General features: G+C 72.4%; 87 protein-coding genes and 1 tRNA gene (1 of these 88 running past the window's edge). 44 read left to right on the top strand and 44 right to left on the bottom strand.

Translation table 11 applies throughout. From position 1 onward, the window contains the following. From AB0A65_RS11885 to AB0A65_RS11865, 5 genes are all read right to left on the bottom strand, one after another. Positions 1-1,868, bottom strand: partial view of a VCBS repeat-containing protein gene (locus AB0A65_RS11885; protein ID WP_359950333.1) — the 5' portion only. 1,669 nt of this gene lie to the left of the window's left edge; the window shows 1,868 of its 3,537 coding nt (coding positions 1-1,868); the start codon lies at positions 1,866-1,868; its stop codon lies beyond the left edge, outside the window. A 153-nt stretch (positions 1,869-2,021) separates the two neighbouring features. Next, on the bottom strand, positions 2,022-3,728 hold the full coding sequence (locus AB0A65_RS11880) for a VCBS repeat-containing protein (protein ID WP_359950330.1): 1,707 nt from the start codon (positions 3,726-3,728) through the stop codon (positions 2,022-2,024). A 173-nt stretch (positions 3,729-3,901) separates the two neighbouring features. Continuing rightward, entirely contained in the window at positions 3,902-7,489 is a 3,588-nt protein-coding gene (locus tag AB0A65_RS11875; protein WP_359950327.1) for a VCBS repeat-containing protein, read from the bottom strand. Positions 7,490-7,667: 178 nt separating this feature from the next. Further along, the gene (locus tag AB0A65_RS11870) at positions 7,668-11,207 is read right to left on the bottom strand and encodes a VCBS repeat-containing protein (protein ID WP_359950324.1); all 3,540 of its coding nucleotides are present in this window, start codon (positions 11,205-11,207) and stop codon (positions 7,668-7,670) included. Positions 11,208-11,341: 134 nt separating this feature from the next. Beyond that, entirely contained in the window at positions 11,342-13,027 is a 1,686-nt protein-coding gene (locus AB0A65_RS11865; protein ID WP_359950321.1) for a VCBS repeat-containing protein, read from the bottom strand. A gap of 225 nt (positions 13,028-13,252) precedes the next feature. Between AB0A65_RS11865 and AB0A65_RS11860 the strand changes: the two genes are divergently transcribed. Then, positions 13,253-15,406 carry a (Fe-S)-binding protein gene (locus tag AB0A65_RS11860; protein ID WP_359950318.1) on the top strand — a complete coding sequence of 718 codons (2,154 nt, stop codon included), beginning with the start codon at positions 13,253-13,255 and terminating at the stop codon, positions 15,404-15,406. 60 nt (positions 15,407-15,466) lie between these two features. On the opposite strand, the gene AB0A65_RS11855 is transcribed toward AB0A65_RS11860, so the two are convergent. The 6 genes from AB0A65_RS11855 to AB0A65_RS11830 all read right to left on the bottom strand — a co-directional run bounded on the left by AB0A65_RS11855 (position 15,467) and on the right by AB0A65_RS11830 (position 23,927). Next, a complete protein-coding gene (locus tag AB0A65_RS11855) occupies positions 15,467-16,027 on the bottom strand; it encodes a nucleoside deaminase (RefSeq protein ID WP_359950315.1) in 561 nt (186 codons plus the stop codon). Between the two features lie 5 nt (positions 16,028-16,032). Continuing rightward, positions 16,033-16,539: a tRNA adenosine deaminase-associated protein gene (locus AB0A65_RS11850; protein WP_359950312.1), complete on the bottom strand. Its 507-nt coding sequence runs from the start codon at positions 16,537-16,539 to the stop codon at positions 16,033-16,035. Positions 16,540-17,008: 469 nt separating this feature from the next. Then, complete coding sequence (locus AB0A65_RS11845) at positions 17,009-18,394, bottom strand: PrsW family intramembrane metalloprotease (protein WP_359950309.1); 1,386 nt, start codon at positions 18,392-18,394, stop codon at positions 17,009-17,011. Further along, complete coding sequence (locus AB0A65_RS11840; RefSeq protein ID WP_359950306.1) at positions 18,391-18,759, bottom strand: STAS domain-containing protein; 369 nt, start codon at positions 18,757-18,759, stop codon at positions 18,391-18,393. Before AB0A65_RS11840 ends, AB0A65_RS11845 begins: the two co-directional genes overlap by 4 nt. 183 nt (positions 18,760-18,942) lie before the next feature. Next, complete coding sequence (locus AB0A65_RS11835) at positions 18,943-19,497, bottom strand: response regulator (RefSeq protein WP_359950303.1); 555 nt, start codon at positions 19,495-19,497, stop codon at positions 18,943-18,945. Then, on the bottom strand, positions 19,494-23,927 hold the full coding sequence (locus AB0A65_RS11830) for a HAMP domain-containing protein (protein WP_359950300.1): 4,434 nt from the start codon (positions 23,925-23,927) through the stop codon (positions 19,494-19,496). Before AB0A65_RS11830 ends, AB0A65_RS11835 begins: the two co-directional genes overlap by 4 nt. 330 nt (positions 23,928-24,257) lie before the next feature. Between AB0A65_RS11830 and AB0A65_RS11825 the strand changes: the two genes are divergently transcribed. Further along, positions 24,258-26,282 carry a SpoIIE family protein phosphatase gene (locus AB0A65_RS11825; protein ID WP_359950297.1) on the top strand — a complete coding sequence of 675 codons (2,025 nt, stop codon included), beginning with the start codon at positions 24,258-24,260 and terminating at the stop codon, positions 26,280-26,282. An 85-nt stretch (positions 26,283-26,367) separates the two neighbouring features. Here the strand turns inward: AB0A65_RS11825 and AB0A65_RS11820 are convergent, their stop codons facing one another. Then, a complete protein-coding gene (locus AB0A65_RS11820; RefSeq protein WP_359950294.1) occupies positions 26,368-27,336 on the bottom strand; it encodes an NlpC/P60 family protein in 969 nt (322 codons plus the stop codon). A 332-nt stretch (positions 27,337-27,668) separates the two neighbouring features. On the opposite strand from AB0A65_RS11820, the gene AB0A65_RS11815 reads away from it, so the two are divergent. After that, positions 27,669-28,166 carry a cysteine dioxygenase family protein gene (locus tag AB0A65_RS11815; protein ID WP_359950291.1) on the top strand — a complete coding sequence of 166 codons (498 nt, stop codon included), beginning with the start codon at positions 27,669-27,671 and terminating at the stop codon, positions 28,164-28,166. A gap of 104 nt (positions 28,167-28,270) precedes the next feature. Here the strand turns inward: AB0A65_RS11815 and AB0A65_RS11810 are convergent, their stop codons facing one another. The 8 genes from AB0A65_RS11810 to sepH all read right to left on the bottom strand — a co-directional run bounded on the left by AB0A65_RS11810 (position 28,271) and on the right by sepH (position 39,814). Further along, positions 28,271-29,731 carry an NAD(P)H-hydrate dehydratase gene (locus tag AB0A65_RS11810; protein WP_359950288.1) on the bottom strand — a complete coding sequence of 487 codons (1,461 nt, stop codon included), beginning with the start codon at positions 29,729-29,731 and terminating at the stop codon, positions 28,271-28,273. 30 nt (positions 29,732-29,761) lie between these two features. Beyond that, on the bottom strand, positions 29,762-30,133 hold the full coding sequence (locus AB0A65_RS11805; RefSeq protein WP_106364325.1) for a holo-ACP synthase: 372 nt from the start codon (positions 30,131-30,133) through the stop codon (positions 29,762-29,764). Between the two features lie 204 nt (positions 30,134-30,337). Further along, positions 30,338-31,942 carry a D-alanyl-D-alanine carboxypeptidase/D-alanyl-D-alanine-endopeptidase gene (dacB, locus tag AB0A65_RS11800; protein WP_359950284.1) on the bottom strand — a complete coding sequence of 535 codons (1,605 nt, stop codon included), beginning with the start codon at positions 31,940-31,942 and terminating at the stop codon, positions 30,338-30,340. A gap of 151 nt (positions 31,943-32,093) precedes the next feature. Beyond that, positions 32,094-33,947 carry a glutamine--fructose-6-phosphate transaminase (isomerizing) gene (gene glmS, locus AB0A65_RS11795; RefSeq protein WP_359950281.1) on the bottom strand — a complete coding sequence of 618 codons (1,854 nt, stop codon included), beginning with the start codon at positions 33,945-33,947 and terminating at the stop codon, positions 32,094-32,096. A gap of 195 nt (positions 33,948-34,142) precedes the next feature. Beyond that, positions 34,143-36,053 carry a PQQ-binding-like beta-propeller repeat protein gene (locus AB0A65_RS11790; RefSeq protein WP_359950278.1) on the bottom strand — a complete coding sequence of 637 codons (1,911 nt, stop codon included), beginning with the start codon at positions 36,051-36,053 and terminating at the stop codon, positions 34,143-34,145. Between the two features lie 241 nt (positions 36,054-36,294). Then, on the bottom strand, positions 36,295-36,960 hold the full coding sequence (thpR, locus tag AB0A65_RS11785) for an RNA 2',3'-cyclic phosphodiesterase (RefSeq protein WP_359950275.1): 666 nt from the start codon (positions 36,958-36,960) through the stop codon (positions 36,295-36,297). 323 nt (positions 36,961-37,283) lie between these two features. After that, entirely contained in the window at positions 37,284-38,546 is a 1,263-nt protein-coding gene (locus AB0A65_RS11780; protein ID WP_359950272.1) for an MFS transporter, read from the bottom strand. Positions 38,547-38,794: 248 nt separating this feature from the next. Next, positions 38,795-39,814, bottom strand: a complete 1,020-nt coding sequence (gene sepH / locus AB0A65_RS11775) for a septation protein SepH (protein WP_359950269.1) — start codon at positions 39,812-39,814, stop codon at positions 38,795-38,797. Positions 39,815-40,022: 208 nt separating this feature from the next. Between sepH and AB0A65_RS11770 the strand changes: the two genes are divergently transcribed. After that, positions 40,023-40,346 carry a DUF2530 domain-containing protein gene (locus tag AB0A65_RS11770; RefSeq protein ID WP_359950267.1) on the top strand — a complete coding sequence of 108 codons (324 nt, stop codon included), beginning with the start codon at positions 40,023-40,025 and terminating at the stop codon, positions 40,344-40,346. Between the two features lie 14 nt (positions 40,347-40,360). Here AB0A65_RS11770 and AB0A65_RS11765 read toward each other — a convergent pair whose 3' ends face one another. Further along, entirely contained in the window at positions 40,361-41,149 is a 789-nt protein-coding gene (locus AB0A65_RS11765) for a DUF3027 domain-containing protein (RefSeq protein WP_359950264.1), read from the bottom strand. A gap of 348 nt (positions 41,150-41,497) precedes the next feature. Between AB0A65_RS11765 and mqnB the strand changes: the two genes are divergently transcribed. The 8 genes from mqnB (at position 41,498) to AB0A65_RS11725 (ending at position 52,595) form a co-directional block, all read left to right on the top strand. Beyond that, positions 41,498-42,112, top strand: coding sequence for a futalosine hydrolase (gene mqnB, locus AB0A65_RS11760; RefSeq protein ID WP_359950261.1), 615 nt, complete (start codon positions 41,498-41,500; stop codon positions 42,110-42,112). A gap of 53 nt (positions 42,113-42,165) precedes the next feature. Next, positions 42,166-42,981 (top strand): 1,4-dihydroxy-6-naphthoate synthase, encoded by an 816-nt coding sequence (locus AB0A65_RS11755; protein WP_359950822.1) that lies wholly within the window; start codon positions 42,166-42,168, stop codon positions 42,979-42,981. 168 nt (positions 42,982-43,149) lie between these two features. Beyond that, positions 43,150-43,551 (top strand): cold shock domain-containing protein, encoded by a 402-nt coding sequence (locus AB0A65_RS11750; RefSeq protein WP_359950258.1) that lies wholly within the window; start codon positions 43,150-43,152, stop codon positions 43,549-43,551. A gap of 199 nt (positions 43,552-43,750) precedes the next feature. Further along, on the top strand, positions 43,751-44,614 hold the full coding sequence (gene larE / locus AB0A65_RS11745; protein WP_359950255.1) for an ATP-dependent sacrificial sulfur transferase LarE: 864 nt from the start codon (positions 43,751-43,753) through the stop codon (positions 44,612-44,614). Positions 44,615-45,021: 407 nt separating this feature from the next. Beyond that, on the top strand, positions 45,022-45,318 hold the full coding sequence (gene yidD / locus AB0A65_RS11740; protein WP_359950252.1) for a membrane protein insertion efficiency factor YidD: 297 nt from the start codon (positions 45,022-45,024) through the stop codon (positions 45,316-45,318). 22 nt (positions 45,319-45,340) lie between these two features. Next, entirely contained in the window at positions 45,341-45,577 is a 237-nt protein-coding gene (locus tag AB0A65_RS11735) for a hypothetical protein (RefSeq protein WP_359950249.1), read from the top strand. 182 nt (positions 45,578-45,759) lie between these two features. Continuing rightward, complete coding sequence (gene pulA / locus AB0A65_RS11730) at positions 45,760-51,390, top strand: pullulanase-type alpha-1,6-glucosidase (protein ID WP_359950246.1); 5,631 nt, start codon at positions 45,760-45,762, stop codon at positions 51,388-51,390. Between the two features lie 143 nt (positions 51,391-51,533). Further along, positions 51,534-52,595, top strand: a complete 1,062-nt coding sequence (locus tag AB0A65_RS11725) for a hypothetical protein (protein ID WP_359950243.1) — start codon at positions 51,534-51,536, stop codon at positions 52,593-52,595. Positions 52,596-52,641: 46 nt separating this feature from the next. Here AB0A65_RS11725 and AB0A65_RS11720 read toward each other — a convergent pair whose 3' ends face one another. The 3 genes from AB0A65_RS11720 to AB0A65_RS11710 all read right to left on the bottom strand — a co-directional run bounded on the left by AB0A65_RS11720 (position 52,642) and on the right by AB0A65_RS11710 (position 58,372). Then, positions 52,642-55,431 carry a BTAD domain-containing putative transcriptional regulator gene (locus tag AB0A65_RS11720; protein WP_359950240.1) on the bottom strand — a complete coding sequence of 930 codons (2,790 nt, stop codon included), beginning with the start codon at positions 55,429-55,431 and terminating at the stop codon, positions 52,642-52,644. Positions 55,432-55,680: 249 nt separating this feature from the next. After that, positions 55,681-55,974, bottom strand: a complete 294-nt coding sequence (locus AB0A65_RS11715; protein WP_359950237.1) for a hypothetical protein — start codon at positions 55,972-55,974, stop codon at positions 55,681-55,683. A 49-nt stretch (positions 55,975-56,023) separates the two neighbouring features. Continuing rightward, positions 56,024-58,372: a BTAD domain-containing putative transcriptional regulator gene (locus tag AB0A65_RS11710; RefSeq protein WP_359950234.1), complete on the bottom strand. Its 2,349-nt coding sequence runs from the start codon at positions 58,370-58,372 to the stop codon at positions 56,024-56,026. Positions 58,373-58,513: 141 nt separating this feature from the next. On the opposite strand from AB0A65_RS11710, the gene AB0A65_RS11705 reads away from it, so the two are divergent. Continuing rightward, on the top strand, positions 58,514-59,188 hold the full coding sequence (locus tag AB0A65_RS11705) for a hypothetical protein (RefSeq protein ID WP_359950231.1): 675 nt from the start codon (positions 58,514-58,516) through the stop codon (positions 59,186-59,188). A gap of 133 nt (positions 59,189-59,321) precedes the next feature. Here the strand turns inward: AB0A65_RS11705 and AB0A65_RS11700 are convergent, their stop codons facing one another. Both AB0A65_RS11700 and AB0A65_RS11695 read right to left on the bottom strand, forming a co-directional pair. Then, positions 59,322-60,716 (bottom strand): hypothetical protein, encoded by a 1,395-nt coding sequence (locus AB0A65_RS11700; protein WP_359950228.1) that lies wholly within the window; start codon positions 60,714-60,716, stop codon positions 59,322-59,324. Between the two features lie 12 nt (positions 60,717-60,728). Then, on the bottom strand, positions 60,729-61,052 hold the full coding sequence (locus tag AB0A65_RS11695) for a hypothetical protein (protein ID WP_359950225.1): 324 nt from the start codon (positions 61,050-61,052) through the stop codon (positions 60,729-60,731). A gap of 165 nt (positions 61,053-61,217) precedes the next feature. Here AB0A65_RS11695 and AB0A65_RS11690 point away from each other — a divergent pair, with 165 nt between their 5' ends. From AB0A65_RS11690 to AB0A65_RS11675, 4 genes are all read left to right on the top strand, one after another. Further along, the gene (locus AB0A65_RS11690; RefSeq protein WP_359950222.1) at positions 61,218-62,879 is read left to right on the top strand and encodes a hypothetical protein; all 1,662 of its coding nucleotides are present in this window, start codon (positions 61,218-61,220) and stop codon (positions 62,877-62,879) included. Positions 62,880-62,887: 8 nt separating this feature from the next. Further along, positions 62,888-63,346, top strand: a complete 459-nt coding sequence (locus tag AB0A65_RS11685) for a hypothetical protein (RefSeq protein ID WP_359950220.1) — start codon at positions 62,888-62,890, stop codon at positions 63,344-63,346. Positions 63,347-63,739: 393 nt separating this feature from the next. After that, positions 63,740-64,405, top strand: a complete 666-nt coding sequence (locus tag AB0A65_RS11680) for a hypothetical protein (RefSeq protein ID WP_359950217.1) — start codon at positions 63,740-63,742, stop codon at positions 64,403-64,405. Continuing rightward, the gene (locus AB0A65_RS11675) at positions 64,402-64,788 is read left to right on the top strand and encodes a hypothetical protein (protein WP_359950214.1); all 387 of its coding nucleotides are present in this window, start codon (positions 64,402-64,404) and stop codon (positions 64,786-64,788) included. The genes AB0A65_RS11680 and AB0A65_RS11675 overlap by 4 nt, the downstream gene beginning before the upstream one ends. 117 nt (positions 64,789-64,905) lie before the next feature. Here the strand turns inward: AB0A65_RS11675 and AB0A65_RS11670 are convergent, their stop codons facing one another. Together AB0A65_RS11670 and AB0A65_RS11665 are read right to left on the bottom strand one after the other, a co-directional pair. Beyond that, positions 64,906-66,045: a hypothetical protein gene (locus AB0A65_RS11670; RefSeq protein ID WP_359950211.1), complete on the bottom strand. Its 1,140-nt coding sequence runs from the start codon at positions 66,043-66,045 to the stop codon at positions 64,906-64,908. A gap of 9 nt (positions 66,046-66,054) precedes the next feature. Then, positions 66,055-66,378: a hypothetical protein gene (locus tag AB0A65_RS11665; protein ID WP_359950208.1), complete on the bottom strand. Its 324-nt coding sequence runs from the start codon at positions 66,376-66,378 to the stop codon at positions 66,055-66,057. A gap of 185 nt (positions 66,379-66,563) precedes the next feature. On the opposite strand from AB0A65_RS11665, the gene AB0A65_RS11660 reads away from it, so the two are divergent. Then, positions 66,564-68,087 carry a hypothetical protein gene (locus AB0A65_RS11660; RefSeq protein ID WP_359950205.1) on the top strand — a complete coding sequence of 508 codons (1,524 nt, stop codon included), beginning with the start codon at positions 66,564-66,566 and terminating at the stop codon, positions 68,085-68,087. Between the two features lie 27 nt (positions 68,088-68,114). Further along, the gene (locus AB0A65_RS11655) at positions 68,115-68,411 is read left to right on the top strand and encodes a hypothetical protein (protein WP_359950203.1); all 297 of its coding nucleotides are present in this window, start codon (positions 68,115-68,117) and stop codon (positions 68,409-68,411) included. A gap of 80 nt (positions 68,412-68,491) precedes the next feature. Here the strand turns inward: AB0A65_RS11655 and AB0A65_RS11650 are convergent, their stop codons facing one another. Then, positions 68,492-70,330: an acyl-CoA dehydrogenase gene (locus AB0A65_RS11650; RefSeq protein WP_359950200.1), complete on the bottom strand. Its 1,839-nt coding sequence runs from the start codon at positions 70,328-70,330 to the stop codon at positions 68,492-68,494. 219 nt (positions 70,331-70,549) lie between these two features. On the opposite strand from AB0A65_RS11650, the gene AB0A65_RS11645 reads away from it, so the two are divergent. Beyond that, positions 70,550-70,780, top strand: a complete 231-nt coding sequence (locus AB0A65_RS11645) for a hypothetical protein (protein ID WP_359950197.1) — start codon at positions 70,550-70,552, stop codon at positions 70,778-70,780. Between the two features lie 241 nt (positions 70,781-71,021). Here AB0A65_RS11645 and AB0A65_RS11640 read toward each other — a convergent pair whose 3' ends face one another. Further along, positions 71,022-72,125 (bottom strand): PP2C family protein-serine/threonine phosphatase, encoded by a 1,104-nt coding sequence (locus AB0A65_RS11640; RefSeq protein WP_359950194.1) that lies wholly within the window; start codon positions 72,123-72,125, stop codon positions 71,022-71,024. 488 nt (positions 72,126-72,613) lie between these two features. Between AB0A65_RS11640 and AB0A65_RS11635 the strand changes: the two genes are divergently transcribed. The 8 genes from AB0A65_RS11635 to AB0A65_RS11600 all read left to right on the top strand — a co-directional run bounded on the left by AB0A65_RS11635 (position 72,614) and on the right by AB0A65_RS11600 (position 80,737). Then, entirely contained in the window at positions 72,614-73,087 is a 474-nt protein-coding gene (locus AB0A65_RS11635; protein WP_359950191.1) for a GNAT family N-acetyltransferase, read from the top strand. Positions 73,088-73,204: 117 nt separating this feature from the next. Next, positions 73,205-74,044: a serine protease gene (locus AB0A65_RS11630; RefSeq protein ID WP_359950188.1), complete on the top strand. Its 840-nt coding sequence runs from the start codon at positions 73,205-73,207 to the stop codon at positions 74,042-74,044. A gap of 236 nt (positions 74,045-74,280) precedes the next feature. Continuing rightward, positions 74,281-75,093, top strand: a complete 813-nt coding sequence (locus tag AB0A65_RS11625) for a serine protease (RefSeq protein ID WP_359950185.1) — start codon at positions 74,281-74,283, stop codon at positions 75,091-75,093. A gap of 79 nt (positions 75,094-75,172) precedes the next feature. Continuing rightward, positions 75,173-75,243 (top strand) — tRNA-Gly (locus AB0A65_RS11620). Between the two features lie 319 nt (positions 75,244-75,562). After that, the gene (locus tag AB0A65_RS11615; RefSeq protein ID WP_359950182.1) at positions 75,563-76,843 is read left to right on the top strand and encodes an extracellular solute-binding protein; all 1,281 of its coding nucleotides are present in this window, start codon (positions 75,563-75,565) and stop codon (positions 76,841-76,843) included. Positions 76,844-76,950: 107 nt separating this feature from the next. Then, entirely contained in the window at positions 76,951-77,820 is an 870-nt protein-coding gene (locus AB0A65_RS11610; protein ID WP_359950820.1) for a sugar ABC transporter permease, read from the top strand. After that, a complete protein-coding gene (locus AB0A65_RS11605; protein WP_359950179.1) occupies positions 77,817-78,659 on the top strand; it encodes a carbohydrate ABC transporter permease in 843 nt (280 codons plus the stop codon). The genes AB0A65_RS11610 and AB0A65_RS11605 overlap by 4 nt, the downstream gene beginning before the upstream one ends. Before the next feature lie 134 nt (positions 78,660-78,793). After that, complete coding sequence (locus AB0A65_RS11600; protein WP_359950176.1) at positions 78,794-80,737, top strand: beta-propeller domain-containing protein; 1,944 nt, start codon at positions 78,794-78,796, stop codon at positions 80,735-80,737. 61 nt (positions 80,738-80,798) lie between these two features. On the opposite strand, the gene AB0A65_RS11595 is transcribed toward AB0A65_RS11600, so the two are convergent. From AB0A65_RS11595 to AB0A65_RS11585, 3 genes are all read right to left on the bottom strand, one after another. Further along, entirely contained in the window at positions 80,799-82,517 is a 1,719-nt protein-coding gene (locus AB0A65_RS11595) for an ABC transporter substrate-binding protein (RefSeq protein WP_359950173.1), read from the bottom strand. Positions 82,518-82,820: 303 nt separating this feature from the next. After that, positions 82,821-83,657, bottom strand: a complete 837-nt coding sequence (locus AB0A65_RS11590; RefSeq protein ID WP_359950170.1) for an ABC transporter permease — start codon at positions 83,655-83,657, stop codon at positions 82,821-82,823. Then, positions 83,654-84,598, bottom strand: coding sequence for an ATP-binding cassette domain-containing protein (locus AB0A65_RS11585; protein WP_359950167.1), 945 nt, complete (start codon positions 84,596-84,598; stop codon positions 83,654-83,656). Before AB0A65_RS11585 ends, AB0A65_RS11590 begins: the two co-directional genes overlap by 4 nt. A gap of 86 nt (positions 84,599-84,684) precedes the next feature. On the opposite strand from AB0A65_RS11585, the gene AB0A65_RS11580 reads away from it, so the two are divergent. Further along, positions 84,685-85,449: a TetR/AcrR family transcriptional regulator C-terminal domain-containing protein gene (locus AB0A65_RS11580; protein WP_359950164.1), complete on the top strand. Its 765-nt coding sequence runs from the start codon at positions 84,685-84,687 to the stop codon at positions 85,447-85,449. A 9-nt stretch (positions 85,450-85,458) separates the two neighbouring features. Here the strand turns inward: AB0A65_RS11580 and AB0A65_RS11575 are convergent, their stop codons facing one another. The 3 genes from AB0A65_RS11575 to AB0A65_RS11565 form a co-directional block, all read right to left on the bottom strand. After that, positions 85,459-86,559, bottom strand: a complete 1,101-nt coding sequence (locus tag AB0A65_RS11575) for a DUF4253 domain-containing protein (protein WP_359950162.1) — start codon at positions 86,557-86,559, stop codon at positions 85,459-85,461. Positions 86,560-86,793: 234 nt separating this feature from the next. Further along, positions 86,794-87,531 (bottom strand): SGNH/GDSL hydrolase family protein, encoded by a 738-nt coding sequence (locus AB0A65_RS11570; RefSeq protein ID WP_359950159.1) that lies wholly within the window; start codon positions 87,529-87,531, stop codon positions 86,794-86,796. Between the two features lie 228 nt (positions 87,532-87,759). Next, on the bottom strand, positions 87,760-88,593 hold the full coding sequence (locus AB0A65_RS11565) for a diacylglycerol kinase family protein (RefSeq protein ID WP_359950155.1): 834 nt from the start codon (positions 88,591-88,593) through the stop codon (positions 87,760-87,762). Positions 88,594-88,719: 126 nt separating this feature from the next. Between AB0A65_RS11565 and AB0A65_RS11560 the strand changes: the two genes are divergently transcribed. Both AB0A65_RS11560 and AB0A65_RS11555 read left to right on the top strand, forming a co-directional pair. After that, entirely contained in the window at positions 88,720-90,006 is a 1,287-nt protein-coding gene (locus AB0A65_RS11560; RefSeq protein ID WP_359950152.1) for an adenylosuccinate synthase, read from the top strand. Positions 90,007-90,105: 99 nt separating this feature from the next. Next, entirely contained in the window at positions 90,106-92,142 is a 2,037-nt protein-coding gene (locus AB0A65_RS11555; RefSeq protein ID WP_359950149.1) for a tetratricopeptide repeat protein, read from the top strand. A 6-nt stretch (positions 92,143-92,148) separates the two neighbouring features. Here the strand turns inward: AB0A65_RS11555 and AB0A65_RS11550 are convergent, their stop codons facing one another. Beyond that, positions 92,149-92,667: a MarR family transcriptional regulator gene (locus AB0A65_RS11550; RefSeq protein WP_359950146.1), complete on the bottom strand. Its 519-nt coding sequence runs from the start codon at positions 92,665-92,667 to the stop codon at positions 92,149-92,151. 138 nt (positions 92,668-92,805) lie between these two features. Here AB0A65_RS11550 and AB0A65_RS11545 point away from each other — a divergent pair, with 138 nt between their 5' ends. Together AB0A65_RS11545 and sigJ are read left to right on the top strand one after the other, a co-directional pair. After that, positions 92,806-93,732 (top strand): NADP-dependent oxidoreductase, encoded by a 927-nt coding sequence (locus tag AB0A65_RS11545; RefSeq protein WP_359950143.1) that lies wholly within the window; start codon positions 92,806-92,808, stop codon positions 93,730-93,732. Between the two features lie 35 nt (positions 93,733-93,767). Continuing rightward, positions 93,768-94,655, top strand: a complete 888-nt coding sequence (gene sigJ / locus AB0A65_RS11540) for an RNA polymerase sigma factor SigJ (RefSeq protein WP_359950140.1) — start codon at positions 93,768-93,770, stop codon at positions 94,653-94,655. 138 nt (positions 94,656-94,793) lie between these two features. On the opposite strand, the gene AB0A65_RS11535 is transcribed toward sigJ, so the two are convergent. Next, on the bottom strand, positions 94,794-95,297 hold the full coding sequence (locus tag AB0A65_RS11535; protein WP_359950137.1) for a GNAT family N-acetyltransferase: 504 nt from the start codon (positions 95,295-95,297) through the stop codon (positions 94,794-94,796). A 144-nt stretch (positions 95,298-95,441) separates the two neighbouring features. Beyond that, positions 95,442-96,176 carry an SDR family oxidoreductase gene (locus AB0A65_RS11530; RefSeq protein WP_359950134.1) on the bottom strand — a complete coding sequence of 245 codons (735 nt, stop codon included), beginning with the start codon at positions 96,174-96,176 and terminating at the stop codon, positions 95,442-95,444. A 182-nt stretch (positions 96,177-96,358) separates the two neighbouring features. On the opposite strand from AB0A65_RS11530, the gene AB0A65_RS11525 reads away from it, so the two are divergent. The 8 genes from AB0A65_RS11525 (at position 96,359) to disA (ending at position 108,093) form a co-directional block, all read left to right on the top strand. Continuing rightward, positions 96,359-100,138, top strand: a complete 3,780-nt coding sequence (locus AB0A65_RS11525; RefSeq protein ID WP_359950131.1) for a tetratricopeptide repeat protein — start codon at positions 96,359-96,361, stop codon at positions 100,136-100,138. 13 nt (positions 100,139-100,151) lie between these two features. Next, the gene (locus AB0A65_RS11520; RefSeq protein ID WP_359950128.1) at positions 100,152-101,168 is read left to right on the top strand and encodes a glycoside hydrolase family 43 protein; all 1,017 of its coding nucleotides are present in this window, start codon (positions 100,152-100,154) and stop codon (positions 101,166-101,168) included. 110 nt (positions 101,169-101,278) lie between these two features. After that, positions 101,279-102,652, top strand: a complete 1,374-nt coding sequence (locus AB0A65_RS11515) for an extracellular solute-binding protein (protein ID WP_359950125.1) — start codon at positions 101,279-101,281, stop codon at positions 102,650-102,652. A gap of 146 nt (positions 102,653-102,798) precedes the next feature. Then, positions 102,799-103,707: a sugar ABC transporter permease gene (locus AB0A65_RS11510; protein ID WP_359950122.1), complete on the top strand. Its 909-nt coding sequence runs from the start codon at positions 102,799-102,801 to the stop codon at positions 103,705-103,707. Between the two features lie 8 nt (positions 103,708-103,715). Continuing rightward, complete coding sequence (locus tag AB0A65_RS11505) at positions 103,716-104,549, top strand: carbohydrate ABC transporter permease (RefSeq protein ID WP_359950119.1); 834 nt, start codon at positions 103,716-103,718, stop codon at positions 104,547-104,549. Between the two features lie 5 nt (positions 104,550-104,554). Beyond that, entirely contained in the window at positions 104,555-105,889 is a 1,335-nt protein-coding gene (locus AB0A65_RS11500; protein ID WP_359950116.1) for a Gfo/Idh/MocA family oxidoreductase, read from the top strand. Between the two features lie 281 nt (positions 105,890-106,170). Further along, positions 106,171-106,764 carry a hypothetical protein gene (locus tag AB0A65_RS11495; protein WP_359950113.1) on the top strand — a complete coding sequence of 198 codons (594 nt, stop codon included), beginning with the start codon at positions 106,171-106,173 and terminating at the stop codon, positions 106,762-106,764. Between the two features lie 261 nt (positions 106,765-107,025). Continuing rightward, a complete protein-coding gene (gene disA, locus AB0A65_RS11490; protein WP_359950110.1) occupies positions 107,026-108,093 on the top strand; it encodes a DNA integrity scanning diadenylate cyclase DisA in 1,068 nt (355 codons plus the stop codon). Here disA and AB0A65_RS11485 read toward each other — a convergent pair whose 3' ends face one another. Beyond that, positions 108,094-108,762, bottom strand: coding sequence for a hypothetical protein (locus AB0A65_RS11485; RefSeq protein ID WP_359950107.1), 669 nt, complete (start codon positions 108,760-108,762; stop codon positions 108,094-108,096). A 189-nt stretch (positions 108,763-108,951) separates the two neighbouring features. On the opposite strand from AB0A65_RS11485, the gene AB0A65_RS11480 reads away from it, so the two are divergent. After that, positions 108,952-109,857: an A/G-specific adenine glycosylase gene (locus tag AB0A65_RS11480; RefSeq protein ID WP_359950104.1), complete on the top strand. Its 906-nt coding sequence runs from the start codon at positions 108,952-108,954 to the stop codon at positions 109,855-109,857. A gap of 357 nt (positions 109,858-110,214) precedes the next feature. On the opposite strand, the gene AB0A65_RS11475 is transcribed toward AB0A65_RS11480, so the two are convergent. From AB0A65_RS11475 to AB0A65_RS11460, 4 genes are all read right to left on the bottom strand, one after another. Beyond that, complete coding sequence (locus tag AB0A65_RS11475) at positions 110,215-111,090, bottom strand: PrsW family glutamic-type intramembrane protease (protein ID WP_359950101.1); 876 nt, start codon at positions 111,088-111,090, stop codon at positions 110,215-110,217. Next, positions 111,090-111,617: a hypothetical protein gene (locus AB0A65_RS11470; RefSeq protein ID WP_359950098.1), complete on the bottom strand. Its 528-nt coding sequence runs from the start codon at positions 111,615-111,617 to the stop codon at positions 111,090-111,092. Before AB0A65_RS11470 ends, AB0A65_RS11475 begins: the two co-directional genes overlap by 1 nt. Positions 111,618-111,987: 370 nt before the next feature. Then, entirely contained in the window at positions 111,988-112,209 is a 222-nt protein-coding gene (locus AB0A65_RS11465; RefSeq protein ID WP_106362672.1) for a BldC family transcriptional regulator, read from the bottom strand. Positions 112,210-112,416: 207 nt separating this feature from the next. Continuing rightward, the gene (locus AB0A65_RS11460) at positions 112,417-113,250 is read right to left on the bottom strand and encodes a hypothetical protein (protein ID WP_359950095.1); all 834 of its coding nucleotides are present in this window, start codon (positions 113,248-113,250) and stop codon (positions 112,417-112,419) included. A gap of 154 nt (positions 113,251-113,404) precedes the next feature. On the opposite strand from AB0A65_RS11460, the gene AB0A65_RS11455 reads away from it, so the two are divergent. Together AB0A65_RS11455 and AB0A65_RS11450 are read left to right on the top strand one after the other, a co-directional pair. Further along, the gene (locus tag AB0A65_RS11455) at positions 113,405-114,475 is read left to right on the top strand and encodes a Glu/Leu/Phe/Val dehydrogenase dimerization domain-containing protein (RefSeq protein ID WP_359950092.1); all 1,071 of its coding nucleotides are present in this window, start codon (positions 113,405-113,407) and stop codon (positions 114,473-114,475) included. Between the two features lie 298 nt (positions 114,476-114,773). Then, on the top strand, positions 114,774-115,073 hold the full coding sequence (locus AB0A65_RS11450; protein ID WP_359950089.1) for a DUF3073 domain-containing protein: 300 nt from the start codon (positions 114,774-114,776) through the stop codon (positions 115,071-115,073). The last annotated feature ends 270 nt before the right edge of the window (positions 115,074-115,343 follow it).

The following is a 115,343-nucleotide window of genomic DNA, read 5'->3' as shown; positions in this document are numbered from 1 at the left end:
TGGACCCTGATCTCGACCGGTTCGCCGCTGGTCACGTCCTGGCCGCCCCAGCAGTTGAGCCAGGCCGAGCACCACAGGCGCACCGAGCCGTACGCGTACGACTCGTCCTCGATCGTCACTGCGATGGGGACGGTCTCGCCGACGTAGTACGGGCCCTCGGGGACGTCGATCTCGATGATGTCGGGCGCGTCGGTGTCGATGCGGAGCGCGCAGCTCCAAGTCTTGGACTGCCCTGCGGGACCGGTGATCTCGTGTTCGAGCGTGAAGACGCCGTCCTGGATCTCGACGGTCGCGGTCGGGTTCACGCCCTCGGCCACCGGAGCGGGCCCGGTCGTGAAGACGGTCTCGCCCGTGGCGTCGTCGGTGATCGTCGCGGTCCAGGTGAGGCTGGGGTCGATGAGGTCGGGGCGCCAGAAGTCGGTGGTGAACTTCCCGTAGGCCACAGTGGAGTCGGCGCGGTCGGCGGCCGGGCAGGAGTTCGCGGAGACGGTGTAGGTGTCGCCGACGGTGTAGTAGACGTCGAGGCGGGCCGAGCCGCCGTCGAAGCGGGCGGTCTCGGCGGCCTCGGTCATCGCGAACGTCGCGGCGACGGGGCTCGGGTGGCCGTAGACGGAGTCGAGGCCGTAGACGGCGGTCCCGTCCAGGCATTCGCCCGCGACCGCCGGCCGCGGGTTGAGTCCGGGGGCGTTGGCCCACGTGGTCGACGCCCGGTAGACCTCCGAGTACTGGAGGGGCGGCGCCGTGCACTCGGATCCGGCGGCCGCGTCGACGCTGAACGTCGCGGAGGACTGCCGGTAGGTCAGGCCCGGGGCTCCCTGCGGCGTGATGCCGGTGAGGTACCGGTACCAGAAGTTCCAGTAGACGGCCGCAGTCGAGTCCGCGGTGCACCCGGGGTCGGCGAGCGCGTCGCAGTAGCCGCCGACGACGGCGCTCGCGTCCTGGCCCGCGGCCTCGAAGTAGGGCTGGTCGAGACCCGCGTCGCCGCGGAAGACCGAGAGGTCGGGGGCGGCCGAGGTGGTCGCGCCCCATTCGTTCACGCCGTAGAGGTGGTAGGCCCATTCGGCGGTGACGGTGAGCGGGTAGGCCGCGCCGTCGACGACAGCCTGGTCCAGGCCGAGGGTGAGGGCGGCCCCGACACCGCCGGTGAGCGCCACGGTGTGGGCGGCGCCTTCGGCGTCCCGGACCGTGAACGGCGTGGACTCCTCCCAGGTGGCCGGGACGCCGGTCTCGCGCTCGTGCGCTTCGAACAGGCCGTTGTCGTAGACCCTCGCGGTCGTGGTCAGCCCCGTGGACAGCGCCGACCAGGCGTCGGGCCCGTCGACCGTGAACCGGAGGGCCGCGGCGGCGATGCGGGCCTCGATGTCGAGGTCCAGGCCGTCGGCCAGACCGCTGTAGTGGACCGTCGCGCCGTCGACCTCGGGCTCCGGCTGGTCGCCGATCCAGTCGAGCCCACCCGCCCGCGTCGCCATCAGCGCCGCGTCGACCGCGGTGCCGCTGAACGAGAACGCGGCCGGGGAGTTGGCCTGGACCAGGGTGCCGTCGGCTTCCACGAGGGTCGCGTCGGCCGGGCCGTCGAGGTTCGGCTGCACGGGTTCGACGGTCTGGACCACGTGGAGCCTGCCGTCGGGGGTGACGAAGGTGGAGTCGTAGGCGCTCGAACGCCAGTCCAGGCGGACCTCGACGTCGCAGGCCACGGCGATCTCAAGGGCCGCTTCGAACCCCGCGGCCCTCGGGTCGGCGCCGAGCGCGGCGCAGTCGGTCTCAGTGGTCTGGGCGGCGGCCGCGGCGGGGACCGCGAGGAGGGCCGCCACGACGGCGGCGGCGGTGAGGGCCGCGGTGCGGTGCGGCCTTCTATGGGGTGTGTGCATGCGGGTGTCCTGGGGTTTCGGGGGGTGCGGCGCGGGTGGCGCCGTCTGCAACACGCGCACTGCGATCGGCCGGTTGCAGACGGCTCCATGGTAGACGAACCGTGACCCGGCCGCTGTCCTCGCGGACGGCGGCCGGGCCGGTCGGGAGGCGGGTCAGACGATGGTGCTGAGCGTGTTCCAGCCGGTGCCGATGCGCACCGAGGACAGGAAGTTGCCGTTCGCGTCGCCGCGGTACAGGAACAGGTTGCCGTCGGAGGCGCGGCGGGCGACGATGTCGTTGCGCCCGTCGCCGTTGAAGTCGCCCACAGCGGCGATGGCGTTCATGCCGGACCAGCCGCAGCCGATCTTGACGGCCTGGCCGACGCCGCCGCCGGTGTTGCCGCGGTACAGGTACAGGCACTCGTCGCCCTTGTTGATCGCGACGATGTCGGGCTGGCCGTCCCCGGTGAGGTCACCGGCGAGGGTGATCTCGCGCAGGATGTCCCAGCCGACGCCGAACTGGAGCGCCGTCCGGAACGTGCCGTCGCCGCGGCCCGTGTACACGAACATCGAGTGGGTCTCGGTGCTGCGGGCGACGATGTCGGTCCAGCCGTCGCCGTTCACGTCGTGCCCGGAGACGATGGCGTCGAAGGAGTTCCAGCCGGTGCCGATCTTCACCGGCCCCTCCAGGCCGCCGTCCACGCCGGTGCCGCGGAAGAACCACAGCACGCCGTCGGCGCTGCGGGCGAGCACGTCCTGGTGGCCGTCCTCGTCGATGTCGCCCGCCGTCTCGACGAGCGTCAGGCCCGCCCAGCCGGTGCCGACCTGCACGGACCGGCCGAAGCCGCCCGCACCGTCACCCGGGTAGTAGAACAGCGCGCCGTCGGAGGACCGGACCGCGTACACGTCGGTGCGGCCGTCGGCCCCGAAGTCGTACTCGCCGTTGCTAGGCACGGACGGGAGGCGCTCGTCGCTCCACCCGGTGCCGAGGCTCTCGGCGTCCACGACCGGCGTCGGGTCGTCGGTGAGGGTGCTCAGCGACAGCTCCCCGGAGCGCCCGTCGACCGCGAGCACGTCGGGGAGGCCGTCCCCGTTGTAGTCGCCGCCTCCGGACACGTCGGAGGCGTGGCCGCCGGAGCGCGTCACCAGGTCGCCGTCGATCGCGATCTCCGCGCCGAAACCGGAGGTGCAGTCGCCGAGGAGCACGGTGTACTCGCCGGTGGCCCGGTCGCGGCCCAGGATGTCGTCGCAGCCGTTCGCGTCGACGTCGCCGAGGACGGTGAGCACGTCCCGCTCCTGCCAGGCCGACCCGACCGAGGACCGGGCCCCGAAGGTGCCGTTCCCGAGGCCGGGGTAGAAGAACAGCTCGCCGTCGGACTCGCGCACGGCGAGGAGGTCGGCGGTCCCGTCGCCGTCGAAGTCCCCTCCGGCGGCGAACATCCCGATGGAGTCCCACCCGTACCCGACGAACACGCGCTGGCCGAAGCCGCCCGCGCCGTTGCCGGGGTAGGTGAAGAGGGTGCCGGTCGCGTTCTCGCGGGCGACCAGGTCGGGGAGGCCGTCGCCGGTGAGGTCCCCGGCCGCGGCCATGTCGTACCCGCCCCAGCCGGTGCCGATGGAGGTGCCCGGGTCGAAGGTGCCGTCGCCGTTGCCGGCGTGGAGGATCAGCCGCCCGTTGCGGCGCAGGGTGAGGAGGTCGTCGACGCCGTCGCCGGTGTAGTCCCGGCTCGCGTCCGCGGAGGCGGGCTCGACGGCGTCGGCAGTGGGGTCGGTGACTTGCGCGGAGGCGACACCGGGCGCGGCGATGACCGCCGCACCCGCGGCGACGACCGCGGATCGAAGGAGGTGGAGGCGGCGCCTCCGGGAGGAGAGTCGTTGCATCGCAATGCATCCTGTCAGGTCAAGGGATCCTGGTCGGGCCGCTTTCGGCGACCCTGTAGATAGGACGCTCACGCAGAGCGATCTGACGCACCCGTTTCCGTAAAAGGGGCCGAACGGATGAAGAAGGCCCGGTCACCCCCTATGGGACGACCGGGCCTCAAATGAACCAGCGGTTAAGCGATGACGGACATCCGGTTCCACCCGGTCCCGATGGCGACGGCGGACGTGAACCCGCCGGCGCCGTTCCCCTTGTACAGGAACAGCTTCCCGTCCGATTTGCGCCGCGCCACGAGGTCGGCGTGCCCGTCTCCGTCGAAGTCCCCGACACTCGCCAGCGCGTCCAGCCCGGCCCACCCGCAGCCGACCTTCACGCCGCTCTGCAGCGTCCCGGTCCCGGTGCTGTCGTACCGGTACAGGCAGTTGTCGGAGGTGCGGACGGCGAGCAGGTCGGCGTGCCCGTCATGGTCGAGGTCCCCGACCGCGGTGATCCGGTCCAGCGCGTTCCATCCGGACCCGATCTTCACGCGCGACCCGACCGTGCCGTCCCCGTTGCCCTTGTACAGCCACAGGTACCCGGTGGCACTCTCGCGGGCGAGGACGTCGATCCGCCCGTCCCCGTTGAAGTCGTGCCCGGAGACGATGGCGCTCATGGCGTTCCAGCCGGTGCCGATCTTGACGAGCGCCTCCTCCTCGAACTGGCCCTGTCCGAAGCCGGGGACGAGGTACAGCGCCCCGTTCGAGGTCTTCCGGGCGAGGAGGTCCGGGTTGCCGTCGCCGTTGAGGTCTCCGGCGGTCTCGACCAGGTTGTAGCCCTCGAAGTGGGGGTCGGTCCAGGTCTGGCCGGTGAAGCCGCCGGTCCCGTTGCCCAGGAAGGTGGTCGAGGTCCCGCGGGAGTCGACCGCGACGATGTCGGAGCGGTTGTCCTCGTCGTAGTCGTAGGTCCGGTCGGCGACGGTCGCGGGGAGGCGGTACGCGTACCAGCCTGAGCCGACGACCTGCTCGGCGACCGTTGCGATGGAGTTCTCGTCCCAGGAGCGGAGGACCATCTGCCCCGTGGCGTCGTTGACCGCGAGGAGGTCGGCGTAGCCGTCCTGATTGTAGTCGCCGCCGCCCAGCACCTGGTCGTACGACTCCGGGCCGTGGTAGTCCTCGCCCAGGAAGTAGGGGAGGTACTGCTTCCCGTTGAAGCCGCCGTTGCCGTCGTTCATGTACACGTAGTAGTGGGAGTCCTGTTCGGACCTGGTCAGCAGGTCCGTGTACCCGTTGCCGTCGAGGTCGCCGTAGGTGCTGAGCATGTCCATGGCGCCCCAGCCGGTGCCGACCGCGGTCGCGGCGCCGAAGGTGCCGTCCCCGCGGCCGGGGTATCGGTAGAGCTTCCCGTCGGACTCGCGGACGGCGAGGAGGTCGAGCTTCCCGTCGTTGTCGTAGTCACCGGCGGAAGTGAAGACGCTGATGCGGTTCCAGCCGGTCCCGACCGCGATCGGGTCGCGCAGTGTGCCGTTCCCCGCGCCCGGGTAGGTGCGGAGCGTCCCGGTGCGGGTGTCGCGGGCGAGCAGGTCGGGGACCTGGTCGCCGGTGAGGTCCCCGGCCATGACGATGTCGCTGCCGCCCCAGCCGGTTCCGGCCGCGACGCCGCTCTTGAACGTCCCGTCGCCGTTGCCGGCGAAGAACACCAGCTTGCCGTCGGACTCTCGGACGGTGAACAGGTCCTGCGCGCCGTCGCCGTTGAAGTCGAAGCGGGAGTAGGAGGCCCGGATGTACATGTCCACGGTGTCCGCGGTGTTCCCCGCCTTGTCGCGGAGGCTGATGCGCAGCCAGTTGGAGGTCCGGTTCATCGGCAGCTCGAAGGTCGCGGTCGTGCCGTCGCTGAGCACCTCGGAGCGGGAGTCGCAGCTCTCGTAGCCCTGGCAGAAGACCGTCAGGTCGTTGTCGCCGTCGGGGAAGCCCGCGTCCGCGACGTCGACCTCCACGGTCATCGTGTCGCCGACCCGGGACTTCCCGCCGTCCACGTCGACGTCGAGGATCTCCGGGGCGGACCGGTCGACGACCATGTGGCAGGTCGCGGACCGGTACTCGAAGTCGGCCTCGGAGGCGGTGAACTCGTAGACGACCTCGTACCGGCCGTCGTCGAGCTCGATGGCGCCGAAGGGGTTGATGCCGAACGCGAGCGGCTCCGGCTCGGTCGTGACGACCGCACCGGTATCGGCATTGCGGATGTCGGCGGTCCAGGTGACGCCGAGGTCCTTGACCGGGGAGCCCCAGGTGTCGGCGTAGAACCCGGCGAACTCGGCCGGGTCGTTGCGCTGGAAGCGCGGGGCGGCTTCCGTGCCGCAGGTGCGGGGGCTGAAGTAGCGGAATCCGACGGCGTCGAACGTGACGTCGAGGCGGGCGGAGCCTCCGTCGAAGCGGGCGGTCTCGGCGCTGTCGGTCATGCCGAAGGTGACGGCGGCGGCGTCGAGCGGGTCCGCCCAGACGCCGGCGATGGTGTCGGTGACGTCGTACACCGCGGTCCCGTCCTCACAGGTGCCGGAGGTGTCGGCGCCGATGGCGGCGGGGCGCGTGTCCCACGTCGTGTCGGGGACGTACGCCGAGGCGGGCTCCAGGTCCGGCGCGGTGCAGTCGGCGCCGTCCGCGGCGTCGACCCGGAAGGTCGCGCTCTCGACGGGGAAGTCGGTGTCGAAGGCGTCGGCGGGGAGCTCGTCCAGGAAGGGCCACTGGAAATTCCAGTAGGCGGCCGCCGTCGCCGGGGCGGCGCAGTCGGCGGCGGCGAGCGCGTCGCAATAGGGGCCGACGACCGCGTCGGCGGATTCCCCGGCGGCCTCGAAGTACGGTTCGCCGAGGCCCGCGTTGCCGCGGAAGAGCGGGAGGCCGGGCGCGGCGGAGGTGACCGATCCCCACTCGTTCACCCTGAAGTCGCTCTCGGCCCACTGGGTCGAGAGGGTCAGCGGGAACGCGGCGGTCTCGACGGCGCCGTCCGGGAGGGCCAGAGTGACCGACCGGTCGGTCCCGAGCGCGACGTCGGCGGCGGCCGTCTCGCCGTCGCTGCCGCGCACGGTGAACAGGCTGGACTGCGCGGACCGGTAGTACGGGGCGAGCGGGTTGTCGATCCGCAGGACGCCATCGGAGGCGCTGGCCCGGTCGCCGGTGTAGGGGTCCATGCCCTCGCCGATCGAGAGCCCGGAGGCGAGCTCGTTCCAGGCGGCGGCGTCGGCGATGGTGAAGACGAACTCGACCGAGGAGGCGTCCATGTCCGCGGCGAGGTCCAGGCCGGGCGCGAGCTCCTCGTAGACGGCGGTGGAGCCGCTGTACTCGGGCGTGGGCACCGCACCGTCCCAGTCGAGCTCGGTGGACCCCGTGAGCAGCAGGAACCCGACTCCATCCGTAAAGGGAAGGCGCATGCCCCGGCCGCCGTTGGCGGCCGTGAGCGAGTCGCCGGTCGGCACCAGGGTCGTATCGGTGTACCCCCGGTCCTCCTGCTCCTGCACCGCGTCGACGGTCGCGGTCAGGTGGAGCCGGCCTTCCGGAGTGACCGACACCGTGGAGTGCGGGTCAGCGCGGTTGTCCACGCGCACTTCGACGCCGCAGGCGGCGGCGAGTTCGAGTGCGGTCTCGGCGCTCTCCGCCATTGGATTGTCGCCGAGGGCGGCGCAGTCGTCCTGCGCGGTCGCGGTGCCGGGGGCGGCGAGCATCGCCGCGCCGATCGCGGTCGCCGCGACCGCGGCGATCCGCCTCGGGCGGCGGTTACGGGGGGCTTCGTTCATTCAGATGTCCTGTGGGTCCGGCGAGGGGTTCTCGGTTGTGGGTGCCGCTGTGCGGCGAGGTGTACACGCCCGCACGTCACCGGTGGTTGCATCCGTTCACTTGCGATCGGCGCGGCCACAGTGGCCCGGAAACGCGCAGGGCCCGCCCGCGGTGCGGACGGGCCCTGCGGCAGTGCGGTCAGACGATGATGTCCATGGCGTTCCAGCCGGTCCCGACCGTGGCCGCGGACGGGAAGTCACCGGTGCCGTCGCCCTTGTAGAGGAACAGGGCGCCGTCGGACTTGCGGCGGGCGACGAAGTCGGCGTGGCCGTCGCCGCTGAAGTCGCCGACCGCGGCGAGGGCGTCGAGCCCGCTCCAGCCGCAGCCGACCTTGACGGCCGCCTTCAGGGTCCCGTCGCCGTTGCCGCCGTACCGGTACAGGCAGTTGTCGGAGGTACGGATCGCGAGGAGGTCGGCGTGGCCGTCGTGGTCGAGGTCGCCGACCGCGGTCAGTTCCCGCATCGAGTTCCAGCCCGATCCGGCCTTGACGCGCGCCCCGCCGGTGCCGTCGCCCCCGCCCGGGTACAGCCACAGATACCCCGTCGAGGCCTCGCGCGCCAGGATGTCGACGTCGCCGTCCCCGTCGAAGTCGTGCCCGGAGACGATGGCGCTCATCTTGTTCCATCCGGTGCCGACGAGCAGCTCCGTCCCGTAGGGGTGGACGTTCCCGTTGACGCCGGGGACGAAGTACAGCCGCCCGGTGGCGGCCTCGCGTACGAGCAGGTCGGAGCTGCCGTCGGCGTCGAAGTCCCCGGCGGTCTCGATGAGGTTCAGGTCGCCGTCCTGGGACCACAGGGCGCGGCCGGTGAAGCCGCCTTCCCCGTCGCCCTCGTACAGGTAGCGGGTGCCGGTGGACGCGGCCCGCGCGAAGAGGTCGGGGGTCCCGTCGTAGTTGTGGTCGTATGCGGTCGTGATCGAGGCCGACGGCAGCCGGAGGGCGTTCCAGCCGGTCCCGACGACCTGGAACTCGTCGAGGGCGCGGATCTGGTAGTCGAAGGTGCGGAGCGTCAGCTCGCCGGTCCGGGAGTCCGTGGCGAGGACGTCGACGTACCCGTCGCCGTTGTAGTCGCCGCCGCCCGCGATCTGGTCGTACAGGGCCGCCGGGTCCGGGGAGTACATGCCCGGGAGGAGGCTGCGGTACCTGGTGAACGCGCCGTTGCCGTCGCCGGTGTAGAGGAGGTAGCCGCCGTTGTGGAGCTCACGAGCGAGGAGGTCGTCGGCGCCGTCCTTGTTCTGGTCGCCGATGGAGATCAGCGACTCGGCGACGTCCCAGCCGGTGCCGGAGGCGACGCGGGCGCCGAAGGTCCCGTCGCCGTTCCCAGGGTAGCGGTAGAGGGTGCCGTCGGACCGGTCCACGGCGAGCAGGTCGATGGTGCCGTCGGTGTCGAAGTCCCCTGCGGAAGTGAAGGTGCCCATGGCGTTCCAGCCGCTGCCGACGCGGACCGGAGCGGCGGTGAAGCCGCCGCGGCCGGTCCCCGCGTAGGTGTACATGACGCCGGTGGCGCGGTCGAGGGCGAGGAGGTCCGCGTTGCCGTCGGAGGTGAGGTCGCCGGCCATGGCGAGATCCATGCCGCCCCATCCGGTCGCGATCGGGACGCCTGGCGCGAAGGTGCCGTCGCCGCGGCCCGAGTAGAGCATCAGCGCCCCGTCTGCGGAGCGGACCGCGATGAGGTCCTGGTTGCGGTCGCCGTCGTAGTCGAAGCGGTTGCGGGTCGCGGGGATGTCGATCTGCTGCCGGGTGACGCGCCCCGCGGGGTCCTCCGCCTCGATGTCCACCGAGTTGTCGGTCATGTTCAGCCGGATGCCGAACACGGCGTCCCGCTCCTCGAAGAGGGCGGCGCCGCCGGGATCGCATCCGGGGTAGTTGCGGCAGGTGAGGTACATGTCGCTCCAGCTGCCGTCGTCGACGTGGACGGCGAGCTCGATCTCGTCGCCGACGTAATTGGGGCCGTCCGGCGCCGTGATCTCGATCGACGGCGCGGCGGTGTCGACGAGGGTGCTGCACTGGATCACCTTGACGGTGGTCCCGTCGGATGCGGAGATCCGCAGGTCCTCGATGTAGTAGCCGTCGGGGACGTCCTCGACGACGGCTCCGGCGCCGCCGCCGTCGGTGACGGGGGCCGATTCGGTCCGGGCGATGACCGTGTCGTTCGCGACGTTGTAGACCTTGGTGGTCCAGGTGAGCCCGGGGTCAATGAGGTCGGGGCGCCAGAAGTCCGCGGCGAAGACCCCGTACCGCACTTCGGGGGTCTCGACGGGTTCGGCATAGGAGGCGGGGCAGGCCGAGGCGACCGTGTAGGTGCGGACCTGGAAGTAGGCGTCGAGGCGGGCGGTGCCGCCGTCGAAGCGGGCGGTCGTGTCGCCGCCGGGCATGGACAGCGGGACGTTCGACTTCCAGGAGTCCTTCAGCGCGGACGTGAGGTCGTACACGGCCGTGCCGTCATCGCATGCGCCGGTGGCGGCGCGCGCGCCGGCGAGGTTCACCGGGTGGTTCCAGTCGGTGCTGGGCAGCAGTCCGGACGTTCCGTAGAGGACGTCGGGCGCGACGCAGGTCGTTCCGGCCGCGGCGCCGACCTGGAAGACCGCGGATTCGAGCGGGAATGTCAGCCAGGGCGCCTCGTCCGGCCTGAGACCGGCGGGTCCCGGGTTCCAGAACAGCCAGTAGGACGTCGACTGTGACGGCGTCAGGCATTCGGGGTCGAGGAGCCGGTCGCAGTAGGCGCCGGACAGCGCGTCGCCCGTTTCGCCCGCGGCTTCGAAGTACGGCAGGTCGAGGCCGCCGTCGCCGCGGACCACCGAGAGGTCGGGTGAGGCCGAGGTGATGGACTGCCAGGTCGCGACCTCGGTGCCCAGGTAGGACCAGGCGGTGGTCAGGGTCAGCGGGTACACCGCCGCCTCTGCGGCCTCGGTCGGCAGTTCCATGGTGAGCGCGCCGCCGGTGATCGTTAGGGCGGGGAGGACGACGGATCCCGCGGCGTCGCGGACGGTGAACGACTCGGAGTACTCGGCGGTGCCGGTGCCCGCGCTGGTGTAGAGCATGCTGCGGTTCTTCCGCACGGCCGGATCGGCCTGGAACACGAGTCCGGTCGCGAGGGCGTTCCAGGCGTCGGGGTCGGCGACGGTGAAGGTCAGGTCGGTGGCGGCGATACCGGAGCCGACGGTCAGGTCGAGTCCGGCGGCGAGGTCGTCGTAGACGGCGGTGGTGCCGTCGTACGAGGGCACGGGCTTCTCCCCGGTCCAGTCGATCGCGGTGCCGTTCGTCTGGATGAGCGGGGCGCCGGTGTCGGTGTGGCTCAAGGTGATGGGCCAAGGGGTGTTGGCCTGGGCGAGGGTCCCGGCGTCCTCGGTGAGCGTCGGGTCCGCGAGGCCGCGGTCTTCGTACTGCTGGGCCGGGGCGGTGGTGCCGGTGTAGTGGAGTCGGCCGTCGGGGGTGGCTGCCGTCGTGGCGTAGGGGCCGCTGCGGCCCTCGATGCGGACTTCGACGCCGCAGGCGGCGGCGAGGTCGAGCGCGGATTCCAGACCGGCGGCCATGGGGTGGTCGCCGAGACTGCCGCAATCGGCTTCGCCGGTCTGCGCGGCAGCGGACGCGGGGACCGCGAGGAGGGCCGCGGCGACCGCGGCCGCGGCGAAGGACGCGGCGCTCAGGGCGCGGCGCGGTCGCCGGTTGGGTTTGTTCATTCAGATGTCCTGGGGTTCAGAGGGGTTCGGGATCGGGAACGGACCGTACCGCTGCGAACACGCATGCAGCCGGGGCCCGGTTGCGTTCATCGGCCGGACGGAGGTGCGATCTGGTCGCGGTCCTTGCGGTGCGGTCAGGCGATGTACTCCATCGCGTTCCAGCCGGTGCCGATCTGGGTGCGGGCGCCGAGACTTCCGGTGCCGGTGCCCGCGTAGAGGAACAGCGCACCGTCGGAGGCTCGGCGGGCGACGAGGTCGGCGCGGCCGTCGCCGTTGAAGTCGCCGACGGCGGTGGCCGAGTTGTACCCGCCCCAGCCGCATCCGACCTTGACACCGCTGTTGAAGGACCCGTTCCCCTTGCCCGCGTAGAAGTACATGCAGTTGTCGGACTTCCGGATAGCGAGCAGGTCGGCGCGGCCGTCGTGGTCGAGGTCGCCCGCGGCGGTCACTTCGCGCATGGAGTTCCAGCCGGTGCCGATCTTCACTCGGGAGCCCAATCGACTGTCGGCCGCGCCAGGGTACAGCCACAACACGCCGCTGTAGTCGGTGGCGAGGACGTCGTCCCGACCGTCGGCGTTGTAGTCGTGTCCGGCCACGACGACGGCCATCGAGCCCCAGTCGCTGTTGCCGAAGAAGAGGCTGGTGCCTTCGATGCCGGTTCCATCACCCCGATAGACGAAGAGGGCACTGTTGGTGTCGCCGATGAGGATGTCGGCGAATCCATCGTGGTCCAGATCCCCGCCCGTAGTGAAGTCCCTGATGAGATCACCCTCCATGGCCACGCCCTGGGAGATGCGGCCGCCGACTGCGCCTGCTCCAGTGCCCGGGTATATGTACATGGTGTCGCCGTCTTGGGCAACGAGGTCACTTCGGCCGTCACTGTTGTAGTCGTAAGTACGGTTTGGAGAGGCGGTGGGGAGCCGGTAGGCGCCCCAGCCGAGGCCCGAGCCCGCGAACTCGCCGACCTTCCCTGCAGAGGTGAGTGCAAAGTGCACCAGCACCCCGGAGTCGAGGTCGAGTCCGACGAGGTCCTCATCGCCGCCGCCGGTGACCTCGGTGAACACATTTGCGGGGTTGCCCGGGTTGAGGCTCGCCGTGAGCGAGACGCGGGTGCCGAAGGAGCCGCCGGCCTTCCCGGGGTACAGGTAGTGGACGCCGGTGCGGGAGTCATGGGCGTAGAGGTCGTCGTAGCCGTCGCCGTTGTAGTCGCCGACCGTCGACAGCGTGTCCATGACGTTCCAGCCGGTGCCGACCTGGACGCGGGAGCCGAATCCACCCGCGCCGTTGCCGGGGTAGAAGTACAGCTTGCCGTCGGATTTGCGGACGGCGAGGAGGTCGAAGTCGCCGTCCTCGTCGAAGTCGCCCGCAGAGGTGATGGCGCCCATGCCGTTCCAACCGGTACCCGCGCTCACCGGGGCGGCGAAACCGTCGCCGTCACCAGGATAGAGGGAGAGGGCGCCGGTCCGGGTGTCGCGGGCGAGGAGGTCGGGGATGCCGTCGCCGGTGAGGTCCCCGGCCATGACGACGTCGCGCCCGCCCCAGCCGGTACTGAGCACGGTCGGGCCCGTGTACCGGCCGGTGCCGTCGCCGGAGTGGAGCAGGAGCGCGCCGTCGGAGCGGCGGACGGTGACGAGGTCGTGCAGGCCGTCCTGGTCGTAGTCGAATCGGAGGCCGTTCCCGTCGAGCGCGGACTGGCCGTGCCCGGGCACGGCCGGTTCGGCGGCGATCGCAGCACCGGGGGCGGCGAGGAGGACCGCGGCCAGGGCGGCCGCGGTGGCCGCCACGGCGGGCAGGCGGCGCCTGCTGAGAGGTTCGTTCATTCAGATGTCCTGTGGGGTATGCGGGGTCGTGGGCCGGTGATTCGGCCTCGGATACACGCGGATGCCGGGGAAGCGGTTGCACCGGGACCGGGCCCGGGAGGTGCGGGGTGGTTCGACAGGATGGCTACTGGTCAGTAACATGTAGGGTGATCGGCAGCACCGGGCTGTTGTTTGAAGGCACAGTCGTGTGACAGCACGTGTGAACACAAGCGTCGAGAGGTCGCCATGGGAGTCGTCCAAATCGTCACGGCCGTGATCGCGTTCGCGTACACCGCGCTCGCCATCTGGCTGTTCGTCCGCGCCGGGCTGGGGATGCTCGCGCTCGTCAGGCTCGGGGCGCCGGACCTGACGCGGAAGGGCGACCGCGGGACGCGGGTGAAGACGATGCTGCGGGAGACCCTGGGGCACACCAGGATGCTCCAGTGGAGCGGCGTCGGGCTGGCGCACTGGGCCGTGTTCTTCGGGTTCTTCCTGCTGTTCCCGGCCCTCGTGCAGTCGTACTTCGAGGTCCTCGACCCGCACTGGGCCCTGCCGGTCATCGGGCACTGGAGCCTGTGGCTGCTCGGCTCGGAGCTCCTGACGGTGCTCACCGGCGTCGCGATCCTCGCGCTCTTCCTCGTCCGGATCTTCCGGCTGCCCCGCTTCCGCAAGGTGCCGCCGGAGGGCACCGCCTCGGACGCGGGCCAGCGGCGCTCCTCGTCGCGGTTCGAGGGCTCCCGGCAGTGGATGGCCTTCTACATCGAGGCCACGATCTTCACGATCGTCCTGTCGCACATGACGATCCGCACGATCAAGGTCGCCCTCGGGGACGTCGAGCACGAGTGGACCTCCCCGGTCTCCTCGCTCGTCGCGGGCGTGTGGAACGGCGCCTCCGATGACGCGCTGCTGACCACGATCACCCTGGTCGCGCTGCTCGACATCCTCGTGTCGTGGACGTTCTTCCTGATGCTGGCGCTGCACCCGTCGATGGGCATCGGCTGGCACCGGGTCACCGCGTTCTTCAACATCTACTTCAAGCGCAACGCTGGCGGCGCGGTCTCGCTGGGCGCGGCCAAGCCGATGCTCGTCAAGGGCGAGCCCGCGGACTTCGAGCAGGCCGACCCGGAGACGGACCCGTTCGGCGTCAACGTCATCACCGACTTCTCGTGGAAGGGCCTCCTGGACTTCTCCACGTGCACCGAGTGCGGCCGCTGCCAGTCCCAGTGCCCCGCATGGAACACGGGGAAGCCGCTGTCGCCGAAGAAGCTCATCACCGACCTGCGCGACCACCTGTACGAGCAGGCGCCGTACCTGAAGGCCGCGGCCATCGCGAAGGAGCGCGGCGCCGACACCGTCGAGATCGAGCCGATCTCGATCATCGGGACGGTCATCGACCCGGACGTGCTGTGGTCGTGCACGACCTGCGGCGCGTGCGTCGAGCAGTGCCCGGTCGACATCGAGCACGTCGACCACATCCTGGACCTGCGCCGCAACATGGTCATGATGGAGTCGGACTTCCCGGCCGAGGCCCAGACGATGCTCCGCAACCTGGAGAACAAGGGCAACCCGTGGGGCGAGAACCCCGCGCAGCGCCTCAAGTGGGCCGAGGGCCTGGACTTCGAGGTGCCGATCGCGGAGGCGGGCGGCGACTTCGAGTACCTGTACTGGGTCGGGTGCGCGGGGGCGTACGACCCCAAGGCGCAGAAGACGTCCCGGGCCGTGGCGACGCTACTGCACGACGCGGGCGTGAAGTTCGCGGTCCTCGGCGAGGCCGAGACGTGCACGGGCGACTCGGCGCGGCGCATCGGACACGAGTTCATGTTCCAGATGCTCGCCGAGCAGAACGTGGAGACGCTCAACGAGGTCGGCGCGGTGAAGATCGTCGCGACCTGCCCGCACTGCCTGAACACCATCGGCAACGAGTACGAGGACCTCGGCGGGAACTACGAGGTCGTGCACCACACCGAGCTCCTCGGGGACCTCGTGCAGGCCGGGAAGATCACGCCGGTCGAGGAGCACGAGGGGAAGCTCACCTACCACGACCCGTGCTACCTGGGCCGCCACAACCGGATCTTCACGCCGCCGCGCGAGCTGCTCGGGACGTTCTCGGAGGTCACGGAGATGCCGCGCAACAGCGAGAAGTCGTTCTGCTGCGGCGCGGGCGGCGCCCGCATGTGGCTGGAGGAGCCGATCGGCAAGCGCGTCAACCGCGAGCGGGCCGACGAGGCCGTCGCCACGGGCGCGAACACGGTCGCCGTGGGCTGCCCGTTCTGCTCCACGATGCTCCGCGACGGCGTCGCCGACGCCGGCCGCGAGGACGTCGAGGTCATCGACATCGCCCAGCTCCTCGCCCGGAGCCGCGAAGTGAAGGCGGAGAAGGCGGCCTCGGCCAGCGAGTGACCTTGCGCGGGAGGGCGGTACGAGTTCGTACCGCCCTTTCGCCTACCGTCCGCTGTACCGCTAGTTCGGACTCCGTCCGAAGTGCTCCCGCAGGAGCGCCGCGGACTCGGCTTCGAGGATGCCGGCGTAGACGTCGGGGTTGTGGTTGAGGCGGGGGTCGCGGACGACGTCCCAGAGGGAGCCGACCGCGCCGGTCTTGGGTTCCCAAGCGCCGAAGACGATTTCACCCACCCGGGCGAGCACGGCGGCGCCCGCGCACATCGTGCACGGCTCCAGAGTGACCACGAGGGTGCAGCCTTCGAGCCGCCAGCCGTCGCCGTGGACGGCGGCGGCCGCGCGGAGCGCGAGGACCTCCGCGTGGGCGGTGGGGTCGCCGAGGGCTTCGCGGGCGTTCGCGGCGACGGCGAGCTCGCGCCCGTCCGGGCCGACGACGACCGCGCCGACCGGAAGATCGGGTCGCGGAGCGGCGAGGTCGGACCGCGGTGCGGGGGTGGTTTCGGCCTGGCGTGCCGGGCTGCCTGGCCGTGGGTGCGCCTCCGGGCCCGCCGGGAGGCCGGTGCCGCGCGCCGCGTCGAGGGCGCGCCGCATCCAGTGCTCGTGGACCTCGCGGCGGGACTGCATGGGGGCTACGCGCCGGTGGCGTCTTCCAGGGCCTCGGTGAACCCGATGGACTTGGCGACCTCGGAGACCACGTCGGAGGGCATCATGCCCTCCTTGGCGCACAGGGCGAGCAGGGTCGAGCCGGGGACGCCCAGGTCGCCCATGAGGTCCGCCTCGCCGACGGGCTCGGCGTCGAGCTCGGTCGGGCGGGCCGCGATGGACTCCTCGTCCTCGGAGTCGATCTCTTCGGCGTCCTCGGGTTCGAGGTCGCCCAGGAGGGCCTCGCCCAGGCGCGACTGCGACGCGTACTCGGCGTCGGACCCGAAGGTGCGCAGGTCGTCGCCCTTGTCGAGGCGCATCACCGTCAGGTACTCGTCGTCGGCGTCGACGAAGAGCAGCGTGAGGTCGGCGTCAGGGAATGCCTCACGCATGGCCTCGGCCGCGTCCTCGACGTCGGCAACAGCGTCCAGGTCGACCTCTGCGGCCTCCCATTCACCGCCCTCGCGGCCTACGGCCACAGCGAAATACGACACGATCCGTCCCCGTCTTCTCACTCAATGGAACCAGTCGCGCGTGGCGACTGCTCAAAACGACCTACTGAAGGATGTGGCGGCGGCCCGCGGTCGATGTAACCACAGGATCCAGTCGCCGGTCAGCAAAAGATACAGCTCGCATGAGAGCCCTGCGACCCCAGCGGCAGTCCCTGCGACGGCGGCTACGCCGACCGCAGCTCCGCGGTCACCGTAGCGCGCCAGCGCGGCTGCGGCGACAGCCCCGATCGTACTCGCGGCCAAAGTCACCCAGGCGAAGCCCGCCCCTGTCAGGCCGGTCTCCGACCCCTTGGCGTAGGCCAGGAGCCACAGGAGCACCCACAGGCCGCACAGGGCCGCGCCCGCGGCCACGGGGCCGACGCGGACGGGGTGGGGCTCCCTCCAGGAGGGGCGTCCGGTGTACGCGGGGGGCGCGGCGGGGCCGGTCCAGGAGGTGGGCCCGATGGGTCCCTCATGCATGGGTGACAGGGTATGCGACGAGGTAGGCGGGCGGTGGCGGCGGCGGGGCCAGCGGGAGGGGCATGACCGGCTGCGCGGGCGGGTCGACGGGGCGCATGACGCCGTCGGGGAAGGCGACGTGGTAGCGGCGGCCGTCCCAGAGCGCGGGCGGGGTGCGGGGGTCGCGTCCGGCGTAGGCGGTGCGGGCGGTGTGCATGCGGTGCACGCCTTCGTGGACGGTGGCCTCGTTCCAGGGGGCGCCGATGCTCGCGAGGTCGTACTGCTCGGCGACGTCGGAGGCGGCCCGCTGGAAGTCCTTCATGGCGTCCTCGCCGGGCTTCCCGGCCCAGCGGCGGGCCCAGGCGCGGGCGGCGGTGCGGCGGGAGAAGCTGGCGAGGGACGCGAGTTCGGGGGGCGAGAGCTGCGCGGCGTTGACCAGGGGGAGGAGGCTGGTCTGGGTGCGGCGGGCGTCGGCGGCGCGGAGCCAGAGGGCGGCGCCGACCATGGTGAAGAAGAGGGGCGCGAGGAACGCGGGGTAGAGGGCGAACCAGAGCGCGGGCATGTCGAGGGCGACGCCGAGGACGGAGGAGCCGTTCCAGAGGGCGTGGAGTGCCATGCCGCACAGGAGCATCCCGATGATCCAGGCGGTCTGCCTGCCTTTTCGGCCGGGGAGGCGGGCGGCGCGGCCGAGGCCGATCGCGGAGAGGCCGGTCATGAGGGGGTGGGCGAACATGGTGGCGAGGCCGCGGACGGCGACGAGGATGGTGACCTGGGCGATGCCGGCGGCGTCGCCGAGGGACGCGCCGTAGACGTAGGCGCCGGAGGCGTAGAGGACGTTCTCGGAGACGGCGAAGCCGGCGCCGGCGAGTCCGCAGTAGACGATGGCGTCAAGGGTGCCGGTGAGGTGGCGGCGGGCGGTCCAGTAGACGAGGAGGGGACCGAGGAGTTTGGCGATCTCCTCGATGACGGGGGCGGAGACGACGGCGGCGAGGTTCTGGTCGAGGCCGGCGCGGTGGAGGAGGTAGGCGGCGCCGGTGTTGACGCCGAGGGCGATGGCGGTGGCGACGCAGGCGCCCCAGCCGAAGCAGAACGCGAGGACGAGCCAGGGGCGGCGGCGGTAGCGGCCGAGCCAGAGGAACGTGCCGACGAGGATCGGGGCGGGCAGGAGCGCGGCGACGAGGCCGACGGCGGCGGCGCGCGCCCCGGCGCCGTCGACGATGGCCCAGCCGAGGACGGTGAGGCCGCCCGCGAAGAGCAGGGCGACGCCGGTGACGGTGCGGCCGCGGGCGTTCCGGGCGGTGCCCCACCAGGCGAGGGCCGCGCCGGTGATGGCGAGGCCGACGGCGACGCCGAGGACCGTGATGAGGGTGAGGAGTTCGTCGGAGAGGGCGAGGTTCACGGGGCGGTCCCCCGGTCGGCGTCCGCGCCCTCGGGGCCGTCGCCGTCTTCGCGGATGACGAAGTGGTCGCCGATGCCGGAGACGGCGAGGAGCCGTTTGAGGAAGTCGCCGAGGTTCGCGAGGACGAGGACGGCGCGCGCCCGGGCGGCGGCCCTGGCGAGGATCACGAGGGTGCCGAGTCCCCGCGAGTCGCAGAACGTCACGCCGCGCATGTCGAGGACGACGCGCACGGGGTCGTCCGCGAGCGCGGCGTCGACGGCGCCGGTGAGACGGGGGGCGGTGTGCAGGTCGATTTCTCCGCTCAGCGCCACGATCGTCTCGTTCGACTCGCGGTATACCGAGATGTCGAGCTTCTGGTGCACCACGGCACAACCCTAGCCGGTTTTCCGCCGGGACAGGAGGCCCGAGGACATCACGAACGCGAATCGTTGTCGCGGTTGCGGTCCGGGCACGGCCGGTCACGGATTGTCGTACCCCCGAGGGAGGCTTGAATATCGGGGGAGCTCGCGCCCCCCACCAAGGGGGGTGCCCTCGAACGGCCCGGGCGGTCAGGCGGCTCCGGGTTCGAGGAGGTCGAGGATGCGTTCGATCTCGGGGTCGGTGGCGCGGCCCTCCTGCCAGGCGGCGAGGGCGTCGCGGGCGAGGTCGAGGCGGTGGGTGAGGTGGCCCTCGCGTTCGCGGAGGTCCTTGGTGCGCTCGGAGGTCTGGCGGAGGGCCTGGCCCTGGGCCCACAGGTCGATGAAGACCTTGACCTTGGTGCGGAGCATCCACGGGTCGAACGGCTTGGTGATGTAGTCCACGGCGCCGACGGAGTAGCCGCGCATCGCCAGGTGCGCGTCGCGGTCGGCGGCGGTGAGGAAGATGATCGGGGTGTGGCGGGTCTTCTCGCGCTGCTTGATGTGGCGGGCCGTCTCGAAGCCGTCCATGCCGGGCATCTGCGCGTCGAGGAGGATCGCCGCGTAGTCCTCCGAGAGCAGCCGCTTGAGCGCCTCCTCCCCGGAGGTGACCGCGATCGTGTTCACGGGCAGCCCTTGGAGGATCGCCTCAAGGGCGAGGAGGTTCTCGGACCGGTCGTCAACGAGCAGGACGCGGGCGGTGCTCATGCGGTGCCTCCAGAGGTCGGTTCGCCATTGTCGCGCCCGGCGGCGCGGCGGCGGGCCGCGGGTGCCGCGCCGTGTGCGCCGCCCCGCCCCGGGCCGTCGGCGCCGATCCAGTGGGACATGGTGTCCAGCAGCAGGTCGAGGTCGACGGGCTTGGTGAGGTACGCGCTCGCGCCGGCCTCCACTGACTGCTCGCGCTGCTCGGCGAGCGCCTGCGCGGTGAGGAACACGATCGGCAGGTCCGCGAACTGCGGCATGCGGCGGATGACGCGCGTGGTCTCGTTGCCGTCCATGCCGGGCATCATCGAGTCCATCAGGACGATGTCGATGCCCGGGTGCTGCTGGAGGGCGTCGATGCCGTCGGCGCCGTTCTCGGCGTAGTGGACGTCGATGCCGTGCAGCTCCAGGGCCGCGGTCAGCGCGAACACGTTCCGGATGTCGTCGTCGACGATGAGGACCGTGGTCCCCTCCAGGTGCTGCGCCGCGGCGGAGGAGGACGGCGTCTCGGGGGCGCCGGTGAGGATGCCGGGCTCCACGACGGGCACGGGGAGCTCGGCGGGGACGAGCGGCAGTTCGCCGTCGGCGTCGATCTCCACGGGCACCACGAACGTGAACTTCGACCCGGCGTCGCCGGTGTGCTCGATGAACACGTCGCCGCCGAGGGCGTTGGACAGGGACTTGGAGATCGACAGGCCCAGGCCGGTGCCGCCGAAGTTGCGGCGGGTGGTGCCGTCGGCCTGCTGGAACGGCTCGAAGATGATCGACTTCTTGGCCTCGGCGACGCCGATGCCGGTGTCGATGACGCTCAGCGCGATCCGCTCGGCGGCGGTGTTCAGGTGCGGGGCGTCGAAGCGGAGGTCCGCGGGGATGCGCCGCACGGCGAGCGTCACGGAGCCGACGCGGGTGAACTTGACCGCGTTCGACAGGAGGTTGCGCAGGACCTGCTGGAACTTCTGCCCGTCGGTCTGCATGAGCTGCGGCACGCCGGTGCCGACGTCCACGTTGAACTCCAGGCCCTTGTCCTCGGCCTGGGGCCGGAACGCGGCCTCGATGTCGCCGAGGACCTCCGCGAGGTCCACGGGGTGGACGGACACGACCATGCGCCCGGCCTCGATCTTCGACAGGTCGAGGATGTCGTCGATGAGGGTGAGCAGGTCGGTGCCCGCGTTGTAGATGGTCCGCGCGAACTCGACCTGCCGCTCCGAGAGGTTCCCGTCGGTGTTCTCCGACAGGAGCCGCGCGAGCAGCAGCAGCGAGTTCAGCGGCGTGCGCAGCTCGTGCGAGACGTTCGCGAGGAACTCCGACTTGTACTTGGACGCCTGGGCGAGCTGGTCGGCCTTCTCCTCGATGTCCTTGCGGGCGGTCTCGACCTCCTCGTTCTTCAGCTCGATGGCCTTGTTCTGCGCGGAGAGCAGCTGCGCCTTCTCCTCCAGTTCGACGTTGGTCTCCTGGAGCCGGTTGGACTGGGCGCGCAGCTCCTGCGCCATCCGCTGGGACTCGCGCAGGAGGACCTCGGTGCGGGCGTTGCCCTCGATGGTGGCGAGGGTGACGCCGACGTTCGGGGCGAGCGCGTCGAGGAACCGCTTGTGGAGCCCGGAGTACGTGTTGAACGAGGCGAACTCGATGACGCCCCTCACCTTGTCGCCGAACTGGACCGGCAGGATGATGAGGTCGGTCGGGGTGGCCTGCCCGAGCCCGGAGGAGATCTCCAGGTAGCCCTCGGGGATGTCGTGCAGGTGGATGGTCCGCTTGGAGGCGGCGGCCTGCCCGACCATGCCCTCGTTGTCCTCGATGAGCTTCTTCTCGCCGGGGTTGGGGTGCCCGTACACGGCGTTGAGGCGGTACGTGACGTGCCCGGCGACGTCCTCGTGGCGGACGTAGAACGTGGACGTCTGCGCGTCGATGAGCGGCGTGACCTCGTCGAGGACCATCCGGGTGACCTCTTCGACGCCCCTGCGGCCCTGGAGGAGCGAGGAGATCCGCGCGAGGTTCGAGTTGAGCCAGTCCGCGTCGGTGTTCTGGCGGGTCTTGTCGCGCAGCGCGGTGATCATCTGGTTGATCGACTCGGTGAGGTCGGCGATCTCGCCGGCGGCCTCGAAGTCCACGGACTGGGTGAGGTCGCCGCGGGCCACGGCGTGGGCGACGTTCGCGATGGCGCGCAGCTGGAGCGTCAGGGTCGCGGCGAGCGAGTTCACGTTGCGGGTCAGCGCGAGCCAGGTCCCGGAGACCCCGGCGACCTCGGCCTGCCCGCCGAGGTTCCCCTCGACGCCGACCTCGCGGGCCACGCGGGTGACCTCCGTGGCGAAGCTGGACAGCTGGTCGACCATGGTGTTGACGGTGGTCTTGAGTTCGAGGATCTCGCCTTGGGCGTCGACGGTGATCTTCTGGTTGAGGTCGCCCTTGGCGACGGCGGTGGTGACCTTCGCGATGTCGCGGACCTGGCTGGTCAGGTTCGACGCCATCGAGTTGACGTTGTCGGTGAGGTCCTTCCACGTGCCTGAGACGCTCGGCACGTTCGCCTGCCCGCCGAGCTGCCCCTCCGTGCCCACCTCGCGGGCCACACGCGTCACCTCGTCGGCGAAGGACGACAGCCGGTCGACCATGGCGTTCATCGTGGACTTCAGTTCGAGCATCTCGCCCTGGGCGTCCACGGTGATCTGCCGGTTCAGGTCCCCGGCGGCGACCGCCGAGGCGACGGAGGAGATGTTCCGCACCTGGCTGGTCAGGTTGGAGGCCATGGAGTTCACGTTGTCGGTGAGGGCCTCCCAGATGCCGGACACGCCCTGGACGTTCGCCTGGCCGCCGAGCTTCCCGTCCGTGCCCACCTCGCGGGCCACGCGCGTGACCTCGTCGGCGAACTGGGAGAGCTGCGCGACCATCGAGTTGAGCGTGGACTTCAGTTCGAGCATCTCGCCCTGCGCGTCCACGGTGATCTGCCGGTTCAGGTCGCCCATGGCGACCGCGGAGGCCACGGAGGAGATGTTCCGCACCTGCGCCGTCAGGTTCGCGGCCATGAGGTTGACGTTCTCGGTGAGGTCCTTCCAGGTGCCGGACACGCCCGGCACGTCGGCCTGCCCGCCCAGGCGGCCCTGCGAGCCCACTTCCCTCGCCACGCGCGTCACCTCGTCGGCGAAGCGGGAGAGCTGGTCGACCATCGTGTTGACGGTGCTCTTGACCTCGGCGACCTCGCCCTGCGCGTCGACGGTGATCTTCTGCCCGAGGTCGCCCTTGGCGACCGCGGTGGTGACCTTCGCGATGTTGCGGACCTGCTCGGTGAGGTTCGCGGCGAGCTGGTTCACGTTCTGCGTCAGGTCGCGCCACGTCCCCGAGACGCCGAACACCTGCGCCTGCCCGCCCAGACGGCCCTCCGTGCCGACCTCGCGGGCGACACGCGTGACCTCGTCGGCGAAGTTCGACAGCTGGTCGACCATGGTGTTGACGGTGGTCTTGAGTTCGAGGATCTCGCCCTGCGCGGGCACGGCGATCTTCTGGTTCAGGTCGCCGCGCGCGACCGCGCCGGTGACCTTCGCGATGTCGCGGACCTGGTCGGTGAGGCTGGACGCCATGTCGTTCACCGACTCGGTGAGGTCCTTCCAGGTGCCGGACACGCCCGGCACGTCCGCCTGGCCGCCCAGGCGCCCCTCCGTGCCGACCTCGCGGGCGACGCGGGTGACCTCGCCCGCGAACACCTGGAGGGTCTCGGTGAGGGAGTTGATGGTGTCGGCGAGCTCGGCGACCTCGCCGGACGCCTTCACGGTGATCTTCTGGTTCAGGTCGCCCGAGGCGATGGCCTGCGTCACCGTCGAGATGGACCGGACCTGCTCGGTGAGGTTCGACGCCATGGTGTTCACCGCGTCGGTCAGCGACCGCCAGGTGCCGGAGACGCCCTGGACGTCGGCCTGCCCGCCGAGCGCGCCCTCGGTGCCCACCTCGCGCGCCACACGGGTCACCTCGCCCGCGAAGGACCGCAGCAGCCCGACCATGCGGTTGACGGTCTCGCCGAGGCGCCGGAACTCGCCGCGCAGCTGCGTGCCGTCGATCTCCAGGGCCGCCTCCTGCGACAGGTCGCCCGCGGCGACCGCCTCCAGGACCCGCCCCAGTTCCGTGGTGGGCCGCACCAGGTCCTCGACCAGGCGGTTCACGCTCGCGGCGCCCTCGGACCAGCCGCCGTCGAGGTGCTCGATGACGAGCCGGTGGTTCCACGACCCCTCCTGGCCCACCGCGCGGGCGATGAGCGCGAGGTCGCGGGTCTGCCGGTCGGCCTGCTCGACCACGGCGTTGAACCGGTCGACGACCTCCCCGGCCAGGCCCTCCCCGCGTGGCAGCCGCACCGAGAAGTCGCCCCGCTCGACGGCGCCCAGCGCATCGGCAAGGCTCCTGAGCAGGTCGGACTCATCGGTCGGGTTCGCTGTACGGGAAACGGTGTCCGTCATGGCGTGGTTCCTCAGCTGCGGTGACAGGCGGCCCTTCCAGGTTGTCACACCGAGGGGGCAAACGTGAAGGCAGGTTACTCAGGGGGAGGTATCCGGTCACGACACGTCACGGGAAGGGGACGGAGCGGGAGCCGCGCCGGCGCCACCGGGTTCCCCCGTCCCGACCAGCCCAAACCGTGCCCGTCTCCTCAAGCGGCGCAAGGCGGCCGGACCGGGACGCACCCGGCGCGGGCCGCGCCGCCCCCGCGGGACCGTTCACACGTCGAGCGGCAGGTAGACCGCCCCGAACGGGTGCAGCGGGCCCGGGCGGCGCGGGCATAGACTGGCCCGGTGACGTACCCCGAGAGGGCCGCCCGTCGGCTGCGGCTGCCGGCCGACGACCGCTCCCCCGCCGCAGCCCGCGCTGCCGTCCGCGCGGTCCTCGCCGAGGCCGGGCTCACCGAGCTGCTCGACGAGACCCTGCTGCTCACGACCGAGCTGGCGACGAACGGCGTCGTGCACGCCGGCACCGACATCAACCTGACGGTCGCCGCCGACTCGATCGGCGTGCGCGTCACCGTCACCGACTACCGCTCCGGCGGCATCGACCCGCTCGACACGTCGATGCCCGAGGTCACCGCCGAGGGCGGGCGCGGCCTGCTCCTGGTCGACCGGTTCGCGTCCTCGTGGGGGACCACCCACGACCAGACCGGCAAGTCCATCTGGTTCCGCATCGACCGCGACCCAGACGCGCCCCCCGCGCCGCGCCCGGTCCCCGACGACGGCGGCGAGCCCGAGCCCGACCTGGGGCAGCTCGCCGCGCTCCTCACCGTCGCCCCCGCCCTCCAGTCCCGGCTCCCCGTCGACCAGATCGTCACCGAGCTGCTCGCCCGCTGCCACGACGCCACCGGCGCCGACGGCGGCGCCATCGAGTACGACGCCGGGGACGGCATCGGCACGCAGGTCATCGCCAGGTTCGGGGAGTTCGAGTCGGCCGCGGTCACCGCCGCGCTGCCGCTCACCGCGCCCGCGAACGGCCGCCTCCTCCTCGCCGGGGACCCGAAGCCGTCGTGGCGGCCCCTCGCCGACCTCGTCGCCGAGCGCGTCGCCCTCGCCGTGCAGATCGACCGGATGCGCACCGACGAGCAGCGCCGCTCCGGCTGGCTCACGTACCTCGCCGAAGCCGGGGAGCTCCTCGCGCACTCCCTCGAAGAGCACCTCACGGTCGCGCTCATCCCGCAGCTCGTCGTCCCCCAACTCGGCCGCTGGGCCGCCGTCAGCCTCACCGGCGACGGCCCCGGCCTGCGCCTCGCCGCCCTCACCCACGTCGAGGAGGGCGAACTGGAGCACCTGCGCACGCGCCTCGACGCCGCGGCCGAGCCGCTCGGCGCCGCGCTCACCTCCGACGGGTGGACCGGCATGGAGCTGCCCGTCCCCCGCGGCCTCGACGGCATCGCCGTGCCCCTGTCGGCGCGCGGCGCGACCATCGGCGTCCTCACCGTCGGCCGCCACGCCGACCGGCACCACTCCTCCGAGGAGCGCGCCGTCATCGCCGACCTCGCGAAGCGCTCCGCGCTCGCCCTCGACAACGCCCGCATCCACGCCGAGCGCCAGGCCGTCGCCCACGAGCTCCAGGCCGCGCTCATGCCCGGGTCGCTCCCGGACGTCGCCGGGGTGTCCTTCGCCGCCGAGTACCTGCCCGCGACCGCCCGGCGCCTGCCCGGGTCCGGCCCCGGGCCCGTCGTCGGCACCGAGGTCGGCGGCGACTTCTACGACGCGACCGAGCTGCCCGACCACCGGCTGTGGGTCGCGATCGGCGACGTGTGCGGCAAGGGCGCCCAGGCCGCGGCCGTCACCGGCGTCGTCCGGGACGTGCTGCGGGTCATGGCCCGCGACGGCCGGCCGCTCCCGCGCGCCCTCGAACTGCTCAACGCGACCCTCCTGGAGCAGCCCGGCGACCTCCGCTACGCGACCATCGCGTCCGCGCTCCTCGACCGCGGCACCGCCGGGTCGGTCACCGCGACGCTGTGCCTGTCCGGGCACGAGCGGCCGCTGCTGCTGCGCGCGTCCGGCGGCCTCGAATGGGTCGGCCGCGAGGGCACGGCCGTGGGCCTGTTCCCCGACGTGAAGGTGAACCCCGAGGAGGTCCGCCTCGACACCGGGGACGCCCTCGTGTTCTTCACCGACGGCGTCACCGAGCGCCGCGACGGCGCCGCCATGTTCGGCCACGAGCGCATCGAGCGCGCCGTCCGCGGGGCGGCGGGCAAGAGCGCCCGCCAGATCGCCACGGCACTCCTGGAGGCCGTCGAGGCGTTCTCCCCCGAGTCCCCCCGCGACGACATCGCGATCCTCGTCGTCCGCTGCGACCCCGAGTAGCGGCCGCGCCAAGACTTCTCACCGGCCCCCGGACACGGGAAAGGCCCCGCGGCCGGGGCCGCGGGGCCTGAAGACTGTCGGACCCCTAGTGCAGGATCGTCGTGGCGCCGTAGTACGAGTTCCCGTGGTGGAGCGGGACCACCTTGACCACCGTGGTCGAGTTCGGCGCGTGCACGATGTACCCGTTGCCGATGTACATGCCCACGTGCGCGAGGTTGTTGTAGAACACCAGATCGCCCGGCCTGAGCTCGTCCTCGGAGATGTTCGCGGTCTGCCCGTACTGCGCGGCGGCGTTGTGCGGCAGGTTGATCCCCAGCTCCGCGTACGCGCCCATGATCAGGCCCGAGCAGTCCCACGAGTTCGGCCCGGCCGAGCCCCACACGTACGGGTCGCCGAGCTGGTTCAGCGCGAACTTCACGACCGTGTACTCGTCGTCGGTCATCGCCGGGAGGTCGTACTCGCTGAAGCTCGGCACCTCCTCGCCCGCGACGGTCATCCACTCCTCGTTGAGGTCGTCGATCCGCGAGGTCAGCTCGTCGGTCTTCGCCTCCAGCGCCGCTTGGTCGGTCTCCAGGTCCGCCTGGAGCTCCAGCAGCAGCTCGTTCTGGGTGTTGTACTCCTCCGAGGCGGCGCGCAGCTCGTCCATCAGCTCGAAGTTGTACAGGTTCGCCGAGTTCAGGCGGTCCATGCGCTCCACGAACGCGTCCGGGGAGCCCGAGTCCAGCAGCATCGCCGCGTCCCCGATCCCCTGGTCCACATAGGCCGACTGGATGTACGCCGACAGCTGGTCGCGCAGGGCGTTCAGGTTCTCCTCGGCGTCCGCCAGGTAGACCTGCGTCTCCTCGATGAGGTGCTGGTTGTCGTCGATGTCCTCGGCGAGCTGGTTGTACTCGTCGACGACCGCGGCGAGGTCGTCGTTGGTCTGCTCGACCTCGTCGCTGATGTCACCGGTGTCGCGCTGCGCCCAGGCGGGCGCGGAGGCCGCGGTGGAGACCAGGAGACCGCCGATGACGGCGGCGGATGTCCACTTGCGGCGGACGGACGACTGCTTCACGAGGAGGGTGCTCCTTCGGGATTCGGGAGGTCGGGATGGACCGGGGCTACCGAGGGCGGGGCCGGGCGCTACGACGGCGCGGCGAGGCCAGACATGAGCCTAGCGCGGCCGTTTCGGCTCCGGTAGACCCCGGTCGTGACAAATTCGCAGCGTAGCGACCCTCCCACCGGAGGTGTGTCGCTCCTGTGAGTTGCCTGGGAATTGCTACGATGGGCCCATGGCCTTCATGTCGTGCCCCTGTCGCCGCTGTCACCAGCGCTGACCCGCCTCGTGCGGCTCGGCGCGCCCAGACACCGACAACCGTTCCGACGCACCGAAGGTCCATCAGACACATGCGCACGCCCGCCATGATCTCCGCCGCACCCGCCGTCCTCGACACCGAGCGTCTCGAAGCGCTCGCCGGGTTCTACGCCGCGAACCTCACCCTCAGCCCCCGCTTCACCAAGGCCAGCCGCTGGGCCCGCCGCGTCCTCGCCGGACCCGACCACGAGGCGTGGCTCCTCGCCTGGCTCCCCGGCCAGGGCACCGACCTCCACGACCACGGCGGCGTCGCCCGCCCCGCCGCCGCAGCGGTCGCCGTCGTCTCCGGGAACCTCACCGAGTTCACCGTCAAACCCGGCGACTTCCCCGGCCTCCACCGCCAATCGCTCACCGCGGGCGACGTCACCGCCGTCGACGACCGCACCGTCCACGCCATGCGCAACGACTCCGCGGCCCCCGCCGTCAGCCTCCACGTCTACTCGCCCGGCCTCCAGGCCATGCGCACCTACCTCCTCGACGAGACCGGCCTCGCCCCCTCCCGCATCAAGCGGGCAGGCGAAGACTGGTAACCGCGGGCACCCCAGCTGGCGGGGGGCGCGAGCTCCCCCGATACTCAAGCCTCCCTCTCGGGTACGACAACCCCCGCAGGCGCTTACGTCCCGCCGGGACCGGCTTACGCCCGCGCCGCCGTCAGGACTTCGCCCACCGCACCCGGCAGGGCCCGGGCCACGTCCGTGGCCGTCACCGTCCGGTGCCCGGCCGCCGCAACGCCACCCGCCCGGCCGTGGAGGAACGCCGCCGCCACCGCCGCCCGCACCCCGTCCATCCCTGACGCCAGAAGCGACGCCATGAACCCCGCGAGCACGTCCCCCGACCCCGCGGTCGCCAACTGCGGCCGCCCCGTCGGGTTCGCCCACACCGCGCCGTCGCTCGACGCCACCACCGTGTGATGGCCCTTCAGCAGCACCGTGCAGTTCAACCGCTTCGCCAAAGCCGCCGCGGCCGCGCCCCGGTCCTCGCTCGGCGGCGACCCGTACAGCCGCTCGTACTCCCGGTCGTGCGGCGTCAGCACCACCGGCGCCTCCCGCCGCGACAGCACCGACGGGTACTCCCCGATCAGCGTCAGCGCATCCGCGTCGAGCACCACCGGAGCGGGCGACACCAGCACCGACCGCAGCTCCCCGAGCGCCGCCTCGTCCGTCCCGAACCCGGGCCCGGCCAGCCACGCCTGCACCCGCCCGGCCTCCTTCACCGTCGGCGTGCACACCACCTCGGGATGGCTGCGCCGCACCGACTCCGACGCCCCGCCCGCGTACCTGACGTACCCCGCCGGGCCCGCGAGCGCGCCCGCGGTCGCCAGGACCGCCGCGCCCGGGTACCGGTCCGAGCCGGCCGCGACGCCCACCACGCCCCGCGTGTACTTGTCGTCGTCGGGCCCCGGCCGGTGCCACCACTCGGCGATGTCCGGCTCCCCGGCGACCCGCACGGCCGGGTTCGGGTCCAGGTGCGGGCCCAGCCCGATGTCGATGAGGACGAGGCGCCCGGTGAGCAGCGCGGCCCGCCCGAGCACGTGGCAGGGCTTGCGGGAGCCGAACGCCACGGTGGTGTCGGCGGTGACGGCGCTGGCGGGGACGGCGCCGGTGTCCACGTCCACGCCGGACGGGACGTCCACGGCGACAACGGTTCCGGCGTCGAGGCGGGCGAGCTGGTCGATGGCGCGGCCGGGGAGGCCGGGGCGTCCGCCGATGCCGAGGACGCCGTCGAGGAGGAGGTCGCAGCGGCGGGGCGGCTCGGCGACGAGGCGCCCGCCCGCGCGGGTGAGCGCGGCGGCGGCGACGGGGTGGACGCGGCCGCCCATGACGGGGACGGCGAAGACGCGGGCGCCGCGGCGGGCGAGGCGGGCGGCGGCGAAGAGCGCGTCGCCGCCGTTGTCGCCGGGCCCGGCGAGGACGGTGACGGTGGCGCCGTAGACGCCCGCGCGCTCAGTGCGCGTCGCGCGCTGTTCCTTGAGGATGGCGGCGCATTCGGCGGCGAGTCCGGCCGCGGCGCGCTGCATGAGGGTCCCCGGCGGGAGTGTCGCCATCAGCTGGGCTTCCGCGCGGCGGACCGCCGCTGCCGTCCATGCACCGTCCATGGCTGTTCCTCTCCGGAACGTCGTTGGCCGTCAGGCCGTCTCGGCGATCACCACCGCTGTCGCTATACCGCCATCATGCGACAGCGAGACGTGCCAGCGCGAGACGCCACGCTGGGCGGCGACGGCGGCCACCGATCCGGTGATGGTGAGGGAGGGCCGGCCGTCGGGCTCGGAGAGCACTTGGCAGTCGGCCCAGCGCATCCCGCCGGGGGCGCCGAGGGCTTTGGCCACGGCCTCCTTGGCGGCGAAGCGTGCGGCGAGGGACTCGGTGCGGCGTCGGCGCCCGTCGGGGGCGCTGCGCTCGGCCTCGGTGAAGAGCTTGTCGGCGACGTGGGGGGTCCGTTCGAGTACGCGCTCGAACCGGTCCACGGCCACGACGTCTATGCCCACGGCGACGATCACCCGTCAAGAGTGCCACGGGATCGGGCGTCCCGCCCCTGTTCGGGCGGGTTCATCCGCGAGCGTGGTGGTCTGACCGGCCGTCAGGTCAACGCCGGTTGTGGACGGTGCGGGACCGTCTGGGGCCGTTCGGTGTCGGGTGTCAGTGGGCGGGGACGGGGAAGGGCCCGGTCGCGGGTGCGGCCGGGCCCTTGTGTCGCAAGGGTTCTAGCAGGTGCTGGGCTCGTACCAGGAGCATTCGAGGCTCGCGGGCATCTCGCCCTCGGCGGGGAGTTCTTCGGCTTCGGCTTCGAGCTCCGCGAGGTCGGGGGTGTCGATCTCGGAGGAGAGCGTGCCGATCTCGGCCTCGGTGGTGTCGGCGGAGTGGGCGGCGACGGCGGCGGCGATCTTGTCCTCGATGTCCTTGACGGTGGAGTAGAGGAAGTCGTTGAGGACGATGCTGAAGACGAGTTCGCGGCCGTCGGCGTCGGTGGCGTACCCGGAGAGGGCGGAGACGCTGGTCATGGACCCGGTTTTGGCGCGGACGTTGTCGGCGGCGGGGGTGGAGCACATGCGGCTGGCGAGGGTGCCGTCCTCGCAGGCGATGGGGAGGGCGCCGTACCAGGTGTCGAACCAGGGGGCGTCTTTGGCGCCGACGAGGAGGTCGGCGATGGTCCCGGCGGTGAGCATGTTGTGGCGGGAGATCCCGGAGCCGTCGGCGATGCGGATGGGGCCGTTGTTCACGCCGTACCCGTCGAGGGCGGCGTAGACGGCGGCCTTGCCGGACGCGAAGGTGCCCTGGCCGGAGGCCTCGTAGCCGAGGGTCTTGAAGAGCGCTTCGGCCATGGAGGCGTTGGAGGGCTTGAGGATGTCGACGACGAGGTCGGAGAGGGGCGCGGAGGCGTGGGTGGCGAGGACTTCGCCCGCGGCCTGCGGGGTGGCCTCGCCGAAGCGCAGGTCGCCCTTGAGGTCGATGCCCGCTTCGGCGAGGGAGTCGGCGAAGACGTCGGCGACGAGCTGCGTCGGTTCGATGACGGCGCGGGTGGCGTAGGTGCCGCTGCCGCCGGCGGCGACGGTGCCGGAGATGCGCACGGTGTTGTCGTGCGGGTCGCGGTTGACGTTCACGCTGGTGGAGGTGCCGGTGGTCGCCGTGGAGACGATGTCGAGGTAGTCGGTCTCGGGCACGGTGGTGATGACGGCGGGGTCGCCCGCTGCCGCACCGGGTTTGATGAAGATGCGCACGGACCCGGCCTGGTAGTCGTCGCCGGAGGCGATGTTCAGGGCGGTGACCTCGGCGGCGTAGGTGAACTGGAGGTCGGACCAGCCCCATTCGGCGCCGGAGCGGACGGAGTCGAAGGCGGTGTCGTCGGCGACGAGGTCGCCGTCGATCGCGGTCACTCCGGCGGCGGCGAGGTCGGCGGCGAGCTGGTCGTAGTCGGCTTCGAGGGCGGTGGGGTCGCCGGTGCCGCGCAGGTAGAGGTCGCCGGAGACGACGCCGTCGACGGGCCGGTCGCCGATGACGTCGGTGGCGTAGGTGTAGTCGCCGCCGAGGGACTCCAGGGCGGCGGCGGTGGTGAACAGCTTGTCGTTGGAGCCGGGGATGGCGCGCTTGTTCGGGTTGCGCTCGTAGAGGACTTCGCCGGTGCCGGCGTCGGCGACGACGACGCCCGCCTGGGAGTCGGTGAGCCTGGCGTCGGCGAGGATCGCGTCGAGCGCGGCCCCGAGGGCCTCGTCTCCGGTCTCCTGGGCCTGTGCGACGACGGTGCCCGCGAGGGTGATGGCGCCCGCGGCGGTGATCGCCACGGCGCCTGAGATGAGGGTGCGTTTTTTCACCCCGCGAGCATAAACGCCGCGCACGCCTTGCGGGGGTTCGCACGCAAGTGTCCAATCTCGCCGCGGCACCGGGCAACCGGAACGGCGGCGGGGGCGCGGCCCCGCCGCCGTCGACGGATCGTGTTGCGGCGCTGCGAAAGCGCCCCGCGTCTTACTCCACGGTGACGGACTTGGCGAGGTTCCGCGGCTGGTCGATGTCGCGGCCGAGGGCCGTGGCGAGCTCGGCGGCGAACTCCTGGAGCGGGACGGCGGTCAAGAGGGGCGCCAGGAGCGTCGGGGACGCGGGCGTCTCGATGACGTGGTCGGCGTGGACGGCGGTGATCTTGTCGCCCTCCTCGCACACCGCGATGACCTTGGCGCCGCGGGCCTTCACCTCCTGGATGTTGGAGATGATCTTGTCGTGCAGGAGGGACCGGCCGCGCGGGCTGGGGACGATCGCGATCACGGGCGTCCCGGTCTCGATGAGCGAGATCGGGCCGTGCTTGAGCTCGCCCGCGGCGAAGCCCTCGGCGTGCAGGTACGCGAGCTCCTTGAGCTTGAGCGCGCCTTCGAGGGCGACGGGGTAGCCGACGTGGCGGCCGATGAACAGCACGCGGTCGCCGTTGGCGGCGCATTCGCGGGCCATCTCGCGGACCGGGTCGAGGTTCTCGATGACCTTGGCGATCTTGCCGGGGGCGGCCACGAGCTCTTCGAGGATCGCGGAGACCTCGTCGGCGTACTTGATGCCGCGGACCTGCGCGAGGTGCAGGCCGACGAGGTAGCACGCGGCGAGCTGCGTCAGGAACGCCTTCGTGGACGCGACGGCGACCTCGATCCCGGCGCGCGTGTACAGGACGGCGTCGGACTCGCGGGGGATCGTGGACCCGACGGTGTTGGAGATGGAGAGGACGCGGGCCTTCTGGTCCTTCGCGTGCCGCACGGCCATGAGCGTGTCCATGGTCTCGCCGGACTGGGAGATGGCGACGACGAGCGTGGACCGGTCGAGGACGGGGTCGCGGTAGCGGAACTCGGAGGCGAGCTCGACCTCGCAGGGGATGCGCGTCCAGTGCTCGATGGCGTACTTGGTGACGAGCCCGGCGTGGTAGGAGGTGCCGCACGCGACGATGAAGACCTTGTCGATGTCGCGGAAGTCCTGGTCGGACATGCGGACCTCGTCGAGGACGATCTGCCCGGACTCGTCGATGCGCCCGCGGAGGGTGTCGGCGACGGCCTGCGGCTGCTCGTGGATCTCCTTGGCCATGAACGTGTCGTAGCCGCCCTTCTCGGCGGCGGCGATGTCCCAGTCGACGCTGAACGGCTTGCCCTCGGAGGGCTCGCCGTCGAAGCCGGAGACGGCGACGCCGTCCCGGTTGATCGTGACGATCTGGTCCTGGCCCAGCTCGATCGCGTCGGTCGTGTAGGCGATGAACGCGGCGACGTCGGAGGCGAGGAAGTACTCGTCCTCGCCGAGGCCGACCACGAGCGGGGAGTTGCGGCGGGCGCCCACGACGGTGTCGGGGTCGTCGGCGGCGACCGCGAGGAGCGTGAACGCGCCTTCGAGGCGGCGGCAGACGCGGGCCATGGCGGCGGTGAGGTCGCCGTCGGCGGCGTACTCGGCGCCGAGGAGGTGGGCCGCGACCTCGGTGTCGGTGTCGGAGAGGAACTCGACGCCGTCGGTTTCGAGCTCGGCGCGCAGCTGCCCGAAGTTCTCGATGATGCCGTTGTGGATCAGGGCGATCCGGCCGTCGTGCGAGCGGTGCGGGTGGGCGTTGCGGTCGGAGGGCACGCCGTGCGTGGCCCAGCGGGTGTGGCCGATGCCGCACGTGGAGTCGGGGAGCGGGTGGTCGGCGAGGGCCGCTTCGAGGTTCGCGAGCTTCCCGGCGCGCTTGTCGACCTCGACGCGGCCGTCGGCCGACACGAGCGCGACGCCCGCGGAGTCGTAGCCGCGGTATTCGAGACGGCGCAGGCCGTCCAGCACGACGTCGACGGCGCTGCGGCGGCCGACGTATCCAACGATTCCACACATGCGAGAAACACTACCGCAGTTTCGCGCATCACTCGTGCGCGGTTCCTCGGTAATCGATCACACAGTTTGATCATTGTCGGCGTTCGCGCCGCGGCCCCGATCCGGTCGCGCGGCGTTCACCGCCCGGTCACGCAGCGTTCCGCGCGGGAAGCGCAAGCGGTGGTTACGGGGCCGGTGCGTTCAGTGCGGGCGCGTTCAGGAGACGACGGCGATGCCGCGGGTCCCGTCCTCGTCCACGTAGCTGATGGCGGCGCCGGTGGCGACGGCGCTGATCTGCGCGTCGTGGCACCAGTTCGCGGGCACCGCGGTCCCCTCGGTCCCGGCCGCGGGCAGCGCGACCTCGGCGACGTCGCCCCCGGCGACCTCGTACAGGTGGCAGTCGGGCCGGTTCGGGTCGAGCGACTGGTCGGCGGCGAGCACTGCCCGGTTGTCGGGCAGGACGGTGCCCCAGCCGCGCGCGACCTCCGGGTCGAGCGGCGTGTACCCCAGGCGCACGGCCTTCTTGTAGAGGCGCTCGCCGGTGTCGGCGTCGTAGGACATGACGCCCAGCCAGGAGCCCTCGCGGTCCTTCGCGGTGTAGCACTCGATGATCTGCACGGTGCGCCGCTCGGCCTTGGGGACGTCGGCGCGGGCCCCTCCCCCGGCGGCCACGCCCTCGCCGAGCGCGGCGGTCGGCTGCGACAGGTGCAGGGTCCCGCCGCAGGCCGAGGAGTTCGTGGACCCGAAGGACTGGTCCCGCATGTGCCAGCGCTCGGCGCCGTCCTCCAGGCCGTAGGCGATGAGCTTGTGCTCGAAGCGGCGCGCGGAGAACGGGCCGTCGGTGACGCGGTGCTCGATGCGGCTGTCGATGAGGACGGTGTCGCCGGAGACGAGGAACGAGTCGGGGACGACCTCGGCGGTCTTGTCGACCTCCTGCTCCCAGGCGGTGGCGCCGTCGTCGAGGTCGAACGCGAGGACGTAGTCGCGGGCGACGGGCCGGTCGGGCGCGGGCACGCACTTGGCGAGGAGGGCGACGCGGCCGGCGGCGACCTGGGCGGCGTTCCCCTCGCAGCCGGGCGGCATCTCGGCGTCCCACAGGAGGTTCCCGCCGAAGTCGTAGACGTGGAAGAGGGCGCTGCCGTCCTCGGCGAACAGGAGCCGGTCGTCGGCGAGGGCCAGGAGCGTCCCGGGGGAGCCGTCGAACCCGGCGGTGGCGACCTCCTCGCCGTCGCGGGCGCGCAGGACCCGGACCTGGAAGTCGCCGCGGTCGTCGGCGCGGGGGCCGGTGAGCGCGACGAGGTCCTGCGGGTGGGAGAGCACGGGCGGCTGGGAGGCGAGCCAGTTCCAGCGGCGGTGGTACCAGACGGCGGCGCCGGTGGCGGGGTCGAGCATGGTGACGGCCTGCGGGGTCGGGTCGGCGGGGTGGTCGGTGCGCAGGAGCCCGTAGGGGGTGTCGGTGAAGCGCTCGACGCCGGAGAGCGCGGCGAGCCCGTCGAGTCCGGCCTCGTTGACGGCGGTGTCGCCGGTGCGCACGTCCTGGTTGGCGAGCTCGGCCCACCGCTGCATGGCGGGGGCGAGGGCGGCGGCGAGGAGGAGGACCACGGCGACGGCGAACACGCCGACCTTGCGGCGCATGGACTTCGGGGGGCGGGCGCGCCCGCCCGCGTAGCCTTCGACGACGAACTCGGAGAGCGCGAGGAGCCCGCCGCCGACGACGCCGAACCCGTACGCGAGGGCGGCGACCCCGGCGCGGTGGGTGATGAACTGGCCGGGCCCGGCCTCGGGCATGGAGGAGTAGACGGCCCACCCGGCGGCCGCGGCGAACACGGCGGTGGCGAGCGCGGCGATGATGATGCGCAGTCCGGTGTGGGCGGCGGCGGTGGCGATGACGGCGGCGGCGATGAGCACGGAGCCGACGGTCCCGATGATCATGTACACGCCGGAGGACCCGGTGCTGGTCGCGCCGGTCCCGAACGACGCCCAGACGAGGAGCACGGCCCAGCACGCGAGTGCGGTGATCCCGGCGGCGCGGAGGAAGACGCGCGCGAGCGGGCGCCCGTTCTTGGGCGCGCGCGGCGGCGCCGCGTCGGTGCTGGAGCGGCCGGCGCCGGAAGCGTTGTGGGACATGCCCTCTTTCTACCGGTCACCGGCCCCCCGATCCGGGCTTTCGCACAGATCGCGAGCGGGTTTCTCCCTTGAGGGCACCCCGAATGGCGATCGGCCCGACGGGCCCCCGATCAAAACCCTGACACAGGGGTCCGACCGTTCCGGCGGCGTCCTGAAATGCGCGCAGCCTTCATGGCTCGGAGTGCGCTGGGCCCCCGGTCAAAACCCTGACACGGGGGTCCGACACTTCCCGTAAGGGCGGTCAGCCGCCGAGAGGGGCGGCCGCCATCGGGGTGTAGTGGGGCTGGGTCCCGGCGGGGGCCTTGCCGAAGTCGGAGCGGTAGAGGACGAGCTCGCCCGCGGTCCAGCTCGGGCCGTAGTACCGGCGGAGCGTGAGCAGGTCCTGCGCGGCCTGCTGGTTGGTGACGCGGTCGCCGGGGCGGGCGAGGGTCACGTGCGGCCGGTACTGCTTCTGGTCGACCGGGAGGTCCGCGGCGGTGAGCCCGGCGCGGATGCGGTGGACCAGGTCGACGAGGGCGGCGACGTCGCCGTCCAGTCCGGCGTAGACCACCGAGTAGCGGCCGCGCCCGAAGCGCCCGCCGCCGGAGACGCACAGCCGCATCGGTGCGGACTCGCGCGCCGCGGCGGCGACGGCCTCGGCGGCCTCGGCGCAGCGGGTGGCGGGGACGTCGCCGAGGAAGGCGAGCGTGAGGTGCCAGTTCTCGGAGCGGACCAGGCGGCCGCCGGTGGCGGGCCTGCGGCCCGCGGCGCCGGGGCGGCTGGGGGCGCCGCGCCGTGCGATGTTGAGGTCGGAGACGACTTCGGCCAGATCGGCGACGGCGTTGTCGGGAAGCGGGAGCGCAGCGAAGAGGCGCTCGGTCCGCACCTGGGGTGCGGCCTGTACGGCCGCGGTGGCGGAGGCACTCACTGGATTCCCTCCAGGGGCTCTACTCGGGATCGGTGACCCGCGCCTGCGTCGAGCGGTGTGTCGGCGCGACGTGGTCGAGGGCTGTCACGATGTGCCTATCCTCGCAGCAACCGCCGACGTTCATTCAGTGAAATCCCACTGGACGGGACAGTAATTTCGCGGAAGTAACGTTCGAGTTGACTCCTGAGGTGCTAGAGCCGCAGGAGGTTCGGGGCGATTGCGGCGAAGTCGGGCACCTCGCGAGATCACTCGCTTCACTCTGGTTCACCTGCTGGGATTCACCGATATGAACCGTCACGCCCTTTGTGGAGCCCCGTGGGGGCTTACGGCATGGCCTTCCCGGCGAGCGCGCCCGCGCGGCGGCGCAGCTGCGACCGCTTGGCGAGGGCCACGACCGCGGGGGTGACGATCGCGATGAGGCCGCCGAGCCACAGGCCCGCGCGGGCGCCGTACTCCTCCATGAACCAGCCGACGATCGGCGCGAACACGGCGGTGGATCCGAGGAACACGAGCATGTACAGGCTCAGGACGCGGCCGCGGTAGTCGGGGCGCACGCCCATCTGGACGCGCTGGTTCGCGGCCTGCGCGTAGAAGACCATCGCGAACCCGGTGGGCGCGAGGAGCGCCATGGCCGTCCACAGCGAGGGCGAGAAGCCGACGGCGAACGTGCCGACGCCCAGCAGCGCCGAGGACAGGAGCATCGTGTTCAGGGTGGGGCGCCCGGAGCGGCGCCCGGAGGCGAGGGACCCGGCGAGCGCGCCGACCGCGAGCGCGGTCAGGAGCAGGCCGTAGGAGTCGGCGCCGGTCTTGAACTCGGTGCGCGCCAGCATCGACAGGGTCAGCGCGAAGTTGAACGTGAAGCCCGAGACCAGGAGCGAGACGACGAGGACGGCGATGATGTCGGGCCGGGCGCCGGCGTAGCGCAGGGCCTCGCGGATGCCGCCGGAGTCGGCGCGGCGGTGCACGGGGTTGGAGAGGCTGCGGCGCAGCAGGACCATGCAGGCGACGGCCGGGCCGAGGGCGAGCACGGCGCAGCTGACGATCACCGTCCCGGTGGAGGTGACGGCGATGAGGACGCCCGCGAGGGCGGGCCCGGCGATGCGGCTGGTGTTGAAGATGGCGCTGCCGAGGCCGACGGCGTTGGGGAGCGCTTCGAGTTCGACGATCTCGGAGTAGAACGCCTGGCGGGCGGGACCCTCGACGACGGCGACGGACCCGAAGGCGAACATGCCGACGTACACCATCCACAGTTCGATGTGGCCGGTGAAGACGACGGCGCCGAGGACGGCGATGACCGCGGAGGAGCACAGGGAGCACAGGAGGAGGACGCGGCGCTTGTCGAAGCTGTCGGCGATCTTCCCGCCGTGGAGGCCGAAGAGGAGGTAGGGGCCGAACTGGAGCGCGAGGGTCCATCCGAGGGCGGTCCCGGAGTTCCCGGAGAGTTCGAGCACGAGCCAGGAGACGGCGGTCGTCTGGAGCCAGAATGCGAGGGTGCCGACGAGCTGCCCGGCGGCGTACACCCGGAAGGCGGGGTAGGCGAGGGCTCTGAACGTGTGGCGCAGCTGGCCGAGGAGGACCGGAGACATCGCATTCAATGATATTTACTTACCGGTCGGCAAGCCAGTAAGTGAGACCGACTTCTCTCACCCGTCCCGCATCCGCCCCCGCCCCCTCCCGAATCCTGGGACGACCTGGGGAGACCACGGAATGTCACACCCCCGTGCCAGGGTTTTGACCGGGGGCCCAACGCACTCCGGGCCATGAAGGCTGCGCGGAAAACGGCGGGGCGGGCCCGAAGGCCCGCCCCGCCGCTGAAGCGATGTGTACCGCTCGGCTAGTCCTTGCCGGCGGTCCCGAAGAGCACGTCGTCCCAGCCGGGCAGCTGGTTGCGCGGCTTCGACCCGGCCGCGGCGAGCGGCAGGGCGTTCAGGTCGTCGTCGGCGACGGTGCGCTTGTTCGGGCGCAGCACCGCGAGCGAGGGGACCTCGGGGGTCTCCCGCTGCTCGGGCGCGGTCGTCCCGGGCAGGCCCAGCTGCGAAGTGCGCTTGCCGCGCCCGCCGACGTCGTCGAGCGGGCGCTCCAGGACCTCCCGGAGGCGGTCGCGGCGCAGCGGGTCGGGCCGGGAGTCGTCGTCGAGCTCGCGCAGGCCGTGCATCGGGTCGCGCGAGGGCCGCACCGGGTCGCCCGGGCGCACGCCCAGGTCGCTCGGGACGTCCTTGGGCGCGGCGACCTGCACCGGCAGCGGCGTCGAGAGGAACTGCGCCATCTCGTCGTCGGGCGTGACGGTCTGGCGGGCCCGGTCGAGCTTCCAGCGGGCGCGCGCGGTGGTCTTCCCGGAGGACCAGGACGCCTGGACGAGCCAGGAGCCGTCCTCGGTGCGCCACGCGTCCCACGAGACGGCCTCGGGGTCCACGCCGTGCGTGCCGAGCTTCACGTCCACGACGTTCGACATGCGCTCGCCGCGCTCGGAGGTCGCCAGCCGCGAGCGGCGGGCGGCCTGGGCGAGCATGGCGCGCTCCTGGAGGACCGGCCCGGCGTAGCGCAGGACCCGGTCGACGGCGACCTGCGCGGACGCGGCGATGTCCTCGGCGGACTCGCCGGCGCGGATGCGGGTCTGGATGTCGCGGGGCGAGAGGTTGACGGCGGCCGGGCGCTGCGGGACGGGGCGGCTCGCGGCGGCCGGTTTGGACGGCGGGGCGTCCATTTTGGCCCGGAGGGCGCTGCCGCCCTCGGGGACGTCGACCACGGCGGCGACCCGCTCGTCGAGCGGGAGGGCCAGCAGGCGGCCGAGTTCGTCGGCGAGCACGAGCGCATGACCGTCCTCAGAGAGGGCTACGAACCGTACCGGCCTCATGCCTTCCACCCCTCGTGTCTTCGTCAGCGCCGCATTGCCAGCTCATCCGAGCGTACGCCCAACCCTACCGGCGGACCACAACCGGCGGGGTGCCTATACGCGATCGCGGCGGCGCGACCCCCGGCGGTGTCCGTCCCCGGCAACGCGATCCCGACTCGCGTCGGCGTGACCGATTGTCGCGGGGACTGTCGCAGCGTACATTGGCAGCGTGTCCACCGACGGAAGTTCCCAGCCCCCGGCCGCGTCCGGCTCGTCGGCGAACCCCCGCGCCGCCTACCACCGCGTGAAGAAGACGCCCGAGCTCCCCGCCGCCGACGCGGTGCGGCTGCGCATGACGCCGATCGCCGTCACCGGGACTCTACTGTGGGCGGTCGCACTGGTGCTGACCCAGCTGTTCCGCGAGCCGCTCGCGGACTCGGGCCGCGAATGGTGGGGCGCGTGCGCGCTCACCGGCGTGATCGTGGGCCTCCTCGGCACGGCCGCGATGGTCGTCGCCGACAGGCGTCACTTCGGCCGGGACCGGCAGGGCTGACCCCGACCGGGCCCCTAGAGGATCTCGGAGCCCTCGTCGTCGTAGACGATCTCGGACTTCTCCACGCCCTGCGGCGTGGTGTCCACGAACTCGCTGATCTGGGAGTGCGCGCCGCAGCCGTGGTCGGCGGAGACGACGCGGGCGTCCTCGGAGGAGTAGAGGTTCGCGCAGGCGCCGAACGCGAGGCGCATCGACCCGGCGAGCGGCATGAAGAACCCGCACGTGCCGCAGCGGGCGGGCGCGGGCGCGGCCTCGGCGATCGGGGCGGTGGGGCCGCGGTCGCCGTCGTACCAGCGCTGCGCGGTCTCGGAGCGGCCCTCGCGGTTCATGACGCGCTCGCGGCCGAGGCCCAGCTCGTAGGCGATGTCCTCGACGGCGTCGTCGTCGGAGAGCTGGTAGGCGGGCATGAGGCGGTCGTCGTCGTCCTCGGTGGGGAGGACTTCGCCGGTGCCGACCTCGCCGCCTTCGAGGCGGTCGGCCCACGGGACCCACGCGGGGGCGCGGAGCGCGTCGGGGCCGGGCAGGAGCGCGGTCTCGGAGACGGTGGCGGCGCGGGCGCGGGGGGCGCGGGTGAGCACGACGGCCCAGCGCCAGCCGCGGTAGCCGGGGAGGGTGCACTCGAAGTAGTGGGTGACGACCCGCTCCGACTCGGCCTCGACGCTCAGGTGCTCCCCGATCCCGTCGCCGGCGTCCTCGGCGGACTCGCGCGCGAGGTCGACGGCGTCGGCGAGGGCCTTGTCCAGGCGGGGCTTGCGGGCGCGGGCGGTCTTTGCGGCGGCGGAAGTGGTGGAGCTGTCAGGCACGCTTTCAAGCATAGGTCAGCTCGCGCCCGCACCCGGCGGACGGTGCGCCCGGCGGGGAGCGGAATGCGCCACACCTCCCTTGACGGCGGCCGGAAATGTCGCACCCCGGAGGGACGCTGGAAACCGGGGGCCCTTACCCAGAGGTCAACCTCGGGCTGCCCGCCGGACCCGGGGACGGTCGCGCTGCGCGGGAGCGGCCGATGCCGCGGCGTGTCGAGCGCTGCCGGGCCGGGCGTCCGGCGCCCCGGTGGCGCGCACCACGGCCGATCGGGTCCGCGGGCCCGCTGCGGCGGGCGCCACGGTCCGTGCGGCGGCCGGAGCGGCCGCCGGGCCGGTACCGTTTCAGGCATGCGAATACTCGTCGTGTGCGCGGTCGCCGAGGAGGCCCAGGCCGTCGAGGCCGGGCGCTCGCTCCGCCACGAGCTGGACATCCTCGTCTGCGGGGTCGGCCCTGCCGCGGCCGCCGCCTCCACCGCGCGGACCATCGCCGAGAACAGCCACATGGGCCGCGCGTACGACGTCGTCGTCAACGCGGGCATCTGCGGGGCGTTCCAGGGCCGCGCCCGGATCGGCGACGTGCTCATCGCCACCGACTCCGTCCACGCCGAGCTCGGCGTGAACCTCCCGTGGCGGTTCCAGCCGATCGACGAGATCGGCTTCGGCACCAACCGGATCGGCTGCAACACGGTCCTCACCGTCGCCGTCGAGGGCGTGCGCGGCGAGATCCTCACCCTCGCGTCGATCACCGGCTCCGACGGGCAGGCCGCGAACCTCGCCCACCGCTACCCCGACGCGGTCGGGGAGGCCATGGAGGGCTTCGGCGTCGCCACGGCCGCCCAGCACGCGGGCCTGCCGTTCGCGGAGATCCGCACCGTCTCCAACTTCGTCGGCGACCGCGACGTCGAGCAGTGGGACTGGGGCTCGGCCCTGAAGTCCCTCACCGGCGCGGTCAGGGAGCTGTAGCCATGGCCGCACTCGGCGTCCCCTTCGACACGTACCCGCAGGACGGCCCCGCGCTGCACCTGGCGCACTCGCCGTGCCCGAACGACACGTTCATCTACCACGCGTGGACCTCCGGCCTCATCGACGGCGCCCCCGCCACCCGCCTCACGTTCGCCGACATCGACGTCACCAACAGCGCGTGCGCGCGGGGCGAGTTCGACGTCGCGAAGGTCTCGTACGCGGCCCTGCCGCACCTCGGCCCCGAGTGGACGCTGCTGCCCGCGGGCGGCGCGCTCGGGCGCGGGTGCGGGCCGCTGGTCCTCACCGGCCCCGCCGGGCTCGCAGGCTTGGAGGGGAAGCGCGTCGCCGTGCCCTCGGACCGCTCGACCGCGTTCCTCCTGTTCAACCTGTGGCTGCGCGACCTCGGCTCACCGGACGTGGCCGTCGAGGTCGTCCCGTTCGACCAGATCATGCCCGCCGTCCGCGACGGCCGCTTCGACGCCGGGCTCGTCATCCACGAGGCCCGGTTCACGTACGGCGAGTACGCCCTCGCGTCGATGGTCGACCTCGGCGAGTGGTGGGAGGGCGCGACCGGCTGCCCGATCCCGCTCGGCGCGATCGTCGCGAAGTCCCGTCTCGACACGGAGGCGGTCACCGACGCGATCCGCGCGTCCCTCGACTACGCGTGGGCGAACCCGGAGGCGAGCCGCGCGTACGTCGCCGAGCACGCCCAGGAGATGTCCGACGAGGTGTGCGCCAAGCACATCGAGCTGTACGTCAACGAGTTCTCCCGCGACCTCGGCGAGGAGGGGCGCTCGGCGGTCGAGCGGCTCCTCGGCGGCGCCGCGGAGCTCGGGCTGGTGCCGAAGCTCGGCATCGCCGTCCCCTGACGGGCGCGCCGACCGGCGCTTCCGTGCGCGATCCCCAAGGGCCCGGGCGGGTATCGCGGTGCGTGGCGGCGCCCTCACCCGGGCGTTCCGGACCGTCCGGTCCACGCCACGCTAGGCTTGACGGACTCATCAGTAGCCGGCAGGCGGAGAGAAGTTCGAGGTTCAGCGGTGCCCAGTGGTCGAGTGAAATGGTTCGACGCCGAGAAGGGATTCGGATTCGTCTCCCGCGACGACGGCGGCAAGGACGTCTTCGTGCACCGCGACGCGCTCCCCGAAGGCGTGGAGGAGCTCGCCAAGGGGACCAAGGTCGAGTACAGCATCATCGACACGCGCCGCGGCGTCCAGGCGATGGGCCTCCACGTGCTCGCCGCCCCGGCGAGCGTCGGCGCGACCGCGGTCCCCGAGACGCCCAAGCGCTCCCCCGAGGAGCTCAACAGCCTCCTCCAGGACCTCATCGGCGTCCTCGAACAGCAGGTCATGCCCCCGCTCTCCCGCGGCAGGCGCCCCGACCGCAAGACCGGCGCCAAGATCGCCGAACTCCTCCGCGCCGTCGCCACCGACCTCGAATAGCCGCACGGGAACCCGCGCCCGACCCACTGCTGCGGCCGCGGCGCGCTCCGCCGGTCCTCCCGGTTCCGAGGAGCGCTCGCGAACCCCGACTTGTCGGACCTCTCGGGCAGGGTTGTTGAACCGGGGGCCCATCGGTATGGACATATCCGTTATGTCCATGGAAAACGGTGCAGCCGTGAGGCGGGCTAGTCTCTGAGGGGTGACCTCCGATCCCCAAGCGGCCCTTCCCGCACCCGGACAGGGCGTGGACGCGCTGCTCGAACGGCTCGCCTCGCTGCCCTCGCTCATGGTGGCGTTCTCCGGCGGCGCCGACTCGGCGTTCCTGCTCGCCGCCGCCGTGCGGGCGCTCGGCCCGGAGCGGGTCGAGGCCGCGACGGCCGTGTCGCCGTCGCTGCCGACGGCCGAGCTCGACCGGGCGCGGGTGTTCGCCGAGGGGCTCGGGGTCGTCCACCACGCGCCGGCCACCGACGAGCTCTCACGGGAGGGCTACCGCGCCAACGAGGGCGACCGGTGCTTCTTCTGCAAGACCGAGCTGATGAGCGTCGTCGCACCGCTCGCCGCGGCGCGCGGCGTCGCCGCCGTCGCGACCGGCACGAACGCCGACGACCTCGCCGCCGGGTTCCGGCCGGGCATCCGCGCCGCGGCCGGGGCCGGGGCGATCACGCCGCTGGCCGACGCCGGGCTCACGAAGGCCGCGATCCGCGCCGCGTCGCAGGCATGGGGATTGTCCACTTGGGACAAGCCGGCGGCGGCGTGCCTGGCGAGCCGGATCGCGTACGGGGTCGAGGTCACCGCCGACGGGCTGCGGCGGGTCGCCGAGGCCGAGGAGGCGCTGCGCGACGCGTTCGGAGAGGCCGCGATCCCGGTGCGGAACCTGCGGGTGCGCGACATGGGCGGCGGGACCGCGCGCGTGGAGATCGACGCCGAGCTGGTGGCGGCGGTCGCCGAGCGGCCGACGCTGCTGGAGGCGGTGACCGGGTTCGCGGAGGTGCGGCTCGACGCGCAGGGGTTCCGGTCGGGCGCGATGAACGAGCTGCTGCCGGACCCGGAGCGGTACCGCTGAGACGGGTGCGAGTACCCGGTGGGGCCGGCGGCGATCGTCAGTGGAGGATGAGTCCGATGGCCCCACCGGGTCCATAACCCCTCGGGAACCCCTCATTCCCCGAGGGCTTCACCGTGATCCCCGAGACTGAACCGGGCCTGTGCCGAACCTGGCAATTCCCTGATACAGGGGTATTCGTGCTACAACGGGCAGTGGTTCCTTTTCGGACATGCACGTACGCGCGGAGGCCCGCGGCGGGCGGCGTGTAGAACTGTCGGGTGGAGATCTCCGGGTGCGTCGGCGTGTACCAGCCGGGCTGTTCGACCGGCTGCGGGGCGCCGCTCGGGGCCGCGTGCGATCCGGGCGGGCCGTGCAACGCGTGCGCGGGGCCGTGCGGGGGCGCGACCGATCCGGGGCCGTTCCATTCGATGGCACTGGGGGCCTTGGGGTTCGGGCGGTTGACGCCGGAGCGGCTGGCGCGTGCGGAGGCGACCCGCCGGGAGGGGCCGCGGCGGTTCGGGCTGCGGGCGATCGCGTGCTACCGCCGCTACCTGTCGCCGCGCGTGCAGGTGCAGTGCCGGTTCGTGCCGAGCTGCTCGGGCTACGGGTACCGGGCCGTGTCCAGGTACGGCCTGTGGACGGGCGGGAGGCTCGCCGCCGCCCGTGTCCTGCGGTGCCGGCCGGGCGTGACCCGAGGCACCCGTGATCCGGTTCCCGGCCGCTGAGGCGCCCGTTAAGATCCAGGTCATGAGTGACTCGAACCTGGTGGGCCGCGAGGCCGACAACGCGCCCGCAACGAAGGCCGCCAAGACCCGCTCCCGCGAGGTCAAGCCCGGGCACCTGGAGGTCGGCGAGTTCACCTCCGGCGTCATCGGCGCGGCCTCGCCGTTCGGCACCTCCGCCTTCCCCGTGCCGGTCAAGTCCGTGTACTACGAGCACTCCGCCCCGGTGCCGACCCGGCACCTGGAGGACGAGCGCCACTAGCCGCTCCCCGATCCGCTGCAGCCCTCCGCATCCGCGGGGGGCTGCGCTGCGTTCCCGGGAACGGTGGCGCAATGGACTATCAGAATCTTGTAAGGAAATTGCAGAGGTGGTATGTTCTTGCGCACACGGGGTGCGCCACCCGTCACCAGGCGCCCCCGCTCGACCCCGGAGGATGAAGCGCAATGCCGCGTACCGCCCGAACCGCGGCGGGAGTGCTGGGCGCCGCCCTGGTACTCACCGCCTGCACCAGCCCCGGCGACCCGCCCGACGACGGCTCGTGGACCGACGAGCCCACCGACTCCCAACTGGCCGCGCTCGCCCAGGCACCCGCCGAGGACGCCGAGCAGTTCTACTTCGTCATGACCGACCGCTTCGCCGACGGCGACCCGTCCAACAACACCGGCGGCATCGAAGGCGGCGCGGCCGAGAACGGCTACGACCCCACGCAGCGCATGTTCTACCAGGGCGGCGACCTCGCCGGGGTCGAGCAGCGGCTCGACTACATCGAGGGCCTCGGCACCACCGCGATCTGGCTGACCCCCGTCGTCGTCAACCAGCCAGTGCAGGTCTCCGAGACCTGGACCGGCGCGGGCTACCACGGCTACTGGGGCACCGACTTCACCGCCGTCGACCCGCACCTGGGCGACGACGCCGAACTCCAGAGCCTCATCGGCGCCGCCCACGACCGGGGCATCGAGATCTACCTGGACGTGGTCGTCAACCACACCGCCGACGTGATCGAGTACGCCGAGGACGGCGACGGGTACGTCTCCAAGGAGGACTCCCCTTACACGGATGCGGAAGGGCGGCCCTTCGACGACGCGAACTACGCAGCATCCGATGAGTTCCCGGCGGTCACCGCTGAGGGATCGCCTTACACGCCTGAGCTTGAGCCGGGCGAGGAGGACCTCAAGTCCCCCGACTGGCTGAACGATCCCGCGAACTACCACAACCGGGGGAACTCGACCTACACCGGCGAGTCCTCCACGTACGGCGACTTCTCCGGGCTCGACGACCTGTGGACCGAGCGGCCCGAGGTCGTGGACGGGTGGATCGACGTCTACGCCGACTGGATCGCCGACTCCGGCGTCGACGGGTTCCGCCTCGACACCGCCAAGCACGTGAACCTGGAGTTCTGGCCCCAGTTCATGGCCGGCGTCCGCGACGCCGCCGAGGCCGAGGGCATCGACTTCTTCGCGTTCGGCGAGGTCTACTCAGGCGACCCGGCCTACACGAGCACCTACGTGCGCCAAGGCGACCTGGACGCCGTCCTCGACTTCGGGTTCCACGGCGCCGCAACAGGGTTCGCGACCGGCGCCTCCGGGGCCGAGGGCCTCGCGACCGTGTACGAGTCGGACGCGCTGTTCACCGCCGAAGGCACCGACGCCCTGTCGACGCCCACGTTCGTCTCGAACCACGACATCGGCCGCGTCGGGCGCACCATCGTGGAGACCACCGACGAGGCCACCTGGACGCAGCGGGCGATCCTCGCCCAGCAGCTCATGTTCCTCACCCGCGGCCAGCCCGTCGTCTACTACGGCGACGAGCAGGGCTTCACCGGCTCCGGCGGGGACGACTACTCCCGCCAGACCATGTTCGCGTCCCAAGTGGACGAGTACCTGGACGACGAGCTGATCGGCACCGACAGCACCCACGCCGACGACAACTTCGACACCGGCCACCCGGTCTACCGGGCCATCGCCGAACTCGGGCAGCTCCGCAAGGACCACCCGGCGCTCGCGAACGGCACCCAGGTGACGCGCTCCTCCGAAGGCGGGGTGTTCTCCTTCTCGCGCATCGGCGACGACGGCGTGGAATACCTTGTGGCCGTGTCGAACTCGACCGAGCCGCAGACCGTCGAAGTCGAGACCTACTCCGACACCTTCTCGGACGTCTACGGGGATGGGTCCATCGAGGCCGCCGACGGCGCCGCCACGGTCACGGTCCCGGCCCTGTCGGCCGTCGTGTTCCGCGCGGACGACCCGGTCGACACCGGGGACTCGCCGACCGTGTCGCTCACCGTGGCAGCGGAGTCGGCGACCACCGCGTACGTCGAGGCCGACGTCACCGGGGACCCGCTCGCGCGGGTCGCGTTCGCCGCGTCCGTCGACGGCGGCGAGTGGACCTACGTCGGCACCTCCCCCGGACCCGACCACCGCGTCGCCTACGACCTGCAAGGGCTGCAAGGGGACCAGAGCGTCGAGTTCAAGGCCGTGGCCGTCGACCGGACCGGCCGCAGCGCCTCCGCGAAGGCGATCACCGCGGTGGCGACACCCGACCAGGCCGGCGGTTCACTGACCTGGGCGAACGTCCACTACAACGGCGACCCCGAGCAGTGGGGCCTGTACGTGTGGGGCGACGTCGCCGAGGAGTCGAGCACCGTGTGGCCCGAAGCGAACCCGTTCTCCGGCAGCGACTCCTACGGGTCCTTCGCGCCGATCAAGCTGGCCGAGGACGCGAACGAGGTCGGGTTCCTCGTCATCGACGAGGACGGGAACAAGGACTACCCGGGCGACCGGGCGTTCGACCCGGGCGAGCACCCCGAGATCTGGCTCGACGCCGGAACCGGAGACATCGCGTACTCGCTGGCCGAGGCCAACGGGTACGTCACCGTCCACGCCCCCGACGACGGCACCGACTGGGGCCTGCACCTGTGGGGCGACGCCCTCGCCGACGGCGTCGAGACCGCCTGGGACGCACCGCGGCAGCCCGACGGGACCGACGAGTGGGGCCGCTACTGGCAGGTGCCCGTGGACGACTTCGACGCGCAGATGGGCCTCATCGTCCACTCAGGCGACACGAAACTCTACGGCTCCGACGTGCTGCTCACCCCCGCGCAGCTCGGCGAGACCTGGGTGACGCCCACGGGCGCGCACGACACGCAGGCCGCCGCCGACGGCAAGGCCGTCGTCCACTACCAGCGCCCCGACGGCGACTACGACGGCTGGACCCTCCACACCTGGGAGGGCGCCGCCGACCCCACCGACTGGAACGCCGGGCTCCAACCCGCCCGGACCGACTCCTTCGGCGCCGTCTACGAAGTGGACCTCGCCGACGACGCCGAGGCGCTCTCGTACATCCTCCACAACGGCGACGAGAAGGACCTCCCCACCGACCAGCGGCTCGTGTTCGCCGAGTACGGGCAGGAAGTCTGGATCACCGCCGCCACCGAGGGCTACGTGCGCCCCGCCGGGGCCTCCACCGGCCGCGGCCAGGACCTCGACCTGACGAAAGAGCAGGCGGTCTGGCTCGACGCCGACACCATCGCGCTGAACACCGAGTCGACCGACGGGAAGGTCTTCGAGCTGCTCGCCAGCGCCGACGGCTCGATCGCGGTCGAGGACGGCGCCCTCACCGGCGAGTTCGACGCGATCTCCTTGACGCCCAAGGGCGGTCTCACCGAGGCGCAGCGCCAGGCGTGGCCCGCGTACTGGGGTTACAGGGCGTTCGACGTCGATGCGGACGGGGACGCGATCCGGGAGGCGCTGCGCGGGCAGCTCGTCGCGGTCGAACGCGACCACACGGGCATGGCCTGGTACGCAACGGGTGTGCAGACCGCTGGCGTTGTCGACGACGTCTACGACGCGGCCCTGGACGCCGACCTGGGCGTGACGTGGAAGGGGAAGAAGCCGCAGCTGGCGCTGTGGGCGCCGACGGCGGGTTCGGTGTCGCTGGAGTTGTACGACTCGCCCGATGACACCTCGCCCGAGCTGCACGAGATGTCGTTCTCGGAGCGGACCGGGGTGTGGACCGTCAAGGGCGCCAAGGGCTGGGACCGGAAGTACTACCGGTTCGCGGTCGAGGTGTGGCATCCGGCGTCGCAGCGGGTGGAGTCGTACTCGGTGACGGACCCGTACTCGGTGTCCCTGGCCGCGGACTCGACGCACAGCCAGATCGTGAACCTGGACGACGCGGACCTGAAGCCGCGCGGGTGGGACCGCGAGGACCCGCCCGCGGAGGTCGATCCCGCTGCGGCGCAGGTGTGGGAGGTGCACGTGCGGGACTTCTCGGTCGCCGACGAGTCGGTGGACGAGGAGCTGCGCGGGACGTATGCCGCGTTCACGCAGGAGGACTCGGTCTCGGTGCGGCACCTTGCGGAGCTGGCCGACGCGGGGTTGAACTACGTGCACCTGCTGCCGACGTTCGACATCGCGTCGATCCCGGAGACGGGCCAGGCCGCTGTGGACTGCGACCTGGACCTGATGGCCGGGAACTCGACGGAGCAGCAGGCGTGCGTCGGGGCGGTCCGCGCCGACGACGCGTACAACTGGGGCTACGACCCGCTGCACTTCAACGTCCCGGAGGGCTCCTACGCCACCGACGCCGAAGGGGTGCAGCGCATCCTGGAGTACCGGCGGATGGTGGCGGCGCTGCACGACCTGGGGCTGCGGGTGGTGAACGACGTGGTCTACAACCACACGGCGGCGTCCGGGACGGACGGGAAGTCGGTGCTGGACCGGATCGTGCCGGGCTACTACCAGCGGCTCGACGCGGACGGCGAGGTGTACACGTCGACGTGCTGCGCGAACACCGCGCCGGAGCGGCCGATGTTCGGGAAGTTCGTGGTGGAGTCGACGGTGCTGTGGCAGGACGCGTACCACGTGGACGGGTTCCGGTTCGACCTGATGGGCCACCACCCGAAGGCGAACATGCTCGCGGTGCAGGCGGCCCTCGATGATGACGTGCTGCTGTACGGGGAGGGCTGGGACTTCGGCGAGGTCGCCGGGGACGCCCTGTTCGAGCAGGCGACGCAGTCGAACATGGCGGGCACGGGGATCGGGACGTTCAACGACCGGATGCGCGACGCCGTGCGCGGCGGCGGCCCGTTCGATGAGGACCCGACCGTGCAGGGCTTCGGTTCGGGCCTGTGGACGGCGGACAACGACGGCGAGGCCACGGACGGGGAGCTGGCGGCGCTGCTGCACGCGCAGGACCTGGTGAAGGTGGGCCTGGTCGGGAACCTCGCGGACTACTCGTTCACGGCTTCGGACGGGTCGGCGACGACCGGTGCGGGCGTGGACTACAACGGGGCCGCGGCGGGGTACGCCGCCGACCCGGCGGAGTCGGTGAGCTATGTGGACGCTCATGACAACGAGATCCTGTTCGACGCGCTGGCGTACAAGCTGGGTCCGGACACCGGCGGGACGGACCGGGCGCGGATGCAGGTGCTGTCGCTGGCGGCGGCGGTGCTGAGCCAGGGGACCGGGTTCACGACGGCCGGTTCGGAGCTGCTCCGGTCGAAGTCCCTGGACCGGGACTCGTACGACTCGGGGGACTGGTTCAACGCGATCCGCTGGGACTGCACCGGGGCCGAGGGGTTCGGGTCGTCGTCGAACGGGTTCGGGTCGGGTCTGCCCCCGGCGTGGACGTCGGAGGCGAAGTGGCCGTATGCGGAGGACGCCCTGGCCTCGGTGGACGCGCCTTCGTGCGAGGACATCGCGCTCGCGGACGACCGGTTCGTGGAGCTGCTGCGGATCTCGTCCTCGACGGGGGCGTTCAGTCTCGGGACGGGCGAGGAGGTCGCGGAGCGGGTGTCGTTCCCGCTGTCGGGGACGGCGTCGGAGGTGCCGGGCGTGATCACGATGCGGATCGGCATGGGCGGTCTGGACGACGCGTTCGACGAGGTCACCGTGGTGTTCAACGCGTCGCCGGACGCGGTCGGCCAGACCGTGGCGGACGCGGCGGGTTCGGGGGCGGGGCTGCACCCGGTCCTGGAGGACTCGGCGGACCCGGTGTTCGCGGAGGCGGCGTTCGACGACGCGACGGGCACGTTCACGGTGCCGGGGCGGACGGTGGCCGTGTTCGTGAGCTAACGAATCCGATCTTGACAGGTCGGTGATACTGGGGTGAGTTTCGGATCCCTGAAGCCGGGGCGGGTGTCCACCCGTCCCGGTTTAGCGTTTTCTCAGGAGAACGGACGAGGACAGCGGCGGCGGGGTCCGGATACGATCGGTCCATGACGTACCCCCCGCAGGACCCCGGCGCGGTGCCCCCTGGTGCCCCGGACCCGTACGCCCAGGACGCCCAGGCCCCGGACCCTTACGCTCAGAACCCGTACGGCCAGTCGCAGCAGCCCGCGTCGCAGCCGCCCGCGGGGGGCTACGCGCCCGGGCAGGCCGGGCCGTCGTACGCGCCCCAGGTGCCGTCGCAGCAGACGACGCAGCTGCCGGGCGGGTACGACCCGAACGCGCAGTACTACCCGCAGCAGGGCTACGACCCGAACCAGCCGTACCACCCGTACCAGGGGTACGGGCCGCCGCCGGTGCAGGCGACGACGAAGGGCGGGGGCGGGACGGCCCTGCTGGTCATCGGGGTGGTGCTGCTGATGGCGCTGGGCGCGGTCGGCGGGTACTTCTGGCTCGGCGGCGGGGACGAGGACGAGGGCGACCTCGCGGGCGGGCAGGACCCGACGACGTCGCAGGAGAGCGCGCCGGACGACGGCGGGGAGTCGGGCGACGAGGAGGGCACGGACGAGGAGGCCCCCGGGCCGTCGGGGACGGGCCTGACGGTGGCGTCGATCGGGGCGGTCACGCCGCTCCCGGCGAGCGGCGACTGGGCGCCGTACTACGGGCCGGGCGTGGCGTACGAGCCGATGACCGACTCGGAGGCGTACGTCATCCAGCACACGGACGTGTGGATCTCGTTCCTCGGGACGGGCCTGTTCTCGGGGGCGGTCGCGCAGTACGACCCGGCGGACCTGGAGGCGTCGGCGGCGAACGCCGCGGAGGTGTGGCTGGACGGGGCGTTCTCGACGGTCGTCGGGTACGAGATGAGCGAGATCGTGTACCAGGACGTGGAGGTCGACGGGAAGGCCGGCGTGCTGGCGACGTGGAAGAACTCGTGGACGTCGACGGACGCGAGCACCGACACGTTCGAGGACACGGCGATCCTGGTGGTGGACGTGGACGGCGTGAACGGGTTCCTGGGGATCGCGTCGATCGCCCAGTCGGGCACCGATTCCTACCAGGCGTCGGTGGACGCGCTGCTCGCCACGGACTTCGACGCCGAGACCGCTTAAGCGGCAAGAACTCTCAGTGAGGGGCTCCGCCTTCGGGCGGGGCCCTTCACGCGTCCGGGCGGGCCCCGTTCCCGGCGAGGCGGGCGCGGACGCGGGCGAGTTCGAGGACGGTCCCGAATTCGAGGTAGACCGCTTCGGCGGCCCGCCAGTCGGCGCGGGCGGCGGCGGCCGCGCCCGCGGCCATGCGGGCGACGCCCGCGAGCTCCTGCGCGTACGCGGCGGCGGGGAGGTTCCCGCCCTCGGTGAGGGCCCGGCCCGCGGCGTCGTACTCGGCGAGGGCCTCGTCGTGGCGGCCCTGGAGGTGGTCGAGGTACCCGAAGCCGAGGTGGGCGTTGCCGACGCCGATGGGCGACCCGGCCTCCGCGGCGACGGCCATGAGCTCCTCGAAGCGGCGACGGGCCTCGTCGTGGCGGCCGAGCGCGGCCGCGTGCCAGCCGGTCCCGGCGTGCGCCCGGTACGCCCAGAACCGGTCCCCCGCGGCGGTGAACGCGTCGGCGGCGGCCTGGCAGCCCGCGAGCGCGGCGGCGTCGTCGCCGGTCCGCGCGGCGAGGACGGCCCGGCCGTACGCGGTGAACCCGGCGGCCCACGGGTCGTCGGCGGCGAGGGCCTCGGCGCGGCCGATGCTGCGGGCGGCGGCGGGCGCGTCGCCCGCGAGGGCCGCGGCGGCCCCGAGGTAGCCGTGGGCGACGACCTGGCCGAGGACGTCGCCGCGGCGTTCGGCGGCGGCGAGCGCGGCGGTCTGGGCGGCGTGGAGGTCGGCGCCGAGCGCGCGCATGATCATGTACTCGGCGAGGCACCGGGCCAGGCCCTGCACGTCCGCATCGGTTGCGGCGGAGGGGCGCAGGGCCAGGTCGAGGAGGACGGGGTACTCGGTCTCGAACCAGGCGAGGGCCCTGCGGGGCCCGGGGACGGGCTCGGGCAGGACGCCCTCGGGGGCCGGGTCGAGCGGGACGCGGTCGCCGGAGAGGAGCAGGAGCCGGTCGGCGGCGCGCGCTGAGTGCAGGTAGTAGGCGACGAGGCGGCGTTCGGCGGCGGTGCGCCGCTCGGGCGCGACCTCCTCTGCCAGGCGCTCTTTCGCGTAGGCGCGCAGCAGGTCGTGCATGGCGTACCGGTCCTCGCTGGGCTGCTCGACGAGGTGGACGTCGGCGAGTTCTTCAAGGGCCGCTTCGGCTTCGGCCGCTGGGGTGCCCATGAGGCTGGCCATGGCGGCGGGGGTGGCCTCGGCGCCGGGGTGGAGGCCGAAGAGGCGGAACGCCTGGGCGGCACGGGAGCCGAGCTCCTGGTAGGAGCAGGCGAACACCGAGCGCGGGTCGGAGGCCGGGTCGGTGTCGGTGAGGATCTTGAACACGTTCGTGGTCTGGTCGAGCCGGTCGGCGAGGGACGCGATGGAGAACCGGGGGTGGCGGGCGGCCCACGCGCCGATGAGCGTGAGCGCCAGCGGGAGGCGCCCGCACGCGGTGACGATGCGCCGCACCGGGGCCTCTTCGGCCATGGCGCGGGTGAGGCCGATGCGCCGCACCAGCAGCGCCCACGCGTCCGATTCGGACATGAGGTTGAGGCCCACGGTGTCGGCGCCGTCGGCGGCGTCGAGCCCGGAGAGCCGGTCGCGGGAGGTCACGAGCGTGAAGCTGCCCGGGGCGGAGGGGAGGAGGGGCCGGACCTGGGCGGCGTCGCGGGCGTTGTCGAGGACGACGAGGACGCGGCGGCGCGCGAGCACGGTCCGGTACAGGCCCTCCCGCTCCGAGAGCCCGGCCGGGACCTGCTGGGCCGGGACTCCGAGGGCCGCAAGGGCTTCGGCGAGGACCGCGGCGGGGTCGGCGCCGTCGCTGAGGGGGTCGAACCCGCGGAGGTTGAAGTACAGCTGCCCGTCGGGGAACCGGTGGGCGACGCGGTGGGCCCAGCGGATCGCGAGCGCGGTCTTGCCGACGCCGCCCATCCCGGCGACGACCGCGAGGCCCGCCTCCCCGTCGGCCGCTTCGAGGGCGTCGTCCAGGGCGCGGATCTCGTCGTCGCGGCCGGTGAACCGGGTGATCGCGCGCGGGAGGGTCGCGGGGACGAGGCGGGGCGCCTCGACGCGCACGTGCCTGCCGGCGGGCTCGTCGCGCAGGATCGCCGCGTTCAGGTCGACCAGTTCCCGGTCGGGGTCGGCGCCGAGCCTGTCGAGCAGGCGGTCCTTCAGGGCCGCGAACGCTTCGAGCGCTTCGGCGGTGCGGCCGGACTCGTGGAGGGCGCGCATGAGGAGCGCGGTGAACCGCTGGCGGGTGTCGTGGGCGGCGACGATCTGCCGCAGCTCGTCCACGACGTCGGCGGCGCGGCCCAGCTCCAGGTCGAGTTCGAGGCGCCGCTCCAGGAGGTTCGGGCGGTGCTCGTCGTAGCGGCGGCGGATCGCCTCCACGGCGGTCCCGGAGAGGTCGGCGAGCGCGGGCCCGCGCCACTCGGCGAGGGCCTCGCGGAGCGCGGCGGCGGCCTCGGCGGGGCGGCCCTCGGCGCGGAGGTTCCGGGCCAGGTTCTCGTTCGCCTTGCAGCGCAGCAGGTCGAGTTCCTCGGGCGCGATGCGGAACCGGTAGGCGCGGCGGCCGACGGTCTCGATGCGGTCGCGGGCGGCCCCGAGTTCGCGGCGCAGCACGCCGACGGCGTTCTGGATCTGCGTCTCGGGGTCCTTGGGGAGGTCCGGGCCGTAGACGGCGCGGATCAGGTGCTCCAGGGGGACGACGGCGTTCGCGTCGTCGAGGAGGATCGCGAGGATCGTCGCGGTCTTCCCGCGGGGGACGGCGGTCTCGCCGCCGTCGACGCGGACCTCCAGGGGCCCGAGCAGGCGCACGTCGAGGGTGGGCATGTCTCCGCTTCCGCTGGGCGCCGGGGGGATGTCCAGTGTCCCACAGCGGGCCGGTGCCGTCGGGTCTGCTGCCGGAGGGCGACGTCGACGCTCCCGGTCGCGAAGGCCCCGTCGGTGCCGGTCGCGGCGGCGGTGACCGTGGCCGGCGTGTCCTCGCCGGTGGAGACGCGAACCGCAGCAACCGGTCCGGGCCTGTCGGGTATCCGACAGCCGGTCGGACCGGTCGGGCGGTGCTGTCAGGGGGTGCTGTCAGGCGAGGCGGACGGGGAACAGCGCGGTGGACTCGACGACGCGGTCGCGTTCGGCGGTGAGGGCGGTCCGGCGGGGGTCGGCCATGTACGCGTCGAGGTTGTCCTGCAACGGGAACCGGTAGGTGTGGACCTCGTGGGGCTGCCCGTCGGCGCCGTCGCCGACCGCGCGGGAGACGAGCTGACCGCCGTGCTCGGGGACGAGCGCGAGGACCTGGTCCTCGTAGGCGTGGAGGTCGGCTTCGAGGCCGGGGCGGGCGCGCAGGAGGCAGCACAGCTCGATGGGTTCGCTCATGCGGCCCATCATGGCACCGGCCGGGCCGGGCGGCGCCCGAGTTTCCCGCTCAGCGGTCGGCGAGGTCGGCGGCCCGCCGCTCCCAGGCGCGGTCGCCCGCCTCCCGGAACCCGGTCTTGGCGCGGCGGGCCGCTGCCGGGTCGTCCCGGAGGAGGGCGTCCAGGTACGCGGTGAACGCGCCCGGCCAGGCCCCGCCTGCTCGTGCGGCGAGGTCCGCGGCGCGGTCGGCGCACGCCCTGGCGGCGTCCCGGTGGCCGTGCCGGTGGTGGCCGATCGCCATGTAGCCCAGGCAGGTGAGGCGTTCGAGGGCGTCGCCGCGGCGCTCTGCGGCGGTGAGCGCGAGCGACTGGGCCTCCAGCAGGTCCCCCTCGGCGGCGTCGACGGCGCGTTCGGCGAGGACGCGGCCGAGCTGCCACACCCGCAGGTCCGCCTGGAACCCGGCGCGGGTGCGCAGGAGCCCGTGGAGGACCCGGTGCTCGGCCTCGAACCAGCCCGGCCCGGGGTCCTCGGCGTGGACGCCGGGCGCGGGGCGGCCGGGGTCGAAGACTCGTCGCCCCGCAAGGAGGGCTGCGTGCAGGTAGTGCTCCAGCATCCGCAGTGCGGCGGCGCGGCGGGCGGTGTCGGGGACCTCGTCCTCGAAGCACTCGGCGGCGTAGGCGCGCAGCAGGTCGTGGATGGAGTAGCGGCCGCCGGGAAGGGGCTCGACCAGGTTGATCTCGGCGAGCGCTTCGAGGGCGGCGAGGGCGTCGGCGAGGGGCGCGCCCATGAGGCTCGCCATGGCCGCGGGCGTCAGGTCCGGGCCGGGGTGGAGTCCGAAGAGCCGGAACGCGAACGCGTCCCGCTCATCGAGCAGCTGGTAGGAGCAGTCGAAGACGGTGCGCGGATCGGAGGCGAAGTCGGTGGAGACGAGCACGTTGAGGACGTTCGCGGCGCCCGCGAGCCGGTCGGCGAGCTCGCCGAGCGCCAGGTGCGGGTCGGCGGCCGCCCACGAGCCGACGAGGGTGAGCGCCAGCGGGAGCCGTCCGCACGCGGCCGCGATGCGCGCCACCGCGTCCCGGTGGGCGGCGGCCCGCTCGGGGCCGATGCGCCGGGCGAGCAGCGCCTCCGACTCGGCCTCCGGCATCGGTCCCAAGTGGACGACCTCGGCGCCCTCGCTCATGTCGAGGCCCACGAGCCGGTCGCGGCTCGTCACGATCGTGAAGCTCCCCGGGGCCGTGAGGAGCAGCGGGCGCACGTGGGCGGCGTCGCGGGCGTTGTCGAGGAGCACGAGGACGCGCCGCTGCGCGAGGATCGTCCGGTACAGGCCCGCCCGTTCGTCCAGCCCGGCCGGGACGGGGCCCGCGCCGAGGGCCGCGAGCGCCTCCCCGAGGACGTCCTCCGGGGTCGCGCCGGGCGCCGCGGGGTCGAAGCCGCGCAGGTTGAAGTACAGCTGCCCGTCGGGGAACCGGTGGGCGACGCGGTGCGCCCACCGGACGGCCAGCGCGGTCTTCCCGATGCCGCCCATGCCCGTGACGGCGGCGAGCCCGGCTTCGGCGCCCGCGTCCATGAGGAACCGGTCCAGGGCCCGGATCTCGGTCTCGCGGCCCGTGAACCGCGGGGTCGCGCGCGGGAGCATCGCGGGGACCGCGGACGCGGCGGGCGGCGGGGGCTCCGGTTCGGCGGGCCGGTCGCGGAGGATCGCCGTGTGGAGGGCGACGAGCTCCCGGTCGGGGTCGGCGCCGAGCGCGTCGGCGAGCCGCTCCTTCAGGGCCGCATACGCTTCGAGCGCCTCGGCGGTGCGGCCGGAGGCGTGGAGGGCGCGCATGAGGAGCGCGACGAGGCGCTGGCGCGTGTCGTGGGCGGCGATGATCTGCCGCAGCTCCTCGACCGCGCCCGCGGCCCGCCCGGTGTCGATGTCGGCGTCGATGCGCTGTTCGAGGAGGGTGAGCCGGTACTCGTCCAGGCGGCGGCCGATCGCCCCCGCGGCCCGGCCGGGGAGGTCTGCGAGCGCGGGCCCGCGCCACTCGTCCAGGGCCTCGCGCAGGACCGCGGCGGCCTTCTCGGCCTGCCCCTCGCGGCGCAGCCCCCGGGCCTCGCTCTCCTTCGCCTTGCACCGCAGCGTGTCCAGTTCCGCCTCGGTGATGCGGAACCGGTAGGCGCGGCCGACGGTCTCGATGCGGCCGCGGGCGGCGCCGAGCTGGCGGCGCAGCACCCCGACGGTGTTCTGCACCTGCGTCTCGGGGTCCAGCGGCAGGTCGTCGCCGTAGACGGCGGCCACGAGGCCGCTGATGGGGACGGCCCGGCCCGCCTCGTCGAGGAGAAGCGCGAGGATCGTCGTGGCGTTGCCCCGCGGGACCGCGACCTGCCCGCCGTCCACGCGGACCTCCAGGGGTCCGAGCAGGCGCACGTCGAGGGCCATACCGTCGCTTTCCTCACCGCGGGTTGGGACCTCAGTGTCCCACAGGCGTGCGCGGGGCGCGTGGGATGACGAAGCGAGGACCGATCCGTGAGGCGCGGGTGGAGGCTTCCGTTGAGCCCGACGAGCCGAGGAGGGGCCGCCATGGAGCGCATCGCCGTACCCGACGACTACGAGGACCGCCTCACCGCGGCCCGGGCCGCGCTGGCGCGGCTTCCCGAAGGGCCGCTTCGGGACACCGCGGCGCGGGTCCTGGACGGCGCCCCGCCGCGCGACACGGTCGGCGCGGCCTCGGACGCGGCCGACCGGGCCGCGGCCCTCGCGGCGCAGCTGATGAGCTCCGGTTTCGACGGGACGGACGCGGGCCGGGTGGTGTGGCTGCGCCTGGACTACACGGGGCGGCTCGGGTCGCTCGCGTTGAGCCCCACCGTGGACCGCATGAGCAACCGGGCGGTGGCGAAGGCCGTCGAGGCGGCCTGGGACGCGGCGGAGGCGGCCCGCGCCGAGCACGTGATGCGGGCCGAGCGAGTCGGCGCGGACCTGCTCGCGCGGTGCGCGCCGGACCCGCGCTCGGCGGAGCTGCGGGAGTGGATCGCGCGCTCCCCGGAGCGGTTCTCCGGCAGTGTCTCGGAGGACGACGTGTGCGACGCGGAGGTGAGCCTGGGCGGGCGCCTGACGGCGTTCCGGTTCCTGGTCCCCAACGCCACCATCGACATCGAGTACGAGCAGCTCGGCGCGGAGGTGTCGGGCGCGATCGGCCTGGCGCAGCGCCGGGCCGCGGACCGCCTCGCGGCGGTGGTCGCCTCGGGCGGCCGGTGAGACGCCCCCGGGCATGTAGTGGGTACGGCCCGGGGTGCCGGACGGCCCGCCGCCGACAGGGAGGATCTCCTGTGGACGGCGGGCCGTACGTCTTTGCGGGTGTTCAGCCTTGCGGGTGCGGCCTTGCGGGTGTTCAGTTTCGGCCCGGGCCGAGCTCCGGCGGCGGGAACCCGGGCAGGAGGATCGGGGGCGGGTCCTGGAGGAGCGAGGGGAACGCGTCGTCCTCGGCGACCGCGGCCTGCTCCTCCTGGTAGTCGACGTACGGGTTGTCCTCGGCGGTGCCGATCCCCCACACGTCCTCGTCGGGGTCCTCGGTCAGGAACGACTCCCGCTCGAACTCGTCGTCGGGGTTCGCGGTGCCGCGCGCGCCCGGGGCGCCGACCATGCCGCCGAGGCCGCGGCTCCCCGCGCCGGTCCCGGGTCCGCCCGCGGCGTTCGCGGGCGCGCCGACGATGCCCCCGACCGGGCTCGCGGACCCGCCGGTCGGCACGGTCCCGGCGTCGGGCGAGCCGATCCCGCCGACACCGCCACCGCCGAGTCCCCCGCCGCTCCCCGCGAGGCCGCCCGAGGGCGGCTCGGAGCCGTCGAGTTCGGCAGGGTCCCAGTCGCTGTCGAGGCCGGGGACGTCGGGGGCCTCGTAGTCGACGGGGTCGGGCGAGGTGTAGTCGGGGACCTCGGGCTCGTTCGGCTCGACGGTCCCCGGCTGGTCCGGGTCGGCCGGGTCGGTCCGGTCCTGCTCCTTCGGCTCCTCCTCCTGCTTGTCCTCTTCGGACTTCTCGTCCTCGCCATCCTCGTCGTCCGGGTCGTCCTGCTTCTTGTCGCCGTCCTTCTTCTGGTCCTCGTCGGCGTCGGGATCGTCGTCGGTGGTCTTCTGCTTCGGGTCCTGGTCGATCCGGCCGGTGGTGTCCTGGTCGTCCTCGCCGTCGCGGCCGGTCCGGTCGTCCTCGGCGACGACGGGCGGGCAGATCGTCGGATCGGTCGGGCCTCCCTTGTCCTCCAGGGGCTCGAACCGGTCGGCGGCGGCCGTCAGGCCCGCGCCCGTGGCGGCGTCGGCGGCGGTGAGCAGCGACAGGCCCAGCTGCAACTGCACGGTCCCCTCGTCGGCGCGGGCCTGGAACAGCGCCTGGAGCATCGGCCCGAACGGCCCGGCGGCGGCGATGGCCGCCCAGTGGACGGCTCCAAGCTCCACCCGCGGCTCGGTCTGCACGTTGAAGCCCGCGCCGCGGTACGACCCGTCGAGCCTCCGCAGCCGCTCCACCATGGACTCCATTGCGGCGCCGCCGGAGTCGAGCATCTCCGCGGCCTCGCCGACCTGCGAGACCACCTGCTCGACGTGGTCGTCCACGACCACCGCGTCGTCGTTGAACGCCGTGTTCGCCTTGTCCTGCCACCCGGCGTTGATCTCCACCACCGTCGAGTCGTACTCGGCCCGGTGCTCGGTCAGATCCGTTCCAGCCGAAGCCATCTGGGACGCGTAGGCGACGAACGCGGCCGGGTTCGCGGCCAGCGCCTCCTCGTACGTGGGCATCGCGGTCCCCTCCTAGTCCCGCTTCGCGCGGGGCACGGACCGCCCGATGGAGCGGAACCTCCCGCCGGCCTCGCCGTCGGCGCCGTCCATGTCGTCGGCGCTGCCGGTGACCTGCTCGCCCTGCCAGGCGACGCGCCGCTCCACGCCCTCGGTGACCTCGCCGAGCGCGGCCCGCCAGCGCACGCCCGCGTCCCCGGTGAGGAACCCGGCGTTCCCGGTCGCGGCGGCCTCGGCGGGCGCCTCCACCCGGTCGGACGCCTTGCGCGCCCCGGGGGCGACGGCCCGCAGGTCCGCGCCGCCGCCGCGCACCCGATCGACTTCCATGTACACGTCCATGCCGGTCCTCCTCGCACTGGCGGCGCCGGGTCCGGCGCCCTCCCCTGCAATGTGCCCGCCGCCGTCACGGACCGGTCCCGAGGCGGCCGGTCCGAAGTCGTGACGTTTCCATGACGCGCGGGTCTTCCATTGGGGCACCACCAGGAGCGACCAGGGAGGTGCGGCATGACGGACGGCGGACTCATCGAGGGCTCGGCGCCCGCGGGCGACTCGGGCGCCGAGTACACGACCGTGCTCGACGCCGGCACCGCGGACACCGGCGGGACGGCGCTCGTCTACGGCGCGGAAGCCGATGCGGCCGTGGCGTACGCGGACGACACCGCGGAGTACGACGCGTACTCCGAGGACTTCGGGTACGACGACACCGCGTTCTACACCGAGCCGACCGCGAGCTCCGAGATCGCGTTCGGCGACACCGGGACCGGGGGCCGGACCGGCTGCACGGCGGGCGCCTGCCCGCACCCGATGGAGCACCCCGCCGAGGCGGACTGGGAGCGGCTCGTGTCCGCGGTCCCCGTCGAGGGGCAGCTCGGGCGGTTCAAGCCGCGCTGCGAAGGCATGTCCTACCCGACGGAGGACGACTTCCGGTCCGCGGTCGCCGCCGTGCGGCCCCTCGAACCCGACTCGTTCTCGTTGCAGCGGTTGCGGACCGGCTGGAACGAGGAGGTCGCCGCGGTCCTCGCCGACTGGCCGGGCCTGATGCGCTCGCACCTCGCCGCGCTCGCGGCGGGCTGGGCGGGGGCCGACTTCGACGCGTTCAACGAGCAGGCCGACCAGGCGAAGGCGCTTGTGCAGGGCGTGCTCGACGACATCGAGGACACCGCGGCGGAAATGAAGAACCGCGAGGAGGCCCTGTACGTGCTCCAGGGCGGCGACTCCGGCGAGATCCCTTACCCCGCACCGCTGGTGGGTGCGGACGGCGAGTGGACGAGCCTGGTCGCGATCCATGTGCGGCCCGCGTGGTGGCACGGGGACTGCATTCAGATGGGCTGCGAGGAGGCCGAGGACGCGCTGCGGCTGGGCGGCGCGGACCCGGCGCTGGCGGCGGAGGTGCGGGCGTTCGTCGAGGAGCGCGCTGGGGCCGTCGTTGACGGTGCGGTGCTCTCGGACGCGCGGTTGCAGGCGGGCGAGGAGGCGCGGACGGCGTTCGGGGCGCGGATCGACGCGGAGGCCGCCGGGTACGCGGAGCGGCATGCGGCGATCGACGGCGCGATCGGCGAGAAGCTGGGCGGGCAGAGCGAGCAGCTCGCGGCGATGCGCGCGACGGGCGCGGACCGGCCGTACCCGGACAGCGCCGATGCCTCCTATATGGATCTTTCCTCGCCGGTGATGGAGCAGCCTGCGGCGCCGGTGGCGCCGCAGGCGACCCAGGACCCGAGCCCGGTGCCGCCGAGCGGCGACGGGACGGTGCGGGCCGATGACGAGACCGCTACGGCGCCTTCGGAGTCGGTCGCCAACGGCGCGGTCACCGGCGGTCTGGCGAGCGGTGGCAGCGGCGGGTTTGGGGGTTTCGGCGGTGCTCCGGGCGGCGGTGGCGTCGTCCCGGGCGGCGCTGCGACTGTCACGGGCGGCGCGGGTTTCACGGGGACGGCGCCGGGCGTGTTCGGGCCGGGTGCGACGACGGGGCCTGCGGCTGCGGGCTCGGGTTCCGGGCCGGGCGTGAGCGCGGCGCGGACCTCGGTGGCGGGCGGGCAGGCGACGGCCGACGCGCGCAAGAAGGGCGAGAAGTCCGAGGAGGACGAGGAGCCGGAGGACGACGACCTCCTGTTCCGCGAGACCGGCAACGTCTGGGGCTATGTGCGGCCCGGCGACGACCCGTACAGCTAGGAGGCGAGATGGCGCAGGAGCGCGTGTTCGACGCGGAGGCGGTCGAGGAGTACCGGCGGTTCCTGCTCGGGCTGCTGGATCAGCTTGAGGGGCAGGTGGTCCCGGTGCTGGCGACGGGGACGCTGAGCCGGGCCCCGGCGTTCGGGACGGCGCCGGGCGCGGCCGACGGCGCGGCGGTGCAGTACGCGGAGTTCCATGCGGCGACGTGGCGGAACCTCCAGTACCTGCGCGGGACGCTGCACGGCATGGAGGCGGCGCTCGCGGCCGCGGCGGGCGCGGGGGCGGACGCCGAGGACGACGCGGCGGCGGCCTTCACGGTCATCGAGTCCGACGCGGCGGAGTCGACGGTCCTGACTGCTGACGACTCGGCGTACGGGACCGCGACGGTCGCGGACGGCTCCACGACGACCGCGGAGATGCCGTTCTCCCAGGTGGCGACCGCCGAGGGGGTCGCGCCGGATTCATGAGGGCATGTCGCAATCGCCTTTGACCATCCACGAGCCCCCACCCACCCAGAGGGGACCGAAATCGTCGCCGGGCTCGATCCTGCCAATGGGGTCCGACAGGAAAAGGGCCGAAATCGGCCCGGGTGACCAGAGTTCACCCGAACGAGTGCGGCGATGCGAGCGCCGGTCCGATCCAAAGCCGGGCCGGCGCTTCCCCGCGCTCGCCGAAGCGAAGCCCGGCGAAGCGGAGGGCGCTCGCGCGTTGCGCGAGCGCCCTCCGCTTCGCTCGCCGTCCCGGGCGGGCCTGCGGCCCGCCGGGGCCGGGGCCGCCATCGCCGCCGGGATGACCGATCGGTGACCGATCGGTGGCCGGGGCGCGCACCCTCGGGGGATCAGCGCGACGAGGAGGCTGCAATGGACCGGATCGACATCCCCGAGGACTACGAGGACCGCGTGGAGGCCGCCCGCAGGGCCGCCGCCCGCCTCCCGGCCGGGCCGGTGCGCGAGGGGGTCGACCGGGCGCTCGAAGCCGCGCCCGGGCGCGAGCGCTATGAGCAGGCCGCGGACCTCGCCGAGCGGGCGCAGGCGCTCACCGAGGAGCTCGCGACCCGCGCGTTCGACGGCACCGACCCCGGCCGCTTCGCGTGGGTCCGCCTCGACTACCTGGGCCGCCTCCTCGCGATCGCGTTGAGCCCCACCGTGGACCGCCTCTCGAACCGCGCCGCCGCCGACGCCGTCGAGGCCGCGTGGGACGGCGCCGAGCAGTCCCGTTCCGAGCACGTGCTCAACCTCGAACGCGCCCACCCCGACCTGCTCGCCGGGCGCCTCCCCGACCGCAAGGGCGACGAGCTGCGCGACCGCATCGCCGCCCGCGCCGCCAACCGGTTCGAGCACACCACCGACGACGACCTGTGCTCCGCCGAGACCGACATCGAGGGCCGCCTCCGCGGCTTCAAGTTCCTCGTCCCCAACGCCACCATCGACACCGAGTGCGAGGAGCTCTCCGCCCGCGCCACCGCCACCGTCCAAGCGGCGCAGGCGAAAGCGCACGAAGCCCTCGCCGCCGTCCTGGCGCGATGACCGACGAGAGCGGGGTCGAGGACGCCGCCAGCGAGGCCCCGATCGTGCCCACCACCGGGAAGGTCGGCGTCACCGTCGCGCTGTTCCTGTTCGTGCTCTACCTGACGAACCAGGGCTTCGCCGACTTCGCCAGCGAGATCCTCCACGAGGACCTCGACGCGGTCCCCGTCCGCGGCATCTGCGTCCAGCCGCAGTACGACGAGAACGGCGACGCCTGGTACGTCCAGGTCCCCTGCTGGTCCGCGGCGTCGAAGGCCGAGATCGTCGAGGTGTACACGACCGCGCCCGGGACCGACGAGTACGGCTGGAACTCCTGCGACTACCTGGGCGGCACGACGATCTGGTTCGACAACGGCGTCGCCATCTGCACCGTCCCCCACTAGGCGTGACCGGCGCACCCGGGCCCGCCCGAGGCGCCCCGATCCCCCGCCCCCCGCCAAACCCCGGCCACGCGAGAAGGCCCGGTCCCCCTGCCGGGACCGGGCCTTCGCCGACGACTCCTACTCGTACATGTCGTCGGCGGCTTTCCCGATGCCCCAGACGTCCTCGTCGGGGTCCTCGATCAGGTTCGACTCGCGCGCGTTCTCGTCCTCAGAGCGCCCGCCGCCGCCACCGCGGCCGCCGCCCATCATGCCGCCCGCACCGGAACCGGCACCTGCCGCCAAGGCCGCGCCGCCCCCGGCGCCCATCGCCCCCATGGGGACCGACGACCCGGCCGCGACGCCCGCGCCGCCCGTCGAGAGACCGCCGCCCGGGAGGCCGCCCGCGCCGCCGCCGAGGCCGCCGCCTCCGGCGAGGCCGCCGGAGAAGTCCTCGGGGTCGGCGAGTTCAGAAGCGTCCCAGGGGTTGTCCAGGTCGGGGGTCTCGGGCTGCGCGAGGTCCTCCATGCCGGAGGGGGTCTCCGGGGTGGTCGGCTGCTCCGCACTCGGGTCGCCCGCCTGGTCCTCCTCGCCGGGCTCCTCCTGCTCCTCCTCGGTCTGCTCTTCCTCCTCTTCCTTCTCCTCCTCGGACTCCTCCTCCGACCCCTCGGAGGAGTCGTCGCCGCCGTCGGAGTGGTCCTCGGCCATCTTGTTCATGCTGTCGTCGTCCCCGGCGGACGTCTTGTCGTCCAAGGGCTTCAGCAGGTCCGCCGCCGCCGACAGGGCCGCGCCCGCGGTCGCGTCGGCGGCGTTGACGAGGGTCGTGAGGGTCTGGAGGCCGAGGGTCCCGGCGAGGGCCTGGGCCTGGAGGGCGGCCTCGATGAGGCCGCCGAAGGGGCCGGCCATCGCGATCGCGGTCCGCTGCGCCGCACCGAGGGTCACCAGCGGCGCGGGCTGCACGTCGAAGCCGACGGCCTTCAGCGCCGCGTCGGCGACCCGCAGGAGCGTGCACTCGGTGAGCATCTGCGACCCGGCCGCTGCGAGGCTCCCTGCGGCCGTGGTGATCTCGCCGACGACCTGCGTCAGGTGGGCGGCGACGGTCCCGGCCTCGCCGTTGAAGGCGTCGTTGGCGGTGTCGCGCCAGTTCTGGTTGATGCCGGCGACCTTCTCGCCGTACTCGGCCTGCTGGGTCGCGAGGTCGCTCGCGGCGGCGGTCATCTCGGCGGCGTACGCGACGAACTCCGAGGGCTCGGCCGCGAGGGCGTCCTGGTAAGTGGGCATGGCGTGCTCCTATCGCGTTGCGCCGGTGGGGATCTGGTTCTGGATGGCGGCGAACCGGTTCCCGGTCGCCACGTCGTTCGCCTCCGCGTCGTCGGCGCTGCCGACGACCTGGTCGCCCTGCCACGTGAGGCGCCGCTCCACCGCGGAGGCCACGGTCTGGAGCGAGGTCTGCCACCGGCGGCCCGCGTCGCCGGTCGCGAAGCCGCGGTTGCGGTCCGCGGCCGACGCCGCCGGACGCTCCACCCGCCTGGGCGCGGCCTGGCTGTTCGGAGCCAGCGCGCGCAGGCCGGTGCCGCCCGTTCGCACGCCTTCGACGTCCATGTGCACGGTCATGGGTTCCTCCTTCGAGTCCCGCTCCCGGACGGGCGCCCGGCGGCGTTCCCTGCACTCTCGCGCGGGAGGCCACCGATCGGTCACCGCGCGGCCCGGGCGGGGCGATGACGGATGTGTGACCGGCCGGTCTTCCATGGGCCGCAGGGATCCGACGAGCCCGGGTCCGCCAGAGGAGGTGCGCTGCGATGACCGACGACCTGTCCGCGACCGGCGAGGGGACCGCCTGGTCGGTCGAGCTGCCGTCATTCGAGTTCACGATCGCGTTCGGGGGCACGGCCTCCGGGGACGGGGGGCGGTCGGGCTGCACGGCGGGGGACTGCCCGCACCCGGTGGCGCACCCGGCGGAGGAGGACTGGGTGCAGCTCGCGTCGGCGGTCCCGGTGGAGGGCCAGTCGGGCCGGCTGAAGCCGCGCTGCGAGGGCATGGCGTACCCGACGGAGGCCGATTTCCGGGCGGCGGTGAACGCGGTGCGGCCCCAGGATGCGGACGCGTTCTCGTTGCAGCGCCTCAGGAACGGCTGGACAGGGGAGGTCGGGGAGCGGGTCGCGTCGTGGCCGGAGCGGATGCGCTCGAAGCTCGCGGCGCTCGCGGAGGGCTGGGCGGGGGACGACTTCGACGCGCTGGCCGAGCAGGCCGATGCGGCGCGGGCGCTCGTGGAGGGCGTGCTCGACGACGTGGAGGCGACGGCGGCGGAGCTGGAGCGGCGCGAGTCGGCGATCTACACGCTCCAGGGCGGCGATTCGGGCGAGATCCCGTACCCGGCGCCGCTGGTGGGCGTGGAGGGCGAGTGGTCGGAGTTGGCTTCGCTGCACGTCAGGCCCGCGTGGTGGCAGGGCGACTGCATCCAGATGACGTGCGAGGAGGCCGAGCGGGCCCTGGAGCTGGCGGGGGCGGACGCGGGGCTGGCGACGGAGGTGCGGGAGTTCATCGAGGAGCGGGTGGGCGAGGGCCTGTCGGGCCTGGGTGCGCTGGTGGCGGACGTGCGGTCGGCCGCGGGCCTGGAGGCGAAGGAGGTCTTCGGGGAGCGGGTGGCGGCGGAGTTCGCGGCGTACGGGGAGCGGCAGGCGGCGATCGACGAGTCGATCGCGGCGAAGCGGGACGGGCAGAGCGAGGAGCTGGCGGCGGTGCAGGCCACGGGCTCGGACCGGCCGTTCCCGAGCACGGCCGACACGTCCTCTATGGATCTCGCGGCGCCGGAGGCGGAGCAGCCTTCGGTGCCGGTGGCGCCGCAGGCGGTGGAGGACCCGAGCCCGGTGCCGCCGGGCGGCGACGGGTCGGTGCGGGAGGAGGAGACCCCTTGGGAGCCGGCCGATGACGACGAGCAGGTGTCGGGCGGTCTCGCGAGCGGGACGGGGGGCGGCGGCGGGTTCGGGCCCGGCGGCGCGCAGGGGTCGGGCTTCGGGGGCCGGGGCGCGGCCGTCGCGGTCGCGGGCGGGCCGGGCGGGGCGCCGCAGGGGCTGTTCGGCCCGGCGGTCGCGCCGACGCCGACGACGGCGGCCGCGGCGAGCGCCGCGAAGGGCGGGGGCCTGTTCGGGCCCGCCGGGCCGCAAGCCGCAGCCGCGAAGGACGCCGACCGCAAGGGCAAGGGCGACAAGGACAGGGACTGCGACGGTGAGGACGCCGCCGAGGAGGAGCCTCCGCAGCTGTCGCGGCGCGAGACCGGGAACGTGTGGGGCTACATCAGGCCCAATGAGGACCCCTACAACTGAGCACCACTGCGAGACAGGGAGAAGGACATGGGCGAGCGGGTGTACGACCCGGCGGCGGTCGAGGAGTACCGGCTGTTCCTGCTGGAGCTGATCGGAGAGTTGGAGGCCGAGGTGGTCCCGGTGCTGTCGGAGGGGACGCTGAGCCGGGCGCCCGCGTTCGGGACCGCGCCGGGCGCGTCCGACGCCGCCGCCCGCTACCTGGAGTCCCATGCGGCCCTGTGGCGGAACCTCCAGTACCTGCGGGGGACGCTGCACGGCATGGAGTCGGCGCTCGCCGGGTCCGAGGGCGGCGACCCGGGGTTCTACGTGTCGTTCACCGTGTGAGGGAACGGAAGACGGCTCGCGCCGTGCACCCGGGAGCGGGTGCGCGGCGCGAGCCGTCTCGGCGGGCTAGAACGCGCCGTCTAGAAGGCCCCGTCAGGGAGGTCCATCGGGACCAGGTCCGCGGCCTCCACGATCTTGCGGTCGGCGGTGATCCGCGGGAGCACCTCGTGGGAGAAGAACTTCGCGGCCGCGACCTTGCCGCGGTAGAAGTCGTCGTCCGCGCCGCCGTCCAGCTTGGACTGGGCGACCTCGGCCTGGCGCAGCAGGAGCCAGCCGACCATGAGGTCGCCGACGGCCAGCAGCAGGCGCCGCGAGTGCAGCCCGGCCTTGTACAGCTCGCGGGGCTCGTCGCCCATCGCGGCCATGAGCGCGGGCTGGAGCGCCTCGATGATGCCCTGCACGTCGCCGAGGGCGCGCAGCACGCGGCCGCGGACCTCCTCCAGCTCCGCGTGGCCGTCCTGGGTGGACTCCATGATCTCGCCGGCGACGGCCATGAGCGACTCGCCGTTGTCCTTGATGATCTTGCGGAACAGGAAGTCGAGGCTCTGGATGGCGGTGGTGCCCTCGTAGAGCGTGTCGATCTTCGCGTCGCGCACGTACTGCTCCAGCGGGTAGTCCTGGAGGTACCCGGAGCCGCCGAAGGTCTGGAGCGACTCGGAGGACAGCAGGTCGTACGCGCGCTCGGAGCCGCAGCCCTTGACGAGCGGCAGGAGCAGGTCGTTGATCCTCTTCGCGGTCTCGGCCGCGTCCTCGTCGCCGTCGGCCTCCGCGAGGACGGCCTTGTCCTGCCAGGAGGCGGTGTACGCGACGAGCGCGCGCAGGCCCTCGGCGTAGGACTTCTGGAGCAGGAGCGAGCGGCGCACGTCGGGGTGGCGGATGATCGGCACGCGCGGCGCGGTCTTGTCGGTCGACTGGAGCAGGTCGGCGCCCTGGATGCGGCTCTTGGCGTAGTCGAGCGCGTTCAGGTAGCCGGTGGAGAGCGTGGCGATGGCCTTGGTGCCCACCATCATCCGCGCGTACTCGATGATGAGGAACATCTGGCGGATGCCCTCGTGCTTGTCGCCGAGGAGCCAGCCCTTCGCGGGGGCCTTGTCGCCGAAGGTGAGCTCGGCGGTCGCCGAGACCTTCAGGCCCATCTTGTGCTCGATGTTGGTGACGTTCACGCCGTTGCGCTCGCCGAGCTCGCCGGTGGCGGGGTCGAACAGGTACTTCGGCACGATGAACAGGCTCAGGCCCTTGGTGCCGGGGCCGCCCGCGCCCTCTTCGCCGACCGGGCGGGCGAGCACGTAGTGGATGATGTTCTCGGTCATGTCCTGGTCGCCCGAGGTGATGAACCGCTTGACGCCTTCGAGGTGCCAGGACCCGTCGGGCTGCTTGAACGCCTTGGTCAGGCCCGCGCCGACGTCCGAGCCCGCGTCGGGCTCGGTGAGGACCATCGTCGCGCCCCAGCCCTTCTCCACGAACAGCTTCGCCCACTCCTGCTGCTCAGGCGTCCCCTCGCGGTACGCGGAGTGCGCGAACGAGGAGCCGGCGGCGTACATCCACAGGGCCGGGTTGGAGCCGAGCACGAGTTCGGCCAGGGACCACCAGAGCATGCGCGGGGCGGACGTGCCGCCGAGGACCTCGGGCAGGTCGAGGCGCCAGTACTCGGCGTCGATGAACGCGCGGTACGACTTCTTGAACGCCTCGGGGAGCGTCACCGAGTGGTTCGCGGCGTCGAACACGGGCGGGTTGCGGTCGCCCTCGACGTAGCTGGAGGCCAGCTCGTTCTCGGCGAGGCGGGCCAGCTCCGCCAGGATCTCTCGGGCGGTGGCCTCGTCCAGGTCGGGATAGGCCTGGTGGTCGAGGATCTTGTCCGCTCCGAAGACCTCGAAGAGATTGAACTCCAGGTCTCGGAGGTTGTGGCGGAAGTGCGTCATTGCGGGTCCTCCATTACTCGGTGGTAACCCCCATCATATTACCCGCCAGTAATCTCTACAAGGATCCCGAGGTCCGCCGCAGCTCCGCCCGCGTGTCGCAGTCGGAAACCCGACACCCGACACGCGCTCGCGTCGTTCGATCGGGTGATCGTGGAGGTCTCCGCGCACGTGCCGTAACCGGCGCACTCGTGCCTCGTTGAACCGTGCATCAGACCGCCTGTGCGACACCGCGCAGAGGCCGGATCCGCCGCCGAGGACCGACCCGCCCGCACCGCCGCGCCGCACCACCGGGAGCACCCCATGATCCGCACCGTCGCCACCCAGATCGCCGCCCGCGTCGGGCCCTCCTACGTCGGGCGCCACCGCCGCGCCCGGCCCGTCCTGCACCGCGTCCTGGGCCTCGTCAACGCCGCCCCCGAGACCGCCCCCCTCGAAGAGGCCGTCCGATGAGCCGCCGACTCCCCGTGCGCCTCACCAAGAGGCGCCGCAAGCGCGCCAGGCTCACGGCCCTGCGGCGCTGCCGGATCGGAGGGGGTGCGTGAGGGTCCCGGGCGAGTCGGTATCCGAGTCCGTTCGTTCGCTCGCAAGGCGGAGGTGCCTCCCGATACCGGGGTTGTATCGGGAGGTGCCGACAACGCAGCGAGCGGGCGAACGGGCCGGATAACGGCCGTCTGGGACCCTCACGCACCCCCTAGTCCGACTCCGGGCGGTAGTCCAGGAGCAGGAGCGCGATGTCGTCGGTCAGCGGACCGCCGACCCAGCGCCGCAGCGCCGTCTCCAGCGACGCCAGCCCGTCGCCGGTGTTCCCGTGCCCGATGAGGCTCCACGCGCGCTCGCGGATCGGGAAGAACTCGCCGTCCTTGCGCGCCTCCGCCAGGCCGTCCGTGTACAGCAGGATCCGGTCCCCCGGCTGGAGCCGCACCGACAGCTCCTGCGCCGACGGGCCCAGCCCCAGAGGCGGCGCCATCGACTCCGGCTCCAGGTAGGTCGCCACCCCGTCGCGCACCAGCATCGGCGGCGGATGCCCGCAGTTGAGGATCTCCAGCGTCCCGCCCCGCTCCTGGAGCAGGATCGCCGTCACGAAGTCCTCGTCGCCGCCGTTGCGCGCCACCGCGTGGTCCAGGTCGTTGACCATGCACCGCTGGTCCGGCCGCTCGAACGCCACGTGCCGGAACGAGCCCAGCACCGTCGACGACAGCCGCACCGCGTCCAGGCCCTTGCCCCGCACGTCCCCGATGACGATCCGCACCCCGTACTCGGTGTCGAGGGCCTCGTACAGGTCCCCGCCGATCTCCGCGCCCGTCCGGGCCGACACGTACCGGGCCGCGATGTCGAAGGGCCCCATGCGCTCCCCTATGGGCCGCAGGATCGCCTGCTGCACCACCGACGCGAGCTGCGTCAGGCGCCGCAGCCGCTCGTCGTCGCGCTCGCGCACGACCGCGACCGCCGCGGCGATCACCACCGCCACGGCCACCACCAGGAAGTCCACGCCGTGCTTGGAGACCGCCGCGAACGAGAAGTCCCGCAGCGTCCACAGGTACCCGAAGGCCGCCGCCATGCTCGCGGCCCCGACCCCGGCGACCCAGCGCCACGGCAGGAACGCCGACGCCGCCAGCGGCGGCAGCGCCAGCCACGACACCGCGTGCGAGTCCCCGCGGGCGGTCAGGCGCAGCCCGACCAGGACGACCACCACCGCGAACGCGGCCGTGAACGCCGACCGCACGGACGGCGCCGCCCAGCCCTTCCACAGGTCCCCCCGGGACGGGGCCGGACTGCGGCGCTGCGTAGTGCGCATGTGGATGCGTGCCTCCTTCCCACCGGAATCGCGGGCGAGTCCCGCACGTTCGAGGCTCCGCATCGGGGCCCCCGGATCAGGGCACGGCAGGACCCTCGGCCCGGGACCGGGCCGGAGGGGACGCCGCGCCCTCGCACCGGCAGGGGGTGTCGTCAGCACCGGCCCCGGCCGGCGGCGGTGGGAAGCCCGGAGCGCCGGACCCGTTTCGACCATCGCCGATGTGAAGATCGTAATGGTCGGCGCGGCGCTACCGGGCGTGGAGGACGCCGCCGCTTCCGAGAGCGCGAAGTCTGTGCGTTCGGATGGACGAAACCGACGAACGGGCCTTCGCGACTCATCCGTTCGGACAGTGCTTCGGGGCCCTGAACTGGGACGCTGCCTCCAGTGCGGCCGATCACGGCGGGCGCCCGCGGCGATTCGGAAGGGCCGTCGCAAACGTGACGAAAAGCGCTGGCACGGTGACCGCGCGTTGTGCGAATCTAGGGTCCGTGACGTTCACGATCGCGAGAACCCCCTACTCCAGCCCCGCCGCGCGCCTCCTGTGCGACGAAGTCCAGGCCGAGTACGTCGTGCGCTACGGCTCCGGCGACATGACCGAGATGACCGACGCCGACTTCGAGGCGCCGAACGGCGACTTCCTCGTCGTGTACGACGAGTCCGGCGATCCCGTCGGCTGCGGCGGCTGGCGCGCCCACGGCCCCGACGCCGAGATGAAGCGCGTCTACGTGCGCGAGAGCGCCCGCCGCCAGGGGCTCGCGAAGCGGATCGTGGCCGCCGTCGAGGAGTCCGCCGCGGCCGCGGGCCGCAAGCGCCTGATCCTGGAGACCGGCCCCCGCCAGCCCGAGGCCGTCGCGATGTACGCCCTGCTCGGGTACGCCCCGGTCGACGCGTTCGGGTACTACAGCGCCGAAGACGGCTCGATCCACCTGGGCAAGGAGCTCGCGACCGACCTTCCACATTAATTCACTGAATTGCCATCAGAAACGGCACGCAACCACCAAAGCCGCTGATGGCGCCTTTCGGGCAGGAAGGCCAAACGGCCTGAACCTCACCTCCACCCCGAAAGGATCAAAGTGGACATGAAGAGGAAGCACCTGATCCGCCTCGGCGCCGGGGCCGGCGCCGTGCTCGGCGCCGCGGCGCTCGCCTGGGCCGGCACCGCCGCCAACGCCGAGGACAACTCCACCGACGGCGACTTCGACGCGCAGGTCATCGGCGGCCAGCCCGCCGAGGAGGGCCAGTACCCCTGGCTCGTCGGCCTCGGCTCCGCGGGCGAGGGCACCCCCTGGGAGCGCCAGTTCTGCGGCGGCTCGGTCATCTCCGAGACCGTCGTGCTCACCGCGGCGCACTGCGTCGAGGGCACCGAGGACGCCTCCGAGCTCGTCGTCTTCTCCGGCTCGGTGGACCTGGAGTCCGACGCGGTCGTCGAGACCGCCGTGTCCGACTTCCACATCGCCGCGGACTTCAACGACCCCATCGCGATGGCGAACGACTGGGCGCTGCTGCTCCTGTCCGAGCCCGTCGACGTCGAGCCGATCGCGCTCAGCGCCGAGCCCGAGGAGTTCGCGACCCTGGAGACCGCGGGCTGGGGCAACACCGGCGAGGAGTACCCGGTCGTCGCCGAATGGGTCGAGGTGCCCTTCGTGTCCGACGCCGACTGCGAGGCGGCCTACCCGGACGAGGTCGACGCGGCCTCCATGCTGTGCGCGGGCGACCTCGCCAACGGCGGGGTGGACTCCTGCCAGGGCGACTCGGGCGGCCCGATCATGACCCCCGCCGGTGACGAGCAGATCCTCGTCGGCATCGTGAGCTGGGGCTACGGCTGCGCCGAGGCCGGCAACCCCGGCGTCTACGGCGAAGTCGCCGACTTCGACGAGGACATCGCCGCCGTCCTCGACGAGTGGGGCGTGCTCGCGTAACGACTGACCGACCCGAAGGCCGGGAGGGCGCGCCCTCCCGGCCTTCCGCGTCCCCGATGCGGTCCGGAATGGACCGTTCGCGGGCGTCCGTCCCTATTGCAGGATCTCGCAGGGAATTCACCGCTATTCACTGAAAAACAGCTTAGATGCGGATTACTCAGATATGAGCGATATTCCCGTATGCTGCTTGCGGCAGGTGAACGCCTGAATCCACCCCACCCGAAAGGATTTCTCGCGTGAAGCACAACCGAAAGACCCTCGTCAGGATCGGCGCGGTCGTGGCCGCCGGGCTCGGGGCCGCCGCCCTCGCGATCGGCACCACCGGCGCCAACGCCGAAGAAGCGGCCCCCGAAGGCGACTTCGAGGCGCAGATCATCGGCGGCCAGCCCGCCGCCGACGGCCAGTTCCCCTGGACCGTCGCCCTCGCCGACGCGAACGACCCGTCGTTCAACTTCTGCGGCGGCCAGCTCATCGCCGAGGACGTCGTCCTCACCGCCGCACACTGCACCGAGGGCTCGGCCGCCTCGGACATCGTGGTCCGCCACGGCGACACCGACGTCACCCAGACCGACGTCTACGACGTGTCCGAGATCGTCGTCGCCGACGGCTTCGACGGCTCGACCATGGTCAACGACTGGTCGCTCGTCAAGCTCGCCGAGCCGATCAGCGGCGCCGAGACCCTCCCGCTCGCCGAGGAGGACACCAAGGACTGGGGCACCCTCACCGTGATCGGCTGGGGCACCACCGAGTCCGGCTCGATGTCGCAGGACCTCCTGTACGTCGACGTCCCCTACATCAGCGACGACGACTGCACCGGCGCCTACGGCACCGAGTTCGACGCCGCCACGATGATCTGCGCGGGCGACCTGGAGAACGGCGGGGTCGACTCGTGCCAGGGCGACTCCGGCGGCCCGCTCGTCTCCGAGGACGGCGTCCTCGTCGGCATCGTGAGCTGGGGCTACGGCTGCGCCGAGGCGGGCAACCCCGGCGTCTACGCCAACGTCGGCCTCCTCTACGACGACATCACCGCCGCCCTCGCCACCCTGTAGCGGCGCACCTCCTCCGGGGCACCGGGAACCCCTCCGCGGGGTTTTGTATACTCGGTGCGGCTCCGTTCAGGCGGAGTTCGCGGGTGTAGTTCATTGGTAGAATGCGACCTTCCCAAGGTTGAGAGGCGAGTTCGATTCTCGTCACCCGCTCCGCGAGGATTTCACGGCCGTCCGGTTCCACCGGGCGGCCGTTTCCGTGTGCTCAGCGGTGCGCCCTTCCGAGACTTTCCGGCGCGTGTTCGATTTCGTTCGATTGACCTGTTCCGGTCCCCCGAAACCACCACTGGCCCGCCTCACCGCGCCTGCGAAGTGGGATGTTATCGATACCCAAGGCCATCGACCATGACGAATAGAGACCCCCTTCACTTTCCATGAGGTCGCAGGTACCATGATCGCATCGAAAGTTTCCGATACTTCTCCTGAAACTTTCGGACGCACGTACCCTCATCCCTCGAAAGGAACGCGCCCGATGCGAAATCCCCTTCTCCGGCCCCGTGCGCTCGTCGCGGCCGGTGCGGCCGCCGCGCTCGCGCTGACCGCCGCCGCGTGCGGCGACAGCGGCGAGAGCGACGCCGACATCACCTGGTGGCACATCCAGAACCAGGACCCGCTCATGTCCACCTGGCAGGAGTTCGCCGACGACTTCGGGTCGGAGAACGACGTCACGTTCGACGTGCAGCCCATCGAGAACCAGGCGTTCAAGGACCGCATGGGCACCGCCTCCCAGTCCGGCGACGTGCCCGACGTCTTCCACACCTGGGGCGGCGGCGTCCTCGCCGAGCAGGTCGAGGCCGGGCTCGTGCAGGACCTCACCGGCAAGCTCGACTGCATCGACCAGATCAACCCGATCGCCCTGGAGCCCTACACGATCGACGGCAAGCTCTACGGCATGCCGTTCGACGCCGGGGTCGTCGGCTTCTGGTACAACATGGACCTCTTCGCCGACGCCGGCATCGACGCGCCCCCCGCCACCTGGGACGAGTTCCTCACCGACGTCCAGCTCCTCAAGGACGCCGGGATCGCCCCGATCGCCCTCGCGGGCGCCGACCAGTGGCCCGGCCACTACTACTGGACCTACCTCGTGATGCGCACCGTCGGCCTCGACGGGCTCGAAGCCGCGGCCGAGGCCGGGGACTTCTCCGGCGACGGCTTCGTCCAGGCCGGGCAGATGGTCGCCGACCTCGCCGCCATGGAGCCGTTCCAGCCCGGGTTCGAGTCCGCGACCTACGGCGAGGCCGACGGCCAGTCCGCGGTCATGGGCGAAGGGCTCGCCGCCATGGAGCTCATGGGCCAGTGGGCCCCGCAGGCCCAGCGCGACAACTCCGGCACCGACGGGCCCGCGAACCTCGGGTTCTTCCCGTTCCCCACGGTCGAGGGCGGCACCGGCACCACCACCGAGTGGCTCGGCGGCGGCAACGGCTACGCGGTCGCCGCGGACGCGCCCGACGAGGCCGTCGACTTCCTGTGCTACCTCATGGAGCCCGAGAACTACGCCCGCGCGATCACCGAGGGCAACCTCACCCCGGTCGCCGTCGACACCGCGGCCGTCGCGCCGGACCTGAACGCCGACAGCCAGAAGGTCGTCGACGCGCTCGCCACCGCCACCGGCACGCAGCTCTACCTCGACCAGGCGTACCCGCCGGCCATCGGCGGCGTCATCAACGAGGCCACCGAAGGGCTCATCCTGGGCCAGCTGACCCCCGAGGACTTCGTGTCGATGGTCAACGAGGCGTGGGCGGCCGAGGAGTGACGACCACGGAGTCCCCCCGGGTCTCCCCGGGGCGCCCGGCCCGCCGCGGGGGCGACCGCCCCCGCAAGCGGGCCGGGCGCCCCGGCGCGGGGACCCTCGCGTCGTTCATCGCGCCCGGCCTGGTCCTGTTCCTGCTGTTCGTGATCCTGCCGGTGCTGTTCGCCGCGTACGTCGCGTTCTTCCGCTGGAACGGGCTCGGCGGCGTCCCCACCGACTTCGTGGGCCTGGAGAACTTCCGGGCCCTCGTCCAGGACGAGGTGTTCCTCGGCGACCTGTGGCGCCTGGGCCTCATCGTGGTCCTGTCGCTGATCGTGCAGCTGCCGATCTCCTTCGGCCTGGCGATGCTCCTGCACCAGCGGTTCCCCGGGCGCACCGCGTTCCGGCTCCTGTTCTTCGTGCCCTACGTGCTCACCGAGGCCGTCACCGCGGTCCTGTTCCGGCTCGTGTTCTCGCCGCGGCGCGGCTTCGCCGACTCGCTCCTGGCGAACATCGGCGTGGACTCGCAGGTCGGGTGGCTCTCCGACCGCGACATCGTCATGTTCGTGATCTTCGGGATCCTCACCTGGAAGTTCTTCGGGTTCCACATGATCCTGTTCCTCGCCGGGCGCCAGAACATCCCCGACGAGCTGTACGAGGCCGCCGCCATCGACGGCGCCACCGGCGCCCAGGCGTTCCGCTCGATCACCCTGCCGCTCATGGGCCCCACGGTCCGCATGATCGTGTTCCTGTCCGTCATCGGCAGCGTGCAGCTGTTCGACCTGGTGTACGTGCTCACCGGCGGCGGGCCGTTCCACGCCTCCGAGACCCTCGCGATCACCATGTACGAGCAGGGCTTCCAGCGCAACCAGGTCGGGTACGCGTCGGCGCTGTCGATCGCAATGTTCCTCATCAGCCTCGTGTTCGCACTGTTCTACCAGCGCTTCGTCCTCAACCGCGACCTCCAGGGGTCGATCACCACCGCCGGGAACCGCTCATGAAGGTCACCACGCGCCGCGCGCGCCTGCTGCGGCACACCGGGTTCTACATCGCGGCGTTCGCCACCACCGCGTTCGTGGCGACGCCGATCCTGTTCGCGCTCCTCGGCGGCTTCAAGGACAACCAGCAGCTGCGCGAGAACGCCCTGGGCCTGCCGAGCCCGTGGAACACCGGGAACTACACCGACGTGCTCGCCTCGGGCGCGTTCTGGCAGCAGGTCTTCTCCTCGGTGTTCATCGCGCTCGTCACCACGTTCATCGTCGTCGCGTGCTCGGCGATGGTCGCGTTCGTGTTCGCGCGCTTCGCGTTCCGCGGCAGGGAGGGCCTGTTCACGCTGTTCGCGGCGGGCATGATGTTCCCGTTCGCGGTGGCGGTGCTGCCGCTGTTCATCATCCTGCGCAGCTTCGAGCTGCTCAACAGCCCGTTCGGGGTGATCCTCCCGCAGGCCGCGTTCGGCCTGCCGCTGACGATCATCATCCTGCGCACGTTCTTCCGGTCGATCCCCGCCGAGGTCGAGGAGGCCGCGACGATCGACGGGGCCGGGCCGTGGCTGTTCTTCTCGCGCATCCTCCTGCCGATGGCGCGGCCGGTGCTCGCGACGGTGTCGGTGCTCGCGCTCGTGGGGTCGTGGAACTCGTTCCTGCTGCCGCTAGTGGTGCTCCAGAAGTCGACGTGGTGGACGCTCCCGCTGGGCGTCACCCAGTTCAGCGGCCAGTACGCGTCCGACACGGCGAAGGTCCTCGCGTTCGTCATGCTCGCGATGCTCCCGGCGCTCGTGTTCTACGGGTTCGCCGAACGGCACCTCATCAGCGGTCTGACCACGGGCGGCACGAAGGGTTGAGACGCCCGCCCGCGATGGGGCCCGGGACTGTGCTCATTCATGGCACGCAAGCATTGCCATGACTTGGAACGCCCGGGCCCTTTTTCGTGCGCAGTGCTCGGGAACCGGGACGCGCCCGGAGGCGTCCCACCGGCATGAAAGCGAAACTCCTCACCGCACTCGCCGGAGCGGCCGCCCTCGCCGCCGCCGGGTGCACCTCCCCAAAGGGCGAGGTCGACCTCGACGTCGACGCCGTCCCGTGGGTGCCCGCCTCCGCGCAGCTCGCCTCCTACGGCGGCTGCGACGAGGCCCTGGAAGGCATCCAGAACGCGGCCGTCGCGATGATGGCCCAGTGGCAGGCCGGCGAGTACTTCGCGAGCGGCTTCGCCGAGGACGGCGTGGCCCGCGAAGAGGGCGACCTGTCCGCCGCGGGCGACAGCGCCGAGGCGCCGACCGCCGCGGCCTCGGACTCCCACTCGCAGACCAACAACGCGGTCGCCGGGGTCGACGAGCCGGACATCGTCAAGACCGACGGCACGTTCGTGTACAGCGTCCTCCAGGGCGAGCTGCGCGCCGTGGACACCCGCTCCGGCGAGGTCGTCGGCGAGCACCGCTACGACGACATGTCGTGGGACCACCAGTTGTTCCTGGGCGACGACGAGCTGCTCGTCATGTACACGCAGGACCGTCAGGACGACGAGGCGTACTACAGCGAGTTCACGATCGACCGGCTCGACCCGGCGACCCTGGAGGTCCTCGACACCTTCTCCATGGAAGGGTCCATGGTGGACGCCCGCATGGTCGACGGGGAGGTGCGCCTCGCGGTGTCCTCGCAGCCGAGCATCGCACCGGTGCAGGACGTCCTGTACGACGCCGACGCGGACCTGGAGGACCTCAAGGCGGCCGTGGCGGCCACGGCCCTGGAGGACTGGGTGCCGGGCTTCACCGTCAACGGCGAGGACGGCGAGGTCGACTGCCGCGACATCGCCCACCCCGACCGGTTCTCGGGCTCCGCGGTGACCGTGTTCGGGCTCAGCGCCGACGGCGGCTGGGAGGGCGTCGAGCCGCACACGGTGATGGCCGACGGCGACACCGTCTACGGCACCACCGAGAGCCTCTACCTCGCGCACTACGACTACGGCTGGGGCGCTGCGGAAGACGACGAGGAACCGCAGTCCGAGACCGAGCTGTACCGGTTCCACTTCGAGGGCGGCGAGCCGCGCCTCGCGGGCGAGGCCACCGTGGCCGGGTCGCTGCTCAACCAGTACTCGCTGAGCGAGTACGACGGGCACCTGCGGGTCGCGACCACCGAGAACGACGCGGTGTGGGGCTGGTGGGGCGGGTGCGGCCCGGCCGCCGACTGCGCGTGGGACGGCGCCGGGATCGCCCCCGGCGAGGTCGCCCCGTCCGAGCCCGAGCCGTCGAAGTCCACGGTGACGGTGTTCGCCGTCGGGGACGAGGCGCTCACCGAGACCGGCTCGGTCACCGACCTCGGCGTCACCGAGCAGATCTACGCGGTCCGCTTCATCGCCGACACCGCGTACATCGTGACGTTCCGCCAGACTGACCCGTTGTACACAGTGGACCTTTCTGACCCCGCGAACCCGGTCGTCACGGGCGAATTGAAGATCACCGGCTACTCCGGGTACCTCCACCCCGTGGGCGCCGACCGGCTCCTTGGCGTGGGCCAGGAGGCCACCGAGGACGGCGTCACCACCGGCCTCCAGGTGAGCCTGTTCGACACGGCCGCACCGGAGGCGGCGGTGCTCGACCAGTACTTCCGCGAGAACTCCGACTCCGCCGTCCAGTGGGACCCGCACGCGTTCCTCTACTGGGACGACGCCGGGATCGCCGTCCTCCCGGTCACCGACTGGGGCCGGGACTACGCCAACTACCGCACCGGCGCCCTCGTCCTCGCGGTCGGCACCGACACCGTGGAGCAGGCCGCCTGGATCGAGCAGGAGGTGGACGACCCCTACAGCGAGGGCATCGTCCGCACCCTCGTCATCGGCGACCAGCTCTGGACGCTCTCCGCAGCGGGCTTGCAGTCCAACGAACTCGGCGGCGGCTACGCCCAGACCGCCTGGATCGGGTTCTAGAGGACCGGGGGGAATGAAAGAGGGCCCGCGCCGCCTTTCGGGTGGCGGCGCGGGCCCGTTCCTATTCGGCGGGTGTGATGCCGGTGAGCATGCGGACGGCGCCGAAGCCCCACATTTCGTCCCACATGCTGGCGTAGACGGCGCCGGACTCGGCGGTGGGCCAGCCGGTCCAGACGGCGTTACTGGCCTGTGACCAGGCGCCGTTGTACCAGACGGGGATCGCGGGGAGGTCGCGCAGCGCGAAGCGCTCCAGCTCGGCGATGATCTCCAGGTAGCGGGGGTCCTCGGTGGCGACGGTGGACAGCTCCTGGGTGAGCTCCCAGGCGTCCTCGTTCTCCCAGCGGGAGTAGTTGCCGGTGAGCTGCGCGTCGGCGACGGGCAGCTGGAACAGGTACCGGAAGTGGCTCCACGGCGAGTTGGTGAGGCGGCTGTCGTTGTTGACGATGAGGTCGAAGTCGCCGCTCGCGCGGGCGGCGTCGACGTCGGCGGCGTCCACCGACTCGGCGCTCACGTCGATCCCGGCGTCCACGAGGTCGGAGGCGATGGAGCGGGCGGCGTCCTCCCAGTCGGTCCAGCCGGTGGGGACGATGAGCCGCAGGGAGAACGGCTCGCCGTCGCGGTCCTCCACGAACCCGTCGCCGTCCGCGTCCGCGTACCCGGCGGCGGCGAGGATGGCGACGGCCTGGGACGGCTCGAAGACGAACCCGTCCTCTTCGAGCGCGTTCGGGTCGTAGTAGCGCTCCCAGACCGGGAGGAGGCCGGTCGGGTGGGCCTCGGTGACCATGCCGCCGTAGACGGCGTCCACGATCTGCCCGGGGCTGATCGCGTAGGCGACGGCGCGGCGGAGCTCCGGGTCGTCGAGGGGCGCGCGGGTGGTGTTGGGGATGAGCATCGCCGTGTTCGCGGGGGCCATGAACGGCGGCCGGTCGTAGTAGGTGGTGAGCGCGGGGTCGCCGGAGAGGAAGTCGGCGACGCCGGGCATGAAGTTGTTCGCCAGGTCGAGGCGGCCTTCGATGAGCATGTTGAGGATGTCGGCGTTGGAGGGCGTCACGAGGTCCACGATGAACCGGGGCCGCACGTCGAGGCCGAGCGCCTCGGTGGCCCACCAGCCGTCGCGCTTGACCCAGGCGATGCGCTGCTCGTCGAAGGAGTGGACGCGGTAGGGCCCGGTGACGACGGGGTCGGGGCCGAGCGTGCCGGTGAGGACGTCCTCGGGGGCGAGGGCCTCGAAGACGTGCTTGGGCACGATCTCGTTGGTGTACAGGAAGTTGTCCCATTCCTGATGGCGCGCTTCGGTGAAGCGGAACCGGAGGGTGAGGTCGTCCACGACCTCGACCGATTCGAGCCACTCCCAGACCCCGGCGAAGGGCACGCCCTCGGTCTTCCCGAGCTCGAACGTGTAGGCGACGTCGTCGGCGGTGAGGGGTTTCCCGTCGCTCCAGTCGATCCCGGCGCGGACCTTGAGCTCGAACTCGCGTTCGCCGGTCCAGGTCCCGGACTCGGCGAGCCAGGGGGTGAGGGCCTGCTCCTCGACGTCGTAGAGGAAGAGGTACTCGTAGCCGAGCCCGTTGAGGCCGGTGACGCCGCCCGCGGTGACCGGGTTGAAGTCGCCGGGCGGCCCCCAGGCCGTGCCGGTCGTGTACAGGGTCTCGCCGCGGGGGAAGTCGTCGATCGCGAGGCGGTCGGCGTCGCCTTCGGCGGCTGGCTCGTCGTCGCTGCACGCGGCGGTCGCCAGTACCGCGGTGGCGGCGAGCGCGGGGAGGTGTCTCCTCTTGGTCATGTCGGTTCTGCTTTCCGTCGAGGGATGACCGGGCGCCGGGTGCGCGAGGCCGAGGTGGGGGGAGCCTCGCGGTGGGAGAACGTTAGCGCAGAATGGAAGCGCTGTCAGTCCGACTGTTTCGCGGAATCGCCGGAATTGCACGGATAAATACATCGATTGCGCAACCGTCTTCGCAAACGCTCCCATGGAATTGCGGATTTCGGTGCGGAATCGATACCGATGAAACTCGTAACACGCGCCGGAGGGCCCGCGCCGGGGTGCGGCGCGGGCCCGTTCCTGTTTCCTTCAGGCTCTTCGGTTCGCTCAGCGGCCGAGGTTGCGGAAGCGGCGCACCCCCAGCGGGAGGAACACGGCGGTGATGAGGAGCGGCCAGATGATCGCCGCGAGCAGCGCGTGCTGCTCGGGCCAGGAGGTCCCGGCGGCGACGGGGTTGCCGAACAGCTCGCGGATGGCGGTCGCGGTGGCGGACACGGGGTTCCACGCGGCGACGGCGCCGAGCCAGCCGGGCATGAGCTCGGGCGGGGTGAACACGGAGGAGACCATGCCGAAGGGGAACGCGAGGGCGAAGAGCGTCCCGGCCTGCTCGACGCTCTTGACGAGGAGGCCGAGCCAGACGCCGATCCAGATGAGCGCGAAGCGGAGCCACAGCAGGAGGAGGAACGCGCCGAGCGTCTCGACCATGGTCCCGCCGGAGCGCCAGCCGATGGCGAGGGCGATGAGGCTGAGCACCAGGAGATCGACGGCGGCCTGGACGGTGTCGGCGATGTTGCGGCCGACGACGACCGCGGAGGAGGCCATGGGCATGGACCTGACGCGGTCGACGAAGCCCTTCTCCTTGGCGTAGGCGATGGCGGTGGCGGTGTTCATGAACCCGAAGGCCATGGTCATGGCGAACATGCCGGGCATGGCGTAGGCGACGTAGTCGACGCCGGCGCCCTGGCCGGTGACGTCCATGGCGGAGCCGAAGACGTACACGAACAGCAGGACCATGACGATCGGGAAGCCCAGGGCCCACGCGAAGTTCGCGGGCTGGCGCAGGACGTGGGTGAACTCCTGGCCGACGATCGCGCGGTAGTCGTGGAGGGTCCACTTGATGCGCCCGGCGAAGGTCTCGTCGGGGAGCGGGGAGAGGGTGGTCATCGCTGGGGCTCCTTGTCGCCGATGAGGTCGAGGAAGGCTTCGTCCAATGTGGGGCGGCGCAGGCCGATGTCGGCGACGACGAGCCCGGCGTCCTGCACGGCGGTGGCGGCGGCGGTGAGGGCCGCGACGGGTTCCTTGACGGCGGCCGAGACGGAGGCGGCGCCGACGGCGACGTCCCCGTCGGCGACCTTCGCCGCGATCGCCTGCAGCGCGGGGAGGTCGGCGGGGTCGGCCGCGACGATCTCCAGCCGGTCGGCGCCCATGCGGCGCTTGAGCCCGGCGGGGGTGTCGTCGACGAGGTTGCGGCCGTGGTCGATGACGGCGATGCGGTCGCAGAGCCGGTCGGCCTCGTCGAGGTAGTGGGTGGTGAGGACGACGGTGGTGCCGTCGGCGGCGAGCCCGGAGACGGCGTCCCAGACCTCGCGGCGCCCGGCGGGGTCGAGCCCGGTGGTGGGTTCGTCGAGGAAGAGGACCTGCGGGGCGAGGATCATGCTGGCGGCGAGGTCGAGGCGGCGCTTCATGCCGCCGGAGAAGGTCTTGGCCTGGCGGTCGGCGGCCTCGGCGAGTCCGAACTGGTCGAGCAGCTGCACGGCGCGCTCCCCCGCCCGGGTCTTGTTGAGCCGGAACAGCTTCCCGAAGAGGACGAGGTTCTGGCGGGCGGTGAGGAGGTCGTCGACGGCGGTCTGCTGGCCGGTGAGGCCGATGCGGCGGCGCACCTGGCGGGCGTCCTTGGCGACGTCGAACCCGGCGACCGCGGCGCGCCCGGCGTCGAGGCGCAGCAGCGTGGTGAGGATGCGGACGGTGGTGGTCTTCCCGGCGCCGTTGGGGCCGAGGAGCCCGAGGACGGTGCCGGACTCGGCGGCGAGGTCGAAGCCGTCGAGGGCGGCGGTGTCCTTGAATCGCTTGCCGAGGCCGGCGGCCTCGACTGTCGTGGTGGTCATTGCCTGGTCTCCCTGAATCGGGTACGGTGTACCCAGTAATAGCATACGACGTACCCGGTTTGCAAGCGCGATATCATGAGGCCCCTATGGCGACACCACAGACGGGGGCGGGCGACCCCACACGAAGCCTGGAGCTGCTCTGGCGCGACTTCAGTCCGGCGCCGAGCCGGCCGGGGCCGAAGCCGCGGCTCACCGTGGACCGGATCGTGGAGGCCGCGATCGCGGTGGCCGACCGGGAGGGCTCGTGCTTCGGGATGCGCTCGGTCTCGGCCGAGCTGGGCGTGGGCGCCATGACGATCTACCGGTACGTCCCGGGCAAGAGCGAGCTCATCGACCTGATGGTGGACCGGGTGGTGCGCAACGACGAGGACGAGTCGCTGCTGGAGGGCCTGGAGTGGCGGGCCCGCCTGGAGCTGCTCGCGGAGGGCACGTGGGAGGTGTACGACGCGCACCCGTGGCTGCTGGAGATCAACCAGCGCCGCCCCGTGTTCGGCCCGGACTCCATGGCGGGCTACGACTTCGCGATCAGCGCGTTCGAGGGCCACGACCTGCCCGACCGTGAGGTCAACCTCGTCATCACGGGCATCATGAACCTGGTGACGGGCACGGCCCGGCAGTATCTCATGCGCGACGGCGCCGAGGAGGTGCCGGTCGCGGACGAGCGCGAGTGGTGGGCGAAGCAGGAGCCGTACCTCAAGCGCGCCTTCGAGTCCGGCATGTACCGGCACATCCAGCGGTTCGCGGACGAGTCCGCGTGGGACGTCACCGCCCACCAGGCGATGCGGTACGCCCTGGAGCGGTTCCTCGACGGCATGGCGCCCCGCATGGAGGCGGCCCGCCGCGAGGCGTGACCTACGCGCCTACGACCACCGGAAGTACCAGGCTTTCGACCTGATCATGTGCTCGGCGAGGTCCTCCAGGGTGGGGACGCCGGAGTCGAGGAGGTCGGGGCAGTACGCGTACGCCTCGGAGGCGACGGCGATGGCCTCCTCGGGCGCGGGCGGTCGCGGCACGTACAGCTCGACCACGTCGTAGGTCATGGCGACGAGCTCGGCCTCGAAGCGGCGGTTCCAGCTGCGCAGGACCGCGGCGTGCTCGGCGCCGTACAGCTCCCAGTTCGTGGAGCCCTTCCACGGGAACATCGCGGGGATCTTCCAGCCCGCGTCGGTGGCGACGAGGCCGAGGAGCCCCTCGTGCTGCGGGGTGGCGAAGTCGGTGTCGCCGCGACGGGGCAGGATCGGGACGCCGCGGGCGGGCTCCCCGGCCTCGGCGCCCTTCTCGTGGAGCAGTTCGGCGGCGTCGATCTCGTCGGCGCGGGCGAGCTCGTCGTCCCCTTCGTGGACGATGGCCTCGCCGTTGTCGCGCCATTCGGCGGGGGCGCCGAGGAGCACGGGCATCCACCCGGTCTGCTCGGCGGCCTGGCGGATGTCGAGCCACCAGCGCAGGGCCTCGGAGGCGCGGACCCCGAACGCCCACATGGCGGTGTCGCCGCGGCGCACCAGCTGGTGCATCTTGGGGACGGCGAGTCCGGCGGCGCGCAGGTCGGCGCGCGGGGACCCGGCGATGTCGAGGTCCTCGGAGTCGATGCGGGGCATCATCTCGTCGCGGCCGGTGCCCGGCTGCTTCGGCGGCTCGGGCTTGTCCAGTGTGAGCAGTTCGCGGCGGGGCCGTTCGGGCACGAAGATCTCATCGGTGGATTCGGGCTGCGCGGGCGCTGCGGACGGCCCGTCGTCAGCGCTGGCGGGCAGGGGGTCGGGTGCGAGGTCGGGCACGAGCCGGAGTCCGGTCGCGGGCGCTGCGGTGGTGATGCTGTCCTCCTCCAGGTCGGCCGGGGAGGGGTCCGGGCCGGTCTCGGGGGCGGCATCGCCGAGCGCGCCGGAGGACGCGCCGGGCTCGTTCACACTGCCGGGCGCGCTGCCGGGCTCGGAGGCAGGTTCGGGTTGGGCGGCGGGATCTGGCACTGAATCAGGTGTGTCCCGGCGCCCCAACAGACGCTGGAGGAGTCCCACAATGAACCATGATGCCCTGTCTCGGCCGGAAGCGCCACGCCCACCCCCGAAGAGGGGCAGGCGAATCGGCCGAGGGGGGCTCGCGTCAGCGGTCCCTGCCCTTCTTGAACAGCAGACCGAAGAAGAACGCGCAGGTCAGGATCACGACCATGATCGCGAGGAGTTTGAACATGATGGCCATGGCGGTCACTTCACCTTGGTGAGGTCGGGGCGTTTGGGCGTGACGGCGTCCCCAGAGGACTTGCCGGTGAGGCGGCGCTTGACCCAGGGGGCCAGGTGCCTGCCGGCCCACTGGACGCCGTTCATCTCGCGGCGGGGCCGCGGGAGGTCGGGGAGCGGGTCGAGCCATGCCGGGTCGGGCGCGACGCCGAGGGCCAGGCACACGTCGTAGGCGACGCGCGTGTGGCCGAGGGTGTTCATGTGGAGGCGGTCGACGGCCCACAGGCGCGGGTCGTCGAAGGCGCGGTCCTCCCACAGGTCGACGAGGATCGCGTCGTGCCGCTTCGCGACCTTCCGGTACGCCTCGTTCATGTCGGTGAAGCGCTTGCGGAGCATGCGCATCCCGGGGATGTGGGGGGTGACGTCCGCGCAGGTGAAGAGCACGACCTGCGCGCCTGACGCCTTGAGGAGCCGGACCACCTCGTGCGCGCGGGTCGCGAGGGGCACGTGGTTGTAGCCGGGCCGGAGCGCGTCGTTGGCGCCGGCCGCGAACGACACGAGGTCGGGGCTCTGCCGGATCGCGGGGACGACCTGCTCGTCGACGATCCGGTCGAAGAGCCTGCCGCGGACGGCGAGGTTCGCATAGGCGAACCCGGGCCACTCCTCGGCGGCCCGTTCCGCGAAGAGATCGGCCCAGCCGCGGTCGCGTCCGCCCTCGGGGTCCGGATCGCCGACCCCTTCGGTGAAACTGTCGCCGATGGCCACGAAACTCGTATACGCCGCCGCCACTGCCCGCCACCTCCATGTTCGCCGTGCGCCGGGTCTCGCACCCCGCGCTGCTCTCGTGAGAACGCTGCCTTGTGGGCGCTGACCAGCATGCCTCACCTAGATAACGATCGTATTTCGATCAGGTGGCGAGGTCGGGCACAGCGGTCGATACGACGCAGGAGGATTCACGTCCGACCGGGTGGTCCCGTTCGGCCGCTTGGGGTCTCAGGCCCCGGTCGCGTACCACCCGGCGGCGCCGGGCTCGACCCACCAGGTGCGCTTGCGGGCGAGCTGCCCGGCCAGGCCGTCCTGGACGTAGGTGACGGTGTCGGCCGGGTGCACGGCCACGGCGCGGCCCCTCGCGCGCCGCACCTCGATGCGCAGGCGCTTCCTGAACCGCCCGGCCATGACCGGGACGGCCACCGCGACGTCGATCTTCCCGTCGGCGGGGTCGGGTTCGGCGAGGACCATGTCGTCGGCGGCCGCGTACCCGTCGGCGTTCGCGACCACGCACGCGAGGATCTGCTCGCTCCCGTCGGCGAGGACCACGTCGTCGAGGTTGACGACGCCCCGCCACGGCCGGTCGCCGCCGCCCAGGCGCACGCCGTCGACCGCGACGCCGCCGCCGTCGTGGCGCATCAGGTCGGTGCGCTTCACCGTCCCGGAGGCCACGGCCTCCGCGACCTCGGCGGGCTTCTCGGGCAGGCCCAGGCGCACCACGATCCCGGGGACCGTCCCGAGCGGCAGCACCGCGAGCGCGGGCAGGTCCGGTACCGTGCGGCCCTCGGGGAGGCCCTCGGGGCGCTTGCTGGGCGCGGGCATCGCGAGGCGGGTGAGGCGCGCGACGACGGCGTTGACCTGCTCGTCGGTGTCGGCGGCGAGCACGATCCGCTCGTCAGGGTCGGCCACCGCGGCGTCGACGTCCTCGGGCGTGCGCGCCTCCACGGCCCGCACGGCCGCACCGCGGGCCTTCAGCTCGTCGGCCAGGTGCAGCGCCTGGGTGCGCGGCCCGGGGTTGGAGCAGTCGGACTCCACGAGTGTCAACACGACGACGTTCACCGGACCGACTCTACGGTGTGACGGGGACCCGCTTCATAGTGCTTGGGCCTGCTGAGACCCCAGATAAACGAATGCAAGTAGGCTTGGCAGGTAATCGGGTGATCAACTTCCCGGGAGGATGGGCAGATGCCGGCGATCGCGGTCGTAGGAACGCAGTGGGGCGACGAGGGCAAGGGCAAGGTCACCGACCTGCTCGGCGCCGAGATGGACTACGTCGTCCGCTACCAGGGCGGCAACAACGCCGGACACACGGTGGTGACCCCCGACGGCACGAAGTACGCGATCCACCTGGTCCCGGTCGGCATCCTCACCCCCGGCGTCGTCCCCGTCATCGGCAACGGCGTCGTCGTGGACCCGAAGTTCCTCATCTCCGAGCTCGACGAGCTGACCGCCGGCGGCGTCGACGTCTCGAACCTGAAGCTCTCCGCCGACGCGCACCTCATCATGCCCCACCACCGGGCCCTCGACCGCGTCGTCGAGCGGTACCTCGGCGGCGCGCGCATCGGCACCACCGGGCGCGGCATCGGCCCGGCCTACGCCGACAAGGTCGCCCGCCAGGGCATCCGCGTGCAGGACCTCCTCGACCCGAAGATCCTCTCCATCAAACTGGAGCAGATCCTCCGCGAGAAGAACCAGATCCTCGTGAAGGTCTACAACCGCAAGGCCATCGACCCGCAGGCCGTCGTCGAGGAGTACCTCGGGTACGCCGAGCGCCTGAAGCCGTACATCGCCGACACGCGGCTCCTGCTCAACCAGGCCCTCGAAGCGGACAAGAACGTCCTCCTCGAAGGCGCCCAGGCCACGATGCTCGACGTCGACCACGGCACCTACCCGTTCGTGACGTCCTCCAACCCCACCACCGGCGGCGCCTGCGTCGGCACCGGCATCGCGCCGAACAAGATCACCACCGCGATCGGCATCATCAAGGCGTACACGACCCGCGTCGGCTCCGGCCCGTTCCCCACGGAGCTGTTCGACGAGTTCGGCGAGTTCCTCCTCAAGCGGGGCGGCGAGTACGGCGTCACCACCGGGCGGCGGCGCCGCTGCGGCTGGTTCGACGCGGTCCTCGGCCGGTACGCCGTGCGCGTCAACGGCATCACCGACCTGTTCGTGACGAAGCTCGACGTCCTCTCCGAACTGGAGCGCGTCCCGATCTGCGTCGCCTACGAGGTCGACGGCGAGCGCGTCGAGGAGATGCCGATGACGCAGACCGGCGTCCACCACGCCAAGCCCGTCTACGAGTACCACGACGGCTGGTTCGAGGACATCTCCGCGTGCCGCAAGTTCGACGAGCTCCCCCGCAACGCCCAGACCTACATCGAGCGCCTCGAAGAGCTGTGCGGCGCACGGGTCTCCGTGGTCGGCGTCGGCCCGGGCCGCGAGGAGAACATCATCCGCCACCCGATGATCTGAGGCTTTCCGCGATGGGGGCGCCGGACGGCGCCCCCATCGCCGTGCCGCCCCCGCGTCGCCGCCCCGGGATAACCTGCTTGCAGCCGAGCAGGAGGCACGATGGCCGAGAACACCACCCCGGGACCCGGATTCACCAACTACGTCCCGAAGGTGCACAACCTCATCCAGGGCGAAGAGCTGAACCTCCACATGCACCAGCCGGTGCAGGCGCACTCCTTCGCCGACGGCCCCCTCCTGGTCGGCCGCATCCCGCGCCCCGCACCCGGCCGGATCGACCGGAACCCGGCGGTCGCCGCCGAAGGCCGCACCGTCCTCACCGGCCTGACCGGCGCCGGGAAGACCCAGGCGGCGGCCGAGTACGCCCGGAAGCGCTGGAACGCAGGCGAACTGGACCTCCTCGTATGGGTCGACGCCTCGGCCCCCGAGAGTATCGAGGCCGCGTTCACCGAAGCCGCCGCGGCGGTCCGCGGCGGCGGCGACGCCGACCAGTTCCTCACCTGGCTCGACCGCCCGAACGCCCCGCGCTGGCTCATCGTCCTCGACGGCGTGTCCGATCCCGACCACCTCGCGGACCTCTGGCAACCGGAGACTCCGCGCGGGCAGACGATCCTGACCACCCAGATCCGCAGCACCGCCCTCGACGGCCACCGCCTCCACATCGGCCCGTTCACCCCCGAGGAGTCCGCGGCGTACCTGGACCGCCGCCTCGGCGCGAACCCCCGCGCCCTCGACGGCGCGGCCGAACTCGCCGCCGCGTTCGGCCACCTCCCGCGGGCCCTCGCCCTCGCCGCCGCCCACCTCGCCGACCGCCCCGGCACCACCTGCCGCGGCTACCTCGACGCCGTCCCCGAGACCGCCGCACCCGTCACGGCCGCAATCCATCCGGTGATCGCCGCGGCCGCCCGCGGCGACCAGCCCAGGCTCGCCTCCTCGGTCCTGGAACTCGCCTGCCGCCTCGACCCGGACGGCATCCCGCTCGCGGTGTTCACCTGCGAGCGCGCCCTCAGGACCTACGCCGACGTCTCCTCCGGCCGCTCCGACACGCCGCCGATCCTCGCCGACGTCGAGGACGCGCTCGCGGACCTGCACCGGCTGTCGCTCGTCGACGTCGACGGCGACGCGGTCCGCGTCCACCCGCTCGTGCAGCGCGCGGCGGGGGAGATCCTGGAGCAGAGGGGCCGCGACGCGACGATCCGGATCGCGGGGTACATCATGCACGACATCTGGCCGGGCGACGACGACCCGAGCGCCGCGCTCTTCATCGCCAACACCGAACGGATACTTGCGAACACGCAGGGCTCGCTGTTCGCCGACGAGCGCGCGAGCAAGGTCCTGTTCGACGCGGTCCGACACATCGGCGAGATCAGGCCGATCGGCGACGCCGTCGCCTACGCCGAGCGGTTCGCGGCCGCATGCGAGACGCACCTCGGCGCCGACCACGCCGACACCCTCGACGCGCTCGCATGGGTCGGCTACTGGCACGGCGAGTCGGACCACCCGGAGACCGCGATCCCCATCGGCGAGCAGGTCCTCGAAGCGCGCCTGCGCGTCCTCGGGGCCGACCACGACTGGACGCTCCTCGCCCGGAGCAACCTCGCCCACTGGCGCCAGCGCACGGGCGACGCCGCCCGGGCCGCCGTGGACTTCGCGTCCCTGGCCACCGATTCCGACCGCGTCTTCGGTCCTGACGACGAGCGCACCCTGAAGGCGCGGAGCGACCACGCGACCGCCGTCTGGGCGTCGGGCGACGACGAGCGCGCCCTCGCCGGGTACGAGGCGGTCCGCGCCGACCTCCAGCGCGTCCTCGGCCCCGACCACCTCGACACGCTCAAGACCCGCTCCAGCATCGCGAAGCTCCTTGCGGACACCGGAGACCCGCTGGCCGCCGCGGAGGAGACGGAGGCGCTGGTCGACAGTTACGTGCGCGTCCTGGGGGCCGACCACCGGTCGACGCTGATCGCCCGCAGCAACGCCGTCTACTACCGGGTCGCGCACGACGGCGACGCGGATGCGGCCGCGGCGGCGTACGCCGAGCTGGTCGACGACATGGTCCGCGTCTTCGGGCCCGATGACCGCGAGACCGGGTTCGCGCGCGACCTCCTCGACCGCTACCGGTCCGAGGCCGGGGACGGGTAGCGCCCGTCAGCGCTTCGGGGCCGGCTTGCGGCGGGGCGCGGCCGACCTCGGAGGCTCTTCGCGGATGTGGTCGCGGACGCGGGCCATGGTGTCGCCGAGGCGGTCGAGGTCGGCGGCAGGGATCGCCTCGTAGAGGAGGCGCCGGGTGACCTCGATGTGCCCGGGGAGGACCTTGCCGACGGTCTCGCGGCCCCGGTCGGTGATGGCGACGAGGGTGGCGCGCTCGTCCTCGGGGCTGGGGCGGCGGGTGACGAGCCCGGCCTTCTCCAGCTGCGCTGCCTGGTAGGTGAGGCCGCTGCGGCTGTAGACGACGCCGTCGGCGAGCTCGGTCATGGTGAGCCGCTCGACCCCGTTGAGCGCCATGAGGATCTGGAACTGGATGTTGCTGATGCCGCCTTCGGCGCGGAGCTGCTGCTCGACGTGGTGCTGGAGGAGGCTCACGGCCTCGGTGAGCGCGAAGTAGGCCTCCAGCTGCCGCGGTTCGGGCAGGCGGACGCCGCCGAGGTCGAGTTCAGCACCGGTCACACCCGAATCTTACCTGCTTCGAATTCAAAGCAATGTGTGGACCGTCACGCACCCCGGCCCTTGTACTTCGAATTCAAAGCAGTCTAAGCTCGACCGCAGATGCTTCGAACTCGAAGCACACATGCGAAGGAGCCACCGATGAAAGCCATCCGCTACCACTCCTACGGCAGCACCGACGTCCTCGCCCTCGAAGACGCCGACCGCCCGACCGCCGGCCCCGGCCAGGTCGTCATCAAGGTCGCGGGCACCTCGTTCAACCTCCTCGACGCGGCCATCCGCGCCGGGATCATGCAGGAGGTCATGCCGATCGCCTTCCCGCACACCCCGGGCATCGACGTCTCCGGCACGGTCGCCGAGACCGGCGAGGGCGTCACGGGCTGGAGCACCGGCGACCCGGTGATCGCGTTCCTCCCGCCCACCGCCCCCGGCGCGACCGCCGAGTACGTCGCCGCCCCGGCCGCCCTCCTCGCCGCCGCACCCGCCACGGTCCCGCTCGCCGACGCCGCGGCCCTTCCGACCGTGGCCCTGACCGCCCGCCAGGCCCTCTTCGACCACCTCGACCTCAAGCCCGGCCAGCGCCTGCTCGTCAACGGCGCCGGAGGCGCCGTCGGCGGCTACGCCGTCCAGCTTGCCAAACGCGCCGGCGCGGTCGTCACCGCGACCGCCAGCCCCCGCAGCATCGAACGCGTCCGCGCCGCGGGCGCCGACCGGATCGTCGACCACACCGCGACCCCGGTCGTGGACCTCCTCGACGGCGAGGGCTTCGACGCGGTCCTCCAACTCGTCCGCGACACCCCCGAGGCCACGGCCGCCCTCGCGGGCCTCGTCGCCGACGGCGGCGCCTTCGCCAGCGCCACCACTCCGGGCCCCCGGACCCCGCGCATCAGGGTCGAGCAGGTCTACGTCGAGAGCGACGCCGCCCGCCTCGCCGACCTGGTCTCCCTCGTGGACGCCGGGGAACTCCGCATCGAAGTGGCCGAACGCCTCCCGATCGCCGACCTCCCCGCCGTCCACGACCGCGCCCTGGAAGGGAGGCTCCACGGCAAGACGGTCCTCACACCGTGACCGCCGGACCCGCCCGGGTGCGTTTAAATTGCCGGGTGGCAACCGTTGAAGAACCGCCCGCAGACGACCTCGATGCAGCCGCAGCGGTGTTCACCGCAGTGAGGCCGCGGCTGTTCGGGATCGCCTACCGGATGCTCGGCAGCGCGAGCGAGGCCGAGGACCTGGTCCAGGACGTATGGCTGCGGTGGCAGGCATACGACCGGGCGTCGGTGGCGGAGCCGGGCGCGTTCCTGGCGACGATCGCGACGCGGTTGTCCATCAACGTGTTGCAGTCGGCGCGGGTGCGCCGCGAGACCTACACAGGTCCGTGGCTCCCCGAGCCGGTCGACACCGCGGCGGACCCGTACCTGGGCGCGGAGCGGGGCGAGGCCCTGGAGTACGCGACGCTGCTGCTGATGGAGCGGCTGTCGCCGAACGAACGGGCCGCGTACGTGCTCCGCGAGGCGTTCGACTACCCGTACGGGCAGATCGCGGAGGTCCTGGGCACCACGGAGACCGCGGCCCGCCAACTGGCGAGCCGGGCCCGGCGCCACATCACCGACGGCCACCGGTCGCGGCCGGCGCCCCAGGGGCAGCGCGAGCTCCTGGAGGCGTTCATGGCGGCGGCCCGCTCGGGCGACATGCAGGGCCTGGAACGGCTGTTCGCAGCGGACGTCGTGAACGTCTCCGACGGCAACGGCGCCGTCAAGGTGGCCCGTCGCGAACTGACCGGCGCCACCCGGGTCGCGAAGTTCCTCAAGGCCCTCGAATGGCTCTGGGACGACGTCACGATCGGCTGGAAGGAGGTCGCCGGCCTCCACTGGGCGGTCCTGCACCAGAACAACGCCGTCTACGCGGCCCTGACAGTGACCACAGACGACACCGGCATCGACCAGGTCCTATGGCTGGTAGCCCCCGAAAAACTGGGCGCCTTCCAGGACTGACCCGGATCGACCGAAGACTTGAACAAGGGCGGGTGGGGTGGGGGGCGGGGGGGAAGGGGCCCCATCGCGTGTCGAATCCGGCCCATCTCCACCAAGGCCCGCAGTCCCACGCCATCGGATCAGCGGCACGCAGCAGCCCTACCGCAGGGTGCGGGTGAGCCAGACCAGTTCTCCGCGTTCGTCGGTCGTGACATGGTCGCGTTCGAAGCCGAGCTTTTCCAGGACCCGGAACGAGGCGGTGTTCCAGGTGCGGACCGTCGACCAGAGCCGGGTGCGGCCGGTCGCCGCCGCGGCGTCGAGGACCGCCCGCGCGGCCTCGGTCGCGTAGCCGAATCCATGGGCGTACTTGAACAGCTCGTAGGCGATCTCGGGCTCCTCGACGCTCGCCCGGCCGACTATGAGGCCGCAGTAGCCGATGAGGTCGCCCTCGTCGGACCGGCGGATCGGCAGCAGGGCGATGCCCGTGGTCTCCGTACGAGCCAACTGGGCTTCGATGATCCCCTGGGTCGCTTCGAGCGTCGGCGTCCCGTTGCCGCGCTCGGCGTGCAGGTCGCGGAGCCGCCCGGCGTCCGAGTCGGCCCACGGCCGCAGGGTCAGCCGCTCGGTCTGAAGGTGAAGCGACATCGGCTCGTATGAAGACATGGCCCCAACTATGCGCCATCGGATCAGCGGACCGAACCGAGAACGGCGCCGGGCCGCGAACAGCACCGGGCCGCGAACAGCACCGGGCCGCGAACAGCACCGGGCCCGAGCGGCTTCGCCGCTCGGGCCCGGCACGCCGGTGCGCTAGCGCGCCAGCCACTCCCGATACGTGGTGGTCGACAGGACGGCGTCGTCCCCGGCGATGAGAACGTCGCCCTTCACCGCCGCGAACATGCCCGCCGTGTCGTCGACGACCACGTTCCGCTTGTCGCCCTTCGCTTCGAGCGTGATCCGACCGAGCTCGTCGAGCGTGAACACCTCCGGCCCCGCGACATTGCGGGTCCCGTTCAGCGGCGCCCCGGCGGTCGCGTCCGCGACCGCCCGCGCGATGTCCGCCGACGCGATCGGCTGCACGGGCGTCGCGGGCAGCCGCACCGTGTGCTCGTCGGAGGTCCACGACATGACCGCGTCCATGAACTCGAAGAACTGCGTCGACCGCACGATCGAGTAAGGCACCGGCCCCGCCTTCAACACGTCCTCCTGGAGCGTCTTCGCCCGGTAGTAGTCCAGCTCCGGCACCTGGTCGACCCCGACGATCGACAGGATCACCGCGTGCCCGACCCCCGCGTCCCGCGCCCCGGCGAGCAGGTTGTCCATGCTCGTCTGGAAGAACGCGGGCGACTTCTCGTCGAACGTCGGCGAGTTCGACAGGTTCACGACCGCGCCCGCCCCCGCGAGCGCCTCGGCGATCCCCGCGCCGCTGAGCAGGTCCACCCCCGTGGACGGCGAGTGCGGCACGGCCTCGTGCCCGCCCTCGTTCAGGATCCTGACGACCTGCGATCCGATGAGCCCGGTACCGCCGATGACAGCGATCTTCATTGCACACCTCCGGTTCCGCGGGACGGCCCGTGCCGCCCCGTCGACAGCTGAGACAAGACACCCCCGGAATCTGTGACATCCTCCCGCGCCCCGCACCCGCCGGTCGCACTTTCGGCGGACCCTCTCCCTGGGCGGTGCGCAATACCATTGACGGGCAGCCGGACCCCTGGAGCGCACCCCCGATGAACCGACCAGCCCGCGAGCCGCACCGAGCGCAGGACGGCGCACCCGACGCCGTCGCCATGCAAGCCGAGTCGTTCACCCTTCACGGCGTCCAGGCCCGCACCCTCGTCCAAGGCCAGAACGTCGAACTCCACATGCACGCCGCGAGGCCCGCGCACGACTTCACGCAGGCCCCGCTGAGCATCGGCCGCATCCCCGCCCTCGCCGCCGCCCGCCAGGAGCGCGCCGCCGACCGGGCCCTCGCCGAGGACCTCGACGGCGGCGCGGCCGCCCGGGTCCTGTCCGGCATGGGCGGCGTCGGCAAGACCCAGATCGCGGCCGCCTACGCCAGGAAATGCTGGGACGCGGGCACCGTCGACCTCCTCGTGTGGGTCAACGCCGTCAGCCGCGAAGCGGTCACCGCCGCGTTCACCGAAGCGGGCGCCGCCGTCTGCGGCGCGGACGGCGACGACGCCGCGGCGGTCTTCCTCGCCTGGCTCGACCGCGCCGAGGGCCCGCGCTGGCTCGTCGTCCTGGACGACGTCGCCGACCCGGAGGACCTCACCGGCCTGTGGCCCCCGGAGTCCGCGACCGGCCGCACCGTGGTGACGACCCGCAGCCGTCTGGCCGCGCTCGAAGGCGGACGCCGTTCCCGCGTCGACATCGGACGGTTCACGGACGCCGAGGCCGAGTCGTTCCTGCAACGCCGCCTCGGCTACGCCCCCACCCTCCTCGGCGGCGCCCCGGAACTCATCGCCGACCTCGGCCACCTCCCGCTCGCCCTCGCCCAGGCGGCCGCGTTCATCATCGACCGGCCCGGCCTCACCTGCGCCGAGTACCGCCGCCGCCTCGCCGCCGAGACCGGCGGGCTCGCCGCCCTCAGCCCCGGAGCCCTCCCCGACGGCTACCCGCGGTCCGCCGCGACCGCCCTCCAGCTCTCGATCGAAGCCGCTGCACCGCACGGCATCGCCGCCGCGATCCTCGGCCTGGCGAGTCTCCTCGACCCCGACGGCGCCCCCGCCGACCTGTTCACCAGCGCCCCCGCCCTGAGCGCCCTGAACCCGGGCGACGACGCGCCGCCGGTGCCCGCGTGGCGCGCAAAGGAGGCCCTCGGGCGCCTCCACCAGCTCAGCCTGGTCGACTACGACGGCACCGCGGTCCGCGTCCACGCCCTCGTCCAGCGCACCGTCCGCGAACGCCTCCATCCCGAGGTCCGCGACCGTCTCGTGCGCGCCGCCGCCGACGCCCTCGCCGCGGCCTGGCCCGACCCCGAGACCGACCCCGCCTGGTCGACTCTGCTGCGCGCCAACGCGACCCGGCTGCGCGAGGCCGGAGCCGCGGCGCTCCTCTCGACCGGCGGCGCGCACCCCGTCCTGTTCAAAACGGGCCGGAGCCTCGGCGAGCAAGGGCAGGCGAGCGCGGCGGTCCACTACTTCCGGCAGCTCATCGACGATTGCGAGGCAAGGCTGGGCGCCGACCACGCCGATGCGCTCGTCGCGCGGATCCACCACACCAGATGGACCAGTGAGGTCCGCGGGCCCGCGTCGGCAGTGCCGCTGGCCGAAGCGCTGCTGTCGGACCAGATGCGGGTGCTCGGCCCCGACCACCCCGACACCCTGACGAGCCGGTCCAACCTCGCCGTCTGGCAAGCCTGGGCGGGCGACGTGGAAGGCGGCGTCACCGGGCTCGCAGCGGTCCTCGCCGACAAGACGCGGGTCCTGGGACCCGAGCATCCCGACACGCTCAAGACCCGTCTCGGCCTGGAGGCGTGGAGGGGCCGCCCGGACGGACTGCGGGCCCTCATCACCGACCTGGCGCGCGTCCTCGGCCCCGACCACCCCGACACGCTCGACGCCCGCGACAACCTCGCAACGGCCATAGGCGACGCTGGTGACTACGCCGGGGCGATCGCCGAGTACAGGTCGCTCCTGTCCGACCGCGTCCGCGTCTTCGGCCCGCTCCATCCGGGCACGCTCCGCACGCGGAGCGGCCTGTCGCGGTGGCTCATCGAGTCGGGGGACCACGAGGCGGGCCTCGTCGAAGCGGAGAGGGCGCTCGCCGACCGCATCCGCGTCCTCGGCCCCGACCACCCGCAGACTCTCACCAGCCGTATCAACATCGCCTACCTGCACGGTGAGGCGGGCGACCTCGCCGGGGCGATCGCCGAAGGAGAGCGCCTGCTCGCCGACCGCCTGCGGCTCCTCGGCCCCGATCACCCTGACACGCTGATGTCACGGCAACTCCTGGCCTACTGGACCGGCGGAACCGGCGATACGGCGGCCGCGGTGACGATGTACGAGACGGTGCTCGCCGACCGGACGCGCGTCTTGGGCCCCGACCACGCCGATACCATCACGTCCCGCAACAACCTCGCCCTCCAGTGGCATCTGTCGGGCGATGCGGCAAGGGCCGCAACGGAACTCAGCGCGGTCGTGCGGGACCGGGCACGGGTGCTCGGGCCCGACCACCCGCACACGCTCGGTTCCTGGAACCTGCTCGCCGACGCGCAGGCCGCGGCCGGTGACCCCCAGGGCGCCGCGGGCTCCTTCGCGGAGCTGGCTGCGGGCCGCTCGCGCACGATCGGCCCCGACCACCCCCTGACGCTCGTGGCCCGCAGCCGCGCCGCGCGGTACCGCGGCGACGGCGGCGACGCCGACGGGGCGGTCGTCGAGCTGGTCCCGCTGCTCACGGACCACCTGCGAGTGCTCGGGCCCGACGACAACGAGACCTTGGCCGTGCGGCACAACCTCGCGCACTTCCGGGGAAGAGCCGGAGACGCCCGGGCGGCGGCGGACGGCCTGGCGTCAGTGGTCGCGGACCGCATCCGGATTCTCGGCCCCGACGACCCTGAAACGATGGTGTCGCGCAAGGTCCTGGTCCAATGGTTGGAGCAATTGGACGACCCGGCCGCCGCGTCGGCGGCCTACGCGGACCTGGCCGCGTCGAGGTCGCGCGTGCTCGGTCCCGGCCACCTCGACACCCTGGATGCGCGTCGTGCCGCCGTGAACCTGAAGGGGCGCAGCGGCGACACGGCCGGAGCCGCGGCGGACGCCGAAGTCGTGTTGGAGGAGCACCTGCGGGCCCTGGGCCCGGACGCCCTGGAGTCGATCACCGCGCGCCACAATCTCGCGGTCTGGCGAGCCTCAGCGGGCGGCGACCCGGCGGAGGCGGCCGACGCCTTCGCGGCGGTGGTCGCCGATCGCCTCAGGGTCGGCGGCACCGGGCAGGATCTTCTCTTGGCCCGTTCGGGACTCGCCCTCTGGCTCGGCAATGCCGGTGACCGCGCCGGATCAGTCGCGGCCTACGAGGTCCTCGCCGCCGAGAGCGCCCGGATCCACGGACCGGACTCGGACGACGCGCTCGACGCCCGCAGCCTCCTCGCGTCTGCCCGCGGCCACGCCGGGGACCCGCACGGCGCGTCCGCGGACCATGGGGCAGTGGCCGAGGACGAGCTGCGGGTGCTCGGCCCCGACGACCACCGCACTCTCACCTCCCGGCACAACCACGCGTACTGGCGCGCGATGTCGGGGGACCCGGCGGGCGCGATCCCTGGACTCGAAGCGGTGACGGCGGACCGGACGCGGGTCCTGGGCGCCGACCATCCCGACACGATCGGCACCCGCCACGTCCTCGCGGAGCGCCGCGGCGAGACCGGCGATATCGCCTCGTGCATCACCGAACTCCAAGCAGTGGTATCCGACCGGGGACGCGTCCTCGGGGAGGACCACCCGGACACCCGCTTCTCTCAGCAGCGGCTGGAGCACTGGATCGGGGAGGCCGGAGCCGCCGACACCGCTTGATAGCGTTTGCGGCATGAGCGAGCCGACCGTCTTCCCGCTGCGCCTGCCCGACATGCCGCTGCACGACCCGTACGTCGTCGCGGACGCCGGGACCGGCCTGTACCACCTGTTCACCTCGAACCTCGACCTGTCCGGGACGCCCGGCACCGGCACGATGGCCTACCGGTCGCGGAACCTGCGCGACTGGTCCGAGCCCGTCCCGGTGTTCCTCACCGCCGACGAGGCGGAGCCGTGGGCGAGCCACGGCGCCTGGGCGCCGGAGGTGCACCGCTGGAACGGCCGCTGGTACCTGTTCACGACCCTCCACAACACCGATGCGCCCCTGCCGGTCCCGCAGCCCGGCGAGTACGGCACGCCGTTCCCGGTCGCGAACTACCGCCGCTCCACGATCGTCGCGGTCGCCGACGACCTCACCGGCCCGTACCGGATGCTCAGGCCCGGCGACCCGATCCTCCCGGCCGAGCTGATGACCCTCGACGGCACGCTCTATGTGGACGACGCCGGGAAGCCGTGGATGGTGTACGCCAACGAGTGGCTCCAGCGCATCGACGGCACCATCGAGGCGTTCCCGCTCAACGACAGCCTCGACGCCGTCGCGGGCGACCCCGTCGTCCTCTTCCGCGGCTCCGACGCCTCCTGGCTCACCCGCGAGCTCCCCGCGGGCGTCCCGCACCAGATCGCCCCCTACGTCACCGACGGCCCGCAGCTCTACCGCGCCCCCGGCGGCGCCCTCGTCTGCCTCTGGTCCACCTACGAGAAGAACCGGATCACCAACGGCGGCATCGACGGCGACTACGTCCAGACCTGGGCCGTCTCCCCCTCCGGCCGCCTCGAAGGCCCTTGGGAGCAGCGCGAACCGCTGGTCCGCGCCGACTCCGGCCACGGCATGCTCTTCACGGCCTTCGACGGCACCCTCATGCTCGTCCTCCACCGCCCCTTCACCAACGCCCGCGGCAAGCTCTACGAGATGGCATGGGACGGCGACGAACTCGCGATCACCCGCCACCGCACCGACCTCGACGGCGACTGAGCGGCCGCGACGCGGAACTGGCACGTACTCAGGGGTACCGTTCGACCACACTCGGCCGCTATAGTGCGGATTGGATGCTGTAAGCGCCGATTCGCCCCTTAGGAGCGGCTATGAGGACAATGACGACCTGCATGGCGGCCGCGGTGCTGCTGCTCGCCGGATCCGCTTGCAGCCCGGAGGAGTCGGAGGAGGGCGACGGGTCGATCGTGTTCTGGACGCCGTACACGACGCCGGAGCGGATCGACGCGCAGCAGCCCGTGATCGACGCGTTCACCGAGGCCACGGGCATCGAGGTCGAGATGGTGCCACTGGAGCCGGACCAGATGGGGCAGACCCTCGTCACCGGCGCGGCCTCGGGCGAGGTACCTGACGTCATCGCGCACAACCCGTCCAGCACGGCCGCATGGGCCGCGCAGGGGCTCCTGGACGACGAGGCGCCGCAGGAGGTCGTGGACGCGCTCGGCGCCGACACGTTCTCGCAGGCCGCGCTCGACATGGTCACGGTCGGCGGCGCGCTCAGCGCGGTCCCGTCGGACGGGTGGGGGCACATGGTCGCGTTCCGCACCGACCTGTTCGCCGACGCGGGCCTGGAGCCGCCGGAGTCGGTGGCCGACCTCGTGGCCGCCGCCGAGGCGCTTCAGTCGGACGCCATGGCGGGCATCGCGATCGGCACGACCCCCGGGGACGTGTACACGCAGGAGGGCATCGAGTCGATGCTCCTGCCGTTCGGGTGCGCGCTCGCCGAGGACGGCGAGGTCGCGATCGACTCGCCCGAGTGCGTCGAGGGCCTCGCGAGCTACCAGCGGCTCGCCGCGGCGGCGGGGCCGGCGCAGATGGACGTGGAGGCCGCGCGGGCGGCGTACCTGTCGGGGTCGGCGGCGATGGTGCTGTTCTCCTCGCACTTCGTGGACGAGGCGGCCGGGCTCGACGTCGACAACCCCGTGACGTGCGCCGAATGCGCCGAGGACCCGCGGTTCCTCGCCGACAACACCGCGTACCTGACCACGTTCACCGGCAACGGGACCGAGACGCCCGCGGTGTACGGGCAGACCACGAACTACGGCATCCCCGCGGGCGCGAACACCGCCGACGCGAAGGCGTTCGTCGAGTACATGCTCACCGACGGGTACGTGGAGAACCTCGCGTCGGCCACGGAGGGCCGCATCCCGGTCCGGCCCGGGCCCGAGGCCGGGTCCACGGAGTACCTGGACGCGTGGGCGGAGCTGCCGTTCGGGAACGACCGGACGCAGGAGGTGTCGATCGCGCAGGTCTACGGGCCGGAGCTGGTCGACCGGATGGCCGCGGGCGCCGAGGAGTTCACCCGCTGGGGCTGGGGGACCGGCGACGCCGAGCTCGCAGGGATCGTGTTCTCCCAGACGATCCTCGCGACCGAGGCCGAACCGCTCTTCGAGGGCGCCGACCCCGCCGAGGTCGCGGCGTCGATGGCGGCGGCGGTCGAGGCGGCGCAGCAGGACCTGGGCTGATGGCCCCCGGCGATCCACCCGGTTCGAACACCGTCCCCGAACCGCTGTCGGACCCCCGTGGCACTCTTGCGACCGGGGGCCCACCCCCGGGGCGGAAACGCCCCGCGAGCGTGCCCGGAAACCGCCGGACCCGCAGGCCGCTCACGATGTCGCGGCGCGAGGACCGCGACGGGCGGCTGCTCGTCGCGCCGACGGTGCTCGTGGTCCTCGCGTTCGCGGTGCTGCCGTTCCTCGCGGTCGTCCTGTTCGCGTTCCTGGACGTGCGCCTCGTGGACATCCCGCGCCTGTACCTCGACGAGCTCGACTTCACCGGCGACAACCTCGCGACCGTCTGGGCATCGCCCCGGTTCTGGTCCGCCGCGGGCACGACGATCACGTACGCGGCCGCCTCGTCGGCGGGCGCGGTGCTCTGCGGCCTCGCGATAGCGCTCGCACTGCGCAAGCCCTTCCGCGGGCGCGGGCTCGTCCGCGCGCTCGTCCTCGTCCCGTACGTCCTCCCGGTAGTCGCGGCGACGACGATCTGGAAGACGCTCCTCAACCCCGGGTACGGCCTCGTCAACGCCGTGGGCACCGAGTGGCTCGGCTGGGCCGGGCCGGTCGCGTTCCTCACCACGACCAGCCGCGACGTCGGCCCGTTCAGCGTCCCCGTCGCCCTGTGCACCGTGATCGCGTTCGAGGTGTGGAAGACCGCGCCGCTCGCGTTCCTGTTCATCACCGCGCGCCTCCAGGTCGTCCCCGGCGACATCGAGGAGGCCGCGCAGATCGACGGCGCCGGGAAGACCCGCGTCTTCCGCCACCTGCTCCTCCCCGAGCTCGCCGGGGTCATGGCGCTCCTGGCGGTCCTGCGGTTCCTGTGGTCGTTCCAGAACTTCAACGACATCTACCTGCTCACCGGCGGCGCCGGGGGCACGGAGGTGCTCGCCGTGCGCGTCTACACCGAGCTGGTGGTGCGCGCGAACATCGGCACGGCCTCGGCGACGGGCCTGCTCATGACCGGGATGCTCCTGGTCGTCGTCGCCGTCTACGCGTGGATGATCAAGCGGGGGAAGGCATGAGGGGCGGCATGGAGGACCGGGTGCTCGGCGTCCTGCGCTGGGCCGTCATCGCCGTCGCGGTGATCGTGACGGCGGGGCCGCTGCTGTACGGCGTGCTCCTGTCGCTGCGGCCCTTCCAGTCCGTGGTGTCCGAGCCGCTCGACCTCCTCCCGTCCCCCGACGAGATCACCCTGGACTCCTACCCCACGGCCATGGGCGAGTACGGGCTCGGCGGGAACATGTGGAACTCGCTCCAGGTCGCCCTCGCCACGGCCGGCCTGGCGATCGTCCTTAGCGTCCTCGGCGCCTACGCGGCGGTGCGGCTGCGGTTCTTCGGGCGGGACGCGGTCAACGTCGTGTTCCTCGGCGTGTACCTGCTGCCCGGAATCGTCCTGGCCGTGCCGCTGTTCGTGCTGCTCAGCCGCATCGGACTCACCGGAAGCCTCGTCGGGCTCGTGCTCGTGTACACCGCGCAGACCGTCCCGGTCGCGCTGTACATGCTCCGCACCTACCTCGTCGCGGTACCGTCCTCTGTAGAGGAGGCGGCGATGATCGACGGGTGCGGGCGGCTCGCGCTGATCCGGCGCGTGGTCCTGCCGATGGCGCTCCCGGGCGTCGCCGCGACCGCCCTGTACGTGTTCATGATCGCCTGGAACGAGTACCTGTTCGCGCTGCTGTTCCTCGTCGCCGACCGGGACCGGTGGACGGTCTCCCTCGGCATCGCGCAGCTCACCGAGTTCTCGGTGCCCACAACGGTGCTCATGGCGGGCTCGATCGCGATCACCGTCCCGGTGGTCGCCGGATTCTTCCTGGCGCAGCGGCTCCTCGTCACGGGGCTGACGTCGGGGGCGGAGAAGGGGTGAGGGGCATGGCGGTCAGGTTGGGGATCCTCGGAGCGGGCGCACGCGGCTCGGACACGTACGGGCGGTGGGCGATCGAACGGCCCGACCGGGCGCGGGTCGCCGCCGTCGCCGACCCGGACGCGCACCGGCGCGACCGCCTCGGAGACGCCGCGGGCACCGACCCCGCACACAGGTACGCCGACTGGCGCGGCCTCGTCGCCGACGCGGAACCGATCGGCCTCGACGCGCTCGTCATCGCCCTCCCCGACCGGCTCCACGTCGAGGCCGCGCTCGCCGCCGCCGAGACGGGCCTGCCGATCCTCCTGGAGAAACCGGCCGCGACCACCGAGGAGGACCTCGAACGGCTCGCGGCCGCGGCACGGGAGCGCAAGGCGCGCATATGGATCGGGCACGTCATGCGCTACCAGCCGTTCTGGCGGGCGATCCGCCGCGTCGTCGACTCCGGCGCCGTCGGCCGCCTCGCGACCATCCGCGTCGAGGAGAACATCGGGTTCTGGCACTACGCCCACTCGTACGTGCGCGGGAACTGGCGCAACCTCGCCGCCTCCAGCCCGATGGTCCTCGCGAAGACCTGCCACGACCTCGACATCATCCGGTGGTTCGCGGGCGAGGCCCCGTCCACGGTGTCCTCGATCGGGTCCCTCTCGCACTTCCGGCCCGAGAACGCCCCCGCGGGCGCCCCCGGCCACTGCCTCGACGGCTGCCCGGCCGCCGACTCATGCCCGTTCTACGCCCCCCGGTACTACGCGGAGGCCCTCGCCGACCGCGACGGCTGGCCCGTGGCGCTCCTCGGCGACGACCTGTCGCCGCAGGGCCGCCTCGACGCCCTCCGCGACGGCCCCTACGGGCGCTGCGTCTTCCACTGCGACAACGACGTCGTCGACCACCAGCAGACCGTCGCCGAGTTCCCCGGGGGCCTCACCGCCGTCCTCTCCACCTCCGCGTTCACCGGCCAGAACACCCGCACCGTGCGCTTCACCGGCACCGCGGGCGAGATCGCCGGGAACCTCCGCACCGGCGCCCTCGAAGTCGACCTGTTCTCCCCGACCGCGCAGCTCCCGGACCTCCCCGAGGCCCGCCCGGGCCGCGCCTTCACCCGCGAACCCATGGACCACCGGGTCTTCGAACTGCACACCGGGCCCGTCACCGCCACCGGCGAGCCCGACCACCGCGGCCACTCCGGCGGCGACGAGGCCCTCATCGACGCCTTCATCACCGCCCTCGAAGCGGGCGACAGCGGCGACGCGCCCCCCGACCTCGAAGCGTCCATCGACAGCCACCGCATGGCCTTCGCCGCAGAACGCGCCCGCGACACCGCCGCCACCGTCCACTGGACCTGACCCGACCCGACCCGTTGTCGTACCCCGCTGTCACCCTGGTACCGGGGGCCCATCGGACCCGATGCCATTTGTGATGCCCGCCGGCCACCCGCCCGCGGGCCGCCTCCCCGGAATGTCGGACCCGCCGGGCATCCTTGGCACCGGGGGGCCCAGCGGGCCCGTCCGCATCTGCGTGCCCGCGAACCGTTCCGGCCGTTCGGCCGTGGCGCCGTTCGACAGTGCTGGTTAGAGTTGCGGCTGGCTACAGTTGCGCTGGCGAGAGTCGCGGTCGGAGGTGAGGCGTGGGCAGGAGCTCGGAATGGGTCGTCGTCGAGCGCAGCTCACCCACCAGGCGGATCTCCTCGCTGGCGCTGTACGCCGCCGCCTGCGCGGCGGGCATCGGCGCCCTCGTCGGCCTCGTGCACACCGAGCCGTCCGTGCTCGACTCCGGTGAACCCAACCCGGTCGCCGCACTCCCGGGGTTCTTCACCGTCATGGCCCTCATCGGCGCCGCCTGCTTCCTCGTCCCCCTCGTGCGGCCCCCGAAGCTCATGGCCAACCACTTCGGGCTCCGCGTGCGCCCCAGCTTCGGGAAAGCCCTGCTCATCCCCTGGAGCAACGTCGAGGAGCTCGCCGCGATCCACGTCGGCTCGAAGCGCCGCGGCACCTCCTACCTCCTGTTCGCCGCCGACGTCTACCTCGGCCGCGGCGGCTCCGACCGGCCCGGGTTCCTCGGCCGGTCCGTGCTCCGCGAGGCCAACCGGGCCACCGAGGGCCTCGTCGCCGGGTTCGACCTGGCCGTCAGGTGCAAGGACTTCGCCCCCGAGCCGCAGCAGCTCCTCGCACGCCTCGCGTCGTTCGCACCCGGCCACGTGCAGGTCGTCGACCGCCTCTGAGACACGCCGCGGGACCGCCCGCGGAACGTGTTCGCCGCCGGCGAAACCCCATCGGCCCCAGCGCATCCGGCCGGACAGTGGCCGGTCACACCAGCCGTGATGTGCGGCTTGCCCCAAATGCCGGTCCCTGCCCCGCGCGGCCGATCCGTACACTGGAGGCGACCCGACCGCTCCGGCCACCCGAGCAGGCCGTGAACCGGCTCGGCCGCGCGGTCGCCTCACCCGACCGGCGTGCCGGTCCGTCCAGCATCGGAGGTACCCGTGGCGTCGATCCCGGACGAGGGCCTGCGCGCGACCCTGGCCACCATGGCGCCCGGCACCGCGCTCCGCGACGGCCTCGAACGCATCCTCCGCGGCCGCACCGGCGCGCTCATCGTCGTCGGCTGCGACGCCATCGTCGAGCGCATCTGCACCGGCGGCTTCGAGATCGACATCGAGTTCTCCGCGACCCGCCTGCGCGAGCTCTGCAAGATGGACGGCGCGGTCGTCCTCACCACCGACGGCGCCCGCATCGTGCGCGCCGGCGTGCACCTCATGCCCGACCCGTCGATCCACTCCAACGAGTCGGGGACGCGGCACCGCACCGCCGAGCGCGTCGCCATCCAGACCGGGTTCCCGGTGATCTCCGTCAGCCAGTCGATGCACACGATCGGCCTGTACATGGGGGACATCCACCACCTGGTGGAGCCGTCCACGCAGATCCTCTCCCGCGCCAACCAGGCGCTCGCGACCCTGGAGCGGTACAAGCTGCGCCTCGACGAGGTCGCCGCGAGCCTCTCAAGCCTGGAGATCGAGGACCTCGTGACGGTGCGCGACGCCGTCACCGTCCTCCAGCGCCTGGAGATGGCCCGCCACATCGCCGACGAGGTCGAAGGGCACGTCATCGAGCTCGGCACGGACGGGCGGCTGCTCGCCCTCCAGCTCGACGAGCTCATGGCCGGGGTGGACGCGGACCGGGAGCTGGTCGTGCGCGACTACCTGCCCGACGACGTCGACTACCGCAAGGCCCTGCACGCGGTCGACCAGATGAGCTCCCCCGAGCTGCTCGACCTCATCGCGGTGGCCCGGTCGCTGGGCTACCCGAACTCCCCCGACGTGCTCGACCGGCGGGTCTCGCCGCGCGGGTACCGGATGCTCGCGAAGGTCCCGCGGCTGCCGGAGGCGATCATCGAGCGGGTCGTGGACCGGTTCGGGGCGCTGCCGGAGCTGCTCGGGGTGACGGTGGAGGAGCTCCAGGACGTCGACGGGGTCGGCCCGGGGCGGGCGCAGAGCATCCGCGAGTCGCTCACGCGGCTCGCCGAGGTGTCGATCCTCGACCGGTACCTGTGATCAGGTGAGCTTCAGCTTCGCGGGGGACGAGGCGGCGTCGCCGAGGACGGCGCGCAGCTCGTAGTCCCCGGCGGGCAGTTCGCGGCGGGCGCCGCGGCAGCCCTCCTCGGAGGCGAGGCCGTCCACGGTGAACTCGACGGTCTGGCCCGCGCCGTCGCTCAGCTCGACCTCCTCGCCCTTCGGGGTCTCGCAGTGCGCGGTCGAGTAGACGACGTCGGAGCCCGCGGCGAGTTCCACGGCGACCTCGCGGAGGTCGACGGTGCAGGGCGTGTCGGCGCCGGAGGCGACGAGGACGCTCACGGGCACCTCGGCGCCGGAGCGGACCTCGTCGAACGCGGCCACGACCTGGAGCATGAGGTCGTCGGCGGTGCACGCCGTGACGGCCGGTGCGGTGGGGGACGGGGACTCGGTGGGCGAGGGGGCCTCGGTGGAGGGTTCGGGGACGTAGGGGCGCTGCGCGCTGCCGGAGGGCTGCGGGGCGGTCCACTCCTGCTGGGCGGCATCGGCTTCGCCGTTCGCGTCGGGTTCACCGCCGCCGCCGAGCGCACTCAGGCCCAGGACCGCGAGGACGACGAGGACGAGCACGACCCCGGCCACGATCCCCCGCCGCTTCCAGTAGACCGACTCCGGCTCCGAGCCCTTCACGAACCTGCCTTTGAATCCCTGCACGCGGGGACGCTAACGCAGCCCGGCCCCGCCCGCGGGGAATTACACGCACCCCGCCCTCGCGACCCGCCCGGATTGTCATACCCCTGTGTCAGGGTTTCGACCGGGGGCCCGCGATCCGCCGGTCCCAGGCTCTCGCCGTGCCCGCGACCCGGTTCGCCGGTTGTCGTACCCCGCGCCGACAATGGGGTCATGCCCGCCGCGACCGAACCCCGGACCGAACTGCCCGCCCCCGGCCTGCTCGCCGAACGACTCCTCCCCTGGTTCGACGCGCACAACCGCACCGAGCTGCCGTGGCGGCGGCCCGGGACGACCGCGTGGGGCGTCCTCGTCTCCGAGGTGATGAGCCAGCAGACGCAGGTCGCGCGGGTCGCGCCCGTGTGGGAGGCGTGGATGGCGCGGTGGCCGACCCCGGCCGACCTCGCCGCCGCCCCGACCGCCGACGTCCTGCGCGAATGGGGCCGCATGGGCTACCCGCGCCGGGCCCTGCGCCTCCAGGAGTGCGCGCGCGCCGTCGCCGAAGAGCACGGCGGGACCGTCCCCTCCGACCCCGCCGAGCTGGAGAAGCTCCCCGGGATCGGCAACTACACGGCCGCCGCGGTCGCCGTGTTCCACTACGGGGGCCGCCACGCCGTGGTCGACACGAACGTGCGCCGCGTCGTCGCCCGCCTCGGCGGCCGCCCCGACGCCGGGACCGCCACCACCCGCGCCGACCTCGCCGCCACCGAGTCCCTCCTCCCCGAGGACGCCCACACCGCGGCCCGGGTCTCGTTGGCGCTCATGGAGCTCGGCGCGCTCGTGTGCACCGCCCGCAAGACCGAGTGCGGGACCTGCCCCGTCACCGACGCGTGCGGGTTCTCCGGCAAGGAGCTCCCCGAGGGCCCCAGCCGCAAGCGCCAGCGCTACAAGGGCACCAACCGGCACGTGCGCGGGGAGGTCATGGCGCTGCTGCGGGACGCCGACGGGCCGGTCGAGCGGGCCCGCATCGACGCCGTCTGGCATGACGGGCGCATGGTCAACGAGGCGGTCGCGCAGCTGATCGAGGACGGTCTGATCGGCACCGACGAGGAGGGCCGATTCGAACTCCCGAGTCGGTGACAAACGGGCGGGCCGCTGCTAGCGTGGGAGTTGAGAGAACTTCACGATGCTCGGTCGGCACCGGTCCGCAGGACCGGCGGCCCCGGGTCCAACCCCGCCGGTCACCGCGGCGGGGCACCGGACGGACCTCACGGTCCGGCTCACCACCGGTGCCGGGACCGATCGCCTACCGCGCGGCCGCCCCCGAGCGGCCGGCCAGGAACACGACGACGCGGCTCGCGCCAATCATCGTCGCGTCGACCGCGGACCGGCCGCACGTCAAGCGGGCCGTGCAGGAGCGGACGCCTCCAGCGGCGGACGCGACCGGGCGGATGCAATGCCGCCGGGGTACCGCGCGCTCAGACCCGGGCGGCATTGCTATGCGTCGGGCACTTTCACCTGGACCGGAACTACGGGCGCCTCGTTGCGGCGGGCCCAGCGGACCAGCCACCACACGATGAGCACCGCGGGCAGGCCCTTGAGCATGATCCCGCCGAGCACCCCGAGCGAGCCGAGGCCGAGGCCGTCGCGCAGCAGCGGCGAGTTCCAGACCGCGTGCAGGACGATGACGGCGGCGACCGCGCCCGCCGCGACCCACGCGGACCGGGCAGTACGCCGGGTCACGGCGTAGGCGATGCCCGCCCCGGCGATGGCGGTGAAGATCGCGTGGCTCCACAGTCCGGCGAGGACGCCGCGGACGATGAACACGGCGATCACGGGTTCGACGACGTCACCGGCCCGGTTGAGGACGGTGTTCGACATCGCGAACGCGTAGCCCTCGACGATCTGGAAGCCGACGCCGCAGAACGCGCCCAGGACGATCCCGTCGAGGACGCCGTGGAGGCGGCCCCAGAAGATCGCGACGACCAGGACCACGCCCGCGGTCTTGACGACCTCCTCCACGACCGGCGCGGCGAGGACCGGCGCCCAGCGTTCGGCCCAGGCCGGGCCCCATGCGGTGGCGAACAGGCCGTGGAGGGCGCGCGAGCCGAACAGGGAGGTCATGACGGCGACGGTGGCGCCCCAGGCGAGGCCGATCGCCAGGCCCGTGCCGGGCAGGACCAGGTGGTCGGCGAGGCGGCGGCGCATCATCAGGAACGGGACGGCGAACAGGGAGAACAGGACGAGCGCGGTCGTCCCGGCGCGCGGGTAGGCGAGGGCGACGGGGAGGGTGTTGTACAGCAGCAGGATCGCGGCCGCGCCGATGAGGAGCGCGGCCGTCCACTGCACGGGCGAGGAGGGGTCGGGGCGCATCAGGCGGCCCCGAACGAGAGCTGCCCGATGAGGGCGTCGATGCGCTCGACGGTGTGCGCGTCGAGGGACGCGCCGCGGGCGGTGACCTCGGCCCTGGTGTCGCCGTGGACGAACGCGCACGCGAACCCGGCGCCGGTCTCGGTGGTGAAGGAGCGCCCGGCGCCCTCGACGCCGTCGGCGGCGCAGTCGCGGGGCTCGGTGAGGCGCACGCCCGGCTGGACTTCGAGGAGGCGGGCCATCTCGGCGGCCAGGTACTCGGCGTCGAAGCCGTAGGGTCCGGCGACCGCGATGTCCACTTCGGCGTCGCCGACGAGGAACTCGGCGCGGCCCGATTCGGGCTTGTAGTAGCCGGGGCGCATGCGGGTGTCCTCGGGGGCGGTGAGGGTGACGCCCGCGAGGGCGAACTGCTCGCCGCCGACGTCCACGGTGGGGGAGACGGCCTTGTTGAGCAGGGGCACGCCGAGTGCGAACAGGAGGACCGCGGCGGCGACGGCCGCGGCGACGGCGAGGCTCCTCAAACGGGACACACCGCAAGCGTCGCATGTGATCCGCGGGATCGCATCGGTAATGCGGGGGGAAGTGCGGCGGCGCCCGGGGGCGGGAGGGCGCGGCGGCGGTACGGGGGGAGTGCCGGGGTCGGCGTCGAGCGGCGGACCTGCCGGCCGGGACCTGGTTCAGGGGTCCTGCGGCCGGCGTCTCCGCACTGCTCCTGCGCGGGGCGGGCCCTGAGGGAGGGCCCGCTTCCCACCGGCCGGGGGGCCGGCGGGCCGACGGCTGAGCGCCGGTACCGCGGCTTCTTCGATGGGGCGGCGGCCGGAAGGGTGGTCCGGCCTCGGACTGGTTCCTCATGCCTCGTCGCCTGGTCGGTGGCGGGAGGCGGTCGTGCTGGTGCTGCGGCTACTCCGCGGCTTCGCGCTGCACGGGGATGTCGCCGTTGATCAGCGCGCGGATCTCGGACTCGCGGTAGCGGCGGTGGCCGCCGAGGGTCCGGATCGCGGAGATCTTGCCGGCCTTGGCCCAGCGCGTCACGGTCTTGGGGTCGACGCGGAACATCGCGGCGACCTCAGAAGGGGTGAGCAGGGCCTCGGATTCCACCGGAAGGTTCAGCTCTGTCGTCATCGTTCGTTCTCCTCCACACACGGGCTGCGAATCACCGGCTGCCGAGCCTTGATTCGTTCCTTCTGCAATCGTCCGGCCTGTCGTAGATGTCCGACATAGGCCGAACGGCCGATTTTGCTTGGACTTTCCGCTCGGTCCGCTCATCCGAGTGATCACTCCACAAGCGAACGACCTGGCAGCGGGCTCGGGGCCGCGGCGGACGCGAGGTCAGTTCAGGCGTTCCGCGAGACGACGATCACGCCAGCGGTCGACAAGGCGGGCATAGCATTCCTGCGCGTCCTCGGCTTCGGAGGCGCCCAGGTGGTCGAGGGCCTGCCAGGTGAGGTCCACGGAGTCCTCGTCGCGGAGCTCGTCGGCGTCGAGCCGGGAGGCGATCCCGCCGTAGTCGAGCTCGACCACGGAGTCGCGGTGGAACCCGTCGAGCCAGTGCCCGGTCTCGGCGAGGGCCTCGGCGAGCTCGGCGCCCTCGCCGAACTCGGCGCGCACCAGGTTGCGGGCCACGGCGAGGCCGCTGCGGGACTTCGCGATGGGGGTGCGGTAGCGCAGCTGCACGAGGCCGGGCTGGATGACGAGCTCGCGGTCCTCGGGGCGCACGCACGCGAACCAGCGGAGCGGGACCGACCAGGTGGCGACGTGCTCGTGGGCGTCGGCGGGGGCCTCGCGGCGGTCGGCGCCCTCGTCCAGGGCGACGACCTCGGCGGCGGAGGCGAGGAACTCCGCGGGGAACAGGGCCTCGGCGACGGCCTCGGGGGTCAGGCGCCGCACCTCCAGTGCGGCCGAGGCGATCCGGTAGCGGAGGTTCCAGGGGGACACGAGCGGGTCGGCCTCGCCGCGGTCGATGACGTAGGCGTCGCGCCCGAAGGAGGGGACGCCCCGCCAGGGCCATCCGATGCGCTCGTACAGTGCTTCCCGTCGGACCCTGGGGCCTTCGAGCGGGTCGACCGCGCGCCCCGACGCGGCGTACGCGCGCCAGTACCCGGCGTCGGCGAAGGCCGCGGCGGGCTCGTAGACGCGCAGATAGGACGCGCTCGGTGCGTACACGAGGCAGATACTTCCATAGTCATATGCTGGTGGCGTAGGCATACCCGCGCTACGACGAGGAAGCGGCCGCGACCCGGCCGCGCCCCTGGGGCGCCGCCCGGCGCGCACCGCGCTCCGGGGCCCGAACCCCTAGAGAAGAACTGGAGAGCAAGCCATGAGCATCTTCGACGCGACCGGCCACGAACAGGTCGTGTTCTGCCACGACCCGGACACCGGGCTCCGGGCGATCATCGCGGTGTACTCCACCGCGCTCGGCCCCGCGCTCGGCGGCACCCGCTTCTACCCCTACGCCTCCGAGGAGGAGGCCCTCACCGACGTGCTGCACCTGTCGGAGGGCATGGCGTACAAGAACGCGATCGCCGGGCTCGACCACGGCGGCGGCAAGGCCGTCATCTGGGGCGACCCGGAGACCCTCAAGAGCGAGGCGCTGCTGCGGGCGTACGGCCGGTTCGTCGAGTCGCTCGGCGGGCGGTACGTGACCGCGTGCGACGTCGGCACGTACGTCGAGGACATGGACCACATCGCGCGCGAGACCCGGCACGTGTCGGGCCGCAGCCCCGAGGCCGGCGGCGCCGGCGACTCCTCGATCCTCACCGCGTTCGGCGTCTACCAGGCGATGCGCTCGGCGGCGCAGCACCGGTGGGGCGCCGTGGACCTGAACGGCCGCACCGTGGGCGTGGCCGGGCTCGGCAAGGTGGGGCGCCACCTCATCCCCCACCTCGTGGAGGCCGGTGCCGAGGTCGTGGCGTGCGACGTGAACGACGCGGCGATCCGCTGGACCCGGGAGCACTTCCCGCAGGTGCGGATCGTCGCCGACAACGACGAGCTCATCGCCTCGGGCATCCACGTGTACGCGCCGTGCGCGCTCGGCGGGGTCCTCGACGAGGACGCCCTGAAGACCCTCGACGCCGAGATCGTCTGCGGCGCCGCGAACAACCAGCTGGCCGCCCCGCACATCGCCGACGAGCTGGAGCGCGCCGGGATCCTCTACTGCCCCGACTACGTCGTCAACTCCGGCGGCGTCATCCAGGTCGCCGACGAGTACGACGGCGCGTTCGACTTCAAGCGGGCCGAGCGGCGCACCGCCGGGATCTTCGCGACCACCGGGCGCATCCTCGACCGCGCGAAGGGCGAGGGCACCACCCCCGTGGCCGCGGCGAACGCCCTGGCCGAGGAGCGCATGGCCGCCGTCGGGCGGCTCCAGCGCCTGCGCCTGTTCCGCTGACCCGGAGCACCGCCGCACGGATCCTATAGGATATCGGATATATCCTATAGGATCCGTCATTACGGTACGCGTGCAGCGTGATCGAATGAATCCGGACGGTGAGAACGAAATTCGCGATTCGGGCGGATGTTCGTCCCCGTCTGGTGGTCATCGCCGGTAATCTGTGGCATCCAACTCATGGGCCGGGATGCAGTCGGGCGCCGAGAGCCTGTACCGTAGGAGCCACGAAGAGATTGCAAGCATTCCGGGGCGCCGCAATGGCTGCCCCGATGATTTCTGTGCGAGGGGGTCGAGCCATATGGGGCGCGGCCGAGCTAAGGCAAAGCAGACCAAAGTGGCCCGGAAGCTCAAGTACCATGCTCCGAACACCGACCTGCGCGCGCTGGAACGCGAGCTGGGGACCGGTCGTGAGGACGAGGTCGACATTGAGCCTCCTCCTGAAGAGGAGGAGCCGGACCCGTATGCCGCTTATGCCGACGATCGGTACGACGGAGACGAAGACGATCTCCGCGAGGATGACTGGCTCCCGCCGAAGAAGCAGTTAGCACTGCGGCCCACGGGGACGCCGCCGGGTCGTGTTCGCACGACCGGGCGATGACCGTGAGCATGGCGGGCCCGCCCGACCGATCTCCGCAATCTCCATATCCAGAACGGGCAGGCGCCTCCACTGCGCCTGCCCGGTCCCCGCACCCGCCGAAGGCCCCGCAGGGCCAGGGCAGGGGGCGGTCCTGGAGCAAAGACTCGGATGTCGGCGCGGACGACGCGATATCCATCGGCGTGAGGGGAACTTCAGGCCGTCTCTCCTACCTGGCTGGAGTGTGTCTTGGCCCATAAGCGTACTGCGTTCCGAGTGGACAGGAGCCGGGAG

This window comes from Glycomyces sp. NPDC047010, assembly GCF_040644205.1.
Lineage (GTDB): Bacteria > Actinomycetota > Actinomycetes > Mycobacteriales > Micromonosporaceae > Glycomyces.
This window is presented reverse-complemented; position numbering and strand designations above follow the sequence as displayed.

Bases quoted from the DNA above. Each gene is read 5' to 3' on its own strand.
- AB0A65_RS11880 (WP_359950330.1), bottom strand. From the start codon at position 3,728: ATGCAACGACTCTCCTCCCGGAGGCGCCGCCTCCACCTCCTTCGATCC.
- AB0A65_RS11875 (WP_359950327.1), bottom strand. From the start codon at position 7,489: ATGAACGAAGCCCCCCGTAACCGCCGCCCGAGGCGGATCGCCGCGGTC.
- AB0A65_RS11870 (WP_359950324.1), bottom strand. From the start codon at position 11,207: ATGAACAAACCCAACCGGCGACCGCGCCGCGCCCTGAGCGCCGCGTCC.
- AB0A65_RS11865 (WP_359950321.1), bottom strand. From the start codon at position 13,027: ATGAACGAACCTCTCAGCAGGCGCCGCCTGCCCGCCGTGGCGGCCACC.
- AB0A65_RS11860 (WP_359950318.1), top strand. From the start codon at position 13,253: ATGGGAGTCGTCCAAATCGTCACGGCCGTGATCGCGTTCGCGTACACC.
- AB0A65_RS11855 (WP_359950315.1), bottom strand. From the start codon at position 16,027: ATGCAGTCCCGCCGCGAGGTCCACGAGCACTGGATGCGGCGCGCCCTC.
- AB0A65_RS11835 (WP_359950303.1), bottom strand. From the start codon at position 19,497: ATGAGCACCGCCCGCGTCCTGCTCGTTGACGACCGGTCCGAGAACCTC.
- AB0A65_RS11830 (WP_359950300.1), bottom strand. From the start codon at position 23,927: ATGACGGACACCGTTTCCCGTACAGCGAACCCGACCGATGAGTCCGAC.
- AB0A65_RS11815 (WP_359950291.1), top strand. From the start codon at position 27,669: ATGCGCACGCCCGCCATGATCTCCGCCGCACCCGCCGTCCTCGACACC.
- AB0A65_RS11810 (WP_359950288.1), bottom strand. From the start codon at position 29,731: ATGGACGGTGCATGGACGGCAGCGGCGGTCCGCCGCGCGGAAGCCCAG.
- glmS (WP_359950281.1), bottom strand. From the start codon at position 33,947: ATGTGTGGAATCGTTGGATACGTCGGCCGCCGCAGCGCCGTCGACGTC.
- AB0A65_RS11790 (WP_359950278.1), bottom strand. From the start codon at position 36,053: ATGTCCCACAACGCTTCCGGCGCCGGCCGCTCCAGCACCGACGCGGCG.
- AB0A65_RS11780 (WP_359950272.1), bottom strand. From the start codon at position 38,546: ATGTCTCCGGTCCTCCTCGGCCAGCTGCGCCACACGTTCAGAGCCCTC.
- sepH (WP_359950269.1), bottom strand. From the start codon at position 39,814: ATGAGGCCGGTACGGTTCGTAGCCCTCTCTGAGGACGGTCATGCGCTC.
- mqnB (WP_359950261.1), top strand. From the start codon at position 41,498: ATGCGAATACTCGTCGTGTGCGCGGTCGCCGAGGAGGCCCAGGCCGTC.
- yidD (WP_359950252.1), top strand. From the start codon at position 45,022: ATGGCACTGGGGGCCTTGGGGTTCGGGCGGTTGACGCCGGAGCGGCTG.
- AB0A65_RS11735 (WP_359950249.1), top strand. From the start codon at position 45,341: ATGAGTGACTCGAACCTGGTGGGCCGCGAGGCCGACAACGCGCCCGCA.
- pulA (WP_359950246.1), top strand. From the start codon at position 45,760: ATGCCGCGTACCGCCCGAACCGCGGCGGGAGTGCTGGGCGCCGCCCTG.
- AB0A65_RS11725 (WP_359950243.1), top strand. From the start codon at position 51,534: ATGACGTACCCCCCGCAGGACCCCGGCGCGGTGCCCCCTGGTGCCCCG.
- AB0A65_RS11720 (WP_359950240.1), bottom strand. From the start codon at position 55,431: ATGCCCACCCTCGACGTGCGCCTGCTCGGGCCCCTGGAGGTCCGCGTC.
- AB0A65_RS11715 (WP_359950237.1), bottom strand. From the start codon at position 55,974: ATGAGCGAACCCATCGAGCTGTGCTGCCTCCTGCGCGCCCGCCCCGGC.
- AB0A65_RS11710 (WP_359950234.1), bottom strand. From the start codon at position 58,372: ATGGCCCTCGACGTGCGCCTGCTCGGACCCCTGGAGGTCCGCGTGGAC.
- AB0A65_RS11705 (WP_359950231.1), top strand. From the start codon at position 58,514: ATGGAGCGCATCGCCGTACCCGACGACTACGAGGACCGCCTCACCGCG.
- AB0A65_RS11700 (WP_359950228.1), bottom strand. From the start codon at position 60,716: ATGCCCACGTACGAGGAGGCGCTGGCCGCGAACCCGGCCGCGTTCGTC.
- AB0A65_RS11695 (WP_359950225.1), bottom strand. From the start codon at position 61,052: ATGGACGTGTACATGGAAGTCGATCGGGTGCGCGGCGGCGGCGCGGAC.
- AB0A65_RS11690 (WP_359950222.1), top strand. From the start codon at position 61,218: ATGACGGACGGCGGACTCATCGAGGGCTCGGCGCCCGCGGGCGACTCG.
- AB0A65_RS11685 (WP_359950220.1), top strand. From the start codon at position 62,888: ATGGCGCAGGAGCGCGTGTTCGACGCGGAGGCGGTCGAGGAGTACCGG.
- AB0A65_RS11680 (WP_359950217.1), top strand. From the start codon at position 63,740: ATGGACCGGATCGACATCCCCGAGGACTACGAGGACCGCGTGGAGGCC.
- AB0A65_RS11675 (WP_359950214.1), top strand. From the start codon at position 64,402: ATGACCGACGAGAGCGGGGTCGAGGACGCCGCCAGCGAGGCCCCGATC.
- AB0A65_RS11670 (WP_359950211.1), bottom strand. From the start codon at position 66,045: ATGCCCACTTACCAGGACGCCCTCGCGGCCGAGCCCTCGGAGTTCGTC.
- AB0A65_RS11665 (WP_359950208.1), bottom strand. From the start codon at position 66,378: ATGACCGTGCACATGGACGTCGAAGGCGTGCGAACGGGCGGCACCGGC.
- AB0A65_RS11660 (WP_359950205.1), top strand. From the start codon at position 66,564: ATGACCGACGACCTGTCCGCGACCGGCGAGGGGACCGCCTGGTCGGTC.
- AB0A65_RS11655 (WP_359950203.1), top strand. From the start codon at position 68,115: ATGGGCGAGCGGGTGTACGACCCGGCGGCGGTCGAGGAGTACCGGCTG.
- AB0A65_RS11650 (WP_359950200.1), bottom strand. From the start codon at position 70,330: ATGACGCACTTCCGCCACAACCTCCGAGACCTGGAGTTCAATCTCTTC.
- AB0A65_RS11640 (WP_359950194.1), bottom strand. From the start codon at position 72,125: ATGCGCACTACGCAGCGCCGCAGTCCGGCCCCGTCCCGGGGGGACCTG.
- AB0A65_RS11630 (WP_359950188.1), top strand. From the start codon at position 73,205: ATGAAGAGGAAGCACCTGATCCGCCTCGGCGCCGGGGCCGGCGCCGTG.
- AB0A65_RS11615 (WP_359950182.1), top strand. From the start codon at position 75,563: ATGCGAAATCCCCTTCTCCGGCCCCGTGCGCTCGTCGCGGCCGGTGCG.
- AB0A65_RS11605 (WP_359950179.1), top strand. From the start codon at position 77,817: ATGAAGGTCACCACGCGCCGCGCGCGCCTGCTGCGGCACACCGGGTTC.
- AB0A65_RS11600 (WP_359950176.1), top strand. From the start codon at position 78,794: ATGAAAGCGAAACTCCTCACCGCACTCGCCGGAGCGGCCGCCCTCGCC.
- AB0A65_RS11595 (WP_359950173.1), bottom strand. From the start codon at position 82,517: ATGACCAAGAGGAGACACCTCCCCGCGCTCGCCGCCACCGCGGTACTG.
- AB0A65_RS11590 (WP_359950170.1), bottom strand. From the start codon at position 83,657: ATGACCACCCTCTCCCCGCTCCCCGACGAGACCTTCGCCGGGCGCATC.
- AB0A65_RS11585 (WP_359950167.1), bottom strand. From the start codon at position 84,598: ATGACCACCACGACAGTCGAGGCCGCCGGCCTCGGCAAGCGATTCAAG.
- AB0A65_RS11580 (WP_359950164.1), top strand. From the start codon at position 84,685: ATGGCGACACCACAGACGGGGGCGGGCGACCCCACACGAAGCCTGGAG.
- AB0A65_RS11560 (WP_359950152.1), top strand. From the start codon at position 88,720: ATGCCGGCGATCGCGGTCGTAGGAACGCAGTGGGGCGACGAGGGCAAG.
- AB0A65_RS11555 (WP_359950149.1), top strand. From the start codon at position 90,106: ATGGCCGAGAACACCACCCCGGGACCCGGATTCACCAACTACGTCCCG.
- AB0A65_RS11545 (WP_359950143.1), top strand. From the start codon at position 92,806: ATGAAAGCCATCCGCTACCACTCCTACGGCAGCACCGACGTCCTCGCC.
- AB0A65_RS11535 (WP_359950137.1), bottom strand. From the start codon at position 95,297: ATGTCTTCATACGAGCCGATGTCGCTTCACCTTCAGACCGAGCGGCTG.
- AB0A65_RS11530 (WP_359950134.1), bottom strand. From the start codon at position 96,176: ATGAAGATCGCTGTCATCGGCGGTACCGGGCTCATCGGATCGCAGGTC.
- AB0A65_RS11525 (WP_359950131.1), top strand. From the start codon at position 96,359: ATGAACCGACCAGCCCGCGAGCCGCACCGAGCGCAGGACGGCGCACCC.
- AB0A65_RS11520 (WP_359950128.1), top strand. From the start codon at position 100,152: ATGAGCGAGCCGACCGTCTTCCCGCTGCGCCTGCCCGACATGCCGCTG.
- AB0A65_RS11515 (WP_359950125.1), top strand. From the start codon at position 101,279: ATGAGGACAATGACGACCTGCATGGCGGCCGCGGTGCTGCTGCTCGCC.
- AB0A65_RS11510 (WP_359950122.1), top strand. From the start codon at position 102,799: ATGTCGCGGCGCGAGGACCGCGACGGGCGGCTGCTCGTCGCGCCGACG.
- AB0A65_RS11505 (WP_359950119.1), top strand. From the start codon at position 103,716: ATGGAGGACCGGGTGCTCGGCGTCCTGCGCTGGGCCGTCATCGCCGTC.
- AB0A65_RS11500 (WP_359950116.1), top strand. From the start codon at position 104,555: ATGGCGGTCAGGTTGGGGATCCTCGGAGCGGGCGCACGCGGCTCGGAC.
- AB0A65_RS11480 (WP_359950104.1), top strand. From the start codon at position 108,952: ATGCCCGCCGCGACCGAACCCCGGACCGAACTGCCCGCCCCCGGCCTG.
- AB0A65_RS11475 (WP_359950101.1), bottom strand. From the start codon at position 111,090: ATGCGCCCCGACCCCTCCTCGCCCGTGCAGTGGACGGCCGCGCTCCTC.
- AB0A65_RS11465 (WP_106362672.1), bottom strand. From the start codon at position 112,209: ATGACGACAGAGCTGAACCTTCCGGTGGAATCCGAGGCCCTGCTCACC.
- AB0A65_RS11455 (WP_359950092.1), top strand. From the start codon at position 113,405: ATGAGCATCTTCGACGCGACCGGCCACGAACAGGTCGTGTTCTGCCAC.
- AB0A65_RS11450 (WP_359950089.1), top strand. From the start codon at position 114,774: ATGGGGCGCGGCCGAGCTAAGGCAAAGCAGACCAAAGTGGCCCGGAAG.